At 57.8% G+C, this 99,590-nt stretch carries 68 protein-coding genes and 5 pseudogenes (1 of these 73 running past the window's edge); 42 read left to right on the top strand and 31 right to left on the bottom strand.

Annotated features, from left to right (window positions below; translation table 11 throughout):
• Window positions 1-27 precede the first annotated feature (27 nt).
• A pseudogene (locus tag ABQ278_RS19375) lies at window positions 28-2,401 on the bottom strand (beta-L-arabinofuranosidase domain-containing protein).
• 409 nt (window positions 2,402-2,810) lie between these two features.
• Here ABQ278_RS19375 and ABQ278_RS19370 point away from each other — a divergent pair.
• Both ABQ278_RS19370 and ABQ278_RS19365 read left to right on the top strand, forming a co-directional pair.
• Window positions 2,811-5,633: a TonB-dependent receptor gene (locus ABQ278_RS19370; RefSeq protein ID WP_349322658.1), complete on the top strand. Its 2,823-nt coding sequence runs from the start codon at window positions 2,811-2,813 to the stop codon at window positions 5,631-5,633.
• Between the two features lie 125 nt (window positions 5,634-5,758).
• Complete coding sequence (locus ABQ278_RS19365) at window positions 5,759-6,454, top strand: DUF6445 family protein (protein ID WP_349322657.1); 696 nt, start codon at window positions 5,759-5,761, stop codon at window positions 6,452-6,454.
• A gap of 4 nt (window positions 6,455-6,458) precedes the next feature.
• Here the strand turns inward: ABQ278_RS19365 and ABQ278_RS19360 are convergent, their stop codons facing one another.
• Window positions 6,459-7,973, bottom strand: coding sequence for a tryptophan halogenase family protein (locus tag ABQ278_RS19360; protein WP_349322656.1), 1,515 nt, complete (start codon window positions 7,971-7,973; stop codon window positions 6,459-6,461).
• Between the two features lie 135 nt (window positions 7,974-8,108).
• On the opposite strand from ABQ278_RS19360, the gene ABQ278_RS19355 reads away from it, so the two are divergent.
• The 3 genes from ABQ278_RS19355 (at window position 8,109) to ABQ278_RS19345 (ending at window position 14,223) form a co-directional block, all read left to right on the top strand.
• Window positions 8,109-8,660 (top strand): hypothetical protein, encoded by a 552-nt coding sequence (locus ABQ278_RS19355; protein ID WP_349322655.1) that lies wholly within the window; start codon window positions 8,109-8,111, stop codon window positions 8,658-8,660.
• Window positions 8,661-8,854: 194 nt separating this feature from the next.
• Window positions 8,855-11,836, top strand: coding sequence for a TonB-dependent receptor domain-containing protein (locus ABQ278_RS19350; RefSeq protein WP_349322654.1), 2,982 nt, complete (start codon window positions 8,855-8,857; stop codon window positions 11,834-11,836).
• Between the two features lie 116 nt (window positions 11,837-11,952).
• Window positions 11,953-14,223: a prolyl oligopeptidase family serine peptidase gene (locus tag ABQ278_RS19345; RefSeq protein WP_349322653.1), complete on the top strand. Its 2,271-nt coding sequence runs from the start codon at window positions 11,953-11,955 to the stop codon at window positions 14,221-14,223.
• Between the two features lie 52 nt (window positions 14,224-14,275).
• Here the strand turns inward: ABQ278_RS19345 and ABQ278_RS19340 are convergent, their stop codons facing one another.
• Window positions 14,276-15,502 carry an ATP-binding protein gene (locus ABQ278_RS19340; RefSeq protein ID WP_349322652.1) on the bottom strand — a complete coding sequence of 409 codons (1,227 nt, stop codon included), beginning with the start codon at window positions 15,500-15,502 and terminating at the stop codon, window positions 14,276-14,278.
• 148 nt (window positions 15,503-15,650) lie between these two features.
• Window positions 15,651-17,165 carry a glycoside hydrolase family 27 protein gene (locus tag ABQ278_RS19335; RefSeq protein ID WP_349322651.1) on the bottom strand — a complete coding sequence of 505 codons (1,515 nt, stop codon included), beginning with the start codon at window positions 17,163-17,165 and terminating at the stop codon, window positions 15,651-15,653.
• A 92-nt stretch (window positions 17,166-17,257) separates the two neighbouring features.
• Between ABQ278_RS19335 and ABQ278_RS19330 the strand changes: the two are divergent.
• The 4 genes and pseudogenes from ABQ278_RS19330 (at window position 17,258) to ABQ278_RS19315 (ending at window position 26,200) form a co-directional block, all read left to right on the top strand.
• Window positions 17,258-19,584: pseudogene (locus ABQ278_RS19330) on the top strand (DPP IV N-terminal domain-containing protein).
• A gap of 10 nt (window positions 19,585-19,594) precedes the next feature.
• Window positions 19,595-21,619 (top strand): glycoside hydrolase family 97 protein, encoded by a 2,025-nt coding sequence (locus ABQ278_RS19325; RefSeq protein WP_349322650.1) that lies wholly within the window; start codon window positions 19,595-19,597, stop codon window positions 21,617-21,619.
• 300 nt (window positions 21,620-21,919) lie between these two features.
• Entirely contained in the window at window positions 21,920-24,706 is a 2,787-nt protein-coding gene (locus ABQ278_RS19320) for a DUF5695 domain-containing protein (RefSeq protein ID WP_349322649.1), read from the top strand.
• A gap of 69 nt (window positions 24,707-24,775) precedes the next feature.
• Window positions 24,776-26,200 (top strand): amino acid permease, encoded by a 1,425-nt coding sequence (locus ABQ278_RS19315; protein ID WP_349322648.1) that lies wholly within the window; start codon window positions 24,776-24,778, stop codon window positions 26,198-26,200.
• A 120-nt stretch (window positions 26,201-26,320) separates the two neighbouring features.
• On the opposite strand, the gene ABQ278_RS19310 is transcribed toward ABQ278_RS19315, so the two are convergent.
• The gene (locus ABQ278_RS19310; RefSeq protein WP_349322647.1) at window positions 26,321-27,781 is read right to left on the bottom strand and encodes a methyl-accepting chemotaxis protein; all 1,461 of its coding nucleotides are present in this window, start codon (window positions 27,779-27,781) and stop codon (window positions 26,321-26,323) included.
• Between the two features lie 714 nt (window positions 27,782-28,495).
• On the opposite strand from ABQ278_RS19310, the gene ABQ278_RS19305 reads away from it, so the two are divergent.
• The 11 genes and pseudogenes from ABQ278_RS19305 to ABQ278_RS19255 all read left to right on the top strand — a co-directional run bounded on the left by ABQ278_RS19305 (window position 28,496) and on the right by ABQ278_RS19255 (window position 39,386).
• Window positions 28,496-30,136 carry an EAL domain-containing protein gene (locus ABQ278_RS19305; protein WP_349322646.1) on the top strand — a complete coding sequence of 547 codons (1,641 nt, stop codon included), beginning with the start codon at window positions 28,496-28,498 and terminating at the stop codon, window positions 30,134-30,136.
• Window positions 30,137-30,430: 294 nt separating this feature from the next.
• Window positions 30,431-31,147, top strand: a complete 717-nt coding sequence (locus ABQ278_RS19300) for a sulfite exporter TauE/SafE family protein (RefSeq protein ID WP_349322645.1) — start codon at window positions 30,431-30,433, stop codon at window positions 31,145-31,147.
• 36 nt (window positions 31,148-31,183) lie between these two features.
• On the top strand, window positions 31,184-32,656 hold the full coding sequence (gene ccoN, locus ABQ278_RS19295) for a cytochrome-c oxidase, cbb3-type subunit I (protein WP_349322670.1): 1,473 nt from the start codon (window positions 31,184-31,186) through the stop codon (window positions 32,654-32,656).
• Window positions 32,657-32,665: 9 nt separating this feature from the next.
• Complete coding sequence (gene ccoO / locus ABQ278_RS19290) at window positions 32,666-33,442, top strand: cytochrome-c oxidase, cbb3-type subunit II (protein ID WP_349322644.1); 777 nt, start codon at window positions 32,666-32,668, stop codon at window positions 33,440-33,442.
• Complete coding sequence (locus tag ABQ278_RS19285; RefSeq protein WP_349322643.1) at window positions 33,439-33,591, top strand: cbb3-type cytochrome c oxidase subunit 3; 153 nt, start codon at window positions 33,439-33,441, stop codon at window positions 33,589-33,591. The genes ccoO and ABQ278_RS19285 overlap by 4 nt, the downstream gene beginning before the upstream one ends.
• A pseudogene (ccoP, locus tag ABQ278_RS19280) lies at window positions 33,581-34,478 on the top strand (cytochrome-c oxidase, cbb3-type subunit III). Before ABQ278_RS19285 ends, ccoP begins: the two are co-directional and overlap by 11 nt.
• Before the next feature lie 2 nt (window positions 34,479-34,480).
• Window positions 34,481-35,893 carry a cytochrome c oxidase accessory protein CcoG gene (ccoG, locus tag ABQ278_RS19275; RefSeq protein WP_349322642.1) on the top strand — a complete coding sequence of 471 codons (1,413 nt, stop codon included), beginning with the start codon at window positions 34,481-34,483 and terminating at the stop codon, window positions 35,891-35,893.
• Window positions 35,868-36,392 (top strand): FixH family protein, encoded by a 525-nt coding sequence (locus tag ABQ278_RS19270; RefSeq protein ID WP_349322641.1) that lies wholly within the window; start codon window positions 35,868-35,870, stop codon window positions 36,390-36,392. The genes ccoG and ABQ278_RS19270 overlap by 26 nt, the downstream gene beginning before the upstream one ends.
• Before the next feature lie 2 nt (window positions 36,393-36,394).
• Window positions 36,395-36,541: a cbb3-type cytochrome oxidase assembly protein CcoS gene (gene ccoS, locus ABQ278_RS19265; RefSeq protein ID WP_349322640.1), complete on the top strand. Its 147-nt coding sequence runs from the start codon at window positions 36,395-36,397 to the stop codon at window positions 36,539-36,541.
• Window positions 36,538-38,721 (top strand): heavy metal translocating P-type ATPase, encoded by a 2,184-nt coding sequence (locus ABQ278_RS19260; protein WP_349322639.1) that lies wholly within the window; start codon window positions 36,538-36,540, stop codon window positions 38,719-38,721. Before ccoS ends, ABQ278_RS19260 begins: the two co-directional genes overlap by 4 nt.
• Complete coding sequence (locus tag ABQ278_RS19255; protein ID WP_349322638.1) at window positions 38,721-39,386, top strand: YoaK family protein; 666 nt, start codon at window positions 38,721-38,723, stop codon at window positions 39,384-39,386. The genes ABQ278_RS19260 and ABQ278_RS19255 overlap by 1 nt, the downstream gene beginning before the upstream one ends.
• A gap of 98 nt (window positions 39,387-39,484) precedes the next feature.
• On the opposite strand, the gene ABQ278_RS19250 is transcribed toward ABQ278_RS19255, so the two are convergent.
• Together ABQ278_RS19250 and ABQ278_RS19245 are read right to left on the bottom strand one after the other, a co-directional pair.
• Entirely contained in the window at window positions 39,485-39,859 is a 375-nt protein-coding gene (locus ABQ278_RS19250; protein ID WP_349322637.1) for a hypothetical protein, read from the bottom strand.
• A gap of 396 nt (window positions 39,860-40,255) precedes the next feature.
• The gene (locus ABQ278_RS19245) at window positions 40,256-41,032 is read right to left on the bottom strand and encodes a cyclic nucleotide-binding domain-containing protein (RefSeq protein ID WP_349322636.1); all 777 of its coding nucleotides are present in this window, start codon (window positions 41,030-41,032) and stop codon (window positions 40,256-40,258) included.
• Between the two features lie 342 nt (window positions 41,033-41,374).
• Here ABQ278_RS19245 and ABQ278_RS19240 point away from each other — a divergent pair, with 342 nt between their 5' ends.
• Window positions 41,375-41,908 (top strand): hypothetical protein, encoded by a 534-nt coding sequence (locus ABQ278_RS19240; protein WP_349322635.1) that lies wholly within the window; start codon window positions 41,375-41,377, stop codon window positions 41,906-41,908.
• A gap of 5 nt (window positions 41,909-41,913) precedes the next feature.
• Complete coding sequence (locus ABQ278_RS19235) at window positions 41,914-42,450, top strand: response regulator (protein ID WP_349322634.1); 537 nt, start codon at window positions 41,914-41,916, stop codon at window positions 42,448-42,450.
• A 32-nt stretch (window positions 42,451-42,482) separates the two neighbouring features.
• On the opposite strand, the gene ABQ278_RS19230 is transcribed toward ABQ278_RS19235, so the two are convergent.
• Complete coding sequence (locus ABQ278_RS19230; RefSeq protein ID WP_349322633.1) at window positions 42,483-43,445, bottom strand: alpha/beta hydrolase; 963 nt, start codon at window positions 43,443-43,445, stop codon at window positions 42,483-42,485.
• A 559-nt stretch (window positions 43,446-44,004) separates the two neighbouring features.
• Window positions 44,005-44,196 (bottom strand): hypothetical protein, encoded by a 192-nt coding sequence (locus tag ABQ278_RS19225; RefSeq protein WP_349322632.1) that lies wholly within the window; start codon window positions 44,194-44,196, stop codon window positions 44,005-44,007.
• Between the two features lie 2 nt (window positions 44,197-44,198).
• Between ABQ278_RS19225 and ABQ278_RS19220 the strand changes: the two genes are divergently transcribed.
• The 5 genes from ABQ278_RS19220 to ABQ278_RS19200 all read left to right on the top strand — a co-directional run bounded on the left by ABQ278_RS19220 (window position 44,199) and on the right by ABQ278_RS19200 (window position 53,257).
• A complete protein-coding gene (locus ABQ278_RS19220; RefSeq protein WP_349322631.1) occupies window positions 44,199-45,764 on the top strand; it encodes an alpha-L-arabinofuranosidase C-terminal domain-containing protein in 1,566 nt (521 codons plus the stop codon).
• A gap of 54 nt (window positions 45,765-45,818) precedes the next feature.
• Window positions 45,819-47,756: a sialate O-acetylesterase gene (locus ABQ278_RS19215; protein WP_349322630.1), complete on the top strand. Its 1,938-nt coding sequence runs from the start codon at window positions 45,819-45,821 to the stop codon at window positions 47,754-47,756.
• Window positions 47,757-47,764: 8 nt separating this feature from the next.
• Window positions 47,765-50,200 (top strand): glycoside hydrolase family 95 protein, encoded by a 2,436-nt coding sequence (locus ABQ278_RS19210; RefSeq protein ID WP_349322669.1) that lies wholly within the window; start codon window positions 47,765-47,767, stop codon window positions 50,198-50,200.
• 32 nt (window positions 50,201-50,232) lie between these two features.
• A complete protein-coding gene (locus tag ABQ278_RS19205; protein WP_349322629.1) occupies window positions 50,233-52,338 on the top strand; it encodes a glycoside hydrolase 43 family protein in 2,106 nt (701 codons plus the stop codon).
• Between the two features lie 232 nt (window positions 52,339-52,570).
• Window positions 52,571-53,257, top strand: coding sequence for a FadR/GntR family transcriptional regulator (locus ABQ278_RS19200; RefSeq protein ID WP_349322628.1), 687 nt, complete (start codon window positions 52,571-52,573; stop codon window positions 53,255-53,257).
• A gap of 6 nt (window positions 53,258-53,263) precedes the next feature.
• On the opposite strand, the gene ABQ278_RS19195 is transcribed toward ABQ278_RS19200, so the two are convergent.
• The 11 genes from ABQ278_RS19195 to ABQ278_RS19145 form a co-directional block, all read right to left on the bottom strand.
• Window positions 53,264-54,052, bottom strand: coding sequence for an IclR family transcriptional regulator (locus tag ABQ278_RS19195; RefSeq protein ID WP_349322627.1), 789 nt, complete (start codon window positions 54,050-54,052; stop codon window positions 53,264-53,266).
• Between the two features lie 505 nt (window positions 54,053-54,557).
• The gene (gene galA / locus ABQ278_RS19190) at window positions 54,558-57,077 is read right to left on the bottom strand and encodes a beta-galactosidase GalA (RefSeq protein WP_349322626.1); all 2,520 of its coding nucleotides are present in this window, start codon (window positions 57,075-57,077) and stop codon (window positions 54,558-54,560) included.
• Between the two features lie 31 nt (window positions 57,078-57,108).
• Complete coding sequence (locus tag ABQ278_RS19185; RefSeq protein ID WP_349322625.1) at window positions 57,109-58,923, bottom strand: PDZ domain-containing protein; 1,815 nt, start codon at window positions 58,921-58,923, stop codon at window positions 57,109-57,111.
• On the bottom strand, window positions 58,835-59,449 hold the full coding sequence (locus tag ABQ278_RS19180; RefSeq protein WP_349322624.1) for a hypothetical protein: 615 nt from the start codon (window positions 59,447-59,449) through the stop codon (window positions 58,835-58,837). Before ABQ278_RS19180 ends, ABQ278_RS19185 begins: the two co-directional genes overlap by 89 nt.
• Window positions 59,450-59,693: 244 nt before the next feature.
• Window positions 59,694-59,849, bottom strand: coding sequence for a DUF2256 domain-containing protein (locus tag ABQ278_RS19175; RefSeq protein WP_349322623.1), 156 nt, complete (start codon window positions 59,847-59,849; stop codon window positions 59,694-59,696).
• A gap of 1 nt (window position 59,850) precedes the next feature.
• The gene (locus tag ABQ278_RS19170; RefSeq protein WP_349322622.1) at window positions 59,851-61,425 is read right to left on the bottom strand and encodes a cryptochrome/photolyase family protein; all 1,575 of its coding nucleotides are present in this window, start codon (window positions 61,423-61,425) and stop codon (window positions 59,851-59,853) included.
• A 95-nt stretch (window positions 61,426-61,520) separates the two neighbouring features.
• On the bottom strand, window positions 61,521-62,567 hold the full coding sequence (locus ABQ278_RS19165) for a Ca2+-dependent phosphoinositide-specific phospholipase C (protein ID WP_349322621.1): 1,047 nt from the start codon (window positions 62,565-62,567) through the stop codon (window positions 61,521-61,523).
• 111 nt (window positions 62,568-62,678) lie between these two features.
• A complete protein-coding gene (locus ABQ278_RS19160) occupies window positions 62,679-65,411 on the bottom strand; it encodes a TonB-dependent receptor (protein ID WP_349322620.1) in 2,733 nt (910 codons plus the stop codon).
• A 168-nt stretch (window positions 65,412-65,579) separates the two neighbouring features.
• Window positions 65,580-66,518 (bottom strand): FecR domain-containing protein, encoded by a 939-nt coding sequence (locus ABQ278_RS19155; RefSeq protein ID WP_349322619.1) that lies wholly within the window; start codon window positions 66,516-66,518, stop codon window positions 65,580-65,582.
• The gene (locus ABQ278_RS19150) at window positions 66,518-67,024 is read right to left on the bottom strand and encodes a sigma-70 family RNA polymerase sigma factor (protein WP_349322618.1); all 507 of its coding nucleotides are present in this window, start codon (window positions 67,022-67,024) and stop codon (window positions 66,518-66,520) included. Before ABQ278_RS19150 ends, ABQ278_RS19155 begins: the two co-directional genes overlap by 1 nt.
• 83 nt (window positions 67,025-67,107) lie before the next feature.
• Complete coding sequence (locus tag ABQ278_RS19145) at window positions 67,108-70,029, bottom strand: TonB-dependent receptor (protein ID WP_349322617.1); 2,922 nt, start codon at window positions 70,027-70,029, stop codon at window positions 67,108-67,110.
• Between the two features lie 204 nt (window positions 70,030-70,233).
• On the opposite strand from ABQ278_RS19145, the gene ABQ278_RS19140 reads away from it, so the two are divergent.
• Window positions 70,234-71,058 (top strand): flagellin, encoded by an 825-nt coding sequence (locus tag ABQ278_RS19140; RefSeq protein WP_349322616.1) that lies wholly within the window; start codon window positions 70,234-70,236, stop codon window positions 71,056-71,058.
• A gap of 18 nt (window positions 71,059-71,076) precedes the next feature.
• Here the strand turns inward: ABQ278_RS19140 and ABQ278_RS19135 are convergent, their stop codons facing one another.
• The gene (locus ABQ278_RS19135; protein ID WP_349322615.1) at window positions 71,077-71,967 is read right to left on the bottom strand and encodes a LysR family transcriptional regulator; all 891 of its coding nucleotides are present in this window, start codon (window positions 71,965-71,967) and stop codon (window positions 71,077-71,079) included.
• A gap of 94 nt (window positions 71,968-72,061) precedes the next feature.
• Here ABQ278_RS19135 and ABQ278_RS19130 point away from each other — a divergent pair, with 94 nt between their 5' ends.
• From ABQ278_RS19130 to ABQ278_RS19080, 11 genes and pseudogenes are all read left to right on the top strand, one after another.
• Window positions 72,062-73,561: a CoA-acylating methylmalonate-semialdehyde dehydrogenase gene (locus ABQ278_RS19130; RefSeq protein ID WP_349322614.1), complete on the top strand. Its 1,500-nt coding sequence runs from the start codon at window positions 72,062-72,064 to the stop codon at window positions 73,559-73,561.
• Window positions 73,562-73,751: 190 nt separating this feature from the next.
• On the top strand, window positions 73,752-74,528 hold the full coding sequence (locus ABQ278_RS19125; protein WP_349322613.1) for a DeoR/GlpR family DNA-binding transcription regulator: 777 nt from the start codon (window positions 73,752-73,754) through the stop codon (window positions 74,526-74,528).
• Window positions 74,529-74,806: 278 nt separating this feature from the next.
• Complete coding sequence (locus ABQ278_RS19120; protein ID WP_349322612.1) at window positions 74,807-77,662, top strand: TonB-dependent receptor; 2,856 nt, start codon at window positions 74,807-74,809, stop codon at window positions 77,660-77,662.
• 71 nt (window positions 77,663-77,733) lie between these two features.
• Window positions 77,734-78,372, top strand: coding sequence for a sulfotransferase family 2 domain-containing protein (locus tag ABQ278_RS19115; RefSeq protein ID WP_349322611.1), 639 nt, complete (start codon window positions 77,734-77,736; stop codon window positions 78,370-78,372).
• The gene (locus tag ABQ278_RS19110) at window positions 78,369-78,974 is read left to right on the top strand and encodes an aspartyl/asparaginyl beta-hydroxylase domain-containing protein (protein ID WP_349322610.1); all 606 of its coding nucleotides are present in this window, start codon (window positions 78,369-78,371) and stop codon (window positions 78,972-78,974) included. The genes ABQ278_RS19115 and ABQ278_RS19110 overlap by 4 nt, the downstream gene beginning before the upstream one ends.
• Window positions 78,971-80,872 carry a sulfotransferase gene (locus ABQ278_RS19105; RefSeq protein ID WP_349322609.1) on the top strand — a complete coding sequence of 634 codons (1,902 nt, stop codon included), beginning with the start codon at window positions 78,971-78,973 and terminating at the stop codon, window positions 80,870-80,872. Before ABQ278_RS19110 ends, ABQ278_RS19105 begins: the two co-directional genes overlap by 4 nt.
• A 2-nt stretch (window positions 80,873-80,874) precedes the next feature.
• Entirely contained in the window at window positions 80,875-81,843 is a 969-nt protein-coding gene (locus tag ABQ278_RS19100; RefSeq protein ID WP_349322608.1) for an aspartyl/asparaginyl beta-hydroxylase domain-containing protein, read from the top strand.
• A gap of 58 nt (window positions 81,844-81,901) precedes the next feature.
• Window positions 81,902-82,351: pseudogene (locus ABQ278_RS19095) on the top strand (DUF5694 domain-containing protein); the annotation flags it as partial.
• Between the two features lie 484 nt (window positions 82,352-82,835).
• Window positions 82,836-84,263 (top strand): methyl-accepting chemotaxis protein, encoded by a 1,428-nt coding sequence (locus ABQ278_RS19090; RefSeq protein ID WP_349322607.1) that lies wholly within the window; start codon window positions 82,836-82,838, stop codon window positions 84,261-84,263.
• A gap of 36 nt (window positions 84,264-84,299) precedes the next feature.
• Complete coding sequence (locus ABQ278_RS19085) at window positions 84,300-84,524, top strand: methyl-accepting chemotaxis protein (RefSeq protein ID WP_349322606.1); 225 nt, start codon at window positions 84,300-84,302, stop codon at window positions 84,522-84,524.
• A gap of 303 nt (window positions 84,525-84,827) precedes the next feature.
• A complete protein-coding gene (locus ABQ278_RS19080; RefSeq protein ID WP_349322668.1) occupies window positions 84,828-85,271 on the top strand; it encodes a BLUF domain-containing protein in 444 nt (147 codons plus the stop codon).
• Between the two features lie 94 nt (window positions 85,272-85,365).
• Here ABQ278_RS19080 and ABQ278_RS19075 read toward each other — a convergent pair whose 3' ends face one another.
• Genes ABQ278_RS19075 through ABQ278_RS19065 form a run of 3 tightly spaced genes read right to left on the bottom strand, consistent with a single transcriptional unit; the run spans window position 85,366 to window position 86,929 of the window.
• Window positions 85,366-86,103, bottom strand: a complete 738-nt coding sequence (locus tag ABQ278_RS19075; protein WP_349322605.1) for a methyltransferase domain-containing protein — start codon at window positions 86,101-86,103, stop codon at window positions 85,366-85,368.
• A 12-nt stretch (window positions 86,104-86,115) separates the two neighbouring features.
• Window positions 86,116-86,667: a YoaK family protein gene (locus ABQ278_RS19070; protein WP_349322604.1), complete on the bottom strand. Its 552-nt coding sequence runs from the start codon at window positions 86,665-86,667 to the stop codon at window positions 86,116-86,118.
• 25 nt (window positions 86,668-86,692) lie between these two features.
• On the bottom strand, window positions 86,693-86,929 hold the full coding sequence (locus ABQ278_RS19065) for an alkylphosphonate utilization protein (protein ID WP_349322603.1): 237 nt from the start codon (window positions 86,927-86,929) through the stop codon (window positions 86,693-86,695).
• Between the two features lie 202 nt (window positions 86,930-87,131).
• Here ABQ278_RS19065 and ABQ278_RS19060 point away from each other — a divergent pair, with 202 nt between their 5' ends.
• Complete coding sequence (locus ABQ278_RS19060) at window positions 87,132-87,398, top strand: helix-turn-helix transcriptional regulator (RefSeq protein ID WP_349322602.1); 267 nt, start codon at window positions 87,132-87,134, stop codon at window positions 87,396-87,398.
• 221 nt (window positions 87,399-87,619) lie between these two features.
• On the opposite strand, the gene ABQ278_RS19055 is transcribed toward ABQ278_RS19060, so the two are convergent.
• The 7 genes from ABQ278_RS19055 to ABQ278_RS19025 all read right to left on the bottom strand — a co-directional run bounded on the left by ABQ278_RS19055 (window position 87,620) and on the right by ABQ278_RS19025 (window position 98,430).
• A complete protein-coding gene (locus ABQ278_RS19055) occupies window positions 87,620-89,251 on the bottom strand; it encodes an alkaline phosphatase D family protein (RefSeq protein ID WP_349322601.1) in 1,632 nt (543 codons plus the stop codon).
• Between the two features lie 61 nt (window positions 89,252-89,312).
• Window positions 89,313-90,422 carry a heparan-alpha-glucosaminide N-acetyltransferase domain-containing protein gene (locus ABQ278_RS19050; RefSeq protein ID WP_349322600.1) on the bottom strand — a complete coding sequence of 370 codons (1,110 nt, stop codon included), beginning with the start codon at window positions 90,420-90,422 and terminating at the stop codon, window positions 89,313-89,315.
• A gap of 5 nt (window positions 90,423-90,427) precedes the next feature.
• Complete coding sequence (locus ABQ278_RS19045; RefSeq protein ID WP_349322599.1) at window positions 90,428-91,144, bottom strand: SGNH/GDSL hydrolase family protein; 717 nt, start codon at window positions 91,142-91,144, stop codon at window positions 90,428-90,430.
• A gap of 11 nt (window positions 91,145-91,155) precedes the next feature.
• On the bottom strand, window positions 91,156-93,681 hold the full coding sequence (locus ABQ278_RS19040; protein WP_349322598.1) for a family 20 glycosylhydrolase: 2,526 nt from the start codon (window positions 93,679-93,681) through the stop codon (window positions 91,156-91,158).
• Between the two features lie 104 nt (window positions 93,682-93,785).
• Window positions 93,786-96,626: a TonB-dependent receptor gene (locus tag ABQ278_RS19035; protein ID WP_349322597.1), complete on the bottom strand. Its 2,841-nt coding sequence runs from the start codon at window positions 96,624-96,626 to the stop codon at window positions 93,786-93,788.
• Between the two features lie 258 nt (window positions 96,627-96,884).
• Complete coding sequence (locus ABQ278_RS19030) at window positions 96,885-97,847, bottom strand: FecR domain-containing protein (protein WP_349322596.1); 963 nt, start codon at window positions 97,845-97,847, stop codon at window positions 96,885-96,887.
• Window positions 97,837-98,430: a sigma-70 family RNA polymerase sigma factor gene (locus ABQ278_RS19025; RefSeq protein WP_349322595.1), complete on the bottom strand. Its 594-nt coding sequence runs from the start codon at window positions 98,428-98,430 to the stop codon at window positions 97,837-97,839. The genes ABQ278_RS19030 and ABQ278_RS19025 overlap by 11 nt, the downstream gene beginning before the upstream one ends.
• A 298-nt stretch (window positions 98,431-98,728) precedes the next feature.
• Between ABQ278_RS19025 and ABQ278_RS19020 the strand changes: the two are divergent.
• A pseudogene (locus ABQ278_RS19020) lies at window positions 98,729-99,283 on the top strand (EAL domain-containing protein); the annotation flags it as partial.
• A 125-nt stretch (window positions 99,284-99,408) separates the two neighbouring features.
• Window positions 99,409-99,590 carry the 5' end (the start) of a PAS domain-containing methyl-accepting chemotaxis protein gene (locus ABQ278_RS19015; protein WP_349322594.1) on the top strand. Its footprint extends 1,297 nt past the window's final position, so only the first 182 of its 1,479 coding nucleotides appear in the window; its start codon is at window positions 99,409-99,411; its stop codon lies beyond the right edge, outside the window.

Below are 99,590 nucleotides of genomic sequence, written 5' to 3'. Positions count from 1 at the left end.
GGACTGGCTCTCTGTTTGTATTTTTAATTATGCGGCGGTCGAAGGGGCGGCCGTGAAGAGGCGCACGCCAAAGATCATGCCGGTCGAGCGGCCTTCCTTCGGCACGAACTTGACGGTGACCGAGGTTTTGCCCCGTGTCAGCGCTTCCGGCACCGGATATTCCTCATCGAAGAATTCACCGGGCTTTACCGGCGTCTTGTGCGATACGGTTGTCAGGGTTTCACCGTCGATTAGGATATCGAATTCGCAACGGTCATCACCCCAATAGCTCGCCTGCATCACTAACGGACCCGGCTTGACGTTCATTTTGAACGACATGAAGCCGCCGGAACGGGCGTCACGACCGTTGCGGCCGCGATAGGTGCCGGGCCATGAGATGTCCGATTCGAGATTGTGATCGCGTTCGGCCTGCATTTCGCCAAGGTGCATGACATCTACCGAGCGGGCGGCCAGATCGCGCTGTCGAGCCTGTTCGGCCAGGAAGGCGGCTTCCTCGACCTTCCAGTCGGCCTCGTTGAACGCCTTGAAATAGACGGCGCTGCGGCGTTCATACTGGCTGTAGAAAGGGACGAATGTCAGTTCGCCGGGGCGGCCAATGCCAACGGTCTTGAACTGCGCTTTTTCGACAGTGACCGGTGCGAAGCCGGCCAGCAAATCATTGCCGACCAGCGCTGGATCGGTGGCCTTGTAATCCTCATCGACCGATCCGAGATCGGCGGCCAGCACCAGCGGGCCGCGCAGGATGGCGACGACGCCAGGATTGTCGTTGGTCGGTTCGATGCTCAGATCGAGCGGCAGGGAGAGGGCGAGTTCGTCACCGGCCTGCCAGACGCGATCGACGATCAGATAACCACGGTCGCGCGTAGCTTCTGTTGGCTTGCCATTGAGCTTAAGTGACACGCTTCTCGCCCAGCCAGGCACGCGCAGGGCCAGCTTGAAACGGGTTGGGCGACGTATTGAAGTCAGGCTCAGTTTCACTTCACCGTCATAGGGATAGGCGGTATCGAGGCGCAAGCTGGCGCCCTTTTCAGCCCACTTGGCGGTCGAAGGGATATAGAGATTGACCATCAGGGTGTCATTACCCTGCCAGTAGATCGAACTCGGCGTGCTTGGCGTGGCTTTCCATGCCGGTGCCGTGGCAGCAGGTCCAGTTATCAACCGGATCGGAGAAGCCGCGTGCGGCGCCGGTGAAGAGCGGCGTCATGTAGCTGAACATGCCCGTCTTCGGGTTTTGCTGCGACAGAACGTGATTGAGATGCGCGCGCTCGAAATAGTCGAAGTAGCTCGCATCCGGTGTCCAGCTATAGAGCTGGCGCGACATTTTCATCATATTGTAGGTGGCGCAGTGTTCACACGTCGCTTCGGTGATGTGCTTCGAGATGGCGTCGGGCTCGAAGAAATACTCGCGGTCGCCGTTGCCGCCGATGACAAAGCTATGGTGCTTCGTGACGCGTTCATAAAAGAACTCGGTCGCCGTGCGGTAGTCCGGCTTGCCGGTCACTTCATAGAGCCGCGCCAGGCCCAGCACCTTCGGGATGTTGGTGTTGGAGTGAATATTGGCGAGTTTGTCCTCACGCGCCACCATCGGATCGAGCACCTTGTGATGGTACAGGCGCTCGGCAAGCGCCAGCCAGCGCGGATCCTTGGTGCGGGCATAAAGCTCAGCGAAGGAATCGTTGAGGCCGCCGTGCTCGCAGTTGAGCACCTCCTGCACCTGGGTGTCTGACAGAGCGGCGAAAACCTTGTCGATATAGACGCTGAGCGCCACAGCGACGGGGATGGCTTTGTCGAGGCCACAGAAGGTCTGGGCGTCGAAGAGACCGCAATAGAGTTTGTGCCAGTTGTAGAGCGGCACCCAGCAGCCGTTGAGATCGAAACCGGCCGAGCGGATATCGCCGGCCATGATTTCAGGGAAGATTTCCTTGCCATCGACAACCGTGCCGTCCTTGCGACGGCGCAGGAAGCCGGCGGCATAGCCATCGCCCTGAGCGCCTTGGATCAGAGCTAATTCGTCGATCACATAAGACGCGCGTGCTTTGAGCACCGGATCGCCGGTCTGGGCGTACATCAGCGAGATGGCCGACATATAGTGGCCGAGGCTGTGGCCGGCGATGGTGTCCTTTTCCCAGCCGCCGTAGGATTCGCCCTTGGGCTTTAAACCAGCGCCTTTGCGGAAGTTATGCAGGAAGCGGTCGGGCTCCAGAGTCACCAGATAGGCGTGATTGACGTCGAGCGCAGTCTTGAAATCGGACGGCAGCAAACGGACATCGGACAGGGGGAGGGCGGTCGCTTTTTGGGTAAGATCTGAGGCCAGAGATGACCGCGTTGAAATGAGGCTAAAACCTGTCAAAGCTGCCGTTGCGGTTAAAAGCTGTCGCCGATTGGCGGTCAAAATGGCCATGTTACGCTCCTGTTGTCTGACAATTTGGTATACAATATACGCCAAATAGCAAGGTGTGATGCATAAATTGAGGCGATTTTTGCCACCTTTTGCCTGATTCACGTTGAGAGAGGGCGGGCGCCTGCCTTATAAAATGGAAGTTGTCTGAAAGTGGTTATAGAGTGCGAACTGGGGTTTGGTGCAAAAAATTATCATCAAATTCAAATGCATAGGGATTATTTCGCCCGCTGGGATTGTGCGTTGCGGCAATATTTTGCGGTGTGAAAATGTTGTGGCAGATTGGCAACATTAATTTGTCATGTTATTAAAAACGTCAAAAGAGTGTCGTATATCGTATAAAATATTTTGACGATCCCCAATTTTCATGTCCTGTTGCAACGGTGAAGTTTTTTGAAACTGGGGAATACATATGTTGACCACCACTACGCGTAAAACATGGCTGCTAGCCGCAACCGGCATGGCAGTCGCCATGATCTGCTCACCTGCCTTGGCTCAGGATGCAGCACCGGCGACAGCAACCAGCACAACCGCAGCACCCGTTGAAGATGCCGATACGGTTGTTATCGTTAAGGGGTTGCGGAAGAGCCTGAAGTCGGCTGTCGACCGCAAGCGTAAGTCGGCCCAAATCGTCGATTCGATCGATGCCGAAGACGTAGGCAAGTTGCCTGACAATAACGTTACCGAAGCCATTTCGCGTGTTACGGGTGTACAAATCACACGTGAGCGTGGTGAAGGCGGTAGTGTTGCTATTCGCGGACAGACCGATATTTCAACAACGATTAACGGTCAGGAAGCTAATTCCGGAATTGGCCGTTCGGCGGGCCTGAACGATATTCCGGCCGAACTTCTGAAGTCAGTCCAAGTTTACAAGACTAGAACCGCTGATCAAGTTGAAGGTGGTATTGCGGGTACTGTCAACGTTGATCTACGTCGTCCGCTTGATCTACCTAAGGGATGGACGGTTGCGGGTAGTGCTCGCACGGTTATGAGTGATGTGGGCGATACAAACAGCCCTTATTTTAGCGCCTTAGTTGCCAACCGTTGGGATACGGCCATGGGCGAAATGGGCTTCCTTCTGAACTTGTCTTATCAGAAGAATAACTACAACGAACAATATGCTGAAAGCGAAACGCCACGCCCGTTTTTTGCCAACAGCACTGAGCTGAATAGCCTGCCCGCTGACCTGAAGAGCATGAATGGCGGCCTCGGGCCCTTCTTCACGTACAAGACCCGTTATGGCGTCGAACGTGGCTATGTCGAGCGCCCTTCGATCAATGCTGGTTTTCAATGGCGCGTGAATGAGCATCTCGATTTCCTCGTTGAGGGGACGATCTTTAATGCAGAAGAGCATCGCCAGCTTGACGTTTTGGAAGCCCGTGGCCGTGACACCGGCGCAGTCTTGTCGAATGTCGTCATGATGCCTAACGGTTTGGCCATGAAATCTGCGACTTTCACGGGCGCAAATTTGCAGATTGGGCCTTATGCTAACGACGATGTCAGCAAGACAGAAAACACACACCTGAATTTTGAAGTGCATTGGCATAAGGATCGTTGGAACGTCAATGCTGCAATTACAAGCGATGAAAACGGCTATAACGCTCAATGGTACCGTGAGACACTACGTTTTACTAACCTGACAGGCTATTCGATCGATATGGATTCAGACAAGACGGAAGGCGGCGCGCCTTACGTTCAGTACAATGGACTAGATCTTAGTAATCCTGACAATTATATTCTGCGTGAATTCGAAAACGGTAAACGCTTCGAAAACAGTAAGCAGATGAGCTATCAACTGGATATGACCTATCATTTCAGTGATGATAAGTTCTTCCGGGATTTCCAGTTCGGTGTTCGCCACACATCTCGTGATATTTCTCGCGCTTATGGTTACCGCTATGCTGGCTGGAATGGTGCCAAAACTATTGCGCTGTCTGATTTCCCATCTGGCGACTCTCTGGATGCTGTTACTATTAAGGTCCCAGGTCTTGACTCTCCGACGTGGTACCGTCTCAATCTCGATGGCATCTTGAACAACTACGACGATATTCTCGCGCTGGCAGCCAACTCCCCTTCTTATTCAGGTGGTTCGGGCGGTTGGGATGATCTGATCGTTGATACAGAAAATGGCTTCGGCTCTTTTGTGGGTACGGAGAAAACGTCTGCTATATATGCCCAATTTACTTATGGCTTCAACGCATTCAATTTCCCGGTTGACGGTGTTGTTGGCGTACGTCAAGCGGGACGTCACAATACTAGCGTCAGTAAAGGCTTTCCTCGCCTGGCATCAATGGAAACTGGTGTCGTGCTAGATGGCGGCCTCTATTGCCCTGAAGGTACTGCAGTGGGGGCTCTTGGATGCTCACGTACAGTTGACGGTTCGGACTCTGATATCCTGCCAAGCGTAAACGCGGTTATCCATTTTATGCCTAAACTGCAAATGCGTCTGGCTTATACGCAGAATGTTGAGCGCCCAGGTTTTGATCTTGCAACCTCGTGGGCTTCTATTGATACCAGCGAGAACGGATGTCGTTGTGGATGGGGAGGGAATCCCGACCTCAAGCCAAATCACGAAACCAGCTATGATGCGTCGTTGGAGTACTATTTCGGTCGCGGCGGGGTGGTTTCATTTGCCGCTTATCTCAAAAAGCCGGATGGCTTTATCATCTGGGTACACGACGTAGATGCCCCGGTTCCAGGCTATGAAGGACTTTACACCTGGGATCACCCTATGAATGCAGGCCCCGGCACGTTCCAGGGTTATGAATTCACAGCACAAGGATTCTTTGACTTCCTTCCAGGTAAGTGGGCAAATTTTGGAGGACAGTTCAACTACACCTATAACCAGGTCGCAAAGATCAAGTATTGTTATGACTATCCTGATTGTGTCGCAGGTGGTGATTTTAACGCGACCGGTAATTCGCCCTATACTTATAACCTTGCTCTCTATTATGATACTCCCCAATTGAGTGCTCGTGTGGCATATAATTACCGTGCCCGTTATCGTGATAGCATCGATAATGAATATAGTGCTTATTCATTGTATGTTGAACCGACGTCGCGTCTTGATGCATCGATTAGCTACACGCCGATCAAGCAACTCACACTCAGCCTTGAAGCGACGAACCTGCTTCACGATAACACCAAGCGTTGGTGGGGAGAGCAACGCCTCTTGCCTATGGGTATTCGCGTCCAGGCTCGTACGATCCAGATGAGCGCCCGTTTCCGTTACTAAGCGCTTGATTTAAGTCTATCGATCGCAACCCGCCGGAAACGGCGGGTTGTTCTTTTTAGGTGGCGAATTTGTCAGATTCGCTTTCTAAATCTTGCTTTTATCCATGACTAACCTAGGTTCGCAGCATGAAAATCAGCATTCGGGAACTTGGCGATGAGCGCAACAAGGTGATCGTTATTGATCAGGCGGTGCCCGCTGCTGAAGGTCTGATCACGATGGCTTCAAATGGCCTGCCATTTAGTGAAAGTGCAAAAAATAGCTACCCCGGCATACGTCGCTCCTTAAATCCAAATGCTGAAGCGGAGAGGGATTACGTTAACTTCCTTTGCAAATTGTGTGGTCCGGTCATGCACGATGTTTTTGGCACAAAGCGTTTCTTAGTTGATCACGCCTCTCTTTCGCTAATGACCAAGCGATCGTTTGAGGCCAATCCGCTAACGCGCATTCCACACTATGACGAGATTAAAAAAACCAAATACGCCCTTCTGCATTTTCTGAGTCCGCGAACTCAGGGCGGCACAGGGTTTTATCGCCATAAACGCACTGGCTTTGAAAAGATAACACCGGACCGCAAAGATGAATTCCATGAAGGGCTACGTCAGGACTGGGCCGCCTATGGTGATCCTGAACAGGCCTATATGAGCGGTTCAAGCCAGGCCTTTGAGCAAACCGGTTACTTTGAAGGCATCTTCAATCGTGTCTTGATCTATTCGGGCGCGCTGCTTCACACTGCACAGGTGCCAAGCGATTTCGCCTATAGCGCTGACCCCCGAAAAGGCAGACTTACCGCCAACCTTTTCCTGGTGATCCCTGACGCATAGCGACTTAGACGCTTACCAATTGCGTTGATGCACAGACTTTTGTGATATAGCTTTCGTGGCTAGGCATGGCATTGGCAAGGCCGGCGCTGCCTTCCTTGATCTTGTCGATGCGCCAGCGGAACTCATCTACCGGCATCAGGTCGGCGACGGGATGATAGGATTTCGGCATCAGGCCCTGTCCGGCCAAGACAGCAAACCAACTCGCTTCCTTGAACAGCTCATCCGCCTTGACCAACGGCTGATTGTGCCGTTCGAAACTCTCCAGACGTGCTTTCAGGCTGTCGGGTACATCCATGTGTTTGCAATAGGCCCAGAAGGGCGTTTCCTCACGCTCGGTGACCTTGTAGTGGGCGATCAGGAAATCCTTCACGTCGTCATAGGCGAACAGCATGTCGCGGTTGAAGCTGGAACGCGCGGACTCGGTGATCTGGTCACGTGGGAAATAGCGCAGCAATTTCATGATGGCCTCCTGCACCAGATAGATGGAGGTCGATTCCAAAGGCTCAAGGAAGCCGCTCGCCAGTCCCATGGCGATGACGTTGCGGTTCCACTGCTTCTTGCGGTGGCCGGTCGTGAAGCGGATGACGCGCGGTTCGGCCTGCGGCTTGCCATCCAGCCGCTGCACGATCAGATCCATGGCCTTGTCTTCAGACAGATAGGATTCGCAGAAGACGTAGCCGTTGCCGGTGCGGTGCTGGAGCGGGATGCGCCATTGCCAGCCGGCTTCGCGGGCGGTCGAGGTGGTGTAGGGGGTGATGCCGCTGACCTTGTCGCATGGCACGGCGACGGCGCGGTTGCATGGCAGCCATTGTGACCAGTCTTCATGGCCCGTTTTGAGGGTTTGTTCGATCAGAAGCCCCCGGAAGCCGGAGCAATCAATGAACAGATCGCCGGTTATGATCTGGCCGTTTTCCAGCGTGACGGACGCGATGTCGCCACTTTCGGGATGCTGGCTGACGCTGGTGATCTTGCCTTCGTGGCGGATCACGCCGCGCGCTTCGCTGTGACGTCGCAGGAACTTGGCGTAGAGTGAGGCGTCGAAATGAAAGGCATAATTGACATTTGGCGCCTTCGGATTGATCTCCGCCATGCGGCCGAAACGATTCATGCGCGCCGCGAGCGTCTGGGGATTGAACAGGCCGAAATCCCCCGAACCGCCCGCCAGATGATACCGCATCCAATAATGGGTGAAGTTGACGTTCATATCGACGCCATACACACCGAACGGGTGGAAATAATCACTGCCTTCTCGCTTCCAGTTGATGAAGCGGATGCCGAGCTTAAAGGAAGCGTTGGTTTCCTTCATGAACTGGTTTTCGTCGATTTCCAGAAGTTTGTTGAACTCCTGAATGGTCGGGATGGTGGCTTCACCCACGCCAACTGTCCCGATCTCGTCGGACTCAATGAGCGTAATCGTATAGTTCTGCGTGCCAAAAACCTTGGAAAGCGCCGCTGCGGCCATCCAGCCTGCGGTGCCGCCCCCCACGATAACCAGTCTGCGAATATTAGCTGTACCCATTATGCCCTCACGCCTGAAACACCGATTATGACGTGTAGTCGTGTGATGTCAATTGAGCGGTATATCGTATAAAATATTTGACACATTCGAACTATTGTGTCGAAATGTCCGACAAATAAGTGTTGTGAGGGGGCAATGATTTTTAAGCACAATATGTATCTTTTCACGATTGCGGTGACCCTGCTCTCGGCCGGGTCCGTGGCGGTTGAGGCGCGCACGGTGACAGTTGCCGTCGATGCGAAATCAGGGCCGTGGTCCACCAAGGCCAACAGCAAGATGAAGTATGGTGTTGGTGATGAGGCCCCGCCGTTCATCATCACCGGCATTCCGGTCGATTCGGTGGATAAGGTAGAGGTCTATGCCGATGGCGTGACGACGGTTAAAGGCAAGGTTGAGGTTGGGCCGGTGGGTTTCGAAGACTTTGAGGTCAACGATAGCAAGGCGAGGGGGAAATATTATCCGAGTTTCTATACGCCCAAATTGCTTTATCCGGCTTATCAGCATGCCCTGGTCATGGGTTTTGTCGACGACAAGGGCGTACTCGTCAGCCGGCCGTTCGTCGTAGGCGAAGGGGTACGCGTGCCGATTCCCGAGGGGGCAACTGGCCTGGCGCTAGGCTTCAACGATGTAAGCTTCAAGGATAACAGTGGCACGCTAAGTGTCACCGTCACCATACCTGACCAGTAAATATCGCGGATGTATGCGGTAACATTTTGAATGTTTAAAACGTTTTTATGCGCTACCTGTGCGGGTGGCGAGAAGGGTGCTGTTGCAAAATAGAAACATAAGGTAAACTTAAAATAGTATACCATATAAAATATTTTGACGATGCGAAGACTTCGTGTCCATTTTGTGTCAGGTCTGTTTTGTAAGGGGATGACATGATAAAAACACGTAATCACAAGGCACTTTTGCTCGCGGCAAGCGGCCTTCTAGCCGCCATGATATGCGCGCCCGCGCTGGCTCAGGAGACCACGGCGAAAGGTGATAAAGCCGATGAAGCCGCTGAGGAAACGACTGTTGTCGTGACGGGTTCGCGCATCCGTCATAAGGGTGCGGCCAGCGCTACGCCGACCACGGTCATTAATGCCGATGTGATCCGCAAGTCCGGCGCGCGCCAGGTGGCTGATCTTGTCAATCAAATGCCCGCGCTCGTTATCAGCCAGAGCGACCAGACGTCGAACGCCAACCGAGATAAGGATTCGCTTGACCAGGGTCATCCAGGACTGAATGCGCTAGACCTGCGCGGGCTGGGCACAAAACGGACGCTCGTTCTGGTCGATGGCCGTCGCCACGTGCCCGGTGCCCCTGGCACCTCGGCTGTCGACATCAGCACCATTCCAGGCGGCCTGATCGAGCGGGTGGAAATCATCACGGGCGGCGCCTCGGCACAATATGGCGCTGATGCCGTGGCTGGCGTTGCCAACTTTATCCTGAAGAAGAATTATCAGGGTCTCGACGCCAATGTTCGCTATGGCAATTCGACCTATGGCGACATGCCGAGTTATGACGCCGATGTTCTCTGGGGCAAGAATTTCGCCGACGGCAAGGCGAATGTCACGCTCTTTGGTACCTATGGCCAGTCCAACGGCGTGGTCGCCGGCCAGGACCGCCCGTCAACCTCGCGCGGCAATCCATGGTGGGCCCGTGCGAATTCGTCGATGCCCTATTCGATACTTGACGACCAACACAGCCTGCAATACTCGCCGCGCGCTGTCGTCCTTCTGGGTAGTAAGCCCTACGTCTTCAATGATGATGGCACTATGCGTGACCCAATCCTCGGCACGGCCGGGCTAATCTCCACGCTTTCGCCAGCAAACATGGCCAAGAACTCCAGCGTCGCGTCTCTGGTTACCAATAGTGGCGGCGAATTTGATGGCCGCTATGACAACTGGCTCCTGTCGGTGCCGAGCGAGCGCTTCATAACCCACGGCACCTTTGGCTATCAGTTCAACGACAACCTGCGCTATTTCCTGGAACTCGACTACGCCACCAACAAGTCTCACGGTGAATATGGCCTGTGGTGGGAAGGCGGTACGAACAAGCTGTGGGACGGCAACCCCTTCATTACACCGGAAATCATAGCGGCCAATGGTGGCCAAGGTTTCCCTGACGGTTTGTCCTTCGTGCGCAACTATCCGGAATTTGGCAAGTCACGCTCGAATTATCGTCGTGAACTCCAGCAGGTCGTGACTGGCTTCGAGGGCGAACTGCCGGCCCTGTTCCGTGAGCATGACTGGGCATGGTCGACCTACGTGTCCTACGGCAAGACCGAGGAAACCATCCAGGATTTCAACAACACGTCCAATGAACGTTACATGCGCGCGCTTGATGCGGTAACGGGACCTGGCGGGACGCCGATCTGCTGGGTGAACTCCGACGCTGATACATCGAACGACGACCCGGCCTGCGTGCCGCTCAATCCCTTCAAACCGGCGACGAAGGAGGTCATCAACTATCTGCAATATGACAGCAGTGCCTCGACGACGTCGCTCGAACAATATGTCTGGTCAGGCTATGTGACCGGCGGCCTGTTCAATCTGCCAGCCGGCGAGGTTCAGGTGGCGCTTGGCGCCGAATATCGCCGCGAGGCCAACAATATCGGTGCACGTGACGAATATAACCCCGACAGCCCCAACTTCGTGCCCGATTACGGCGTTGTTGAGACACCTCTGAAGGGTGAATTCGACGTGAAGGAACTGTTCGCCGAACTGAGCGTGCCTATCCTGAAAGATCTGCCGTTCGCCTATCGTTTGACCGCCGACGCGGCCGTTCGTACCGCCGACTATTCGACGGCCGGGAAGACGACGGCCGAGAAATACGGACTGCAGTGGGCGCCCGTGAAGGATATTCGTTTCCGCACTACTTACGGCAAGGCTGTGCGTGCTCCAAACATCAGCGAGGTCTTTACGGCCTCCTCGATTAGCGGTCAGTGGCTAAGCGATCCATGCAACTATTACAATCTGCCCTACCGCACAGATAAGACCCAGTATACCGCAGCTAACTGCGCCGCCGTCATGCCGGCCAACAAGAACGACTACTGGCTGTGGCTGGATGTCGTTAAGAAGGGCAATCCGGACCTGAAGGTGGAGACGGCCAAGACCTTTACGTTGGGTGTGGTTCTGCAACCGCGCTTCATGAAGAACTTCAGTGCCACGGTCGATTATTATGACATCAAGATGACCAATGTCATTTCGTCGGTCGAGCCGCAGCAGATTCTCAACAAGTGCATGGATGCACCGACCCTTGACAACAACTACTGCGATCAGATCATCCGCGATCCAGTGACCAACAATCTGGTTTCGGTTATCAAGCAGAACATCAATCTGGCGCATCGCAAGACCAGCGGCATAGATACCGAATTCGACTATTCGGTCAATCTGGCTGCCTGGGGCTGGGGCAGCAACGCCGGAATGCTATCGGTCAACAGCATCTGGACGCGTCTGTTCGAAAACAAATATACCCCCGATCCGGACAACCCCGAAAGCGTCACCGATACGGTCGGCATCTTCGGTTTCCCGAAACTCAAAGGACGCACCTCGTTCAACTATTCGCGCGACAAGCTGTCGCTGGGCTGGACCTCACGTTTCTATTCGGGGATGCGCCAGACGGTGACCATTACGCCGGATGCCTACACGCCTTACAAGACCAAGCCGATTGCCTATGACGATGTCTATGTGTCGTATTGGCTGAAGCCGACCATCAACCTCAGCGCGGGTCTCTCGAACGCCTTCAATAAGCAGCCGCCTCGCTATCCGGGCGCGGAAGCCGGCGGTGCCTATTTCGGTGACGAGGGCTGGCAGGCCGGGGTCTACGATGTGATCGGTCGCACCGGCTGGATCAACCTGCGCTTCACGCGCTAGTCAAAGCTTGCGGGCTCTGCGCGTCTGTGCAGAGCCCGTTTCATTATCCGGCATCTGCCGCTTACACCGGCATTTGTCTTTTTTGTTTTTCGGCTTTTCAACAGTTAAGTGGCCCCATGTCTTTCAAGCACATCACTCTCGCTCTCGTCCTCAGCTTGGCCACGGCCGTGCCCGTTTTTGCCGCCGACCCGGTTGCTGTGGTTGCAGCGCCGCGCGTCGATATGGCCCAGCGCTATGTCGATAGTGATCAGTACATGTCGGGCAAGATCGACAGCCTGATCGTCGATCTCGACCTGTCGGCGCGATTTGTCGATGGCGGTGTTCTGTTCCGGCGCGGGCCTAAGAAAAGCGGCACGATGATGTTCGCCGATACCGCCCGGGCCACGCAAACCGCGCTGATCACCGAGGCCGATCTGACGCAAAAGCTGGTGGCGGCCGGAGAAAAAATCGAGGGCGTGGCCGATATCCGCCCGACCGGCTATGATGCCGGCAAGAAGACCCTGACCTTCGGCGCGCTGGGGCGTGAATGGACCTATGATTTTACGGCCGGCACAGTCAGCGCCAACCCGCCACGCGCAGAGCGCCCAAAGGGCGTCACCTCGCCGGATGGCAAGCGCATGGTGGTGGCGCGCAACTATAATCTCTGGCTCATTGACCTGGTGAGTGGCAAGGAAACGCCGCTGACCAGCGATGGCACCTATGACCTGCGTTACGGCACCACCTATCCGCTACTGGGCGAAATGGCCGCCGCCAACAATCCTGCCCTGGAGATGCCGCTTAGCGCCCAGTGGTCGCCCGATGGCAAGTCGCTTGTCACCTATCGCCTGACACGCAACGGCAGCTATATCTGGCATGGCGTGCAGCAGAGCCCTCCGGGTAGTCAGTTTCCGCGTACTTTCGATTACGTCTACCCGACAGCCGGCGCCAAGAATGTGCCGCTGCAACAGCCGGTGCTGGTCGATGTCGACAAGGCCACGGTCACCGATCTGAAGGTGCCAGCGACCGAAATGCTCTATCCCGGCGATATCTCTATCTACTGGGAAGGTGATCATATCGTTTATGACTGGACCGAGCGCGGTTACGCCCAGTTGAAGCTGTTCGAAATCGATCCCAAGACGAACGTGGCAAGGGTGCGCGTGCACGAGGCGATGAAGCCGCTGGTGACGGTGACCTCATCCTCAATTCGTCCGGCCTCGGAGCTGAAGGGCGATCTGGTGATTTCTGAGCGCACCGGCTGGGCGCAGCTCTATTACATAGCTCAAGGCACCAATCCGGACGGCGGTAAGGCCCTGACCAAAGGCAACTGGGAGGTCACCGAGATTGTGCGTATCGATGAGGGCGGACCGATCCTGATCGCCGGCATCGGCCGCGAGCCCGGCGTCAATCCCTATTTCCGCAGCCTCTATCGCGTCGGTCTTGATGGCTCGATCTTCAATCTGACCCCGGAGCCACTCCACCACGAAACGGACGTTTCCGACGATGGCAAATGGATAATAGACCGCATGTCGAGCCCGACCGTGGCGACTGAGACCGTCATCCGCGATGCGGCCAATGGGCGGATCGTGCAGACTTTGGGCAAGGCGGATATTTCAGCCCTGCTGGCCACCGGCTTTACCCTGCCAGAGCCGTTCGAGACCCTGGCCGACGATGGCAAGACCAAGCTCTACGGCATGATCTATCGCCCGAAGACTTTCGATGCGTCGAAGTCTTATCCTGTCATTGAGAACCTCTATACGGGGCCGACGACCCACCGTTTCGATGAGGATTTTAATGGCAATATCCGAAGCTCGCTGAACGCCATGGCGCAACTGGGCGCCGTGGTCGTCACCATTGACGGGCGTGGCACCTCGCAGCGCGGTCAGGCGTTCCGCTCATCCGCCTACCAGAACCTCGGCGAGGTAGGTCTGGACGACCATATCTGGGTGCTGAAGGCGATGCAGAAAAAGTATCCCTATCTCGATCTCAACCGTGTCGGCGTCTATGGCGGTTCGGCCGGTGGTTACGACGCGGCGCGCTTCATTCTGCGTCGCCCGGATTTCTACAAGGTGGCGGTGGCCTCGTCGGGCAATCATGACCTGCGTCTCGATAAGGCGTGGTGGCCGGAAGTCTCCATGGGTATCGCCGATGACGCGACCTGGGAGCGCAACTCCAATATTTCTGTCGCCAAAAACCTCAAGGGCAAGCTCATGCTGATCCACGGCGATATCGACGACAACGTGCCGGTGGCTGCCTCGCTGCGTCTCGATAAGGCCCTGATCGATGCCGGAAAACCGCACGAGCTGGTCATCCTGCCCAACACGACACACGCCGTCTATCAGCCCTACTTCTGGAAGAAACTGCGCGATTATTTCACGGTCAATCTGATCGGCGAAACCCCGCCACAATAGGCGGTATAGCCCATGGATGTGACACGGTGCGGATGAATACGCCGGTCGGGTGCTACAGGTATCCGACCGGAATGGCCCAGACCGACTTCGATAACGGGATGTCCGCGTCCTTGAGGCACAGGACGCACCCGTCACCGACTGGCTGTTTAAGCGCTTCCAGGGCCGCAAAGTTCTTGCTGGCACCGAGGCTGGGTGTCATCGTCTTTTTAAATTCGATCGGATAAAGCATCCCATCCTGACTAATAATGAGGTCGATCTCTTTTTGGTCACGATCACGGTAGAAATAGAAGTGTCCGGCCTTGCCTCGGTTCCAGTACGACTTGAGGATCTCGGCCATCATGTAGGTCTCAAGGATGGCCCCCGACATGGCGCCAGCTTCGAGGGCCTCGGGCGTCGACCACTGGGTCAAGTAGGCGCACAGGCCGGTGTCGAGGAAATAGAGTTTCGGCGTTTTCACCAGGCGATTGGTGATATTGTTGTGGTACGGCTGAAGCATAAAGACCAAGCCGGACGTCTCCAGAATCGATAACCAGGCCTTGATCGTCTTCTGATCAACATCGACATCCCGCGCCATATCCGCATAGTTGATGAGCTGGCCGGTACGTGCGGCCACGGCGCGCAGGAAGCGGGCAAAGGCAATCTCATTACCCACCCTCGTAAGGTCACGGACATCCCGCTGAATGTAGGTTTGAATGTACGAGCTGTAAAAAATATCGCGCGGCATGTCTGGATTGAGAGCAATCGCCGGGAAGCTTCCAGTCCAGATCGTGCGGTATACATCCATGACGGCAGAGCTTGACGTCTTCGTTCTTGCCGCCTCTAACCACCCTCGCGTTGGGGTGAAGGGGGCCTGGTCAGCCGCGCGGTCGTCGCGTTCGGCCTGGGAAAGGCCAATCAGGTCGAGAATGGCGATCCGGCCCGCCAGTGTTTCTGATATGCCGTGCATCAGGTGGAATTTTTGCGAGCCCGTGAGCCAGTATTGGCCACGGGTTTGCGTTTGATCAACCAGGCTTTTAATGACACTGAACAATTGCGGAGCATACTGTACCTCATCGATGATAAGGGGTGGCTTGTGCAGTTGCAGGAACAGGGCGGGGTCTGTTTGGGCCAGAGTACGCTGATCGAGATCGTCCAGGCTGACATAGGAGCGGCCAGGTTCCGCACAGTCCCGAAGCAAGGTCGTCTTACCGACTTGTCGCGGCCCCGTGACGAGCACAACTGAGAAGACCGTTGAGACAGACTTCAGGGTTTCGGCCAATGTACGGTGTATGTGCTGCATGGGCTTCCGGCTAATATGGAATATAATTCCACATTAGCCGAAAATTCTCCGGTTGACGACAAAAATTTCGCGGCATGTAAAGGTGAACCTATGGAAAACGAACCTGCACGTTCCAAGCATCACCTCGTTACAAGGACAAACTTTTGCCCTACCGGGCGTTGCCTTCGGGAATGACGCGGAGCAAGACAGCGCCATGCTTCGGAACGGAATAGGTGTAGCCGTCATCGGCATGGTGATCGCTGGCGGCCCACAGGTCTCGCACCGTCGTGCCGCTCACCTTGATATCGGCCCAGGAACCGCTGATCAGGGTGGTCGTGTCGCCGCGATTGAACAGGCCCACAGCCGTTGAGCCATCGGCCAGCTTTTTGGTCCAGACCTCGGTCTGGCCGTCTTTCCTGGCGGGCAGGCCTTGCGCGCCCAACCTGTCCTGATCGATGGCGATGACCTCCTTGTTGGTCAGCAGAGACAGGGTTTCCGGTGTCATGCTGCGGACGTCATTGCCCAGCACCAGCGGCGCTGACATCATGGCCCACAGGGTCATATGCGTCTTGTATTCATCAAAACCCATGCCGCCATTGCCGATCTCTAACATGTCGGGATCGTTCCATCCGTTGGGACCGGTATGGTTAGCGACGCCGTTCTTGTCGAAGCCGATCTTCGCCATGACGTCGTAAGTGTCCTCGATGTCGCCCGTGGTGCGCCAGAGGTGGCCACCCACGTCGCGACCCCAGGAACCGACGTCGAAACGGCCATACTGGCAGAGCGAATAGACGATGTCGCGGCCGGTGGCGTTCAGAGCTTCACCCATCTCCTGATAGGTGGCGTAGACCGTTTCGGCGTTGTTGTAGAAGGCTTCGCCGGAACAAAGATCGTATTTCAGATAGTCGACGCCCCAGTCGGCGAAGGTCTGAGCGTCCTGTTTGATATGGCCGTAGGAGCCGGCATAGCCGGCGCAGGTCTTGGGGCCGGGCGAGGAATAGAGGCCGAGCTTGAGGCCACGTGCGTGGACGTAATCGGCCAGCGCTTTCATGTCGGGGAAGTTTGTGTTGGGATGCAGCACGCCTTTGGCGTCACGCTCGCCCTGCCAGCCGTCATCGATATTGACATAAACATAGCCGGCATCACGCAGGCCCGAGGCTACCAGGGCATCGGCGATCTCGCGGACCGTCTGGTCGCTGATATCGGTGGCGAACTTGTTCCACGAACTCCAGCCCATCGGCGGGGTGGGGCTAAGCGGCTTTTGCGGCACCACGGCCTTGGCGGGGAGGGGGTAGGTCGGGAAATCGAGCGCCTTCAGTTCGGCGCGCTTGGCCTTATGGGCGGTCAGGTCAAAGTCCTGATACCAGACCTTACCGGTCATGCGAACCGTTTGGCCTTCAGGCTTCACCACAATATCCGTCATGGTAACGCGCGGATTACCGTTGTAGAGCTTGAAGACGAGGTTATCGCCGTCCTTGTGCAGATCGGTTAGGGGGAGGTCGCCATACCAGTGCGAGGTCAGCTTGCCGGAAAGCTTGCCAGCCTTGTCCTCGATCACGAGACGGGTGAAGCCCGGGAAGTCGGGCGACGAATCGAACACCCAGCCGCCCTTGGGTGTTTCGGCAAAAGCTCCAGGCGCCAGCAGGAAACCGCTGAGAAGTGTGGTGGCTAACAGTTTCCGCATGCGGTTCACTCCGGTTAAATGGCTTGCCTGCCAAAAAGTATATAGTATACATCATGACGGGTATCGTAAAAATGGCAAGAGGCAGTTTGATCATGGGCGCACCGTTGAGACTCTTAAGTATGGTGCTCACGCTGGTGATAGCGTCGCCGGCCTTTGCTGCAGCGCCAGACGTGGCCGATTATCAGCGATCGTTATCCTTGCGCGATGACTGGTCGGGCCTGACCGAAAACATCGCCGAACCGGCGCAGTGGATCGAAGGCACGCACCGCTTCATCTATCGCAAGACCGTGCCGGGTGGTTTCCAGTTCGTCATGATGGATGCGGATACGAAGGCAAAATCCCCCGCGTTCGATCAGGACCGGCTGGCGGCTTCACTCAGTCAAGCGCTCGGAAAAACCTATAGTGGCCTGCATCTACCCTTCACCGAGCCCATGGCCTCGGTCAGCTTTACCGAAGGCGGGAAGGGGCTTTTCGCCTACCTCGGTGAGGATGACGCCTGGACCTGTACCCTGACGGATTATGTGTGTGCCCGTGTGCCGCAAGCGGGCGGTCAGCCGCGTGGTTTTGGCGTGGTGCGTGACCTGGCCATCCCTGCCGACAATACGCCCAAACCTTCGCCGGACGGCAAGTGGGTGGCCTTTGTGCAGGGCTTCAATATCGTCGTACGGCCGGCTGGCGGCGGTGCGGTGACCGTTCTCAGCACTGATGGCTCTGAGGGCGAGTTCTATGATCCGCAGTCGATCATCTGGTCGCCGGATTCGCAAAAGCTGGCCGCCTATCGCGTCCGTCCCGGTTTTGCGCGTCGTGTCACGCGCGTTGTATCATCGCCCGAAGGCGAGTTACAGCCGAAGCTGGCCACGCAGCTTTACCCGAAGCCCGGCGATGCCGTCGATATCGACCGCCCGGTGCTGTTCGATGTGGCGGCTAAACGCCAGATCAATGTGCCCTTCGATCTGTTTCCTAATCCCTACACCATGTCGGATATCGGCTGGCGGGCGGATTCCTCGGCCATTACTTTTGAATATGATCAGCGTGGTCATCAAGCCTACCGACTGATCGAGGCCAGCGCCAAAACTGGCGCGGCGCGTATTGTTGCCGAGGATCATGCCTCCACCTTCGTCAATATCGAGCGGCGCTACAGCCACGATGTCGGCGGTTTGGGCCGCGAACTGATCTGGATGTCGGAACGCGACGGCTGGAACCATCTTTATCTCTATGATGCCAAGACGGGCAAGGTGAAGAACCAGATCACCAAGGGCGGCTGGGTGGTGCGCAAGGTGATCAAGGTCGATGACCAAAAACGCCAGATCTGGTTCGCCGCCAGCGGCATGATGGCTGGCAGCGATCCCTATTTCCAGAAGTTTTACCGTGTCGATTTCGACGGTAAAAACCTGACGCCGATCACCACAACAGACGCTTGGCACGATGTCAGCTTCTCAAGCGACATGGCCTACTATGTCGATACCTGGTCGCGTATCGACCTGCCCAATATTGCCGAATTGCACAGTGCCGATGGCGCGCTGGTTGCCGAGATCGAGCATGGCGATATCTCGAAGCTGGTGGCCGCCGGTTTCAAGGCGCCGGAAGTCTTCACCGCCAAGGGGCGTGACGGCAAGACCGATATCTGGGGCATCATCGTGCGTCCGCGCAACTTCGACCCGACCAAAAAATATCCGGTGATCGAGAACATCTACGCCGGTCCGCACGATAATTTTGTGCCCAAGACCTTCTGGCCGTTCGGTCTGCACTCCGGCGGTGACAAGGTGGTGGGGATGCAGGCCCAGGCCGATCTTGGTTTCATCGTGGTGCAGATCGACGGCATGGGCACCATGAATCGCTCCAAGGCGTTTCATGATGTCGCCTGGAAGAATGTCGGCGATTCCGGCTTCCCCGACCGCATTTTGTGGCACAAGGCGGCCGCTGCCAAATACCCATGGTACGATATCAGCCGCGTCGGCATCTATGGCGGCTCGGCTGGTGGCCAAAGTTCGCTCGGTGCGCTGGAATTCCATCCTGATTTCTACAAGGCCGCCGTCGCCTATGCGGGCTGCTTCGACAACCGCATGGACAAGATTAGCTGGAACGAGGAATGGATGGGCTGGCCGGTCGATGAGTTTACGCGAAGTCATCCGGTGTCGATAACGCCTGGCGCTTGCAAGGCCACGTGCTTTTGATCGTCGGTGAGCAGGACACAAATGTCGATCCGTCTTCGACGCTTCAGGTGGTGAATGCCCTGATCAAGGCGCGCAAGGACTTCGATCTGATCGTGGCCCCCAATCAGGGCCATGGCGCCTTGCGAAATGTCGGCGACTTTGGCTACGGTCTGCGCCGCCAATATGATTTCTTCGTGCGTCATTTGCAGGGTGAAAGCACGCCCAACTGGAACGCCCTTCCAGAAACTGCTCCCAAAGCCCATTAGAGAGATTTTGATGACCCTTTTGAAAACGACCGGGCTTTGTGCCTCCCTGTTTGCGTTAATGGCGGCTGGTGTTGTCCACGCGGAGACGTGGAAAGCCGTATCGCCGGACGGCCAGATTGCCGTGATCGTTGACAAGGCCAATGGCGACCTGCCGAAATACAGCGTCAGCTACAAGGGCCAGACCTTTATCGCACCGTCCGAACTGGGCCTGCGCCTCGATGTGCCGGGATTTGGGGCCAAGGGCTTCGATGCCCCTGTCGTGACGACACGTGCTGTCAACGAGACCTATTCCATCGTGGTGGGCAAGGCGTCCAGCGCGCCGGATCACTATAACCAGATGAACCTGACCTTTCATGAAACCGGCGGCACGCACAGCATCGGTTTGATTTTTCGCGTTTATGACAATGGCGTGGCCCTGCGCTACGTCCTGCCGCAACAGCCCGATCTGGCATCGTTTGGTGTCTATGGTGAGAAGACTGAATTTGCCTTCGCGAGCGATTTCAATTGCTGGGGCCTCAACCTCGGCAAGTTCCACAATGCCCACGAGGGTGAATTTGATGCCGTCAAGGCGTCGCTGATCCGCGACCATAGCCTGTTCGATTCACCGCTGGTTTGTAAAACCGGTGAGGGCGAGGCCACCTTTGCGCTGGCCGAATCCGATATCGAGCACTATCCGGCCACCTATTATTCGCGCACCGGCGACAATAAGCTGGGCGTCGCGGTCCATCTGCCGCCGCGTCTCGATTTTGATTCTATCAAGCCTTACGTGGCGAAGATCGCCATGACGGGTGATGATTTCCGCACGCCGTGGCGCGTCATCATGGTGGGGGATAGTCCGCGCAAGCTGGTCGAATCTCATTTGATCGCCACGCTCGGCGCGCCGTCCAAGATCAAAGACACATCATGGATCAAGCCGGGCAAGAGCGCCTGGGACTGGTGGAACGGTTTTCGTGCGCCTGTGGCTAATCCGGGCATCAATACCGACACCTACAAGGCCTATGTCGACTTTGCCCACGAGATGGGGCTTGATTACATCCTGATTGACGAGGGCTGGTATACCGGCTCATCCACGCGCCCCAAGCCGGGTTCGGACGTGACCAAACCGATCGCCGCCGTCGATATGCCGGCGATCATCAAATACGCCAAGGCGCGCAATGTCCGCGTCATGATCTGGCTGCAATGGGAGCAGCTAGACTGGCAGATGGATGAAGCGCTGGCGGCTTACGAAACATGGGGCATCGCCGGTATCAAGGTCGATTTCATGGATCGATCTGATCAGGACATGGTCGACTATTTCCACAAGATCCTGTCAAAAGCGGCCGATCACCACCTGCTCGTTGATTTGCACGGTGCCTATGCGCCGTCTGGTCTGCTACGCACCTACCCGAACTACATCACGCAAGAAGGTGTGCTGGGCGCGGAATACAACAAGTGGACGACGCGGATCACCGCCACGCATAATGTCACCTTGCCGTTTACGCGCATGATTCTGGGGCCGATCGACTATACGCCGGGCGGATTTGGCAACCGCACCCCGCAGACCTTCGAGATACACGAAAGCCATCCGCTAACCCAGACAACGCGCGGTCAGGCCATCGCCATGTATGTCGTCTACGATAGCCCGCTTGTCATGGTTTCCGATGCGCCACAGGCCTATAAGAAGGCCGACGGCAAATGGGAAGACGGCGTGGATTTTATCCAGGCCGTGCCAACGAGCTGGGACGAGACGCGCGTGCTGCAAGGCGATATCGGGCAATATATCGTAACGGCGCGCCGCAAGGGTGATGTCTGGTATATCGGCGCTATGACCAATGAAGCGGGCCGCGAGCTCTCCATACCACTCAGTTTCCTTGGAGAAGGTGCCTACACGGCGGCCACCTGGCAGGATGGCGCGACGCCAACGACACTTGTTGCCGGGACGCAAAAGGTGAGGGCCAGCGACACCATTACGCTCAAATTGGCCGGCGCCGGCGGTGGGAGCGCTATCATTCGCCCTGTGCAAGCCTTTGGCAAGTCGTTGAAAAAGCGTAAATAAAGAGGACCGTCACATAATCGTATAATTTATATTTGACGGATGGGCGTAAGGGTGTTTTAGATTACTCAGTCAATTGACGGGTTGTGTCCCTATAGAGTCCGTCTTTTGATGAAGCGCCCTTTAGCGGGGTGTTTCGTGCCCTGATCTGATTTCGGATCTCCTTTCTGGTTGCGTCTTGAGGTCTCACTCCCGTGATCTCATGTCCGGCGCGCCGGGATCAACTTATAGCGTCCGCCCGCGCAACGGCTTCTTTGCGCGGCGGACGTCTCTTTATGACCCTATCCTGCGAAAGTGCCACTCATGACCCTTCGTCCGTCTTCCGTCCGCCGTCGTTCGAGCCTGCTGGTGCTGGCCACGGTCCTGCTGACAGGTACGATGGGCGGATCGTTTGCACTGACGGCCACGGCTCAGGCCGCCGCCACCACGCTATGGAATAGCCCCGACGCCGACATTCAGGTCTTCGAGACACCGGATTTCATGCTGTCTCTGCAACAGACCTCGCAAACCCTTGTGTCGCTCGCCCCCAAGGCGGCGAAGGACGGCTTCGATTTCGCGCCATCGGGTCGGTTCACGCAGCGCCTCGGCGACGGCGCCTATCGTATCGGTGATCTCGACCTGCGCCTGCGCAGCGTAGGCGCGGCCGACTGGCAGGACTATTCAACGGCCTTCAAGCGCTCAAAAGTGAAGCCGCTGAAGGTAAAAGGCGCGCTTGCGGCCGCCGATATCACGCCCTCGCTTGGTGCCGGCATGCCGCTGAAGGTAACGCGCACCTGGTCGGTGATCGAGGGCAAGCTGGTTTTGCGCTATACGCTCAGCAATCCCGGCAAAACGGCGATCGAGATCGGTGGTCTTGGCCTGCCGATGGTGTTCGACAACATCATCACCGGCCGTCACCTTGATGACGCCCATGAAACCGCCTCCTTCTATGATCCCTATGTCGGCAAGGACGCCGGCTATCTGCAGGTCAATCGCCTGAATGGCGCCGGTCCGTCTTTGCTGGTTCTACCGGAAAAGAACACGCCGTTTGAGCTGTACAAGCCGATCCTCAACGAGCGCAATGCCGACAAATCACTGAAGATCTATAACGATCCCGAACAGCGTAACATGACCTTTGAAGGCTTTTACGACTGGATGGTCGCCTCGAAGGGCTTTGCCGATACGGACTGGAAGGGCATCCAGCAGTGGAACGCGCCGTCCTCTTTGGTGCTGAAAGCGGGCGAGAGCCGCACCATCGGCGTGCGCTTCGTGCTGTCGCCGTCGATCCGCGAGATCGAAACCACCCTGATCCAGAATGGCCGTCCGGTCGCCGTCGGCCTGCCAGGTTATGTGGTGCCAACCGACATGAACGCCGAGCTGTTCGTGCATTCGGCGCAGGCCGTAAAGTCGGTCAGCATCTACCCCGAGGGCGCGCTTGAGGTGGGGGTATCGCAGAAGGTCAAGGGCGGCTGGGTCAAGTACGCGGTTAACGGTAAAACTGAGGGGCGCGCGCGCATGACCCTCACCTATGCCGATGGTTCGGTGCAGACCGTGCACTATCTCGTCACCAAACCTGAACAGCAGGTGGTGGCCGATATGGGCCACTTCCTGACCACCAAGCAGTGGTACGAAAACCCGTCCGACCCCTTCAAGCGCAGTCCGTCAATTATGGGTTATGACCGTGATAAGAACGAGATCATTACCCAGGACAACCGTGTGTGGATTTCGGGCCTGAGCGACGAAGGTGGGGCCGGTTCATGGCTGGCCACCATCATGAAGCAACTCGACAATCCTTCACCGGCAGAGGTTGCCAAGTTCGAGCAATTCGCCGACACCACCCTGTGGGGGCAGATCCAGACGCCGGATGGTGCCGATAAGTACGGTGTGCGCAAGTCGGTCATGTTTTATGATCCGAAGACCATGCCCGAAGGCACCTATGATCCCAAGCTGAAATGGGATGTCTGGTCGGCATGGGACCGCGAAGGCGCTGCCGATCTCGGGCGCTCCTACAACTATCCGCACGTCGCTGCCGCCTGGTGGACGCTGTATCGCCTCGGCCGCTATCACGATGGCCTGACTAAGGCCGAAACCTGGCAGACCTATCTGACGCGCGCCGCCGAAACCACCAAGGCGATGATGACTAAGGCGCCTTACTATACGCAGTTTGGCCAGATGGAAGGGGATGTCTTCGTCTATATCCTCGAAGATCTGAAGCGCGAAGGCATGACCGCCGAAGCGACCGAGATCGAGGCGATGATGAAGGGGCGCGCCGACATCTGGAAGACATTGAAATACCCGTTCGGTTCGGAAATGCCATGGGATTCGACCGGCCAGGCCGAGGTCTATATGTGGTCGCGTTATTTCGGCGACGACAAGGCCGCCGATACCACGCGCGAAGTGATCCTGGCCTACGATCCCACCATCCCGCATTGGGGATATAATGGTTCGGCGCGTCGCTTCTGGGATTTCCTCTATGCCGGCAAGCAGTCGCGCATCGAGCGCCAGCTTCATCATTACGGCTCGTCGCTCAATGCGGTGCCTTTGTTTGACGCCTACCGCGCCAACCCGAAGGATTACCAGCTTCTGCGTGCTGCCTACGGCGGTTTAATGGGCTCACTGACCAACATCGATTCTGAAGGCTTCGGTTCGGCCGCCTTCCATTCCTTCCCCGACGCTATGCACTGGGACGGCATGAACGGTGATTATGGCATGAGCTTCTTTGGCCATGCGGTCGCGGCCTCGTCCTATCTGGTCGATCACCCGACCTTTGGCTGGGCCGGCTTCGGCGGCAATGTCACTGAGGCAAACGGCGTGGTGACACTTATGCCAAAGGACAGCGCCCGCACCCGCGTCTTTATCGCGCCCGCCGGTTTGTGGCTGACGCTCGATTCGGGCAAGTTTACCGCGGTCGCCTACGATCCGGCCACAGGCAAGGTCACCGCGACGCTGGCGCCTTCCGATGCCTATACGCCCAACGCCTATCTTAACGTCAAGACGACGACGGCGGAGGGCAAGGCCTACACACTTAACGCTCCGCTAGAGCTTGGCGCCTATATCGTCAAACTGGGTGCACAGGATACGACCCTTGAGTTGACACCGAAAGCCAACTAACACTTATCAGGCCATGACCGTTTTGTGACGGTCATGGCCCTTTTCATTTCTGTATTGGGGACTTTAGCTATGGGATTATTCGGGCCTTTAAAGCCGCTCCACCGCGCTGAGACCGACGGCAAGGCGCTGGCCAAGACGCTGAGCTGGCCGCACCTGATGGCGCTGGGCATCGGCGGCATCATCGGCACCGGCATCTATACGCTGACCGGCGTCGGCGCCGGCCTGGCCGGTCCGGGCGTCATCGTGTCGTTCGCCCTGTGCGGATTGGTCTGCGCCTGCGCGGCCCTCTGCTACACCGAGATGTCTACCCTGATCCCAACCGCCGGTTCGGCCTATACCTACAGCTATTCAAGCATGGGCGAAATTGTCGCCTGGATTGTCGGCTGGGCGCTGGTTCTCGAATATTCCCTGGCCTGTTCGACCGTCGCGGTCGGCTGGTCAGCGCACCTCGTTGGCTTCCTTGAAGAGGCCGTAGGCCTGAAGCTGCCGGCCTTCCTGCTTGCGGGGCCCTATGCCGGTGGTCTGGTCAATCTGCCAGCCGTTCTGGTGTCACTGGCGGTCATGGGTCTTCTGCTGATTGGCGCGCGTGAAAGCGCTACGCTCAATATTCTCCTCGTCATCATCAAGATCGTTGCTTTGGGCGCCTTTATCGTTCTGGGTATGCCGGCTATTCAGGCTGGTCATTATGATCCGTTCATGCCGTTTGGTTTCTTTGCCCATGAAATTGGCGGCGAGAAGTTTGGTGTCATGGCCGCAGCCGCCATCGTTTTCTTCGCCTTCTTCGGTTTCGACGCCGTTTCGACCTCGGCGGAAGAGGCTAAGAACCCCGGCCGCGACCTGACGATTGGCATCCTCGGCTCCATGGGCGTCTCAACCCTCATCTACATGCTGGTCGCTGCTGTCGCCATTGGCGCTGTCGGCTTCCAGGACATAGCGTCATCGGGTGAGCCCTTGCCGCACGTGCTGCGTACCCTCGGTCAGCCGTTCGTCGCCTCACTTGTCGGGGGCGCCGCCATTGTGGCCCTCCCGTCGGTTATCCTGGTCATGATGTACGGCCAGAGCCGTATCTTCTTCGTCATGGCGCGTGACGGCCTGCTGCCGGCTGCTGTCGCCAAGGTGAATGCCAAGGGCTCACCGGCCCTGATTACCCTCCTGACCGGAATCTTCGTCGCTGTCTTTGCGGGTTTCGTGCCGCTGAAGAAGATAGCCGAACTGTCGAACGCTGGCACGCTGATCGCTTTTATCGCCGTGGCGCTGTCGATGATCATTCTGCGTAAGAAGCTGCCGGACGCGGTGCGTAGCTTCAAGGTGCCCTTGCACTGGCTGGTCGCGTTGATCACCATCGGTGGCTGCGCGTTCATCTTCTCCAGCCTGCCGGTACAGAGCCAGGGCTTTACCCTGATCTGGATGGTGATTGGCCTGGTGGTCTATTTCTCGTACGGCCGCTGGAACAGCCGCCTGCGCAAAGAAGCAAAATTCGAGGCCGCTGAATAAGGGCGATTAAGAGGCTGGGAGGTGCAATCCCTCCCAGCGCGACTGTTTATGACACCTCAGGTCACCGGCAGATGCCAGCCGACAGTGCTGGCTTTCTTGTAGAGGCATTGGTTGTTGGTGCTATGCGGCTTTCAGATCACCTACGAAGAGCTCGACTTCGCGCCGCAAGTCTTCCGACTTTTGTGACAGATCGGTGGAAAGGCCCATCAGTTTGTCAGAAGCCGTGCCTGTATTTTGGGTTGCTTCTGTAACGTGGGCGATGTTCTGACTGACGTCATTCGTGCCCGCGGCTACACGCTGGGTGTTCGAGGCAATTTCCCGGGTCGCGGAGCTTTGCTGTTCGACGGCGCTGGCGATAGACTGGGTTGAGTCCCTTACCATGCTGATGGTGTCGACGATGCGACGGATAGACGCGACTGTGCCTTCGGTTGTCGCTTGAATCGCAGAAATCGCGCGTGAGATTTCATCCGTGGCTTGCGATGTCTGGGATGCAAGTTGTTTGACTTCCGAGGCGACAATAGCAAACCCCTTGCCGGCGTCACCGGCGCGGGCGGCCTCGATCGTCGCATTGAGCGCCAGCAAATTTGTCTGTGAAGCGATAGCCCGAATGAGCTCAACGACCCCGCCGATCTGGTTGGCAGCGCGCGACAGGTCTTCTACGGACGTCTGCATGCCTGTCGCCTCGTTGACGGTACCAACCACAATCTGGGCAGAATGCGTAACCTGGTGATTGATTTCGGATATGGACGCTGAGAGTTCTTCAGCGCCGGCCGCCACGGTGTAGACATTCCCTGATGCGGCTTCGGCTGCTGCCGATACCGCCCGTGTGCGTTCGGTTGTGTCACTGACGTTTACCGACAAAGCCTGGGCCGCGGACGAGACCTCTTTGGAAAACCCAAGAAATGTTTCCGACATGGTTTGCATGCGGTCGACAAAGCCTTCGGCCAATCTGTCGCGGCGTTCCAATTCCACGCGCTCTCGGTTTTGCGTGACCTCCTGGTTTTTCGCCAGGGCCTGGGCCTCCGCATTAGCCTGGTTGGCGGCCGCCACGGCCCCGTCGGAGGCAATGAACATCGCTGCCAGTCTGGTCACGAGCCATGTCAGCAGCGCTGCCTGCAGGATGAGGATAACGGCATGTATAAGAACGCGGACAAGGTCTGGATGGGTCGCGGGGAATATGGCGGCTGGAATGGCAAAATTAAGGACGATATGGTGAACGGCCACAACACCGGAATAGGCGAGAAGGGCGCGCCAGTCGCACCAGCCCGCCACCAAGGCTAAGGCCGCGAAAAAGTACATATGGACATCAATTTGATACGGATGCCCGCGCAATTCATAAACTAGGACGATGACCAGAGTCGCCATGGCAAACGACGTGACGGCGCGGGTCGTCACGCCCGATCTGTCGCCGCTCCAGATGAGTGTCGCACCGCCAACCACCACGACCCCTGCGACGAGCGCGGCGATATCGACATGGCCCTTGGCCAAAATGGATATGATCGGCAAAAGCGCGACATTCCCCCAGAGAAACAGGATGAGGAACTGACCGAACCTTAGCCGCAGGGCTTCAAGAGCTTGCATTACGCGTAGAACTTTCTGTGCATCCGGCAATGAGGCCGGCATCGAACACGAACCAGGCACCGGACTGATACAGGTGTTGTACGAAGGTGGTGGACTTTGAGGTCGCAACGATAACAAACGGCCAACGTGCCGAGGCGACGACGCGTCCGTCGGCTTGACTGATGAGGTCTGTGGCCTGAGAAGCCGGTGACCATGGCGATACCAGGACAGCGACATTAGCATCCTCGCGCGGTGCCGTGTACAGATAGCCGATCGTGACAGACATTAGACACGCGTAGCCGATCACCAGACCTAACCGGGGTCGTGCCTTTTGAGGCCGGGGCGCTTTTATGCCGGCACTATAGGTGCCTGGGTCGAATGGGCTATGCATTTGTCTAGCCTAAAAACTGTTATGGAATCACCCGATTGAGTGGGGGCGATAACGTTGATATCGTCTTACGCCTCAAACCTTAAGCGCGTGTTTACGTTGTTCGTTCGCTAACGATCCCCTTAGTTTCGCTCACAAGCGTAGACCACGCCTCCGTTGCGACATCCCGCTTTCCTATTGATATTTATCAAACGATGAAGCGATGTTTGTCAAAAGCCGCTCTCTTTTTTAGCAAGATTATCAACTCTTTAAGACGTGATGTTCATCTGTAGGCCCAAATAGATGGAAAAAAGGGGCAGGGCAGAATGCCAGTCGCGTCAGAGCATAAAATACAACGTGACAAATACATGGCCTTTGCCCTGGCCGCGGCGGATTTGCTGGTCGAGGTGGGACAGGACGGGGCCATCGTCGCAATTACGGGCGCTGTTAAGTCGCTGATCGGAACAGGTGAAGAGTCGTTGACGGGCCGTCCGATTGAAAGCCTGTTTGTTGAATCTGAGAGCGCTCTAATCAGGCAATTGCAGGCCAAGGCCCTGGAGACGGGGCGCATTGAGCCAGCTGTGATGCATGTCGCCTGCCCGCAGGGTGATACCATCGCCGTGACCCTGGGACTTTGCACGCTCCCCCGACACGCCAATGCTTACCTTACGCTGTCGGCCTTGAGCCCTGCGGTAGCCGCCAAACTGCCAAAACGCGACGATCTGACTGGCCTGATCGCCATGAGCGAATTTCAGCATATGGCGGAAAAGGGTATTTCCCCTAACGATCCTGGCTCCGGCGCGGCGATGTTACGAGAAATGCGCCTCGTCAAGATTGGCGGCCTGAACAAAGGGCTGAAAAGCCTGGGGGAAACGCGTGCCAAGGACCTCCTGGCGGAAATAGGTGCCATCCTGAACGCCAGCGCCGCCGATACAAGCGCGGCGAGGCTCGGGGACGAGAGTTTTGGTCTCATCGGGCGTGCCTATACGTCTACTCAAGCTGACATGTCTGTTGATGAGGGTGTCCGTCTGGCCGAATCCCTGGCAGAAGCCATGATGACGGCCGGTCTCAGCGCCCGTGCTGCTCGGCCACAGGTGACGTCCGTCAGCCTGACCTGCGATGGCTTGCAGGAGAAGGAGATTGCGCGGGCTCTGTCCTATATCTTTGATAATTTGTCCAAGGCCGACTTTGTCGCTCCGCAATCTCTTAAATCCGCTTTCGAGGCGGCTGAACGCGAGGTTGTCGGCCAGATGGCCAGCCTTCGCGATATCATCGATCACGAGCGCTTCGATCTGCACTTTCAGCCGGTGATAGAGCTAAAATCAGGTCAGATCGCTCATCACGAGGCGCTGGTGCGGTTTGGTAAACATAACAGGCCTTTTGAAACGATCCGGTTTGCCGAAAATATCGGCCTGATCGCTGATCTTGACATGGCTGTCTGTAAAAAGGTCACCGCCTTACTGGCGGATCATCCGCATTTGCATCTCGCCGTCAACATCTCCGGTTTTTCCGTACAATATCCTGAATTTTGTGGTCAGCTAAATGCGCACCTTCATGCCCACGCGGCCTTGGCTGAGCGTCTTGTTTTTGAAGTCACTGAAAGTCACCAGATCGAAAATATGGAGCTAGCGTCACAATTCCTCAGCGGTCTGAGGCGTCGTGGCTTCAAGGTATGTCTGGACGATTTCGGTGCAGGGGCCTCAGCTTACAATTATTTACGCCGCCTCGATGTGGACTATGTGAAGATTGATGGCGCCTTTTTGCAGCGCGCTTCTGCAGACCGGCGAGAACGCGCGCTGTTGCGCTCCGTGTCGGTCCTGTGCGCCGAACTGGGCTGCCAGACCATCGGAGAAAAGATTGAAACGCCGGAGATAAAAAGCCTGGCGCTCGATCTTGGTCTGACGTTTGGTCAAGGCTATCTGTTCGGCAAGCCGACGGCCGAAGTGCCTCAGATCAAGTTGCCCGCCGCCAATGGCCGCCGGGTGGGACAGATCGCCGCATGGCGATAGTGGGATTTTTGCGAAACGTGTGATGCGTATTTCGGATAAAAGCTCATAAAAACAAAATATTGTAGTTCTGAATCCAGCTCTGTCAAACCGAAACGCGCTTTAGAATGGCTCTGGCTTTATCCCCGGTTCGAGCGCGCATTGGCCACCTCAATTTGACCGCGATCAAATACAGCCCATCCCATCCATGGTCTGCCTAGCCCGTTGTCAGGGGCGCAGTCGTGTCGCCGGATGAGTTGTCATGTGTCGCGGGATGATAGCGTGGCGGTTCTATTGAACAGGCTTGGGTAATAAAAAGTGGGCGAGGCGTTCTGGGGACAGATTTGCGGTGAGATAAACGCCAGTGAACGGCCGATTCTGCTCGCCCTTTTTTTAGCCGGCCTTGGCGGCAGTGTGACACATTGCCTGACCATGTGTTCGGGCTTCGTCCTCGGCCAAGCTGGCGCCGTCGCTTACAAGGGGCGCCTGGCGCGCTTGCTGCTGCCCTATCATGCCGGCCGGATCACAACCTACATGGCCTTGGGGATTGTAGCGGGTGCCAGCGCCCACCTGGTGTCAGCCTGGCAAGGCTTTCCCGTGCTGCGGCATTTTATGCTTGGTCTTGTGGCGACCGCGTTCCTGACGATGTTCGCCGATCGCCTGTTGCGACGCTTGGGCATCGTGGTGCCGCTTCGCCTGCCTTTTCAGCGCCTGACAAACGGCTGCACGCTGGGTGTGTTGCGCCGTCTCTCCACGATGACCGGCGGTCTGAAGCGTTACGGCCTGGGTGTTTCACTCGGTTTTTTGCCGTGCCCGATGGTGTTTGCCGCCCTTCTGGCGGCGGCCAGCACGGCCAGTCCTGTCACCGGTGGCCTCGGTATGGCGCTCTTTGGTCTTGGCACCATGCCGGCCCTGATCGGCTTGAGTTTTGCCTCCGGAAATCTTTTGAAATCGAGCCCCAGACTTCAGGACGGCCTGACCCTGGCGGCTCTTGGTATAAATGGCGTTGTTCTACTGGCCCTGGCGGTCGGCTGAAGGCGTGAAACAAGGAGCGAAACTAGCGTGCAAACCCTGACCCCAGATACGCCGGTGCCAACGGTGGCGCCTCCGCCTTTGCGGGCGGCGCCGCGTTATGAAGAGCTGGTTATAAAATACTTTACCATCGCCGCCATGTTCTGGGCGATCGCGGGCTTTGCCGTCGGTTTGCTGCTGGCTTTGCAACTGGCGTTTCCCGTTTTCAATATTGGCCCTTACCTCAATTTCGGCCGGTTGCGCCCCTTGCATACCTCGGCCGTGATTTTTGCGTTTGGCGGCAATATCCTGTTTGCAACCTCCTACCATGTCGTTCAGCGTACCTGTCACACTCGCCTGTTCTCGACCAAGATGGCCTGGTTCCACTTCTGGGGCTATCAGGCCTTCATCCTGATGGCGGGGCTCGGTTATCTTTTTGGCGTTACCCAGGGCAAAGAATACGCCGAGCCTGAGTGGTACGCCGATCTGTGGCTGACCGTCGTGTGGGTCGTGTACCTCATCAACTTCCTGATGACCCTGACCCTGCGCAAGGAAAAGCATATCTACGTCGCCAACTGGTTCTTTTTGGCCTTCATCGTTACGATCGCGATTCTGCACCTGGTCAATGGGCTGTCCATTCCCATCTCACCGGTATCGACCAAGAGCTATTCGCTGTTTGCGGGCGTACAGTCGGCCCTGATTCAGTGGTGGTACGGCCACAACGCCGTGGGCTTTTTCCTGACGGCCGGCTTCCTAGGCATGATGTACTATTACATCCCCAAGCAGGCCGGACGTCCGGTCTATTCCTATCGACTGTCGATCATCCATTTTTGGTCGCTGATCTTCATCTACATCTGGGCCGGACCGCACCATCTGCTCTACACCTCTTTGCCGGATTGGGCACAAACGCTCGGCATGACGTTTTCGATCATGCTGTGGATGCCCTCGTGGGGCGGCATGATCAACGGCATGATGACCCTGTCGGGGGCGTGGCATAAGCTGCGCGACGACCCGATCCTCCAGTTCATGATCATCGCGCTCAGCTTCTACGGCATGTCGACCTTTGAAGGGCCGCTCATGTCGATCAAGACGGTCAACTCCCTGTCGCACTACACCAACTGGACGGTGGGGCATGTGCATGCCGGTGCGCTTGGCTGGGTCGCCTATATCTCGTTTGGCGCCATCTATTATCTGGTGCCGCACCTTTGGAAAAAGCCGGCCATGTATTCGACACGGCTTATCAGCCTGCACCTGTGGATTTCCACGGTCGGCATCGTTGTCTACATCACCTCGATGTGGATCGCCGGCATCACCCAGGGGCTCATGTGGCGCGCTTACGACAAGATGGGCTTCCTGACCTATTCCTTCGTGGAAGTCGTGCAGGCTATGCACCCCTATTACATCATCCGGGCCGTTGGCGGCGCCCTGTTTCTGGTCGGTGCGCTGATCATGGTCTGGAACATCTGGAAAACCATCAAGTCGCCTGACGCCGTGCCCGCCACCGTCATGCCGGCCCTCGCGGCAGCGGAATAAGGAACGATCATGCTGGAAGGTCACAAAAAACTCGAACGCAACTCGATCCTGTTGCTCGTCTTCTCGGTCATCGCCGTGTCGATCGGCGGCATTGTCGAAATCGTGCCTCTGTTTCGGATGCAGACAACGATAGAGCCTGTCAAGGGTATACGCCCGCTCACCCCGCTCGAACTGGCGGGGCAGGATATCTACATTCGTGAGGGCTGCAACACCTGCCACTCGCAACAGATCCGTCCCCTTCGCGATGAGGTTCAGCGCTACGGCCATTATTCGCTGGCGGCCGAAAGCATGTACGATCATCCCTTCGTATGGGGTTCCGAACGTACAGGCCCTGATCTGGCACGCGTCGGCGGCAAATATTCGAACACCTGGCATATCGAACACTTAAGCGATCCGCGCAGCGTCGTGCCGGAATCCATCATGCCCAACTATGCCTTCCTGGCCAAAAAATATCTCAAGACCTGGGACCTGCCTGAAAAAATGAAGGTCCTGAGGCTGGAGGGCGTGCCCTACACTAAGGCCGATATTGACAGCGCCGAGCAGGATGCGGTGTTGCAGACCATGCCAGACGAAGACGCCTCAGGCCTGCAGGCGCGCTATGGCGCCAAGGTCGTGCCGCAAACCTTTGGCGGCACGCCCGGCACGCCCACGGAGATGGACGCCGTTGTCGCCTATCTTCAACAGCTCGGCACCCAGGTCGATTTCACCACCTACGACCCGGACTACGAACTGCATCAGAAGCCCGCTGCCACGCCTGCCGGCGCCAACGCAAAGGCCGCCCGATGAACCAGACATATATCGGCATGGCGGTACTCATCGCCTTTAGCCTGAGCTTCCTCGCCATCTGCATCTGGGCCTTCTGGCCCGGCAACCGCCAACGCCTGACGTCCTACGGACTGATTCCCCTGCAAGAGGACAATGACAATGTCGAATGATCACGAAGGACATGATGAGGCGACACAGGTCGAGGTGGATGCAGCGACCGGCACAGAAACGACCGGCCACGAGTGGGACGGGCTAAAGGAACTGGATACGCCGGCGCCACGCTGGTGGTTGACCGTGTGGCTGGTCTCCATCGTCTTCGCCATTGGCTATATGGTCGTCTACCCGGCATGGCCCACCATCTCCGGCCACACCAAGGGTCTGTTCGGCTGGACGCAATACACCAAACTCAAGGCTGAGCAAAAGGAGATCACGGATCGTCAGGGCGTTTACCTGGCACGTTTCCATGGCGAGAGCTTTGATAAGATCCGCGCCGATCCCGCGGTTTATGAGTTTGCGCGTGCCGGCGGTGCGGTCGTTTTCAAGGAGAATTGCGCCGCCTGCCACGGTACGGGTGGCGAGGGGCGCAAAGGCTATCCCAATCTCAATGACGACGACTGGCTGTTCGGCGGCAAGGTCGACACCATTTATCACACGATACAGGTGGGATCGCGCTCAACCGACCCCGACACGCATGTGACGATGATGCCGAAGTTCGGCGCGGTGCTAAAACCGGCTGAAATTGACGATGTCGCGACCTATGTCATGCAGCTCTCCCACGGGACACCGGCCCGACCCACGGCGGCATGGATGCGCGGACAGACGGTTTTCGCCACCAACTGCGTCTCCTGTCATGGCGACGGCGGTGGGGGCAACCGTGAGATGGGGGCGCCCAGACTGAACGACGCCATCTGGCTCTATGGCGGTCAACGCGCTGATGTGGTCGAGTTCGATCACCAATGCGCGCGCCGGTGTCATGCCCACCTGGAAGCATCGTCTCAGCGATGATAACCAAAGGATGGTCGCCCTCTATGTCCATTCGCTCGGAGGTGGTGAGTAACCGTGGTTCAGTTGTTCGCCAAGGCGGAGAAGATCTATCCGCAACGGACGCACGGGCTTTTCCGCAACCTCAAGTGGGCCGCCATGGCTGTCCTGCTGGGCATTTATTATGCAGCGCCTTGGCTGCGCTATGACCGCGGCCCGCATGTTCCTGACCAGGCCATTCTGATCGATCTGGTAGGGCAGCGGGGATATTTCTTCGGCGTGGAAATCTGGCCGCAGGAAGTGTATCTGCTGGTCGGTATTCTGATCCTGTCGGCGATCGGCCTGTTCTTTGCGACGTCGTTACTGGGGCGGGTCTGGTGCGGTTATGCCTGTCCGCAAACCGTCTGGACGGATCTGTTCGTGCTGGTTGAGCACGTCATCCAGGGGGATCGCAATGCGCGCAAAAAGCTAGATGCGTCGCCCTGGAGCTTCGAGAAGGCCTGGAAGAAAGGCATCACGCACGCGATCTGGCTGCTGATCGGGCTGGCCACCGGCGGTGCGTGGGTCTTCTATTTCAATGATGCGCCGACCCTGCTGGACAATCTTATCCATTTTGATCTGCCGGTCGTCACCGCCTCCTGGATCGGCGCCCTTACTCTGTCCACCTATTTCATGGCGGGCTATGCGCGTGAAAATATCTGCAAATATGCCTGCCCTTACGCGCGCTTCCAGTCCGCGATGTTCGATCGCGACACCCTGATCATTTCTTACGCCGAAGAGCGGGGCGAGCCTCGCGGCAAGCATAAGCAGGGGCAGAGCTGGGAGGGCAGGGGCCATTGTATCGATTGCACAGCCTGCGTCGTCGTTTGTCCCATGGGTATAGATATACGCAAGGGCCTGCAATACGAGTGTATCTCCTGCGGTCTGTGCGTTGATGCCTGCAACAACGTCATGGAGAAGCTGGACCTGCCGCGCGGGCTTATCCACTACGATACCGAGACCAACCAAAACCTGCGTACCGCCGAACGCAGCCGTGGTGAGGCACCCGTTCGGGGACGCATGAAATGGATACGACCAAGGACGGTCTTCTACGCCGCCATTCTTGCCGGTGTTTGTGCCTTGATGCTGGGGGCGATCGTTCTGCGCAAGGACACCGAACTCAACATCATTCACAACCGCTCGCCGCTCTATGTGCGGATGTCCGATGGCGATATTCGTAACAATTACCAGATCAAGGTTCTGAACAAATCGCACGCGGATCGTGATTACACAGTAGCTATATCCGGGGTTACGACGCGTGCGGTGCGTCTGCTGGCGGCCGGTGACGCGGCCGTGGCAACGCTGAGGGTGCCAGCGAACAGCGTGGGGGAATTCAGGGTGCAGGTCATCGCGCCCCAGAGCGGCCAGCCCCGCGTACCCGTAACCTTTACCCTTACCGACTCCGCAACAGGAAAGGCGGCGCGTCATGTCAGCTATTTCATCCAGCCTTAAAAAGACTCCCTCCCATGAGGAAGACGCCGAAGCCGAGCGCAACCGGCGTCGCGGACGCTGGGTGCCGTGGATTATCGCCCTGTTTTACCTGAGCTTCATGACGGCGCTGGTCGGCTTTGTGTTTATAGCCTATGCGCATCCACCGGCAGAATCGACGGCAGAGGCCTATGAAAAGGGTCTGGCCTATAATGATATCCTGGCCAAGGCCGAAGCACAGCGCCAGTTGGGGTGGACCTCGCGTGTGGATTACAAGAGCGGGCGTTTGACGTTCGCCCTGACCGATCGCGGCGGACACCCCGTGCAGGGCGCAGTGGCCAAAGCTTGGTTTGTTCATCCGGGCAATCCGGCCGATGACCAAAGCGTCGAGCTGCGCGAAGCGGGGGCAGGCGTCTATTCAGCCCAGGCTACGCTGCCGTCAAAGGGTGTGTGGACCCTTCACGTGAGTGCGGACAAAGATGGCCAGGCTTATCAGGCCGTCGCCACGACTGAAGTCGAATAGAGGTGGCCATCCTGCTCGTCCTTGTGCCCCTGGCTTTTTTGCTGGGTCTTGCAGCGCTCGGCGCCTTTCTTTGGGCCTTGCACAGTGGGCAATATGAAGATCTGGAGGGGCAGGCCAGCCGCATCCTCAAACCGGACGACGACACATGAGCCGGGCCGTCGATTATAATTGCTATGCCCATGAAGAGGCCGAGCGCGTGTCTCTTTACATGCAGGTTGAGGGTATGCGCTGCGCCAGTTGCGCATGGAAAATTGAACAGAGTCTCGAAGCCCATCCGGGCGTTGAAGCCCGCGTCAATTTTTCGACGCAGCGCTTGCGCATAAGCTGGCCTAAGGCGGGAACCGCCGATCAGAACGCCAACCAGTTCGCCGAAGAGATCAATGCCCTTGGCTTTCATGTTGCGCCTTTTGATGCGGCCAGCCAGGTGCAGCAGGCACGCGCGGAAGAGCGCGATGTGCTGGCTTGCCTGGCGATTGCCGGCTTTGCCAGTTGCGCCATCATGCTGTTCGTCGATCCACTGTGGTTCCTGTCGGTTCATGAGGTTGAGGGCGCCACGCGCGACCTGATGCACTGGATGATGAGCCTGATCGCCCTGCCGACGACGATTTGGTGTGGCCGACCATTTTTTGCCTCGGCCTGGCGCGCCGTGCGCCATGGGCGCACCAATATGGACGTGCCGATCTCACTGGCGGTCATCATGACCAACGCCATGTCGCTTTATGAGACCATGACGCACGGCCTTTATGTCTATTTCGATGCCTCTGTCATGTTGCTGTTCTTCCTGCTCATCGGGCGATATCTCGATCTGAAGGCGCGCGGGAAGGCGCGGGAGGCCGCCGAGGGTCTGCTGGCCATGCTGGAAGGCACGGCGACGATTATCGACAATGGCGATACGCGATCCGTCCGTATCCGAGACCTCAAGCCCGGACAGCGGCTGCTGGTGGCGGCGGGCGAGAAGATCGCTGCCGACGGCATGGTTGTCCAGGGACAGTCGGATATAGACACACAACTGGTCACCGGTGAGACACTGCCGCGATCGGCCGGGCCGGGGGACAAGCTCTACGCCGGCATGATCAACCAGTCGGCACCTCTCTATATCGACATCAGCGCCGCGGCGGACGACAGTCTGCTGTCGGAAATCGTAAGCCTTATGGAGAAGGCCGAGCAGTCGCAAAGTCCCTATGTTCGCATCGCCGATCGCGTTGCGCAGCTCTATGCGCCGGTTGTGCATGGTCTTGCGTTGATGACCTTCGTTGGATGGATGGCCTTCGGTTATCTGCAGGGCGCCATGATCTGGGAAGACGCGCTCCTGAAGGCCATGGCCGTGCTGATCATAACCTGCCCGTGCGCCATGGGGCTGGCTGTTCCCGTGGTCCATGTGCTCGCGTCATCGCGCCTCTTTCGCGAGGGCATTTTGCTGAAGTCCGGAATGGGGCTGGAAGCGCTGGCGCGTGTCGATACGGTCGTTTTCGACAAGACCGGCACGCTTACGGAAGGCTTACCCCTGTGGGTGAATCCTGAGGCTCTCGATCCCGATAGCCGCCTTATTGCCGCGGCCATGGCGCGGCACAGCCAGCATCCCTTATCTGTGGCGGTTGCGCGTGGAGCACATGAGGCGGATAAGGGCGGCATGGTTGTCACCGACCATCCGGGCAAGGGGCTCAAAGCGGTCATAGGCAAGGAGTTGGTGTGGATGGGAAAGGCCTCTTGGTTGGGTATCCCGTCGGCTGACGATGCGCAGATGGATCTCTGGTTCCAGCGCGGCCAGTCGCCGGCGGTCCGTCTAATCTTTGCCGATACCCTCCGAAGCGACGCTGCTCTGGTTATTGCTGGCCTGCACCAGCGCGGATTACGGGTCTGCATGCTGTCGGGAGACCGTGAGCCGGTGGCGCGTGGGGTGGCGCAGGCGCTCGATATCGCCTGGGTGCGCGCCGAGTTATCGCCGGTGGATAAGGTGGCGGCCCTAGCCGCTATGAACGCCGAAGGGCGCCATGTGCTGATGATCGGAGACGGTCTGAACGATGCCGCTGCCCTGGCGCAGGCGCTCGTGTCGATGTCGCCATCGAGTGCTGTGGACATTACGCAAAATGCGGCTCATCTTGTCTACCGTGGCGAAGGGCTGAAGCCCGTGCTTACCGCCTACGATACAGCCCGCGCGACCGCGAGGCTGGTGCGGCAGAACATTTTTCTATCGGTGGCGTATAATGTCGTGGCCGTTCCGGTCGCCATACTGGGATATGCCACACCTCTGGTGGCGGCGCTCGCCATGTCGGCCTCATCCCTTGTGGTCGTGCTTAATGCGCTGCGCTTAAACAAAAGGATGCCTTGATGAACACTCTGCCAAGGCCGGCTACGGGACTGGCTATTGGATTATCGGCTCTGGCGGGCTTTGTAGACGCCATAGGCTTTCTTGAACTGCGCGGTATATTCGTCTCCTTCATGAGCGGTAACTCCACCCAACTTGCCGTCGCGCTGACCGAAGGGCATGTTCGCGCGGTGGCCAGTCTGGGCGGCATCATCGCTCTGTTTGTATTGGGAGTCATCGCCGGGACGCTGACCGGACACTTTTCCGAATCGTCGCGCCGCATGATCGGCGTCATGGGGCTGGTGACGGTCCTCCTTGGCGCGGCCACCTGTTTCCATCTGGCTCTACATGTGCCGCTTGCGGTCGTGGCGTGTCTCACCCTTGCCATGGGGGCTGAGAATGCGGTTTTCAGCCGCAATGGCGACGTTGTGGTCGGTGTGACCTACATGACGGGCACTTTGGTCAAGGTGGCGCAGAAATTGAGTCAGGCCGTCACGGGTGGCGCGCCCTGGGCTTGGGTGCCGTGGTTGGGCTTGTGGATCGGGCTGATCGTTGGGGGTATCTCCGGCGCTCTCGCCTATCACGCTTTGGGGCTTAGCAGCGTCACCGTGGCTTTTCTGGCCGCAGCAGGCCTTACCCTTTATACGTGGGGGTTTAGGGTTTCCGGCCATCATGAGGAAAGCTCCTGAGGGTGTCCGCACCGGCGCCTGATAGCCCAAGCCTCATGCGATAAGGCGAGTCACCCAACACGTGTGTCTCAGCTGTAGCGAGGGCAAATGGATCACATCTAGGCCGGTAAAGCGCGCATGGCCTTGATATTTATGACCCCGATGAAACCCTCGGGGGCGTCCGTCAGAATGAGGCTATAGGCAAGGCCGTTGTCGGGAGCATCGGAAAATGAAATCGTCGACGTCGGCGTACTGTCGGCGAAGATAGATCTGTCAATCACCAGGATGGCGTCCATCCGCTGGTCGTCTGCCCATGTGTGAATTTGCGCAACTGCGGCCGTCCTATCTGCGCTGACGGTCTTCACAGCGAGAACCTTATGCCCCTGACTCAAAACCCTATCGGTCAAATGTTCCGCACGTTGTTCGATATCAAGATCGCTACCGTCGGACATACAAAGGATCGCCAGGTTGAGTTTGGGGAAAGTATCGGTCACAAAGCTACCACCTCATGGCCCGCCTTGCTTAAGGCTGTGATGACTAGCAGAATGACGATCTTCTCTGGCGGCATAAAGAGTCTCCCGTAGGGAGAGCACTCTATGCGCCGCGGGTGACTTGCGCCTTGGTTGACATCAAGCCTGATTTTCAAACCTGTGGGGTCAGTGATTGACTTTTGTCAGGTCAGGGGTCGGAAAGTGTGGCTTGTTGAGCGCGCAAACATCAGGCGTGCGAATAGCATGTATCAATGCGCCTTGCCGGGAATGATGTAGTCTAAAGGCTGTTCCTGGTTCGGGTCCACGACATACCTCATCCCTGTCGAGGCCCGGTGCCGCCCAACTGCGCGTACATGAGTTGGGGCATGAAGGCGGCAGATGTTCTGCCGCCTTACTCGCCTATTCGTAGATGATTTTACCCGAGCGGGAATTGGGTGGCCACAGTTCGCGTTCCGCATTGCCGCTCAAATGATCGAGCGGCGGCATGTGATTGTCGATTAACGCAGAGGGCTTGGCCATGCGTTTCAACGCGGTCATCATAGTCAGGTTGATCTCGTTGCCATGAATCTCTACGCCGTAATCCGCCAGACCGGCGAAGGACCTTGAAAGATTTTCGGGGGTCATACCCAACAAGGAGGCCAGGATACGCTTTTCATGCGGCAAATGCAGGGTCGTGCCGCCGCCTTGCTGCACCTGAAGCGTCAGCAGATAGTTGGCCAGGCGTTCGGCAGCGCTGCGCAACTTCATGTTCTTGAGCTGACGTACCAGGGCACGGTTCCAGCCTGCCATTTCCTCGGCGATGCTGAGCGCAAAATGGCTGTCGTCACGCATGGCCCTGCGGAGCGCTTCAGCCGACAGCATCAGAATTTCGGACCGGTCGATCGTGCGCGCCGACATGAGGGCCGGCGCATCCAGCACGACGGACGACAGAATGAACACCGAAAGCGGGCGCACAACCGCCAGGGTAGTTTCCTTGTCGTGCCAGGCACCTTGAACTTCTACGGCGCCCTCTAGAAGAATATAAAGGAAATCAACCGTGTCGCCTTCATAAAGCAAGGTTGTATTGGCGGGGAATTTTTGCATAAAAGCGCCCGACGTCAGGTCTGAAAAGCGATTGGCATCCATGCCGCTAAACAGGCCGAGCTCACGAATGCGCGCCAGATCGCTTTCTTTCATTATATCTTTCCCCGATTTGCCTGTTCGCGTGTTCGCGTAACATTTTGCATATCGACGTTATCTACACCGAGTTCGAACCAAACCGTAAGTTGCGATTGGTTACCGACTGTATAGGCGTTTACTTGATAAATATCAAATGACGATCAGACATTTTCAAAGTTTGCAGGGGGTGTATGTATACGAAAAAAACAGTAATATATTTCAAATAGTTAGTCTTAATAAGTTGAGCGCCTTTTTCGAGAGTAAAAGGCATGATCCGAGTTGTGACTGAATAACCGACGGATCGAGGATAAGGTCGAAGCAAGTTTACGGCTGAACTCGGCATTATGATGCCTTAACACCATGACAGATAAGCGCAAACATCTAGAGAGAGACCGCCCGGAAACGCGTTTTGAGGATCCTTTAAGCTGGTTTTCCCTCCAATGCGAAACAAAACGAACCATAGCGGATTGCCTCGATCGCATGGCCAAGGCGCTCGACTATCTGCCGGAGGATACCGCAAGGGTGGTGGCATGGCTTAGGACTGATCTTTCTCTGTCAATTGACGACGAAAGCCATGATTTGTTTCCGATGCTCAGACTTCGTGCGCATAAAAATGATGATTATGACGGCGTGCTTTTGAAACTTGCCAATGGCCATAGCGTCCAGCAGCATCTTTCGAGGCATATTTTGCCAAGGCTGGAAGCCTTAGCGCAGATCGGTCATCCCGCGACGATGGACCGGGACCTGACGACCAGCATGAACGATTTGGCGGTGCGCTTGCGCCTGCATGCCTCCGCCCTGTCGGCGATTGTCATGCCTATAGCGCGGTTGCGTCTGAAGCCGAGCGATCTCACCATGCTCACACGGTCGATGACCCTGCGCCGGTCCAAGTAGCAGCCATGCCGAGCCTCGCAAAAATCCGCTTCCTGATCGTTGATGACAATGGCCACATGTCCAATATTGTCAAAACAATCCTGAGGGGTTTTGGCGCTGTGCATATTCTGGAGGCGCATGACGCCATCGAAGCCTTTCACCGGCTGAAACATGATGCGGTCGACATCGTCATCGTCGACTACCAGTTAGAGGTGTTGAATGGGGTGGAGTTCATCAATCTTGTTCGTAACTCATCCGACAGCAACAATCGCTTCGTACCCATCATCATGCTGACGGCGCACTCGGAAAGGTCACACGTGGTCGATGCGCGAGACGCCGGCGTAACGGAATTCTGCTGCAAGCCTGTCACCGCTACCGAACTGTTCAGGAAGGTGGCCGCTGTCATCGATCATCCGCGCCATTTCGTCAAAATCGCTGGCTATTTCGGGCCTGACAGACGCAGGCGGCAGGACCCGAAATACGAGGGAAAAGAGCGGCGGCAGGGGTGGAGCGAAGACCATAAGCCACCTGAAGGCGCGGTGGATCCCACGCAGGCCGCGTGATGGCGTAAAGCTGCGCCATCACGTGGTCCCTGTCAGGCTTTCGGCTTCAACCAGCCGTGCATGTCCATCCAGCGCGTGAAGGCGTCGAACCAGCCTGTGCTGGTGGTTTCCTTTTTGTACATGCCAAAGCCATGTCCACCTTGTTCATAGAGGTGGAATTCCACCGGACGCTTTGCCGCCCGCCAGCTATCGATCAGACCAAAACCATTATTGGCGAAGAAGGGATCATCAGCGGCCAGGGCGATGAAAAGCGGCGGTGCATCCGCCGGCACGGTGACGGACGCCAAGGGGCCATAGATATCGCCAATAAAGGCAGGCTTGGCATCCTGGCCATAGAGCGCGGTCGACAGGGTCAGCATGGCGCCGGCGGAGAAGCCGACCATACCGATACGGTCGCTGTCGACATGCCATTCCTTGGCGCGCGAACGGACAAGGGCGAAGGCTGCGCGGGCGTCGGCGATCTGAGGGGCCAAGGCGACGGATGGGTCTTGCTGAGCCGGGCGCGGCCGCGCGGCACCAGAGAACATTTCCGTCATCGAGCGCTCAAATCCCGCCATGTCAGCCGGTGTCTGGTTGAGACGGTATTTCAGAACGAAGGCGGCCACGCCCTTGTCGGCGAGCGCACGCGCCACATCCCAGCCTTCATTTTCCATCGAAAGCGTGCGGAAGCCGCCGCCAGGCGCCACAATGACGGCCGCGCCCGTCGCCTTGGCGGGGTCCGGGAGGAACGGGGTGAGGGTGGCGTCGGTAACGTTTCGGGCAAAGACGCTGCCATATTGGCTGTGCCAGGATTCCGGCGCCTTGGCGTCCGGCAAGGTGCCCGTTTTCAGGGGGATAGCGTTCGGCTGTGCCGGTATCTCGATGGGCGTCATCTTGTCATCTGCCGCTGCCACGGGCTGGGCGAGCGCACAGGTGAGGGCTATAAGGACGGTCGCAAAAGCCGAGCTTGCGTTTCGGAGCGAGGGGGTGTTGTTTCGACGGGTTACAAATCTCATGACATTTCCTCTTATTTTATTGTTTGTTATAGGCAGACGGCAGACCCAGGTTATCGATGATAACAGCTCTCACAAACTCCGTTTTTTATCGGAATGGCCGGCAGCCATGATAACGCTACCATAAACTTAAGGGCGAGGGAAGAAGTTGTCGGACTTTTGCGCCTCGTTTCGCGATGCGATTTTTAGTGCGTTGCATATGTCGGCAATAAGAATTTGAATATACTGGTATTTTTAACATTTAACTGGTTGGGTCTATCTGCTTTATTGAGAAAGTTGCTGCCATGCGTAAAAGCGCTTCCAATTGTCTGACAGATGCATTAGCATTTAGTCAAAGCTGACAGCCATATAGTCGGCGGGTAGGGAGCGTTTTAGGAGAGAGGGGGCAAGGGTGCCGATTACACGCCTCTTTTTCTCGTATTTTGCGGCGAACTGAGTGTGATGCGGTGACGGCGGTTCTTGTCGCTGAGGTCGTTTCCGTGATCCCCTGTGCCTGCCTGATTCAATAGGATGATCATGCCGGCCAGGCATATACGGGAGAGATGGAAACATGCCATTTATGCTACGCGACCGTGCGTTCTCGCTGGGTTTTGTCGTTGGCTTGAGCTTGGGTGCCGTCCTCGACACACACCACACAATTCGTGTCGAAAATGGCGGATAAACAGGCCGCGGCGCGCGCAATACTCAGGTCAGGCTTTACACACCTTTCTGCGCGCATCCCGCGAAAATAGAAATCAATAATAAAGAGGAACATCCATGCGTTACACCCTATCCTTCATCGCCGTACTGGCCGCTCTGAGCGGCATGCCGGCTTCCGCTCAGGACAAAAGCGCGCCTGTTGACCTGACGCTTGACGTCAGCAAGCCCGGCGCGAAGATTGACCGCCAGATCTTCGGCCAGTTCGCCGAACATCTCGGCGAAGGCATTTATGGCGGTATCTGGGTTGGCAAGGACTCAACCATCCCCAATACGCGCGGTATCCGCAACGATGTGGTGGCGGCGCTGAAAGAACTGAAAGTACCAAACGTGCGCTGGCCGGGCGGCTGTTTCGCCGACGAATATCACTGGCGCCGCGGTATCGGCAAGGATCGCATCGCCTCGATGAACGCCAACTGGGGCGGTGTGATCGAGCCCAACACCTTCGGCACCGATGAGTTCTTTGACTTTGTCCAGCAGATTGGCACCGAAGCCTATGTATCGGTCAATGTCGGTTCTGGCACGCCGGCTGAAGCGGCGGAATGGCTCGAATATATGACCGCTGACAAGGCGAACGGCATCGGCGCCGAACGCGCTAAAAACGGTCACGAAAAGCCCTACAAGGTGGCCTATCTCGGCCTTGGCAACGAAAGCTGGGATTGCGGCGGCGCCATGACGCCGGACTTCTATGTCGATCAGATGAAGCTACACGCGCGCTTTGACCGCAACTATAATCCTGAGCAGACCATGAGCCGCATCGCGGTGGGGCCGAGCGGTGGCGACACCCCCTATACCGAAGCCGTGATGAAGGCCTGGAAAGACCATAGCTGGGCGTGGAATATCGAGGGCCTGTCGCTGCACTCCTACACCACAGGCGGCGGTTTCCCGGTATCGCAGAAGTCGGAAGGCTTCAGCGAAAAGGAATATGCCGTTGTGCTCAAGGACACCTTGGGCATGGAAGACCTGGTCACCAAGCACAGTGTCATCATGGACAAGTACGATCCGGAAAAGAAGATCGCGCTGGTGGTGGATGAATGGGGCGCCTGGTACGCCGCGACGCCGGGCACCAATCCCGGCTTCCTGATGCAGAAAAATACCCAGCGCGACGCGGTTCTGTCGGCGCTCAACCTGAACATCTTCGCGCGTCACGCCGATCGTGTCCGCATGGCCAATATCGCCCAGATGATCAATGTCCTGCAGGCCATGATCCTGACCGACAAAGAGAAGATGCTGCTGACCCCCACCTATCACGTCTTCCATATGTATGTACCGTTCCAGGATGCGACCTTCATTCCGGTCAAGTACGATGCCGGCGCCTATACGCACGACGGCATCACCCTGCCGCGTATTGATGCCATTGCGGCGAAGGGCACTGACGGCAAAGTCTGGGTGGCGATCACCAATATCGATCCATCAAAGCCGGCCACCTTTAACCTGTCGGCGGCGGGCCTGAAGGCCAGCAAGGCCATTGGCCTGACCTTGTCAGCCCCCAAGTTCGACAGCGCCAATACCTATGAGAAGCCGAACACCGTATCGCCTAAGCCGATCTTGGCCAAGGCGTCCGGCGGCCGCTTCGCCATCACCGTGGCGCCGGCTTCGGTCACGGTCGTGTCGTTGGAACCCTAAAGGGCTGCAGCGATAAGACCTAAGATAAAACACAACGGGTAAGGAAACGGCATAATGAAGAGAACAGGTTTGTGGTTGGCGGCGGGTGTCCTCGGTTTGCCCTCGGCCGTGATGGCTGCCCCGCAACTCGATCTGATCTATGGTGATCATGCCGTTATCCAGCGCGGCCGGCCGGTGTCGATCACCGGTACGACCGTTGCGGGCGAGACGGTGACCGTCACGTTCGGGACGAACAGCGCCAGCGTGGTTGCCGACGCGAAGGGACGCTTTGTCGCCCGCTTCGCAGCCATCACCACGACGGGGCCGATCACGCTTTCGGTCGACAGCCCGTCCGGTCAGACGGTCGCCAAGGATGTTCAGATGGGGGATGTCTTTTTATGTTCCGGCCAGTCCAATATGGAAATGCCGGTCAAGAATGCGCAGGATGCCTTTGGTGCGTTCTTTTCATCGGCAGACCCGGATCTGCGGCTGATGACGGTTGAGAAACGGGTGGCCTTCACGCCCGATGAGGCCTTCCTGAAACCGCAGGCCTGGCAGGTGGCGGCCCCGCAGACCGTGCAGGATTTTTCGGCGAACTGCTATTACATGGTCAAGGACCTGCGCAAAAGCGAAGGTGTACCGATCGGCGCCATCAACGGCAGTTGGGGCGGCACGCAGATAAGTCCGTGGATGGGGGATAAGGCGCTTACGGCTGTGGGCTTGGGCGCACGCGCTGAGTTGCTCAAACTCTACAGTCGTGATCCGGCCGCCGCCGCCCTGGTGGCCAATGACATCTGGGAGACCTGGTGGCGTACGAACACCGGTGACAAGACCGGTAGTGAACCCTGGCAACCTCAAACCCAACTCACCTGGAAGCCTGTTCCTGCCATCTCCGTCTGGCAAAAGTGGGGGGATCCGGCGCTGGCCAGCTATGTCGGCATGGTCTGGTTTCGGCGCGAAATTGAGCTCAGCGCGGCCGACGCCGGCAAACCCGCCGTGCTGAACCTGGGCGGTCTTGATGATCTTGGTGCGGCCTGGATCAACGGCAAGTCGCTTGGTAATACGGCGGACACGGGGCCGATGAAGGCCTTCACGGTGCCGAAAGGGCTGCTTAAGCCCGGCAAGAATGTCATCATCGTCAACATCAACAACACCTATGCCGACGGCGGCATGCGCGGGCCGGCTGATGCCATGAAGCTGGCGATGGCTGACGGCTCCACGCAGGCTCTGGCCGACGGCTGGCTCTATAGCATCGCTGCGAAAACGCCGAAAAATCCGCCGCATACGCCCTGGGAAGACATGGGTGGCGCGGGCACGGCCTATAATGGCATGATTGCGCCGCTTGGCGCCTATGGCCTGAAAGGCGTGGCGTGGTATCAGGGCGAATCCGATACCGATTTCCCCGGCTATGAAGGCCGCCTGAGCGCCATGGCCACGGACTGGCGTCGCCAGTTCATGCAGGCGGACCTGCCGTTTGTGATCGTTCAGCTTTCAGGCTACGGCAGGCCGGCGATAAAGCCCGGTGAGAGCGGCTGGGCCAATGTGCGTGACGCGCAGCGCCGGATGGCGGAAAAGGATGGTCATGCGGCCTTTGTGTCGACCATCGATCTGGGTGATCCGCTCGATATTCACCCGGGCGAAAAGCATGAGGTTGGCCGGCGGATGGCGCGGGCCATGCGCGCCGTGGCCTATGGCGCGAGCCTGCCACCATCGGGTCCACGGATCGCTGCCGCAAGCGTGAGCGGCCATGACATCGCCCTTCGCTTTACTGATGTAACCGGCGCGCTTCATACACGCAGCAGCGCCCAGGCGATCGGGTTTGAACTGTGTGGTGATGCGCCTGGCACCTGCCGCTACACAACGGGCGTCGCTGAGGGCGCGGCCGTCAGGTTAAGCGGAGACGGCAAGCCGGTAACGCGTATCAGATATGCCTGGGCCGATTACGCGGTCGTCAATGTGTTCGACGAAGCGCAATTGCCGGTCAGCACGTTTGAGATCCCGGTGACACAATGACACGAGAAATGCCTGTGCGCCATCTGTCCCGACGCGATGTACTGACGGCCACGGCGGCCACGGCGGCCATGGCCCTTGCGTCCTCCGCCGCCATGGCAAAGATACCGGCGAAAAGCGGCCGTAAAAACACCCTGTGGTACAGACAGCCGGCGCGCTTCTGGGAGGAAGCCTTGCCGCTGGGCAATGGCCGGGTTGGCGCGATGGTTTTTGGTCGGGTGGCGCAGGAGCGTATCCAACTCAATGAAGATACGCTCTGGTCCGGCGGGCCCTATAGGGCGGATAGTCCTGAAGCCTATGGCGCTCTACCTGAGGTGCGCAAGCTGATCGTCGACGGCAAGTACAAAGAGGCCACGGATTTCGCCAGCCAGAAGATCATGGGGCGACCGCTGTCTCAGATGGCCTACGGCACGCTGGGCGATCTTTTGCTGACCTTTGAGGGCGCTACCAAGCCTGAGGCGTACGAACGGCAGCTTGATCTGGCTACCGCCATTGCCACCACAACGCTTTCCGATGGGGTGGCTCACGACTCCGTGCGCGAGACCTTTGTGTCCGCGCCGGATCAGGTGGTGGTCATGCGGCTTGAAGCCCGCAAAGGTGCGATCGGTTTTGACCTGAGCTGGCGCGGGCCGCGCTCGGTGAAAATTCCCGGTGCGGTCTATGCCGGCCATGACGCAAAACTGATGCCGCCCGCGACGACCGACTGGTTGATGACGGAGGCGGCTGAGCCCTTGCCTGAGGGGGCTGTCATGTCATCCGACGGGGCGGGCGCGATCCTCTGCACAGGCCGCAATGAAGAGAGCGCAACGATACCGGCGGCCCTGACCTATGCCTTCCGCGTCAAGATCATCTCGGACGGACGGGTGACGTTTGATGACGGGAAACTGCGGGTGCGCGGTGCCAAGACGGTAACCCTGCTGATCGCTGCGGCGACCAGTTTTGTGACCTATGCCGATGTCAGCGGCGACCCTGTTGCGAAGGTGCGCAAGCAAACCGAAGCGGCGGCTTCAAAGTCCTACGCGTCGTTGAAACGCGCGCATCTGGCCGACTATCAGCCGCTGTTCCGGACGGTGTCCCTCGATCTGGGAGCAGAGCCGGCAGGCGAGCCGACCGACCGCCGGGTGCAGGCGGCTGCCACCAAGGATGATCCGGCGCTGCAAGCCCTTTATTTCCAATATGCGCGCTATCTGATGATCTCTTCTTCGCGGCCGGGCACGCAGGCGGCGAACCTGCAAGGCATATGGAACGAGTTGACTACCCCGCCGTGGGGCAGCAAATACACCATCAATATCAATACCGAGATGAACTACTGGCCGGCCGATCCGGCAGGGCTCGGGGTCTGCGTCGAACCGCTCATCCGGCTTGTGGAAGACTTGGCGGTGACCGGCGCGAAGACGGCCAGGACGATGTACAACGCCCGTGGCTGGATGGCACACCATAATACCGATATCTGGCGGGCCAGTGCGCCGATCGACGGGCCGATGTGGGGCCTGTGGCCATGCGGCGGCGCGTGGCTGTGCAATAGCCTGTGGGACCATTACGACTATAGCCGTGACCCGGCCTTGCCGGCGCGGTTCTATCCCCTGATGAAGGGGGCATCGCTGTTCTTCCTCGATACCCTGATCGAGGACCCGAAGGGTCGCGGCCTGGTGACATCGCCTTCGGTATCGCCTGAAAATCAGCACCCGTTTGGCTCATCCCTGTGCGCCGGCCCGGCCATGGATCGCCAGATCATCCGCGACCTGTTCGCCCACACCATCGCCTGTGGGCAGTTGACAGGGGAAGAGGCGGGTTTCCTGGCTCAGTTGAAACAGGTCCATGACCGGCTGGCGCCCGATCAGATTGGCAAGGCCGGTCAGTTGCAGGAATGGCTGGATGACTGGGATACGGCAGCACCTGAGCAGCAGCATCGCCATGTGTCGCACCTTTACGGCGTCTACCCGAGCGACCAGATCAATGTCCGAGATACACCGGAGCTGATCCGCGCGGCCCAACAAACCCTGAAGGTGCGTGGGGATATGGCCACGGGCTGGGGCACGGCGTGGCGTCTGTGCCTGTGGGCGCGGATGGGGGAGGGCGATCACGCCTACCGCATCCTCAAGGATCTGGTGGGGCCAGAGCGCACCTATCCCAACCTGTTTGACGCCCACCCACCGTTCCAGATCGATGGCAATTTTGGCGGGGCGGCCGGTATCATAGAGATGCTGCTGCAATCCTGGGGCGGAGATATCCGGTTGCTTCCGGCCTTGCCGTCCGCCTGGCCATCGGGCGAGGTAAAGGGTCTTAAGGCACGTGGTGCGATCACGGTCGATCTGGCATGGCGCGACGGTGCTCTGACCCGCTGCGACCTTAAAGGACGTCCGGGCAGCACCGTTCGGGTCATCTATCGCGATGGGCCAAAGACCCTCACCCTTGGGGCTGATGGCACGGCTCGGTTTACGGCTTAAGGCAAGTCTCGTCGGCAACAGAAAGAGATGTGATGCAATACTCAGCGACATGGAAATACACGGGCAAACGGGCCGGCTTGCTGGCCGGCGCAGCGCTTATGGCATGGGGGCTTGCGTTGGCCATATCCGCCACCGGCGCCGGAGCTGAGACAGCGAAAGCCGTCCTTTCCACCCAAACCTGGACCGCCGACAACGGCGATGGCAGTTACACCAATCCGATCTTCTATGATGAGTTTTCCGATCCTGACGTGATCAAGGTGGGGGACTGGTTCTATTTGACCGGCACGACCATGCACACCATGCCTGGCTTGCCGGTCCTGCGCTCGAAGGATCTGGTCAACTGGGAGTTCCTCTCCTACGCCGTCGACAAACTCGATCTTGGGCCGGAATATCGTCTTGAAGGGGGCAATATCTACGGCCGCGGCATCTGGGCGCCAAGCTTCCGTTATCATAACGGCACCTTCTACATCTTCTCGAACGTCAATGGCCGCATGACGCAGATCTTTACGGCGACTGACCCGCGGGGGCCTTGGACGCATCGCGAGATGAAGCGATCACTCCACGACCTGTCGGTGCTTTTCGACGATGATGGCAAGGTCTATGCGGTGTGGGATTATCAGGCCATGCACATCGCCCAATTGACAGATGACCTGACCGATATCGTGCCAGACACGGAAAAAGTGCTGTTCGCCAAGGACGCCGGCATGGGCGAGGGCGCCCATTTCTATAAGCTCGACGGTAAGTACTATATTCTGAGCGCCAACTATGCCGGGCCGATGCGTATGTCGGCGGCGCGCGCGGATTCCGTCTTCGGGCCTTATGAGGTCAATCGCTCGATCAGCCAGGGCGAGGACTTCGGACTGGTGCGTGGCTATCGCCTGAACGGCAAGCCGCCTCCCTTTGTTTTGTCGCCGCCAGACCATTCGGTGCGTGAAAGTTTGTCGCTCCATCAGGGCGGTATCGTTCAGACGGATCAGGGCGAATGGTGGGGCATGTCGATGCTGGACGCCAATTCGGTGGGCCGCCTCGTCAACCTGTCGCCGATTACCTGGAAAGATGGCTGGCCCTATTTCGGCCTGCCGGGTAATCTTGGCCGCACACCCAGAAGCTGGCAAAAACCAAAGACTGCCATGCTGCAGCCGGTTGCTGTGCCGTTTGAACGCAGCGACAGTTTTGACGCTCCGACCCTGAAACCGCTCTGGCAATGGAACCACGTGCCTGTCGACGGCCAATGGTCACTGACCGAGCGGCCGGGCTTCCTGCGTTTGCACGCCCTGCCGGCCAAATCCTTCTGGGAGGCGCGCAACAGCCTGACCCAACGGGCGATCGGGCCGCAATCGCAGCCGACGGTTTCTCTGGATGCGACCCACCTTAAAGACGGCGATGTGGCAGGGCTGGCCTTGCTGAACTACCCCTATGCGTGGATCGGGCTGGAAAAATCCGCCGAAGGTCTGGCCTTGAGCTTTTACGATCAGACGAAAGACAAACACGTTCGCGTCAAGGCGCCAGCCTCGCATATCTATCTCAGGGCCGATTGCGACTTCATGACCGAGACGGCGCGTTTCAGTTATTCGGTCGATGGCAAAACCTATGTGCCGTTTGGTGACCCGTTCATCATGGCGTTCCAGTTGACAACCTTCCAGGGCGTTCGCTATGCACTCTTCAATTACAACGGCACGGACAAGCCGGGCGGTTACGCCGATTTCGATGCGTTCAATCTCTATCAGGCCCACCCGCATGGGACGATGACCCCGGTGCCCTATGCCAAGAAAATTGCCCTGACCTCGCTGAAAAGTGGCAAGGGATTTTCGGTCGTTGGTGGGCAACTGAAGGTGGGCGAACCGGGCGGCTTTGACGTGATCAATAGGGAGACGGGCCGTGTGGCCCTTCGCGCCGGCGATCAGTTTGTCAGCGTCGATAAGGCGGGGCGTGTGACCCTGAAAAGTGGCGTGCCAGACACGAATGAAACCTTCCAGTGGATCGAAACCCTGACGGGAGAACTGACCCTGATGTCGCTGGCAAGCGACCGCTTCCTGCGCATTGATCCCGTGACCCTCAGCCTTACCGCCGACAGCCCCGGACCCTTACCCGACGGTAGCGATGGCGTCCGGTTTTCGTGGCGCACAGATGGTTGGTGAGGTCCGGCTGCGTCCATTTTCTGCCCGCCTGTGATCAAATTACATTTGTGAAACCAAGTGTTATATTTGATACTCATTGAGGCGCGACAATCCCGCCGCCCCTGGTCCATGGGTCATGATGATGACAACTAAAGCCGTTCTGCCTTACGAAGCCGCAAGTCCATGGAAGCGAGGTGAGGGGGCGTCGTTACGGGCGCCCGCGTCGTCGGGGCCTTTCGTGCGGCCTCTGCACATGTTGCTGGCAGATCGTCTGGGCGCCGACATCATGTCGGGTGTTTACAAACCGGGCAGCACTTTGCCTACTGAAATGGTGTCCTCGTCGTCACTGGCTATTTCCCGGTCGGCCTACCGGGAAACGATCCGAACCCTGGCGGCCAAGGGTCTGGTTCAGAGCCGTACAAAACGCGGCACGTGCGTCAATGATCCTTCGAAATGGAATGTGCTCGATCCTGATGTTTTGCGCTGGATGTTCGATCGCGACCCCAACCCCCAGTTTACACGCGACCTGTTTGAACTGCGTCTGATCACTGAGCCTGCGGCAGCGGAGTTTGCCGCCTTGAGAGCATCGGCAGCAGAGATTGCTGATATGAAGCGGGCGCTTGACGTCATGAAAGACAAGACGCTCATGACGGAAGAGGGGCGCGCCGCCGACCTTGAGTTTCACAGGATCTTGCTGGCGGCGGCCAGGAACACGGCGCTTGCGAGTTTGAGCAGTTCCATCGGAGCCGCGATCAGTTGGAGTACCTCTTACAAGGCGCGGCACAATGCCCTCGACAGAGATTCAATGCCCGATCATGAAAGGATTTACGACGCGATCGCTGCGCGTAATCCCTCGGAAGCACGTTGGGCCATGGAATCGCTCATCAGGCTGGCGCAGGGTGATCTGCAAAGAATTGACTCTAAAACTGTGGCAACCTGATCTGACCTATCGCGCGCCGCTCAATTCTTCAGAAATTCTCGCCGCTATATCCTGAAGGCAAAGACGGGCTTCCTTGCTGTCCACGTTCTGTGTGCCATCAACTAGCTGCAAAAAGGGGATGGTGAGGGCGGCAAGTGCATGGCCTTGTCCATCGAAAATCGGATAACTTAAGTCTGTGACGCCCAGCGTGCGTGTGCTTTTCATCATTTCATACCCGCGCGCGCGAACACGTTGCAGGCTGGCGCTCATGGGGCCACTTTGCGCGGCTAGGGCGAGATCAGGGTCCAGGTCAACAGCGTTGAAAGCCAGCAGCACATGGCCTGAACAACTGCCCTCAAGCGTCACTTCGGCGCCAATGCGGACGGCGAAGACGGTCGGTCCTGGTGTTTGCTGTCGAAAGACAACCAGACCGCTTTTGCCGTTACCAATGACAAGGTGGCAGGACTGTTCTACACGCTGAACTAGTTCGCGCATGAGCGGCGCGGCGGCCTGAATAAGCTCCTCCGCCGGTGTGGCCTTAAAGGCGAGGTTGAGGACTTTCGTGGCGACGCGTAATCGGTCACCAGCCTTGCGCTTCAACCAGCCTCTTCGTTCCATGACCATAATAACGCGGAAGATCTCGCTCATGGACAGGCCGAGTCCGCTGGCTATTTCAGAGATGGTCAGCCCCTGAGGGTGGTCCGCCAGAAGCTCAATGACATTGAAGCCCTTTTCAAGGGCTGGCGCCGAATAGGTATGGGCTTTAACGGGGACGTCAGCGGCGTCCTGCGGCGTGTTTTTTGTCTTCGTGATCATGGCAATGTCATACATTTAAAAAGCAACGCGATCAACTCTCAAGCCCAGATCTAATAATGGGGGCCTGCCTTAAGGGACTTATATTTAAGGTGCCTGCACAAAAATTTGCCGGCACATGATTTTTATAGCCAAACATCATCTCCATTGATGGTTTCTGTTTGCATGAGAGTGATCGCCAGACCGCCTACAACTTTGTGAGTAGGCCCTGAAAGGAAGAAGGCTTAAAGTTTCTGATGTGGAAATGAATTTTATATTTGATCAAGCGGTGTGAATTTATTATTTTACCGCTGTAGCTCAGATCAACTCCAAATGGCTGCGGACCGGGGTGCGTTAGGGCTGGCTATCGGACGGTTATTTTCTCCCTGATTAGAGCTCGTCCATCCTCCACTCCCCCTTGTTCCGCAGCGCAAGGGGGATTTTTTTCTTAAAGATGGTTTTGAGTTTAGCCCGAATTGACCGGCGTTACACCCGGTCAGTCAGGAACAGTAGGTCTTGGCCTTGAGATCTAAACCGCTGGCGGCACACTGGCTCTTGTTATGGCCGGCATGGCTTTCAATTCCATACGAGTGGCTTTGAGAGTGTTATCGCCACCTTCAGCGTAGGCCTCGACGGTGATCGTGCCGGGCTGTTTTTTAGACTGCACGATCAGCTGGGCCAGACCATTATACAGTGAGCGCTCAGCCCCCTTGTCGCTTTCCAGGCAGTTGGGATCTCCATTACCGACACCGATCAGTAGGCCCGCGCCGCTCACCTTGAATTTGAGTTTACTATTGGCGGTCGGGATATGACGCCCGCGCGCATCCACCACTTCGGCCTTCAGGATGGCGATGTCCACACCATCGGCGCTGATCGTCGTCCGCTCAGCCGTCAGGCGAATGGTCTTCGCCGCGCCGGTCGTCTCGCGCCGCTCTTTGAGGACGACCTTGCCACCTTTGCGCCCGCGCGCCTCGATGGCGCCCGGTGCATATTTGACCTGCCATTCCAGGTGGCCGAGCAGCGGCATGGCTTTTACGCCCAGGCTCTTGCCATTGAGGAACAGCTCGACCTCATCGAGGTTCGAGTAAACCCAGACCGGAATGTCCTGACCTTCCTTGCCGGCCCAGTCCCAGTGCGGGAAGAGATGCAGGGTCGGCGTTTTTCCCCACCAGGCCTTGTAATAATAGAAGTAATCCTTCGGAAAGCCGCACGTGTCGACAATGCCGAAATTCGAATTGATCGAGGGCCAGCCAAACGGCGAGGGTTCTCCGCGATAATCGAATCCGGTCCACGCAAAACCACCTGCTGCCCAGTCGCGGGTGGCGTAAAATTTCCACCAGTTCTCCGGCGATTTCTTCCACGGCACGTCGCCATCGAAGCTGCTCGCCACGTTGCGTTTCCAGTCCATGCTGTACTCGCCACGGGTGGCCACATCGCTGGCATCTTCGGTACAGATAACGGGGCGCTCAGGATGTCGCTGGTGGAAATTATCCGGAAACTCCCGATGATAATTGAAGCCGATAACGTCCACCGCTTCCGACGGCCCTTTTTCATTGTCGGCATTGACGGCCGCCGTGACCGGCCGCGTCGGGTCAAGTTCGTGGCACAGTGCGACCATGGTGCGGGCAATCTTGGCGCCCTGTTCGGCCAGTTCGCCCTGCAGAGCGTTTTCTTCATTGCCGATCGACCAGATGATCACCGAGGGCGAATTGCGGTAACGCTTGATCATCGTCTCCAACTGGGCCAGCCCTTCCGGACTGGAACTCATGGACCGTGTTTCTACCATCATCATCACGCCCATGCGGTCGCAGGCCTCCACCAGTTCGGGGGTGGGCATGTTGTGGGAGGATCGTATGGCGTTGCAACCCATGTCCTGCATGACTTCGACACGGAAGGCCTGAAGGCGGTCTGGCAGGGCCGCGCCGACGCCGGCGTGATCCTGATGGTTGCAGACCCCCTGAATTTTCAGATTCTTGCCATTGAGGAAGAAGCCCTTGTCAGCCGTGAAGATCGCCGTGCGCACGCCAAAGGTGACCACCTCGCCATCGCGCGCTTTGCCATTCGTCTCTACCGTGACCGTTGCGGTATAGAGATTGGGATTTTCCACTGACCACAGCGCCGGATTTAGCAATTCGGTTGCGGCTTCAAACGCAACTGAATCTTCGGGAGCTATCGTCTTATCCGCCGTCTCAGCGGTTGCCACCGTGATGCCTCTGGCATCGCGGATGATCCAGCTCACCTTGGCGGCTGCCGGTTTAGCCTCATGGTTTTCCACGATGGTGGCGAGCGCCAGAGTGGCCACCCCCGCCTTCAGACTGCTGCGCACGGTGCTTTCCCAGCGGCCGAGATTGACGGCGTCTGTCTTGGTGAGCCAGACGTGGCGGTAGATGCCGGCGCCTTCGTAAAACCAGCCGTCGCCAAAACTGGCGTCAACGCGCACGGTGATACAGTTTTTGGCACCATAGGCGAGATAGTCCGTCAGATCGAAACGGAAGGGGACGTAGCCATTGTTGTTGCGGCCGATGAAACAGCCATTGACGAACACCATCACATCGCGAAAGGCGCCGTCGAATTCAACCCAGATGCGGCGACCGAGATCGCCCGCCGGAATATCAAATTCACGGCGATACCAGCCGACGCTGGTTTCCGGATAGCGACGGCCGAGCGGTTTGAAGCCATGTGAACGTAGCTGATTATCGCCTTCACCGCTTTCGTCGCGTACAAACGGAAGTTCCACGCCCCAGTCATGGGGCAGGTCAACCGAGCGCCAGCCGCTGACGTCGAAAGCCGCCTTGGCAAACTTGAAGTTGCCTGTCTTGGAAAAATCGGCCTGACCGTATCCAAAGCCTAAGTCCTTCGTTGGGTCAGCGCCGTGTCCCTGAATAAATTTCCAGCCGACATCGAAGAGGAGCTGTTCGCGTGGCAGCTTTTTAGCCGCGTCGCCGATGTTGTCTGACTGGGCAAAAGCCATAGGCGCATAGCCCAGCGCGGAGACACTCGTCAGTAGCAAGCCGGTCTTGACGAGTTGGCGGCGGGAAATATCTGTCATGTCGTTTCCTTGTATCGGATTTTACGGCCTTTTACTGGGGCAGGGTAAGGCGCAGGTCGATCGGGGCCTGGTTGCGTATGACGCGCACCACCACCTCATGACGCCAGCGCCGGCTCTGGAACTCGGCTATCAGGTCTTCAGCTTTTTTGATCGCCTGCGTGTTCTCGCCCGTATCCCCTGGCAGGGCGAGAATAACATCGCCGGGTTTAAGTCCGGCTTTGGCCGCCAGCCCCGTATCATCGACGGTCAGGACAATGACCCCGGCTATTTCGGGCAGGCCCGCTGCCGATTGTTCGCCGGCGGTGGTCACGGATTTCACGGTCATGCCGGCGATAGATTTGATCGCAGCGGCATCTTCAGCAGAGGTGTCCGCCAGGGGCAGGGGATAGGCCGGCTGCTCCGCACGCAAGCGCAGTCTCTCCGGGCGAACTCCGAAGTCCGTCATGGAAAAATTCTTGAAGCCGATGCGGATGGCCAGACTGCCGGGACGGACAGAATAATCACCCTTTTCAGGCGCGACGAATTCAGGCTGGCCAAACACCGAATGTGCATCCGTTCCGTTGGCATGGGCCTGAGCAAGCGCGGCCTGATTAGGCAGCAGGTTGTTATCGACGCGCTTGCCCCACTGTGTGATGCGTATGGGCTGATAGGCGGTCATGACGATGTTGTGCTCGAACACATCTTCGCTGTTGGCGAACCAGACATGTGGATGGAAGGTGTTGTTGAGCAGGATATTGTTGCGGACGGTGCGGTCAAAGCCTTCGCGCAGTTTCAGCCCGCCCGACAGCATGAGATTGTCCTCGATGATATAGTTGCTGGCGCCGTCATCAAGATCGACATCCCAGCCGTGGTCGCAACGCCAGCGGTTGTGGCGCAGGATGATGGGCTCGATGGCGTCGAGTGCGGTCAGGCTTCGATCGGCCAGGGTGCGCCGGTCCATCTCCTCGCGATCGGGATGCCAGTAGCGATCGCGTCCCCAGCTGTTGAACGAGCCGTGGTCGCCGGTTTCACGCACGGTATCGAACACGTCGTTGTCGGCGATGAGATGGCCGCCCCAGGTGCCGTCACCGATATTGATTCCGGCGCGGGGCAAGCGATAGATGCTGTTGTGGCTGATAGTTATGTGGGCTGCCATCGCGATTTCGACCCCGGCCGATTGTTTTTCGAGGAAGCCGTTATCATGGATCAGATTGTCTTCGGCAATGCTGTCCGCCGGGTAGTTGTCGCTCTTGGGGCCGGCCTGCCGGTCGATGGCGGTCAAAGGTTGGGACTCATGATATTCAAATAACGGCGAGCGCACGGCATCCGGTCGGCCGACAAACGAGATGGCGCTGGCGCCGATCTCGAATATTTCGTTGCGGCGTATGCCGACATGGCGCGCATGGCCATTGACGACGACGCCATTGCCACCTGACTCGGTGATCTCGCCATCGGTCAGTTCCACATGCTCGGCGTTTTCGATGACGACGGCGCCGATGCGTGAAAATTTCCAGTCGGAGCGCAGCAGGGGCTCCTCCGTCTTCAGGAAGGTCGGCTCCGCATAGCGGTAGGAGAGATTTTGCAGACGGGCATCGTGGACGGGCTGGTTAACGCCGACAATCCGGACAAGAGTTTCAAGCTGGCTGGCGACGAAGCCGTTAGATGGCGGCGCTTCAGTTCCCGACGGCATCAAGTATAGCCAGTGCTCTTTCGCATCGAGGTACCATTCGCCGGGGGCGTCCAGCTCTTCGCGGATGTTTTCCACATAGCGCTCGTTTTCACTCGGCCCCATCTCGCGGTTGTTGCCAACCGGCGGCGCCAGGTCGAGGGTGCCATCCGGCTTTTTGCCGAGGATGGCGATATGCATATCCCCCCAGCGGCTGGAATGGATGGCGTGGATGATGCCGCCCGCCGGATCGGCCCACCGCGCGAACTCTGGCCGGCGATGTGGCATCAGCCGAGACACCGCCCATGGGCAGGACCCGGGCGTCATAGTTCGGATAACGCGCGCGCACCAGGCGTTGGCCATCAAGCCACAGCAGGCTGAAAGCCGGACCATCGACGCGCGCCCGCCAGATGCGTTGATCCACCTTTTCCCAGCTCAGGGTATTGAGCGGCCGGCCCCCACTCAGAATGGCGCTCTTGTCTTTAGGGCCACGCAGAATACGGGGCCTGCTGCGGGTGCCCGAAAAGGACTTATCGAGCACGAGCGGCTGATCCAGGTCATAGGTGCCGGGCGCCAAGGCGATGACAGAGACGTTCTTGCCCGGATGACGGACCGCCGCCTGCAGTTCGGCGACTGTATCGACCTGAATGGTTGTGGCGGCACAGCCGCTCAGAATAAGCAGTGAGACCGATCCGAATAGTGCTTTTAATGAATTTGATCGTGTCACGCCCTGTTCCACTTATCCGTTCTAATTTCACCCATTGATAAAACTAATTTTCGCTCTTGAAAATAAAAAAAGTACGATAATTAGGTTATTAAATAAATGGACAGTCTTGGTGACGATAGACATCGCCTGAACGAGCAAAGGCCGGCGTCAGGTCTTTATAAACTCCGGAGATAGACTTCCGGATTTAGCTTGAATGAAGCCGATAGTGTTGAAGGTTATAAGCAGATGTTGGACATGCCCGCTTTCACGGCTTAGTTCGGCCCTTCGTGGCGCGGCAGCGATCTGAACAGTATTTGACCTCTGTCCATACCTTGGCCCATTTTTTGCGCCAGGTGAAAGCCCGCTGACAGACCTTGCAGGGTTTGCAAGGTAGATCGGACTTGGCGATACCTTTTGGCATATTACAGCGTCCCGTCGCGCATGGCCTGAAGATGGATCCGAGCCTGTGCACGCACCGCATTCTGCCGCTCTTCGCCCATCCGGTCCCAGTTGGCATAGACATAGGGCATACGCCTATTGCCGGCGAACCGGTCGCGATGACGGGCCAGAAAATCCCAGTAAAGGGCATTGAAAGGGCAGGCGCCGGCGCCGGTCGTCACCTTCGGATCGTAGGCGCAACCAGCGCAGTAATTGCTCATCTTGTTGATATAGTTGCCGCTGGCAGCATAAGGCTTTGACGCGACAAGGCCGCCATCGGCATGGAGCGCCATGCCTAAGGTGTTTGGCAGTTCTACCCATTCATAGGCGTCGGCATAGACGGCGAGATACCAGGCGTGAACCTGTTGTGGATCGAGGCCCGCCAATAGCGCGAAATTGCCGGTGATCATCAGGCGCTGGATATGGTGCGAATAGGCATGCTGGCGGGTATGGCTAATCGCTTCGCGCATACAGGCCATGTGCGTCTCACCGCTCCAGTAAAACCAGGGCAGGTCCTGCGTCGCGTTCAGGGCATTGCGGGTCGCGTAGTCCGGCATGTAGCGCCAGTAGATGCCGCGGATAAATTCACGCCAGCCCAGTATCTGACGAATAAAGCCTTCGGCGGCATTAAGAGGCACATGCCCATCGCGGAAGGCTACTTCGGCCTTGCGGCACATTTCCAGGGGGTAGAGCAGGCCGGCATTTAGGTAGGTGGATAGCAAGGAATGATAGAGATAGGGCTCGCCCGAGACCATGGCGTCCTGGAAGTCGCCAAAGCGTGGCAGGATCTCGGCGATGAAGTGATCCAGCTCGCGCAGAGCCTGGGTGCGGGTTACGGCGAAATGGAACGGTTCCAGATCACCGAACCCCTCAGGAAAGCTCTTTTCCACCAGATCGAGCACGGTCCGTGTCGTCGCATCCTTGCGAAAGCTGAGGCGCCGCGGCGAGGTCAGGCCGCGAGACGGCGGCTTTCTGTTGTCAATGTCATAGTTCCATTTGCCGCCGGTCGGGCCGCCGTCTGCTTCGATCAGGATGCCATGGTCGCGGCGCATGTCACGATAGAAGAACTCCATGCGCAGGCTGTCGCGGTTGTCGGCCCAGGTTGCAAAACGCGCGCGGCTGCACAAAAAGCGCGTGTCAGGCAGGATATCCAGTGGCACCGGCAAGGCGACCTCAAGCGCCAGAAAGTCCTGCAACAGACGCCATTCGCCAGGCTCTGTGACCATGACGCGCTGCGGCGAAAGGGACGCTACGGCGCGCAGCATTTCACCGCTTATTGTATGGCTGTTATCGGGATCATCGAGCGCAATATAGAGCACGCGGTAACCTGCCGCCTGCAAGGCCTGCGCGTAGTGACGCATAGCGGAGAACAAAAACGCGATCTTCTTGACGTGATGGTTCACGTAGCTGGCTTCGGCCTTAACCTCGGCCAAAAGAATGACATCCGTCTCTTTATCGGCCTCGGCAATAATGGCCAGACGAGTGGACAACTGGTCGCCCAGAACCAGCCGCAGCGTGGCGACCGGCGGCAAGGTGTCCGGATTCGATATGTCCGTCATAGGGCGAGGGTGGCTTCCATGGCAAGGCTGTACGGCAAGACTTACCGCCCTCGTATACGCCGCCCCACGCCCTTTGGTTCAGGATCGAAACGGGTTTACCGAAACAAGGGATTGGCCTGTTTGAACCCGTCCTTCATGCGCACGATAAATTTGAATCCGTAAGGATCAGGCGCGCCCTCATAGTAGTCGGTGCTGATGACTTGCGCACCGGCCTCGATGGCTGTCTCGAAGCGCGTTAAGTCGTGGTTGCGGGCCTCGGTCGTGTTGGCGTCGGCACGCGATCTGACGAAGAAGCCTTGCTTGACCAGTTGCGTAATATGGGCGGCTTCCGGGCGCGGATCCTGGATATTGAAGACCGCAGCTTCGGCCTCGTTTTCTGCATAAAGACCAAACATGACGCGGCCTTCGAGCGAGGGATGGCCCTTACGGTAAATATCGGCGATGCGCGGATTGGAATCGAGCACCAGCATGACCTTGCCTTTGGCATCCGCTGCCAGCGGCCAATGGCCAGCCATCACGCCGTCGCGCAAGCTCTTGTAGCCGCCGCGAATGACGTCAGGCGTTATCAGGTGGTCGGCACCCAGAATATCGCGGGCATCGGCGTCGATTTCGGCCAGATCAGCTTCGGTGTAAAACTCAGGTGTGGTGACGCGTGGATCCTTGACGGGCTCTTCCTTGGTGTTGATGAACAGGACGATCGCGTCGTGATCCGGATGTGCCTTCGACCAATCGGCGATAACGCTCAGGCAGGCACGCAAGGTCAGGCACTGGCTACGGTAATCGAGCACGGGGATATGCAGCACCTTCAGGCCGGGCGCCGCCATGGTGGCGTAGTTGGGATCTGTTTTGGCGTAGGGGCCAGCATACAGGCCGCCGGTCTTATCGGCATAGGGATCGAATTCGAACTGGCGAATGCCGAGATTAAGCTGGGTGAGGATATCTGGGTGGCCGTATTCGAGGCCCTGCCCGGCATGATTGGGCAGGCTGTCCATATTGGCCTGCACCGTGACGTTGGGCACCGGGCGGTAGGAGTTATGCGAGCCTAGAATCTGGATCTGGTTGAGCTTGAGCCCCTCAGCCGCAAAAGCGGGGGCGGTCATCACGAGCGATAGCGTGATCAGGGCGCAAAGGGAACGTCGCATGGAAGGCCTCACGGGAAAAGATGAAAAAGTGGCTCCAGCCGCCTGCAGGATATGACGGGCAGGCTGGAGCCAAGGTGCGGGCCGCGTCGTCTCCAGACGCGGCCCCAAGGTTTAGTATTTGGCGCGCAGGCTTACGGTGAAGGTGCTGCCATAGTCGTTGATCTCACGGCTCTGGAGCTTGTTGGCGCCGTAGACGTACTTCTTCGCGCCGGTGAGGTTGATGGCGTCAATACCGACCACGAAGTGTTCGTTGATGTCATAGGACAAAGACGCATCGAGCGAGCCGAACGGAGCAACATAGGATTCAGTCGAGACCGTCGAGCCGTTGGAGGCCAGGTAGCGGTCGCGCCAGAAGTAGCCGATGCGGCCGGCGTAGCCGTTCTTCTCATAATAGCCGACCAGGTTGTAGCTGGCCTTGGAGAGGCCCGGCAGCATGTTGGTCAGGGTGCGGTTACCAGCGTTGTAGGTCGATGTGACCTCTGTGGTGGTGACCGAAACCTGCGTGCCCAGGCCATCGAACGGCGCCGGCAGGAAGCTAAAGAGCTGGTTATAGGCCAGTTCAATACCCTGCAACTTGGCCTCGCCGCCATTCACCGTGGTCGAGAGCAGGATATCGCCGCGACCCGGCACCTGGATGGTGGTGTTCTGGGCGGTGATGTAGCTGTCGAGCTGCTTGTAGTAGTAGGCGCCGGTGAGCGCGCCGGTCTGGTTGAAGTACCATTCCAGCGACATATCGGCCTGGTTGGCGCGGTAGGGTTTGAGGTTCGGATTGCCGCCGGAAGCCGTAGGCGAGTCGCGCGAGACGGTGATGCGCGGTGCGATGTCGGTGATGTTCGGACGGTTGACGACGCGTGAGGCGCCAAAGCGACCAATGAGCTGGTCGGTGAACTCAACACGTAGGTTCAGGCTTGGCAGCCAGTCATGATAGGTGACCGGATAAGACACGGCCTGCGGGGTCGAGCCGTTGACGAGCGTGCCCGACGCGACCTGATCGGTGGTCGCGTAGCGGACGCCCAGATTGCCGGTGACCGGGAAGTTCATGACGTCATGGGCGAAATCGCCGCGAACATAGGCCGAGGTGATCTTTTCATCGACCTCGAACGAGGAACGCAGGCTGGCGGCGTCCGGTGCGCGGGCGGCGACGGAAGGGTTATAGATCAGGTCATAAAAGGCAGTGCTGGAGGGGGACACCCAGGTGCGGGGGCTGTTGCCGTCGAAATCCGACAGGAAGTTGCTGAATGGCAGGGCGCTGTAGAAACTTGAGCCCAGGGTGGTGACCGGAATGCCGAAGACCGGGTTGATCGACCAGTCGCGGCGAACATAGTCGCGGTTGCGATGCTGGTAAGCCGCGCCGAAAGACAGCTTGGTGAGGAAGCCATCAAAGCGGCGCGCGGCGTCGATCTTTGCCGAGTTGTCGGTATCGAGTAAATCTTTCGAGGTGTAGTCGAAGGCCTGGCCGACATAGTTGGCCGGATTGTTATAATCGACCGTTGTCGTAAGGACGGGGATTTCCTTGTAGCCTTTCGAGAAATCGAAATGCAGCGGGCCTACGAACGACATGCGGTTGCGCGTCGTGGCGCCGCCTTCCGGGTGGTAGGAATGGGCCTTGGAGTAGGCGAGGTTACCGAAGAAGGTCCAGGCGCCCGGCGTATAGGACTGGCTGATATTGATGGCCGTCAGGTCGTGGCGATTGAAGCTGGTTTCGCGCGAGGCCATCCAGCGCACATTGTTGATTGTGCCGGCGACGACCGTGTCACCGACGATAACCTGAGAGCCGGCGACGAAGGTCGGCTTGGCATAGACGGTGGCGCCATTAGCCTGCGCGGCGGCCTGCGTGTAGAGGCCGCTCAACGACGGATAGAGAGCGCTTTCGGCGGCGAAGTTCGGGTAGGTAACGGCGGCGTCCGGGTAGATGTCGAGGCCATGTTCATCGTAATGAACGTCGAGGCGGGTCGCCAGAATGTTGACCTCGGTCTTGAGGTCGGCGGTCGGCTTCCACTGGCCTGAGATCATGATCGAGCTGCGCTTGCGGTCTTCCAGTTCGATGGTCGGGCGGGTGCGCGTCGGGGTATAATAACCGGCGCCGAGCACGCTTGTGAACTGGTCCTTGTTCCAGCCGAAGTTCATGAAGCGGTCGTTACGCACCTGGCGGCGGTCGGTCATGGCCGAGACGAGAAGGCCGAGCTTGCGGTCGGGGGTGACGTAGCTGTAGAGGCCCGACAGGGTGGGGTCGGATTTTTCGGTCAGGGTGTTGTAGGCGGAACGGACCGAGAAGGTCATACGGTTGCCGATATCGAGCGGCTTCAACGTCTTGATGTCGATATTGCCGCCGAGCGCGCCGTCGTCCATGTCGGCGGTCGGCGTCTTGATGACGGCGATCTGCGCGATCGAGTTGGTCGGCAGAACCTCAAAGCGAAAGTTACGGCCTTCGGCGCCGCCGTTTTCGATCAGGTCGTTGACCGCGATCGTGCTGCCGTTGAGCGTGACGTTCTGGAACTGAGGCCCAAGCCCGCGGACGCTGACCTTGAGGCCTTCGCCGCGCTGACGGTCCATGGTGACGCCGGTAACCAGTTGCAGGGCTTCGGCGGCATTGCGGTTCGGGAACTTGCCGATATCTTCGGCATTGACGGCGTCGACGCTGAAGGCGGCGGCCTTCTTGGTCATGTTGGCGGCACGAACGCTTTTGGAATAACCGGTGACGATGACTTCCTGCGCAGCGTCTGCGGGCGCGGCGGCATCTGTGGTTTCGGTTTGCGCCAAGGCGTGCGGCACGAGCAGCGAGGCATAGGCCAGCGCGGCCATGGCGCCCAGGCCGTAGGCGATGTGTGATGTGGATTTTGACATGGTTGCCCCAGGAAATGGATCGGTTGAGCAGCAGGCCGCGAAGAAGGTCCGCGATCCGGCTACCTGGGGCAAAACGTAAGAAAGCGTTCGATCCTCCATGGAAATGTCGTGAAATATTTGTGACATTCCAATGTGTTAGGTGTTTATTGATCCGTGATCAGAGCAATTTCAGCGCGGCGAAACCAAGATGTCGCCCTGCGCTGTTGGTGTAGCTGTCACCGGAAGCGCCGCACTGAGCGCCTGGCTGGCGCGGTCGACATTATCGAGATTTACTGTCCCCGACAGATGCAGGCGCGCCACGGCCGGGGTGGTAAAAATGAGGCGCCGGCCGGTCAGGCGCTGAAAAGCTACGCCCACGTCTGAGAGGCTGGCGTCCTCGAAAGCGAGGTGCCCACGCGCCCAGCTTGAGACGCGCGCTGGTGCATCGTCAGAGATACGCTCATGGCCCGCCTGGTCGATATAGGACTGACCGGGTTTGAGGTCAGAGGCATAGCCTGTTTTCAGGTTTTCGATCCGCACGGCGCCCGACACCAGGGTCAGGCGATAGGCGTCGCCGGTCTGGGTGATGTTGAACTCGGTGCCAAGATCGACAGCCCGGTGGCTACTCGTGGTCACGGTCAAAGGCCGCTTCTCATCATGGGTGACGGCGAAATAGGCGTCGCCACGTACCAGGTCGATCTCGCGCTTCGAGGCACCGATACGGCTGCGGATCTGGCCACCGGCGCTCAGCGTGATCTCGGTGCCGTCCTTCAGCGTGACGTGGGCGATGCCCTGTGCCGGCGCAGTGAAGGCCTGCATGCGGCCGGACCAGGCGAAGAAGCCGCCGCCGCCAATCGCTAGGGTCAGGCAGGCGGCAAGTCCGATGCCGACATAGCGAGAGACAGGTCGCTTGACCGGTCGCACAACGCCAGCGGCAAGCAGTGCCTCGTGACGCATCGCCTTGATCTCGGCTGTGTCGGCGAAGGCAGCCATGGCCAGCCATGTCCCCATCAGGGCAGCCTCCTCTTCGTTGCGTGGCGCGTCCGGAGATGCTGGCGCGTTCAGGCTGCCAAGAAATGTGCGTTCCTGTTCGGACAGGGCGTCAGGTTTCAGGTTAGGAGCGGTCATCAGGCCAGTTCCTTCCCAAGCGTTGTGTTCAGGTGATGCAGTGCAGTCATTATATGTTTTTCTATGGTACTCACCGACAGGCCCAGTCGTTTGGCGATTTCGCTCTGGGGCATGTTCTCGAAGCGATGCAGGATAAAGCTGTTGTAACAGTTAGGGTGGAGGGTCTTGAGCGCGGCCACGACCTGACGCAGACGGTCGCGGTTGAGCAGGCTGTGTTCGGGCGTTTCCCCCGTTGATGCCAGATCATCGCTCAGTTCATCATGCTGACCGGCGCGGCGCGTCGTGCCCTTGCGGCGGTGATCGGTCAGGATGTTGCTGGCGATGGTGAAGACATAGCCATCCGGATTATCCCAGTGCATGCGCGCATAGGCTTGTGCCAGCCGGATAAAGACCTCCTGCACCAGATCCTCGGCGTCGTCGGTTATGCCTTGCCGGCGGAAATACCCGCGCAAAGGGGCCCGGTAGCGCGTCACCAGGGCATCAAAGCTTTGCGTTCGGGTGGTCAAGGAAAAGGGCGTCCTTTGGAGGGAGGGTCAGAATGTAAAACGCAGACGCGCCATGGTTTCCTCCATGACGGCGTAAATAAATATCAGAAGGTGTGGCGAAGCTGGACGCTGAAGGTGCGACCATACTGGTGGATTTCCTGGGGCCGATCCTTGGTCATGGCGAAGGCATAACGCGTGGTGTTGAGCAGGTTGACGGCCTCAAGCGTGAGCGTGGTGGCCTTGTCGATCTCCAGACTGAAAGCGCCATCGAGCGAGCCGAAACTGTCGGTGTAGGACGGCGCCTGGATCGAGCTGCCGACCGAGCTGAGATAGCGGGCCCGCCAGTAATAACCGAGCCGCGCCATCACGCGATCGTCCTCGTAAAAGCCAACCAGATTATAGGTCGAGCGCGACAGGCCGGTCAGTTCGTTGCGAATGCGCAAAGCGCCTGAGGCATAGTCGGCGCTGACGTCCAGAACGGTGAAGGAGACCTGAAAACCGAGATGGTTCAGAGGGCCGGGCAGGGCGTCCAGCGTCTGGTTATAGGCGGCTTCAATGCCGGCCACGCTGGCGTCACCACCATTGACGGTCGTCGATAACAGGATATCGCCGCGACCGGGTACGAAGATGTGCGTGTTCTCACGCGTCACATAGTCATCGAACCTGCGGCCAAACACCGCCATGGCCAGTGAGGTCGCCGGGGAAGGATACCATTCTAGGCCGGCGCTCATATCGGTGGCTATGAAGGGCCGCAGGAACGGATTGCCGCCCTGCCCGGTGTCAGCGTCATTCGAGATCGTCAGCCGTGGCGCGGAATTGATGATGTTGGGCCGTGACATGACGCGCGCCGCCGATAGTCGCACAATGAGGCCGGGACGCCAGACCATGCGTAGATTGGCGCTCGGCAGGGTCGTCGTATAATGCAGGCGATAGCGCACGGGTGTGGCGTCATCACCGATGAGCGCCGCACCTTCGGAGATTTGCAGATTGTCGATCTGGCGCATGCCGATATTGGCGGTGACCGGCCTTTGCCAGAGCTGGAAGCGCCAATCGCTGCGGATGAAGCCGGCCCATATGCGCTCATCAACCTCGAACGATCCGGTGGCGTCCGTTGCGGTAGGACTGGCTGCCAGAACATCGGCCGTCATCAGCCGATTATAGAAAGCGGTCGCCGAGGGCACCAGCCAAGTGCGCGGGCTGTCGCCGTTGATGCCTTTGAGAAACGTCGGTGACAGCTCGGCATCGTAACTGTCTGCTCCAAGACCTGTAAAATCTATCCCGACCAGGTCGAAATTTTTCCAGTCGCGCCGGGTGTAACGGCGATTGTGGTGGTGATATTGCTGTCCGACCTGAATCCGGGCGAGGGGGCCATCAAAGCTTTTCGCCACGTCGTAGCTCAGCGCCTCATCGCTGTCGAGCGCATCCTTGGTCGCGTAGTCGAAACGCTGGCCTGTGAAGTTGCGTGGATCGGTATAGTCCAGTGTCGTTTGCAAGACGGGTACGGTCTTGCCGCCGCCGGAAAAATCATAGGTGAGGGGGGCGAAGAAGGCGACGCGTGAGCGTGTGGTACCGCGGCCGGGCGGATGGTAGCTATGCGCGCGTGACATATCCGCCGAAAGGTTCGCCGTCCAGGCGCCGGAGCGCCAGCGGTGCTTGACATGGCCCAGCAGCAAATCGAAACGGTTGAGGCTGGTTTCGCGTGACGCCATAAAGCGCACAGTCTCGATGCGGCCACGGATGGCGGTGTCACCCACGATCCCGGCTGTACCAGGTGTGAATACCGGCGTCGCCTGACTGCGATCATCGGGATAGATATCGAGCCCCGTCTCGTCGTAGGCGACATCAAGCCGCGTGGCGAGGAGGCTCAATTCGGTCTCATGGTGATCGTCAGGGCGCCATTGGGCTGAAGCGAAAAGCGTATTGTGACGGCGGTCTTCGAGCTCGATCGTCGGGCGCGTGCGGGTCGGCGTATAGATGCCGGGGCCCAGCACCGAGGTGAACTGATCCTTGTTCCAGCCGTAATTATAGAAGCGGTCGTTGCGCACGCTTTGCCGGTCTGAAATCAGGCTGAGCAACAGACCGAAGCGACGGTCATCGGTCGTCCAGGCCGTCATCACATGCATCGCCGGGCTGATATCGTGCGCGCGGTCGTTGTGGCTGAGGCGCAGGCTGGCTAGGCCCTTGAAGCTTGTGCCGTTCGGCACGACGTCGAGCGGACGCAGGGTATGGATATTGATATCGCCGCCCAAGGCGCCTTCTTCCATATCGGGCGTCGGCGTCTTTACGACATCGACGCGGCTGATCAGTTCGGCCGGCAGGATATCAAAGCGAAAATCACGGCCGCGCACGCCGGCATTTTCGATCAGTTCTGTCGCAGCCAGGCTGTGGCCGTCGAACTCGACGTTCTGGAACTGAGGTCCCATGCCCCTGACGCTGACATAGAGGCCGATGCCACGCTGACGCTCCAGACTGACGCCGGTCACCAGTTGCAAGGCCTCGGCGACATTGCGCGCCGGATATTTGCCCACATCCTCGGCATCGATCGCATCGACCGTATAATCAGCACGGCGCTTGGCATCGCCGGCACGCACCAGGCTCTGACGATAAGAGCGCACGATAATGGGCGGCAGGTCAGGCTCCGAACTGGCCACAGGCGCTGCGACCGTGACAGGCCGCGGCGCGGGGCGGTAGACGACGATGACATCCGACGCGACACGGCGATAGGCGAGGCCGTAAGGCTGAAGAAGCCTTGTCAGGTTCGTGTCGAGACCGCTCGTCCTGCCGGGCAGGCTGCCGCATTTTAAGCCTTTCACCAGATGCGGTTGAAAGACGATCTGAACATGGTTGGCCATGCCGAGATCGATCAGGCTAGCCGCCAGATCCTGCCGGGGGGTACCCGCCGCACAGGCCGGGCTACTGCAGAGGCCTAAGGCCAGTGCCAAAATGCCAGCAGGGCGCACCCATGCCAACTCCGCCACTTGGGCTTGCGGAGGATCGTGACGCTTTAGCGTTGATCTGCGCCTCATGGTGATGGAATGCCCTGGCAACGGGTTGCTGCGGCGACAAACCAGATAGCGATGACAGTTTGATGACGTGGCCGCCAGATTGGGCCCGGCATAATTATTAATGCCCGTTTAATTCGTGTTAGCCACTTTGTGAGAGAGTGGGTATTCGGCACCGTCGCCGCCGCTTGACAGAATGTCATCGGATCAAACTGGAGGTTCCAGAACGTGAACTCCATCAATACCAATGTTGGGGCCATGGTGGCCCTGCAAAGCCTGAACAAAATCTCGGCTGACCTTCTGGTCGCGCAGAACCGCATCTCCACGGGTCTTAAGGTGGCAAGCGCCAAGGATGACGGCGCGGCCTACGCCATCGCGCAACGCCAGCGCTCATCGGTGAAGTCGCTTGATGCGGTCAAGGATTCCCTGTCGCGCAATAGTTCCGTTGTCGATGTCGCGCTGACCGCAGGTGAATCCGTTTCAGAGCTCTTGACCGAGCTCAAGGAAAGGGCTTTGGCGGCTTCTGACACATCGCTTGATTCCACAGCGCGCGCGGCATTGCGCGCCGATTTCGTCTCTATTCGTGACCAGATCACCAAAACCCTATCCAATTCCTCTTTTAACGGCATCAACCTTCTCAACGGTTCCAGGTCGTCGATCGCGGCCCTGGCCAATGAACATGGCACAAGCCGGCTTACCGTGGCGGCACAGAACATGTCTCTGGGGGGATCAATTGTGACCTTGTCTGCCGGCGCGGATTTTTCGACGGCCTCGGGGGCGGCCAGTCTGCTGTCCTCACTCGATTCTTCTATCAACAATGTGTCGGCGGCTCTGGCGAGGTTAGGTACGTCTTCGAAGGCTCTGGATAATCACATGACGTTTATCGGAAAGCTCCAGGACACTATGACGGTCGGCATCGGCAAACTGGTCGATGCGGATCTGGCACTCGAAAGCGTCAAACTCCAGGCGCTGCAAGTGAAGCAGCAACTGGCTATCCAGGTGCTGTCGATATCCAGCCAGTCCCAGTCATGGGTGCTTAACCTTTTCCGCTGAGGCGCGGGGGGGGGCAGGCTAAAACATCGCGCGGGCTTCGCGCACCGTGGCGGCAATAAAATCAGCCACAGCCCGGACACGCGGCAGGCGCTGGTGGTCGGCATGAATCGATAGCCAGTAGGCGCGTCGTACCGCAACCAGATCGAGCAGAACGCATGACAGACGCTTGTCCTGCCGCGCCACGAAATCGTGCAGCAATCCAAAGCCCAGGCCCGACGCGATGGCATTATGCTGCGCGGTAATCGAACTGGATCGGAACACCGTGCGCGCACCCGAAATCACGGAGTCGAGGAACTTCAGTTCGGGCACATCTAGCAAGTCATCGATGTACCAGACGAAGGGGCTGTCGCGCAGATCATCTATGGTGACTGGCATGGCTTTGGTCTTAAGATAGTCGTGCGAAGCGTACAGCCCGAGCTGATAGTCAACCAGTTTGCTGGTGACGAGCCGGCCTTGAATAGGCGGTGTCAGGGTCACCATCAGATCGGCTTCGCGTTTTGACAGACTGACGTGGCGGGTGTCGGGCACAAGTTCCAGTTCGATGCCGGGGTGGCGCTCGTAAAGGCCATGCAGGCGCGTTGCCAGGAACCACGCGCCGAAGGCTTCGGGTGTCACCACGCGCACGGTGCCCGAAATTTCAAGGCGTTGCGCGCCCACTGCGTCGGCGGCCGTGAGCATTTCAGCTTCAATACGCTCAGCGTGCGACAGCAACACCTGGCCGCTGGGCGTAAGGCTTATGCCCTGAGGTGAGCGATGCAGCAAAAGGCCGCCGATCGCTGCTTCCAGTCCCTTGAGGCGCCTAGCCACTGTGGAGTGGTCAAGCTTGAGTTTTGCGGCGGCGCTGTTGAGTTTGCCGGTGCGGGCCACCGCCAGAAAAAGGCGCAGATCGTCCCAGTTTAAGCTCTGCATTTTTGCACATCTAAATGGCTTTTATCGGCATGGTTCATGCAAAAACACTAGGCTAAAACGGTCCTATCGCCAAGTCCCATCCGAGGAGCGTCCTGTGAAACATCTATCGCACTTTATCGACGGTCATACCGCCATCAGTCTGTCGCAGCGCTTTGGCGATATCTTCGATCCCAATACCGGCGCGGTACAGGCACGGGTGGTGCTGGGCACGCCGGATGATCTTCAAGTCGCAGTCGCAAGTGCGGTGACCGCGCAAAAGGCATGGGCAGCCACCAATCCGCAGCGCCGGGCACGTGTCATATTCGAGTTCAAGCGCCTGCTTGAGGTCCACATGGATGAACTGGCGCACATGCTCTCTCAAGAGCATGGCAAGGTCATTTCCGACTCGAAAGGCGATATCCAGCGCGGGCTTGAGGTTGTCGAGTTCGCCTGCGGTATCCCACATCTGCTGAAAGGTGAACACACCCAGGGCGCGGGACCTGGCATCGACGTCTTTTCTATGAGGCAGGCGCTGGGGGTCGTGGCCGGCATCACGCCATTCAATTTTCCGGCCATGATCCCGATGTGGATGTTCGCACCGGCCTTGGCCTGCGGCAATGCCTTCATCCTCAAGCCATCCGAGCGCGATCCGTCGGTGCCGCTGCGTCTGGCTGAGCTTTTGATCGAAGCCGGATTACCTGCGGGCGTACTTAATGTTGTCCAGGGCGACAAGGAGATGGTTGACGCCATTCTCGACCATCCGGATATCAAGGCGGTATCCTTCGTAGGCTCATCGGATATTGCGCAATATGTTTACGGCCGCGGTGCAGCCAACGGCAAGCGCGTGCAATGTATGGGCGGGGCGAAAAACCACGGCATTGTCCTGCCTGACGCCGATCTGGACCAGACCGTCGCCGACATTATGGGCGCGGCCTACGGCTCGGCCGGCGAACGCTGCATGGCACTGCCGGTTGTGGTGCCGGTAGGGGACAAGACGGCCGATGCGCTGCGCGAGAAGCTGGTCGCGGCGGCGCAAGGCTTGCGCGTCGGTGTTTCGACCGATGCCGAGGCGCACTATGGCCCCGTGGTTAGCGCAGCCCACAAGGCACGCATCGAATCCTATATCCAGATGGGTGTGGATGAAGGCGCAGACCTGGTACTTGATGGCCGTGGCTTCTCGCTTCAAGGCCACGAGAACGGCTTCTTCCTGGCGCCGACCCTGTTCGATCGCGTCACTGCCGGCATGAAATCCTATCAGGATGAAATCTTCGGCCCTGTGTTGCAGATGGTGCGCGCCCAATCGTTTGAGGCAGCCCTTAGCCTGCCGAGCCGTCACCCATATGGCAACGGTGTCGCCATTTTCACGCGTAACGGCGATGCGGCGCGCAGCTTCGCTGATCAGGTCGAGGTCGGCATGGTGGGCATCAATGTGCCGATTCCTGTGCCGGTGGCCTATCACAGCTTTGGCGGCTGGAAGCGTTCGGGCTTTGGCGATCTGAACCAGTACGGCATGGACGGCGTGCGCTTTTATACGCGCGTCAAGACGGTCACCCAGCGCTGGCCGCAAGGCGGCGCTGTCAGCGATCAAAGCTTTATCATCCCGACCATGGCCTAGGGGCGGCGGCCATACAGCGGTAAAAGGTCTGCCTTGATATCGCTCGGGTTATATGTTTTGGGTCTGATGCCTGACTGCGCTGATCCCGCCTGACCCATCGGGTTGTTGGGGCGGGAGTAGCACGCCTCAGGCACGTATCAGCGCAACCGGTTGACAGCCGGCGGTAAACAAAACACATCAGAACGACCCAATGGCCATTATCCCCCGAGAGCGCATGCTTCAAGATACCCGCCAGTCCGAGATCTACAATTTGCTGCAGTTACACCGCAGCTGCGCGATCTCGGACCTTGCGCAACGCTTCGACGTCAGTGATGAAACGATCCGTCGCGATATTCGCCAACTGGAGGCCGAAGGGCAGGCCTATCGCGTTCGTGGCGGCGTAACGCTGAAAGAGAATGCCGCAGAAGCGCCTTATTTGGTTCGAAGGAACCAAAATGCCGAAAAGAAGCAAGCCATAGCCATGAAGGCTTCGGAACTTGTTGAAGACGGCATGACGATCCTCATTGATTCCGGCTCGACCTCTTACTGGCTCTGCAAGGCCTTATCCAAGCAGCGAAATCTGACCGTGATCACCAACGCCCTGGATGTGGCGCGTGAAATGGCTGGCAAGAACGGCGCCAAGGTCTTTTTCGGTGGCGGTGCCATTGACAGTGATTATCAGTCGAGTTTCGGCCGTGAAACCGAGGCCTTTATGAGCAGCTTCACACCGGAAATAGCCTTCTTTTCGATTGGTGCCGTCGATTCACGTCGCGGACTGCTCGATTTCCATTATCCGGAAGCGTCGATGAAAGCGGGTCTCGCGGCCCTTGCGTCGCGGGTAGTTGCCTTGGCGGACTCGTCCAAATTCGAGCGTCAGGGTGTCGTCAAGGCGCTCGATTTCAAGCAGATTGATATCTTTGTCACCGACGCCCTTCCGCCTAAGCAACTCCTTCACGCCTTGGATGAGGTGGAAGTTCAGGTTGGTTAGCCTGAGACCTCGTTCCGTAAGGCTATTATCGGCGCTAAGATTTACCGCATTGTGGTAAGCGGCTGTGGGTATTTTTGTCCTGATCAACATGAATTGCGGATCAAACCACAAAAATGCAACACCCGTTCAAATAAAACTCACAAATCACCACATTTGCGGCCATAAAATACACAACTGTCACAATGCGTCGCTAAGCGTCCTCTCCGTGGCCGGCCGCGGGGGGCATTTCCTTTTGCATCGCGATCGCTCCGCACCCTGTTTTTTCACGGAGAGATTTTATGAAGAATATGCTCATGATGGGCGCGGCCGCAGGCGCGCTTGTCTTTCTCGCCGCGCCTTCGTTCGCGCAAACCGCACCGCAGACCGCTCCGGATACGAGTGGCCAGGCCGCGCCAGAAGAGACGGCCACTGAAGTGGTCGTTACCGGCTTCCGCAAGTCGCTCAGCGATGCACGCCGTATCAAGCGCGATGCGACGATCCAGAAAGACGTGATTGTCGCCGAAGACATGGCGAAGTTCCCGGAACTGAACCTGGCGGAATCGATGCAGCGCCTGCCGGGCGTGCAGATCACCCGCGAAGCGGGTGAAGGCCGTCGTATATCCTTGCGCGGTCTTGGGCCTGATTTCGCCCGCGTGCAACTGAACGGCATGGAAGTTCTGGGCAATGTCGACTCCGCCCAGGACAGCCGTGGCCAGCGTTCGCGCGACCGCTCTTTCGACTTCAACATCTTCGCCTCGGAACTGTTCTCGAAGGTCGAAGTCGAAAAGACCTTCCAGGCGTCACAGAACGAAGGCGGCATGGGTGGCACGGTTGGCCTGTTTACGGGCAAGCCTTTCGATTATGGCGTGGGCAGCAAGGGTGCGGTCTCGTTCAAGCTGGGCACCAACGAATACACCAAGGATACGCAGCCGCGTATTGCCGCGCTCTACAGCCATAACTGGGACAACAAGTTTGGCGTGGCTTTCTCCGTTGCCTACAGCAAGCGCGAGACCACTGAGCAGGGGCATAATACCTATAACTATAGCCATCTGGGTGCGACAACCCTTGACGAGGACGGTAATCCTCAGGGTGATGCCTACGATCTTGTCGACGCTGGTCTGGACATTTCCAACCTGAGTGCTGAAAAGCAGGCCCGGTTTATGGCTGGTGACCTTTATTTCGCCGATGGCAACCGCCTTTCGTCCTGGAACGCTAAGCAGGAGCGCCTGGGCCTGACGGGCGCCGTGCAATGGCGCCCGACGGAAAACGTGCTGTTGACGCTTGATATGCTGCATGGCGAATTCACCACGCACCGCAACGAAGTGCACCTTGCTACACGACCGATAGAAGGTTTCGGATCAACCACTCTGGACACCGCCGCTGGTTCGCCATATCCGGCTCAATACCAGTCGGGAACGGTTCTCAACGATTTCACGGTCGACAAAGATGGCTACGTCACCATGACCGATGCGTCCAATGTCACCTTCGGCAGCGAGAATCGCCGTTCGCTGAATGAAAACCGCTTCGACCAGATTGCGCTGACCGGCAAGTGGGACGTCTCTGATCGCCTCTTTATCGACGGTCATATCGGTTATGAGAAGTCGACCTACGAGACTCCGTATGACGACAAGCTCTATATGCGCGCCAAGGGCGACCTGGTCGCCAACTACGGCGCCAATGGTCAATCGGCTTCGTTTGATTATTCGGGCTGGGATACGACCGACCCCGACAACTACGTAATGGATAACTTCTATTATCGCGCCTTCCACAATGCTTCGGAACTTAAGGAAGGTGTGCTCAACGCCCGCTATAACCTGTCCGACATCTGGACCCTGCGCGCCGGCGTGGCTTACCACAAGTTCTCGCAGGACGGTATCGACCTGTTCTATGATGGCAATGTCAACGGCACCGCGGCGAAGACGCGTGGCACGTCCGTTGCCGACATCACGTCCGTATATACCAACGAATTCGGTTCGTGGCTGATCGGCGATTACGATAAGGCGTTCAAGAAGTACAACGAGTACCACCGCTTAGAGCCGAATAAAGATGGTTCGGGCGGCGCGCTTCAGGATATCGAGAACGTCTACGACACCTCGGAAGAGACGGTTTCCTGGTATGCGCAGGCGGACTGGGACAGCGAGTTGATGGGCAAGCGTTTCCGCGGTAATCTCGGTCTGCGTGGCTACAGCACCGATACCCGCTCGACCGGCTGGATTCAGGGCGATAACTACGCCTACCTTGGCACAACCGATGTGAAGGGCAGCTATTCGGGCGTGCTGCCATCGATGAACACCGTGCTTGAACTGACGCCGGACGTACTGGTGCGCTTCGCAGCCACGCAAAACCTGAACCGCCCGGGCATCGGTTCGATGGCGGCCAAGGGCAGCGCCTCCCAAGGCAAAGAAAACTGCACGATCAACGCTGACGGCTCGAACGACTGCGATATCTCAGCGTCGCGCGGCAACCCCAACCTCAAGCCCTACAAGGACAACACGCTCGACCTGTCGGTGGAGTATTATTTCGGCAAGGTGGGCCTGCTTTCGATTGGCGTCTATCAGAAGGACGTCACCAACTTCATCGGGTCGGAAACCTATAGTGTCGAGGATGGCAATGCCCTTACTTTTGCCGAGGCGGGTGTGCCGTCTGCCACGGTTCCGGGCGCTACGGAGAACACCATCATCAATGAGTTCTCCATGCCGGTCAATATTGCCGGCCATACCAAGCTGAGCGGTGTCGAACTGGTGGCACAAAGCCAGTTCTCGTTTCTGCCGGCGCCTTTCGACAATTTTGGCGTGACGGCGAACTACTCCTATGTCGACGCACCTTCCATCACCGGCATATCGAAGAACAGCTATAACGCCACGCTCTACTACGAAACCAAGACCTGGGGCGGTCGTGTCTCCCTTAGCCATCGTGACAAATGGTTCAGCGGTTACAATGACAGCGTCATGAGTGCCAGCACACGCGGCTTCGAGGCTTCCACCTATGTCGACGCGGCGGCCTTCTACAATGTCAATGACAAGCTTCAGATCACCCTGAACGGCATCAACCTGACCAACCAGAAGGACACACAGTTCTGGGGGCAGAACGAATACCTCTACAATCAGAACCAAAGCGGCGCGACCTACATGGTCGGGCTCAGCTATAAATTCTGATAATAAACTCTGCTAAAGCAGGCGCTCCCATCTCCCTTTCGGAGGTGGGAGCGCTTTTACCGTTGTAGACCATGATCGTATCCCATAGCCACCGCTTCATCTTCGCCGCCGTTCCCAAGACCGGCACCCACGCCGTGCGCCAGGCCTTGCGCGAACATATGGACGAGACGGACTTTGAACAGGTCGGGCTGTTCGTCAACAAGCGCTTCCCCTGGGCGGATCTGGCCGCGATCCAGCACGGTCACCTGTCCCTGCGGCAGGTGCGGCCCTATCTCGGCGATGACGCCTTCGACAGCTATTTCAAGTTCGCCTTTGTGCGCAATCCCTTCGACCGCTTTGTCTCCTACTGCGCTTTCATGCTGCGTGGCGGCGATGACTTTCAGCAGCACCCGCGCGAGGCGATGTATCATTTTCTGTTCCGGGCGCCGCCGGAAAACCATATCCTGTTCCAGCCGCAAGCCGCACTTTTGACCGATGATGACGGTCAAACCCTCCTGACGAATACGGTCGGCCGCGTAGAGACGATGCAAGAGTTGTACGATGCGATATGCGCGCGTATCGGCATACCCTCTCGCCCGCTCGACCGCGTCAACGGCACGAAGCGCGGCGACTATCGTGACTATTACGACCAGGCTCTGATCGAGGGGATGCGCGCCCGTTACGCGCAGGATCTGGAGCTGTTCGGTTACACCTTTGAAGGCCTGAGATGAACGCCAATCCGCGCAAGACGACAACGGTTCGACAGCTTGGACCGGTCGACATCACCGCGCTAAAGGCGGCTGTATTGGGGATCCCCGAAGACGTCTGGAACGCCGAAAATACTGCTAAACCGAACCGGTTTGAGGTGTTGGACGCCACCCGCCACATCGTTTTTCGCTTTGTCGACAGCCCGCGTGACTGGCGCCATTCCCATGATCGCGCGGCATGGCAGCCCTGGCGGGGTCTGCTGGAGCCGGTCTTGGCGCAGGCCGTCGTCGACTATGGTTATGAGCGCGGAATTTTCCCACGCGTCATGCTGGCCAGAATGCCCGCCGGCGGCGTCATCCATCCGCATATCGACGCTAACCCCGCCGCAAAATGGCCGCATAAGATTCATGTCCCGCTGACGACCCATGCCGGAGTGATCTCCTTCTTCGGCGGTGAAGAACGCTATTTCCCACCCGCAGAGGCTGTGGAGGTCAACAATCTGGGGCCGCATTGGGTGCGCAATAACGGCGACACCGACCGCATCCATCTGATCTTTGAGTATTACGATGCCGACCAGCCCGATCCGGCCTGGCTCGAGCCGTTGCTTGCCGGTGCGCCACGATGACGGCGGAGCGCGACGCCTTATTACAGGAAGCCAGAGACCAGCGCATACGCCAGCGCGTCCCCGAAGCCCTGGCCACACTTGCGCGGCTGGAGGCGCTTCATCCCGGTTTCAGTCGTCTCTATCAAGAGCGCGGCCACTGTCATGTTCTGCTGGGTAATGCGCCAGACGCCATCAAGGCCCTGCAAGATGCCGTGCGCCTCAACCCGACTCTGCCAGCGAGCTGGGACATGCTGGAACAGCTTTACCGCATGGTGGGTGACACGGCACGGGCAGCAACGGCGGCGCAGCATTTGGCGACGTTGAAACACCTGCCTTCAGAGGTGGTGGTGGCCAATAGCCTTCTTGCCGATGGTGATTTGGCGCCGGCAGAGGATATTCTTCGCGACTACCTGCGCAAGGACAGCGGCAATGTCGGCGCGTTACGTCTGCTGGCGCGTATTTGTCAGGAAAGGAATGCGCCGGATGAGGCCGAGGCTGTGTTGCAAGGCGTATTGGCGCGTGCGCCTGACTATCATGCCGCCCGCCAGGATTACGCCATGGTGCTGTTGCAGCAGCAAAAGCACGTGGAAGCGCTGGCTCAAGCGCAACGCCTGCTAAGCCAGGATCCGAACAACCGCGACTACCTCAAACAATATGCCGCCGCCTGTGTCGGGCTGGGCGACCATGAGCCTGTGATCGACATTTATGAAAGCCTGCTCGCCGGGCTTTCATTGGGGCATGAAATGGCCGATCTGCGACTGTGGCGGGCTAACGCGCTTAAGATCACGGGGCGCAGTCAGGAAGCCATCGCGGACTATCGCGCCTCGCTAAAAGCGCGTCATGATAATAGCGTCGCCTGGTTTGGCCTTGCCAACCTCAAGACCTATGGTTTCAGCGATGATGACATCGCCAGGATGCAGGCTTTAGACGCAAGACCTGATCTTCAGGACATGGACCGCGTCTACTTAGGTTTTGCGCTTGGCAAGGCTTTAGAGGATCGCGGCGACTACGAAGGCTCGTGGCGCTATTACGCGCGCGGTAACAAGGTGCGGCGTGAGACCTCGCGCTATCGTCCTGAAGCCGCCGAAGCCTGTGCGAGCGCGTTGAAGAACGTCTTCACCGCTGAATTTTTTACGGAACGCGCCGGCTGGGGCCTGCACGATCCGGCTCCAATTTTCATTGTCGGTTTGCCGCGTTCGGGCTCGACCCTGATCGAGCAGATTCTGGCCTCTCATTCCGGCGTGGAAGGTACGCAGGAACTGACCGAAATCAGCCGCTACGCCGCTGAGATTTGCGGTCGCGATCTCTGTTGCGGTTTACCGTTCGACCTGGACGCCTTGCAGCGTCTGACCTCTGAAGAGGCCCATAGGCTCGGTGCGCGCTTCCTCGCCGAGACCCGCGCCTATCGCCGGTTGGGCCGGCCATTCTTTATCGATAAGATGCCCAACAATTTCTGGCACATCGGCTTGATTCATATGATTTTGCCGCGCGCCACCATCATAGATGTGCGGCGCGAACCGATGGCCGGATGTTTCAGCAACCTCAAGCAGTTGTTCGGCACGACCAATCAGGAATTTACCTACGCCCTCGACGACATCGCCCGCTATTATCGCAGCTATCTTGACCTGATGCGGCATTGGGATGATGTGCTGCCCGGCCGCGTCCTGAGGGTGCACTATGAGGATGTGGTGGGCGATCTTGACGGCAGCGTGCAGCGTATGCTGGCGCATAGTGGCTTATCCTTTGAGCCCGCCTGCCTGACCTTCTATGAGACGAGGCGCAGCGTGCGCACCCCCAGTTCCGAACAGGTGCGCCAGCCCATCCGCCGGGAAGGTCTCAACCAATGGCAACACTATGCCCCCTGGCTTGGTGGCCTGCGGGATGCGCTGGGTGATGCTATGACTCGCTACAGAGATTGATCATGAAACTCTCACACCCCTTTTTCCAACTCCCTGTCCTGTTTGACGTGGCGCGCCTGCAGGCTGAAGTCGCGGCCTTGCCGGCAGAGGCCTGGGTGCCCCACCCGGACAATGTACCGGGCAACAGCGCGGCGCGGCTGATTAGCGCCGGCGGCGAGGAGACAGATTCCGTCTACGGCCAGATGCGCGCCACCCAATGGCTTGAGGCCATGCCCTATATGCGCCAGGTTCTGGCCGGGTTTGGTGTGGTGTGGAGCCGTTCACGGCTGATGCGCCTGGCGCCTGGCGCGGGCGTGCCCGAACATGCCGATATCAACTACCACTGGCATACGCGCGTGCGGGTGCATATCCCGGTTTTTACGCAAAGCGAGATCCGTTTTCACTGTGATGGTCAATCGGTGCACATGGATACGGGCGAGGCCTGGATCTTCGATAACTGGCGGCGGCACCATGTGGAAAATAAAGCAACGGCCGATCGCATCCACCTTGTGGCCGATACCACCGGCACGGCGGCTTTCTGGCAGTTTGCCTGCGGGCAACAGCCGCCGCGCGCGCAATGGCCGACGGTTGCGTGGCGACAAGGCTTTACGCCGCAACTGCTTACCGAAGGCGATCAACGAACGCCGATTATGCCGCCTGCCGAAGTGCAGTGGCTGATCGATGACCTGTGCGCCGAACTGACGGTGGCCCATGATACGCCTGACAGCAGGGCGCGCGCAGGGCAGTTCAGCCGGCTGCTGGAGAGTTTTGTGCAGGATTGGCGTCAGCTCTGCGCTCTACATGGTATCAGCGGCCAAGGGCGAGCTGAATTCCTACGGCTGGCCACCGCCGTGCATAAGGCCGCGATGCCGCTTGCCGCGAACCTTGTCATGCGCAGCAATGCGGCAAATGCGCTGTTGGTGCTGGAAAAGCGCGTGCTGCAACATCTGGTCTCAGAGGATCTGAAGTCTGCGCACTCGCAACAGGCGTAAGGCGTTTCTAAGTCTTGGCGCGCCCAAAGCGCTAGGCTGCCTATCCGCTAAACCTGATGTGGACGACCATTCGGCCGACACGCCCGACCCTGCCGATCCCTTAGAGGCGAAAGCTTTTAATGATGCAATTACGCAGGCGTGGAGCAATGCGGCCACGCAAGCGCGACAGGCCGATAGTGGCCGCTTGCAGGAAGGCCTGGCGAAGTCGGACGGTGTCCTTGATATGTACAGGTCTTTTAACGCGCCGGAGGCGGCGATGCAGATCTATCAATCCGACTTTGGCGCGGCGTTTATGGAGCCGTCGCCACAGGGGTTCGGGCGCAGTTATCTGGGATATTGGGAGACGCGGAACCTGCGCATGGTGTCCAACATCCGAGATGTGCTTGGTCAATATCCGGGCACCCGCCTGCTGGCGATCGTGGGGGCATCGCACAAAGGCTATTATGAAGCCTATCTCAATCAGATGCATGACGTGAATTTGGTCGATGCCATAGCTGTGCTCAAATGAGCGGCATCTAAAAGTTGGACATTATGCGGCTTTACGCCAATGCGGCAGGGCGTAACTTGACCCGGTTAAAGGCCGTTAGGGCAAAGCGCTGGCGGCCGTGAAGGTGACGAAGTCCGGAGGCATTGTGTTCATGCTGGCGGATATTGCAGCTTGAGAGCTTGCCAAGCACGTCGCTAGAAGTGATCGCCGCGGATCTGTGACGTTCCGAAATTCAGGTAGCTTTTTGCCAGCAAGGCGCTCCCGAGTTGTGCACCCTCAAATGCATTGAGGTTCAAATGGAAGGTGCCAAAAGCATTCACTGACGGTCCTTCTGTATTCAAAGTACACTGCATGGGACGCAATCATACGCGCTTTAAGAGAGTATTTACCATAAAAAACGATGTTCACTTAGTGCGTATCTTAAAGCGACTCATCTGCAACCTTATGTCTAAAAGGGGAAGATAGCCGTTTTTTCGTTACTATTCATTATGATAGGGGTAAGTGAATGAAACTATCTGACATCAAGATCGGCTATAAAATTCTGGCGATCATCGCCGTCTTTGGCGCATCCAGTATCGGTATGACTCTGTGGCAGAACGCGACGACAGCAAAGGCTCAGCAGAGTTACGAGCGCATTGTCGGCAATTATGATGTGGCACTGGTTTCCGCGGCGCGGATGCGGCAAAATCTCTTTGCAATGCAGGCATCAGCCTACGGCCTTGCGTTTCAAACCTGTCCGAATCCGAGTTGTGATAACTTCGTTAAGCTGGAAAAGTTATCGGAAGCGCGTTTTGCGGAACGCTATAAAGGCGTCATCGATGCAGTGCCTGAATATGAAGCCGATTTCGCGCCCCTGAAAGCACGCTTCGATAAAATCGCCGATCTCATTCGTGACCAGGGCGTACCTGCAGGTCTGCGTAATGATCAGGAGGCGCTGCGGCCGATATTTGCAGAAACGGATTCCCTGATTGAAGCCCTCTCGACAGACATTGGCGCCAAGGTTGATGAAAAACAAAAAATCCATACAAAGGCGGCAAGCGACCTAAAGGCCGATATTGCGGCTCAGGCACGCAACAGTCTGATCATTTCGGTGTTAATTACGGCCGTGATCACGGTTTTGGCGGCCTTGCTCGCCTTCGGCGACATCGCCAAGATGCTGGGACGACTGACAAGCCAGATGCAGGCCATAGCCAACGGGCGGCTTGATCAGCAAATCGATGGCCAGACACGTGGCGACGAAATCGGCATCATGGCCAAGACCCTGGGCGTCTTCAAGGATGGCTTGCAGGAAGCCGAGCGCCTGCGCAGTCAGACCGCTGAGCAACGCGAACAGGCCGAAGCGCAACGAAAGACGGCCATGCTGGACCTCGCCGACCAGTTCGAGCGTTCGGTCGGCGGTATCGTCACCCTGGTGTCTTCGGCGGCGACAGAAATGCAGGCCGCTGCCGCGCAACTGACCTCGACGGCGCAGGAAGCCTCGGCTCAATCGGTCGCCGTGTCAGCGGCGGCGGAAGAGGCGGGCACCAATGTGACCTCGGTGGCCGGATCTGCGGAGGAGCTTGGCGCCTCGGTGTCTGAGATCGGACGCCAGGTCGAGACATCAGCGCAGATATCCGCATCGGCCGTCGACGAGGCTCGCCAGGCCATGCAGGTGGTGTCTGAACTCAATGAGGTCGCCAGCAGCATCACCGGCGTGGTCGACATGATTTCGGGACTGGCCAGCCAGACCAATCTTCTGGCCCTGAACGCCACGATTGAATTGGCACGCGCCGGGGAGGCGGGCAAGGGCTTTGCGGTAGTTGCGTCTGAAGTGAAGGCTCTGGCCGGACAGACGGCCAAGGCAACGACGGAGATTTCGGCCAAGATAGAGCAGATCCAGGAAGCAACCGTGCGGGCTGTTGGTGTTATCCAGGGGATTACCAATACGATTTAGGAGATTAACAGCACATCAACCGCGATCGCCTCGGCCGTGGAACAACAAAACTCGGCGACGCAGGAAATCGTGCAGGCCGTGAATCAGGCTTCTGCGGGCACGAGCGAAGTCACCGCGAACATTACAGGCGTCGCCCAGGCTGCTGAACAGACGGGGGCGGCGGCGTCTCAGGTTCTAAGCTCGTCGAACGAGCTCGCCCAACAGTCCGAAAAGCTGCGCTATGAGATGGATTCGTTCCTCGCTACGGTAAGAGCGGCTTAATGAAGCGGCGGGCCAGTCAATCTGGCCCGCCGAACTTTCGATATTTCCCTTAAGCCCGGAAGCCATCGAAAGGCCCGATCCGATAGGATTGAAGCGCGTCAGGAGCAATTGGTGCCCTTGATATTGGAACTTGATCGACTTGAATGTGCTTTGAGCTCCGTCGATCATGAGACTGTACGGAACTTGTTATCCGATATCAACTCATTGAGAGCTCTGGTCCACAATTGTCAGGGCATGTTCCCAAAGGGACATTGACCGGACTTAGATTTATTAGGCGTTTGGACATTTAGGGGAAAGAGCGTGATGCTTTTCCGATTGATCTACACAAGCCGTTATGTGAGGGGGCATCGGGGGCCGCTCAGTGATTTCCGAGGTATCCTGAAATCTTCCAGGCGTTATAATTATAGCCATCACATAACCGGATGTCTGTTTTTTGACAAAAGCAGTTTTCTACAAATTCTTGAAGGCAGTGCGCTCGCGCTTGATACGCTGTTAGAACGCATTCAGGGGGATGTAAGGCACATAGATTTTAAGGTCCTTATGCGTTCGAAAGTTGCTAGGCGCCATTTTGGGGTTTGGGCCATGGGCGGTGCGGTGCGTTCCGCGGCGCACGATGAGATATTTGCTAAATACGGTATTTCCGATGATTTTCCTGACAACCTACCTGAAGACGCGATTGTTACCTTTTGCGAGGAAATTTTAAATCTCGAGGAAAAGCGCCCGGTGTCTCGCGTTCTCATCGGATAGACTGTAGGGACACTAAGGTCACTACCGAATTGAAAGCCGTAAGGCCCGACAATAACCCTCAGTTGAGTGAATGGTCCGACACGCTTGACACTTGTCACACCTGCGCCTGCTTGACGTGCGCCCGCAAGGATAGCAGATAGCTTCTTGCCTCAGTCGGGCGATCCAGTATCTCAGGCGTGCGTAGATTTATAGTGGGTTGCGTTCGGGACAGGATCAGAAGCTCGTTGCCTTCCCAGCCATTCTCAGGACGTAACAGAACACTGTGGAACCCGAGGTGGCTCATTTCATCGGACAAGGCAAAGCCATCGATGGCCACGCTTCCTTCATTGACGAGATTGTAGGCCAGATTGAGCATTAAAACACCTGAGCCGGTGCAAGCTTTCATAACGCTGACCAACCAGTCTGACCGGGTAAAGCCCGGCACGGTTCCATTCCCCGTACAGGCATCAACAACGATTGCGTCATAGGTCACACCGCAGCGATGCGGAAAGGTCAGGCCATCTTCCGTGAACCAGCGCACGCTCGGATCGAGATCGAAGTAGCGCTTTGCTATAGTCTCCGCCATAGGGTCGATATCTACGACCGTCACACTATGTCCCTTTCGGGCCAGCATCGTGGCCAGGCTTCCGCCGCCGCCACCGAGCATAAGCACACTTTTTCGGTCGCGCAGGAGCAGTTTCAAGGCGTTGACATAACCGAAGAGGCTGGTGCCCGTGACATCGACGAGCGTTTGTAGGCCCCCTCCCATCGAATAAGAGCGTGCACCGTCGCACAAACGTTCTATTATACGAACCTTGCCAAAGGGGCCGTCATAGAGAGCCAATTGCTTCATCTACCATCCGCCTTAAAGATCGTTGTCCATAGGAAAATCCGCACGATTGACCGTTGATTGTCTGGCGTGTGTCAGACCTTGAAAGGAAATCGTGGCCAAAAAGCCGGCCGCGATCCAAAATATCGCCCCACCTATGCCGCGGTAAAGCGCGACGCCAACAATGCCCCCGCCAAGGAAAGCTAGGATGGTTTCAAAATGCAGTTGTAGGCGGGCGCGGACAGCTGCCAATTCGGAGGGCAGACCGCGCCGGAACGCTGAGTTTATCAGCAGCCCGATCTCGATACCAATGTCGGTAGCCATTCCGGAGACATGAGCCGTGCGCACGTGTGCTTCAGAAATGCGTGTGACCACCGCGTTTTGCACGCCCATATGACACGCAAGCCCGAGCACCACGAAAGGTTTGCGCGGGCCTGAATCGAGCCACTCCTGCAAATAGCCCAGGATGGCCATACCGCAGGCTTCAACGAGGATGACCAGAGCGTATATGCCGGCGACCGCCGCGAGGGTGCATGCAAGCCTTCGATCAATGGCAAAGTTTCTTGCGTTGCCCTGTTGAACTAACATCGACGTCTTGTGCTTTCCATTCCCATCACGCTTTCCGAACAAACTCCGTTCGCAGTATTAGCCCCTTAACCTTGTCAGCATTGCACTCAATTTCAGCTTCATCGTAGGTCAAACGGACATTCTTGATCAGCGTCCCGCGCTTAAGGGTGACGCCTCCGGAGCCTTTCACTTTCAGGTCCTTGATCAGGGTTACGCTATCGCCATTGTTCAGGCGCGTGCCGTTAGCATCCTTCACAACCAGATCGTCATCATCATTCGCCATTGGAATGTACTTCCAAAAATACAGCGCGTGTCGTCATCCACCGCTAGTTTCATGAAACGGCCCATGAACGCTTGCGTGTTGTCGTTCGTCAGGCCAAGGTCAGTGTTCACAATGCACGAATTGCATGTTTAAATGCAATAAAATAGCGGTATATTCATGTTTAAAACATGAGGCATCGGGTTTAAAATGAGAAATTTCCATCATGATGACATCTGCCCAATTGAGAGCGGCGCGCGCTTTGCTTGGCATAGATCAAAAAGCACTAGCCGAGCTCGCCGACGTGTCGATAGCGACCGTCCAGCGCATGGAAATGAGTGACGGCAATGTTCGCGGCGTCGTCGATACCTTGACCAAGGTGGTCGACGCACTGGACAGGTCCGGCGTGGAACTGATCGGCGAACTCTACGCCGGCGTACCTGGCGGCAGAGGTGTGCGTCTTAAAGGCCACGCCCACCCGCCCAGAGCTTAGGTTTGAGGGCGGAAGGGGGCTTTGACGCCGCGCGAGGGAAGGGCGCTTGGCCTTGTTCGTTGGGGCCATGACAGTTTACGCCTTCATGCAGGTGATGAACGTTAGGAGTGGTCAAGAGACGGGGTAGCGCCCGAGGACGGTGTCCCCCGGAGCGGTGTTAACTGGCAAGTTGCCATTCGTGAGAGCATTCTTGATCGAGCGTTGAAACTCCGGGTGGACCTTCATAGGGCCTCGTTCTTTATGAACTGCGGGTGGCTATGGTCAGTCAGCCGGAAAGTTCGCCGCGTAGACAGCGTAAAGTCTCGCGAGGCTATCGTGCTGACTGCCATCCATTCGGCGCGAACGTCATTTCGAGTTATCGTCAGGCGTGCAAAGCCATTGTGACGATCATCCGCCGCGACAACCTCGTCACTCTGGGCAGCCAATGCGCCTGTCAATTCAAAGTCTGGAAACCAGGGATCGGGCCAGTGGGTGGGGGAAGTAATGGCGGTGACGCCGATTTCAACCCCGACCGGTTGGCCATTTTGGTCAGAAAGATGATTGGCCCAGGCACAGTGACTGTCACCGGACACGACGATCAACCTGGCCTTCGCCTTGTTGACCATCTCAAAGAGCCGCTCGCGTTCGGCCGGATAACCATCCCAGGCGTCAAGATTGTAGGGCAGGGGGTTAGACTTTGTGAACAGGTCGAGTTGTGAGTTTAGCCCCGCCTTCTCATCAGGCGCCAGAGCTGCCAGGGTGCTGTTGACGCGCTCAAGTCCAAAGACCTTATAATAGTTGGGACTGTTGACTCGCGCCATGATCACCTGACTGCCAAGGAGTTGCCAGCGCACGCCCGCCTGTACGGATGAGGCCAGACAGGCGGCGAGCCAGTCGCGCTGCTCAGCGCCCATGAGTTCGCGGCGGGGATCATTTAGCCGGTTACGGAAGGCTTCAATGTCAGGTGCTCCATCTTGGGTCGGCATGTCGTTTGCGTAGTCGAGTTGTCGTGAACGGGCGAGCAATCTGGTTTCAAGCAGGGTGAGTTCGACCAGATGGCCGAAACGAAAGCTACGGTATATGGCTTCGCTCAGGTGGCCTGGGGCAGGGTCACGGATTGGCATCCATTCGCGCCAGGCTCGGATGGCGCATGTTTTGCGCGTGGTCCAGTCACCATCGCCCTGGTCTGGGTTGTGGTTTTCGGCCCCGTCGGTCCAGGGATTGTTGGCGACTTCATGATCGTCAAATACACATATCCAGGCCGCCCGCGCATGGGCTGCCTGAAGCTCGCTTTCCGTCCGACACTGCGCATGACGGCGTCTGTAATCATCAAGTGAGATGATTTCGTGAGGTGGATCGGGGATGCGTCCGAGCCTGATCCCATTGTCCATGCCAAAGGCATCTGGATCAGCACCATATTCGTAAATGTAGTCGCCCAGAAAGACGACGACATCCAGCTCATCCAGATCGGCAATGGCGCGGTAGGCGTTGAAGTAGCCGTTTGGGTACATTGCGCAGGATGCCGCAACAAGTACGAGACGATCCGTATGCGAGGGCAAGGTTTTTGTCCGGCCGGTCGGCGACACGGCGGCCTCGGCCCGGAACCGATAAAAATACGAGGTGCCGGGGCGCAGGCCAGTCACATCTATCTTTACAGTGTGGTCGCGGGTGCTGTCGGCAACGAACCGGCCTCGGGCCGTGTTTTTTTTGAAGGCCTCGTCCTCGGCCACCTCCCATTCCCCTTCGACAGGGGCGGTTGTTCCGGAAATCCGCGTCCAGATGATGACGCGGTCGGTGAGAGGATCGCCTGAGGCTACGCCATGAGCAAAATGAACCTGGGCGCGTTCCTCGGCGGCCATCGCTACCAGCGGCATTCCCGCGCCTGCCATCGCCAACATACCTCGGCGGGTGATCGAAGCGCCTGTGGCCGGTCTGTCAGATTCGGACATAGATTCGCTTTCTGTCCATGATGAACGCCACCAGCCAGCAGACCTGGGCAAAGGCCAGGGCGAACAGCAGGGATGCCCATTTGCCAGGCAGCCAACGAAAGCCGGCCTCAAATATCCACAGGAAGAGGGGATGAGCGCCAACCTGAATCGTCCATGCAAGCGCCATCAGGAGTTCAGCCAGGATATAGATGGCCAGCGCGTTCTTACCGAAGATTTCAAAATAGGCGGATAGCCACCGAACTTTCCAGACGTCGACTAGCAGGATCAGGGCAGCGAGGACGACCAAATCGAGTCCCGTCGCGCATAGAACATAGGTGCTGGTCCAGAGCTTCTTGTTGATGGGCACCCATCCGTTGAGTGCCAGCGAAAGCACGATGAGTGCCAGACCTGCGCTGAAGAGAAGGGGGAGGGGCGTGCGGCCCTCGGGGCGCTTGCGCACATAGAGTACCGCCAGGTAGCCGGCCAGCACATTGACGACGGCAGGCAAGGTGCCTAGCAGCCCTTCCGGATCGTAAGGTATGCCTTCGCCACGATAGAGATGGGAGGCGCCAAGAACGAAGGTATCCAGTTTCAAGGCAAGGTTACCGGCGAGGGTGTTGTCACCGAAGACTGCGTTCAGCCAGACATTGCCGATCAGCGCTGCGGCGATATAAATGACCGCACCACGGGTGCCCGAGACATGAACTATGAGCGTGGCCAGGGCATAGGCGAGCGATATCCGTTGCAGAACGCCCATGATCCGGAGTTGTGACAAGCTCACCCAGTGAACCGCTCCGTCTTGAAAGGTAAAGAAGGGAAAATTCGAGACCACGAGGCCGCACAGAAACATAATTCCGGTGCGCACGGCAACCTTGCGCAGGAGTACAGTGCGTCCTTGTGTCTCATACCGCTCCAGGGTGAATCCCAGCGCGTTACCCATAACAAAAAGGAAGGTTGGAAACACGGCATCCGTCAAGGTGAAGCCGTTCCACGTCGAATGCAGGAGTTGGGAAAAGGACAATGTGTCACTTATCGACATATTGACCACGATCATGAGCGCGAGGGTCAGCCCCCGCAGAACATCGACCGCCTGGAAGCGGTTGCTTGGCAGCGACATGGAACCTATCTTTCAGGTGCGGATGGCGGTGTTGACAGGGCATCCCTGACCAGCCGGTTCATGACGGCATATCCGGCAGCATTGGGATGGACACCGTCGGCGCCATACTCAGGCTTTAAGCCGCCGGTTTGGTCGGCCATGGGGGTGAAAAAGTTGATATAGCCCGCGCCCTGTTTTGCGGCGAAGGCCTTCAGCCACAGGTTCAGATCGGCAATGCGCGCTGCGGGTTTAATGTCAGGGGCCCACCAGTAATGGTCTGCGGGCAGGACAGAGGCCAAAATCACCCGGATTCCGTGGCTTCGCGCCAGTTCGGCCATAGACGCAATATTGTCTTCGATCATGGCATTGGTCGTGACGCCGGTATTGCCGGCGATGTCATTGGTCCCGGCCAGTATAATCACGGTTTCAGGCTGGAGGGCGATCACATCCTGGCGGAAGCGGAGCAGCATTTGTTGCGTTGTCTGCCCGCTGATACCGCGATTGATATGTGTGGGCTCGGCAAACTGGTTCTGATGGTCCTGATCCCAGAATTCGGTAATCGAATCCCCCATGAAAACCACACTATGCGGAATAGGGCCGCGGGCGATCAGATCGGCGTCCCTTTGACGAAAGGCGTGCAGGTTTGCCCAATCGGTGTCTTCGCTTCCGGCCCAGGCCTCCGGCGTGGCGATAAGGCCAAGGCCAAGGAAGATGCCGCAAACAATGTGTTTGGATTTTAACATGACGCCGCTTTCTAAGGATTGGTGAGGCTGGAAGCTCGGCCACTGCGGCCGGTATGGGAGAAGGCCGCCACCGTAATCAGGCCTTTCTCAGTGATCGGGCCTGTGACGTGCGGGCTCGTTGTATCCGGCAGGCGCCCATCTGTCGTATAGCGCAGCGTCAGGCCCGGGAGCTGCGTATTGACGAGAATCCGAGCGCCATCACGGCGTAGCCCGGGGGGCGGCAGACGGTAGGCCAGGTTGGGCATATCGGCATCCAGGCCTGGCAAGATTTGCTTGCCAACGCTATTGGCAAATGAAGACCAGTCAGCGGCGCGCAAGGCGTCTGCGGTTACCGGGTCGGCCGCACGCGCCCAAGCTGGCTCTGGGGCCCAGGCGCGTTCAGCCAGGGCCAGCAGCCTTGGCATCAGCATATAATCGATACGCTGCGGCTCGCGGATGGTTTCGGAAAAAAGGGTGGCCTCAAGTCCGGTGATGTTGGCGCGACCTGCCGCGCTGAGGGACGTTTGCGGCTCACTTCCGATGTTCGTCATGGCCATAGGATCGAATGTGTAGACATCTTTAAGATCGGTATAGGCCGCCCAGTTATGTCCCGGTTCTGCGGGATCGTAGCTGTAGGCCATGTCGAAGTAGAGGTTGGTCGCCGGGGCCAAAATTACCTGATAGCCTGTATTGGCCAGGCGGTAGGCCAGGTCTTGCGATCCTGCAAGATTATTCCAGACATAGAGCGTGACGTTACGATGCAGAAAGTGATCGCTGGTCGTCAGGCGAGATTGGCCACCGATCCGCTCTTTGCGTACGCCCAACTCTTCCCATCCGGCGGGCTCGATATGCTCGCTTTCAAGAATAGTGTCTACGCGGTCGTAGAAGTGGTTCCACACATCGGCGGTCGTATGCCCAGGAAGCTGGCTCATCGCTTTCTGAGCCGCAGGCGACCCTTCCCAGGCCCCGTCAGCCAGTTCATCTCCCCCCACGTGTAATACGCGTAAAGGCACGCCGGCGCGGCGATGAAGAGCGGCAACCTCGGCGACAACGATGGCAATGAACCTGTAGGTCGACTCAAGTCCTGGATCGAGCACATTGTCGGAATAGGCCTGCGCGGATTCATAAACCGAGAGGTCGGAGGGATCGCTGAGGAGAAAGTCAGCCGCATGCGGATCGCCTGACGCGCTGAGCCTGCGTGCCCGGACTTGCATGGCCCGAACGGCCGCGCGTGCATGCCCCGGCATTTCGATTTCCGGTATGACGTCAATATGGCGAGCCTTGGCATAAGCCAGGATGGCCACATAGTCGTCCGCCGTGTAGAACCCACTGCCATGACCATCGCTGATGTCAGGCCCGGATCCATAGGCCGGTGGCAACCTGTCAGACCCGTCGACGCTGTGTCCACGCCGCGCGCCCACCGTCGTCAGTTCCGGTAAACGCGGAATAGCAAGACGCCAGCCTTCGTCATCTGTCAGATGAAGATGCAGGCTATTGAGCTTATAGCGCGCCATCAGGTCGATAACATCAAAGACCTTCTCCTTGCTTTGGAAATTACGCGCCACATCCATCATAAGGCCGCGGTAAGGAAAGCGGGGGGCGTCCACGACGGTCACGGCCGGAACACGGAAGCCACCTGGCACCCTTTCGGCGCCGGCCAGAAGCTGGCGCAACGACTGCAGGCCAAAATAGACCCCGACGGGCGCGTTGCCGGTGACGACAATCCCTGAATGTGGGCTGATGGTCAGACGATAGGCTTCCGGAGATGTCTGGTCAGGAACCGTACCCAACTCGAGGCGAACGACCACCTCCCCCTTATCGTGTGGCAGGTCGTAACCGGCAAACAGGGTGCGTGCGAACGCGGCCGCCTGCGCCAGAAGGTGCGGTGCAAGAATTTGGGGCTTTGCTTTCAGGAGGACGCTTCCTGATGTGCGGTCGACGTGCAGGGGTGTTGGAAAGACGGGGGGCAGCGCGCTGAGAGGCACGTCGGTTATCGCGTCATTCTGGGCGTAAATGGCCTCAGGCGTGATCACCGAGCCACCTGTGGCAGACATCTGCGTGGTGGGCTCGATCGGCTCACGCTGATAGTCAAGAATAGCAAGGCCATCGGCAGGGTGGGCATCGAAGACGATGTAAGGTGCCGTAGGCGCCTTATCGCTCATGACCATGATTTCGGGGTGGTCAAGATATAGTCGGAGTGAGGCCCCCGGCGCTATCATGCCGACGGACTGGCTCTCGTGCAATGAGGGGCGAATACTATAGAGGGAACCCACGACATGTGTGATGGCGCCGCTATCGGTTTTTTCTGCCGTCTTCGCACCGGCAATGGAGGTGAAATAGATCGCCCAACCGGAAGCGGTTATGGGGACTTTGCCGGTATTGGTCAGGATGAAGGCCGCGCGCGTTGATGCAGGGCTGGTGGTGACGACACGCCATCGTAAAGCGAGGGAGGGCTGTGAAGTGGCGGCCGCGACATCCAAAGGTGCCATGATAAGCGCAGCGAACAGAAGCAGGGCAGTCAACGCGTTTTGAAGGCGGCATACATTCCGGGGCGCCATAATGGTCTTCTTTCTGGGTGTAACCGGACAGCGCAGACGGCGCTTATAAAACGTCTCCCCGACCGATGATCGGCCGGGGAGACACACGCAACAGACGTCCTGCTCTAGAAGGAGAAGGACACGCCCAGCAGGTATTCCGTGCCAAACTCGTGATGTTCCTTGACGATGGTGTGGCCATCGACCGTCTGAGTCACCACATAAGGCGTATTGGTAAGGTTGTTGGCTTGCAAAGAAATCGCCATGTCTTTCATCGGTCCAGAAGGGATCGTGTAACCTATCTGGGCGTCGACGATTTTTTCCGGCCGGATCGTATCGGTTACGAAACGAAAGGCATTGTGTCGCGTGGCTGTAAAGCCAGAGCGATAACGCTCGCCAATGCGCGCCTGGAAGCCATGATTTTCATAGTAGGCTGTTGCGGTCCATACTTCTCCGGACAGGCCTTCGAGCAAGGTGCCGACCCGGACACCATCGGCATCTGTACTGGCCTTGACCTTGGTCTTGGAAAAGCTGCCGATGAGTTCGAAGCCCTCCAGTGCAGGGTGAAACTGGCCACCGTCGAGCGTGCCACTGAGTTCCCAGCCCTGAACCTTGCCGCCGCTAGTGTTTGTCGGGGTGGTCAAGGTCCCCATATTGCTGGTCGGCGTGATTCCGGAAGGGTTAACAAAGCCGGTGAAATCGTAAGCCACATCCTTGGTGACAATACCTGTCGTGACGTCTTTGATAAAGGCGGCGACCGCGACATAGGCGCCCTTGCCAAAGTATTTTTCTAGCGACACATCGTAGTCGTTCGATTGCCATGGCTTGAGGTTGGGATTGCCGCCTGAGCCATACCATTGATGGTCGGAGGTGTTCACCGATGCCGTGATGCCGGCGCGCATGTCAGCCATATTGGGTCGTGCGACGGCTTTTGCAGCGCCGAAGCGTAGATAGGTTGCATTACCCAACTCGGCTATGAGGTTCAGGCTGGGAAGCACATCTGTATAGTCGGTGCCGCCTTGGATCGGGTTCCGAGCGCCGCTGGCGTCGACATAAAGACCTGTGGCGCTTTGCTTCGCGCTGACGGCCTGGAGGCCAAAATTACCGCGTATGGGAATGGCGCTTTGATAATTGATGTCGAACTTCGCGAAGGCCGTCGTCACCTTTTCGTTGACACCCCAGTTCCACGCCGGACTCTTCGGGTCATTTGGCGATGCGATATAGGCGCCACTGGCCAGGGCCTGTCCGACGTCAAAGCTAATGAGATGCGGCACGCCTGCAAAGCCAAGGTCGACGGACGATTGCAGCAGACCGGAAGGCATTGGCGCGCACACCAAACCGTCGAGGCAGGGGGAGGCGTTCTTGAAGTTGTAGTTCGTGCCGACATAGGTGAGTGTCTTGTCGCGTTCGCCGTAGATCAGGCCACCTTCGAAGGCGCTGATCACGCCCCAGTCGAGGCTGCGTTTGGCCGACAGCCGGGCCGTCGTCATCTTGTCGTCAACCTGCGCCACGGCGCCATAAGCCCCACCGCCCCACCAGGCACCCGCCAGTCGATAGTTGGCACCATTACCGAAGTCAAACGTCGAGGCAACCTTGCCGAAGGCGTCGTAGCCCGTCGGCAGGGCTACAGTGAATGTGATGGGCGTCGTCGGCATGGCGTAGGCTTCCGCCATCCATTCCTTCCGCTTGGCATGTGATACCCCAAGGTCTGCCCGCGCCTTCCACTCACCTAACTCAAAGCTGTTGGTCCAGCTGATGGCATCCACCTGATCGTCGCGATTATCTTTACGCATAGTCAAAATCGGACTGGCATTGGTGACCGTGACACCGGCCGTGCCGATTGTTGCCGAGGGTGTGCTGCCACTCGCCCAATTGGCCAGGACACCCACCAACTCACGGCCGTCCATGCGTTGTTGAAATTTGGAATGGAAGAGATTGACCTGACTTGTGAAGGTGTCGTTGGGCTTGAATTGAACAACGCCCAGCAGACCGTCGCGCACGGTTTTGGTTGATGCCACACCTGTTTCGAAACCATTGAAGGTATAGGCTGTGGTGACGCCGTTGACGCCAAGGTCGTTGCCCGTACCATAGTCCCAAGGGTTGAAGTATTGCTTTTGATTTGGACTGTCGAGGTGGGCATAGCCTATGGCGACACCGATCTTGCCATCGGCAAACTGGTCGATATACGAAAAACTCAGGCGGTTGCCCGTGCTCTTGGTGCCGGGAATCGTGTCGCCGATAGAGTTTGAATCCACCCGTGCGCTGACGTTAATCTTGCGGCCATGGAAATCCAGGGGTTGCAAGGTGCGAATATCGACAGTGCCGGAGAGGCCCATGGTCCCTAATGACGCATCAGGGGTCTTGTAAAGCGTGGCCGAACTTACCAGCTCCGCCGGAAACTGGTCATATTCGAAAGAGCGATCATCGCCGGTACTGACCATTTCCTGGCCATTGAGCAGTGTGACGCCGAACTTTGGCGCCAGACCACGGATCGACAACACCTGAGCGCGTCCGTCGACGCGCTGCGCCGCTACGCCCGGCATACGCGCAAGTGACTCGGCAATACTCAGTCCTGGCAGTTTGCCGATGTCCTCTGCCGTTACGACTTCCACGATCGAGTTGGAGGCTTTCTTGGCTGCGGCCGATTTTTGCAGGCTACGCTTAATGCCCGTTACAACGACTTCCGTCGTAGCGATCTGGGTGTCAGCCATACTGTCGGCACTGGTTGCAGGCTGAGGACCTTCTGCGATAGACGTCGTATTGGACGACGTAGCCTGTACGGCGGTGTATTCTACGGAAGCGACCGGGTTGGTGTCACGAATTGTCAGAATGCCCGAAGCGCTATCAGGTACCCCAACGAGGCCGGTACCAGCCAGAAGCTGCGCCATCCCGGCGGCGACGGTATAGTCCCCTTTCACCTGATTGGTGCGTTTGGTGGCGAGGGTCTTGGCGCTGGCCAGAATCTGCACGCCCGCTTGTTTGCCGAAAAGAGGAAGGCTCCGAGACGCCGGTTGTGCAGCGACATCAAATGTTCTTGTCTGCGCATAGACGGGTGTGCTCCCGATTACGCAAACGATTGCAGCTGTCGAACCGAACAACCATGGCTTCAACCCCACCTTACCCAAAGCCCCCATTGGACTATCTCCTTAATGCCTAAGTGAGCCCTTGCGGCTCTGGGAATGTAGACGGTTGGGTGGAAGGCTTCCGTCAGTTTGGTTATAAAAATTTTATGAATTGGGCTCGTTCAGGTCTCTAATTGGTCTTGCTATGCGTATAACATTACCGTCATCAATTACCCTTGCGCCCAGGAGTGCGGAAACGGCATGGCCAAAGTTGGCCGGCTCGTTGGTGCGAAAGTAACCCACCAGAGGCTCTCGTCCGAGATCGGGGGTGTCGACGACCAGTTTCTTTGTGTTGTAGCGGTTGATCTCCTCAACTGCGAAATCAAGCGTTTCACCGTCGAGCGCCAGTTCGCCGGTACGCCAGGCGAGGGAGCGGTCGATTTCTTGGGAGGCAAGGGTGGGAGCAATTTCGCCGGCATCACTGGAAATAAAGGCTTTTGATCCGGCTTCGATCCTTACAGCCTGGTTCTGCTTGCCAACGACCCAGGTTTCGACAACACCTTCGGTCACCAAGACATCCGCGCTGCTGTTGCGGCGGCGCACCGAAAAGGCTGTACCAATGGCGCGTACCCGCACATCTCCCGCCTTCACGATAAATGGGCGTGTCTTGTCGTGTGCGACTCGAAACCAGGCCTCTCCATCGGACAATTCTACAATGCGTTTGGTTTTTTCGAAACGGACCTCGACCTTGGATGCGGTGTTTATGGTTGCGACTGAGCCATCTGTCAGCGGGACCTGCCGGACTTCGCCTATCTCGGTGACGATCTGTTTGTTTCGCGGCAGCAGCAAGATCAGGCTCGCCGCGGTAGCAGCCGCTGCGGCGCCGGCAACATAACCTAAGAAACCGCGTCGGGTCCTTGGATGGGCGGAATAAGGCTCTGAAGTCGACAAAGCCCGTCCCCGATCAAGGTAGGACAATGTCGCCTGGGCGCGCAGCAAGGCCCCCTGGCGCCGCTCGTCCTCACTCAGCCATGTGTCGAGGGAGGCCTGTTCGGCCGGTTGGAGGGGGGAAGATTTAAGGCGAATGGCCCAATATTCCGCCGAACCGTCTGGTCGTTCATTTTCCATTTGTTTTGACCTCAAACCGGGTCTCCGCTTTTACTGTCGTGGCGCCCCCACCGCCCTTGTCATTGATCTCCAGGCCTTTGAGGATCAGTTTTAATCCCCGTACGGCCTGCATTTCCACTACGTTTTCGGTAACCCCGAGACGCTTGGCTATCTCTTTTTGTGAAAGCCCCTGTATCCGCCGCATTTCAAAAATGGTGCGACACCTGTCGGGCAAGCTCGCGATAAGCGCCCTGACGTTGTCCAGTTCCTGGCGCGCACTCAGCCTTCGTTCAGCGCTAGGGCCGGTATCGCTTAAATTCGCCGCATCAATTTCGGTGAGCTGCCCAATCGGCACGATGCGCGATCTTCGGATTTTTTGAATGAGTACGGACTTGGCCGTCTGGAAAAAATAAGACTTCCCGTCAGAGATGTGCGCAACGCTTTGCAGGCGTGCTATCCTGACATAGGCGTCTTGTATAATGTCGTTGACCTCGTCATCCGATATCCTCATCCCCTTGAGCCATAGGCGCAGTCGTGCCTCATGGGGAACAATATGACTCCCCACCCATGCGACGATCTCGCTGCGGCTCTGTGAAATAGGCATCTCCTGACTAAAACTTGGCGCCAGTCACATCATAGACGGTTATGCCGAGCATTTCCGTGGGCTACGGCAAATTTAATTTTCAGGATCGTGTAAATCGTTCCTGTCGCACCCAAGATCGGTAGAATTTGCTCCCAAGAAAAGGGAAGGGGGGCTTAGTTTCGCGATGACCAACTGAAATGGTGGATCTCAAGGATAAACCATGTTTACAAGGCCTCGCCCAAGATTTTCTTTGAGCCCCTAAGGCGGGGCGCCATAAGACGAGCTGTAAGGAAGCGGCGCTAAAAAGCCAAAGGGGACCTATCTCTCGCTCAATATTTCTCCGATCCAGTTTCGGGATTGTCAACTCAGCACAGAAATTTGTAACATCCTGGACAGGCTGGAAATCGAAATCACCGAAAATGCCCTGGTGCATGATGTCGACGTGGCGCGCCGAACCCTCATCTCGCTGAAAGCCAGAGGGATGACGCTGCCCCTCGACAATTTCGGCACGGGCTCTTCCAGCCTGCAACATCTTCGGTCCCTGCCTTTCGACAAGCTCAAGATCGACCAGTCGTTCGTCATGAGTATGAGCGAGAGCGCGGAAAGCCGGAAGCTGGTCAAGGCCATCATCGCCATGAGCCATAGCCTGAAAGCAACGGCAGAAGGCATCGAAATCCATGCGCACGCGTTGCAACTGACGCAAATAGGCTGCGAAACCAGACTGGGCCACCTGTTTGGCAAGCCGCCTCCCCAAGCGTGTCAGCCCCTTATGGGGTGGCCATCGGGGGGCGTCGAGCAACGCAATTCCCCTTTTGATATTCGACGGACGTCTGTTGGAAGATGTCGAAACGCGAGCATATTTTATGCTTTATGAGGCAATTTGCCTCACGTGACCGTTGCTTTTAACTATCCATTAGGGGTTTTGATAACACCATTATTCATAATGTTGTGTCCTGCGAGAACAGCCTCGCCGATGTAACTCGTATGCAGGTGGTTAAAATGTTTGGTTTTATCAATGACCTTAAGGCTATCGTAGCCGCTATCGACGCCTCGCAAGCGGTCATCGAGTTCACGCCAGACGGGCGTGTGATCAAAGCCAATGCCAACTTTCTCCAGGTTATGGGGTATAGCTTCGATGAGATTGTCGGCAAGCACCATGAAATCTTCTGCGACCAGGCTTT

Origin of the sequence: Asticcacaulis sp. MM231 (genome assembly GCF_964186625.1) — a bacterium.
Taxonomy (GTDB): Bacteria; Pseudomonadota; Alphaproteobacteria; order Caulobacterales; family Caulobacteraceae; genus Asticcacaulis.
This window is presented reverse-complemented; position numbering and strand designations above follow the sequence as displayed.

Excerpts from the sequence above, each read along its gene's own strand:
- ABQ278_RS19355 (WP_349322655.1), top strand. The coding sequence starts at position 8,109 with ATGATTTTTAAGCACAATATGTATCTTTTCACGATTGCGGTGACCCTG.
- ABQ278_RS19160 (WP_349322620.1), bottom strand. The coding sequence starts at position 65,411 with ATGTCAAAATCCACATCACACATCGCCTACGGCCTGGGCGCCATGGCC.
- ABQ278_RS19025 (WP_349322595.1), bottom strand. The coding sequence starts at position 98,430 with ATGCCTATTTCACAGAGCCGCAGCGAGATCGTCGCATGGGTGGGGAGT.
- ABQ278_RS19125 (WP_349322613.1), top strand. The coding sequence starts at position 73,752 with ATGGCCATTATCCCCCGAGAGCGCATGCTTCAAGATACCCGCCAGTCC.
- ABQ278_RS19120 (WP_349322612.1), top strand. The coding sequence starts at position 74,807 with ATGAAGAATATGCTCATGATGGGCGCGGCCGCAGGCGCGCTTGTCTTT.
- ABQ278_RS19030 (WP_349322596.1), bottom strand. The coding sequence starts at position 97,847 with ATGGAAAATGAACGACCAGACGGTTCGGCGGAATATTGGGCCATTCGC.
- ABQ278_RS19335 (WP_349322651.1), bottom strand. The coding sequence starts at position 17,165 with ATGCGGAAACTGTTAGCCACCACACTTCTCAGCGGTTTCCTGCTGGCG.
- ABQ278_RS19340 (WP_349322652.1), bottom strand. The coding sequence starts at position 15,502 with ATGCAGCACATACACCGTACATTGGCCGAAACCCTGAAGTCTGTCTCA.
- ABQ278_RS19360 (WP_349322656.1), bottom strand. The coding sequence starts at position 7,973 with ATGGGTACAGCTAATATTCGCAGACTGGTTATCGTGGGGGGCGGCACC.
- ABQ278_RS19075 (WP_349322605.1), bottom strand. The coding sequence starts at position 86,103 with ATGAAGCAATTGGCTCTCTATGACGGCCCCTTTGGCAAGGTTCGTATA.
- ABQ278_RS19185 (WP_349322625.1), bottom strand. The coding sequence starts at position 58,923 with ATGCATATCGCCATCCTCGGCAAAAAGCCGGATGGCACCCTCGACCTG.
- galA (WP_349322626.1), bottom strand. The coding sequence starts at position 57,077 with ATGACAGATATTTCCCGCCGCCAACTCGTCAAGACCGGCTTGCTACTG.
- ABQ278_RS19345 (WP_349322653.1), top strand. The coding sequence starts at position 11,953 with ATGTCTTTCAAGCACATCACTCTCGCTCTCGTCCTCAGCTTGGCCACG.
- ABQ278_RS19205 (WP_349322629.1), top strand. The coding sequence starts at position 50,233 with ATGCAATACTCAGCGACATGGAAATACACGGGCAAACGGGCCGGCTTG.
- ABQ278_RS19270 (WP_349322641.1), top strand. The coding sequence starts at position 35,868 with ATGTCAGCTATTTCATCCAGCCTTAAAAAGACTCCCTCCCATGAGGAA.
- ABQ278_RS19305 (WP_349322646.1), top strand. The coding sequence starts at position 28,496 with ATGGCCTTTGCCCTGGCCGCGGCGGATTTGCTGGTCGAGGTGGGACAG.
- ABQ278_RS19090 (WP_349322607.1), top strand. The coding sequence starts at position 82,836 with ATGAAACTATCTGACATCAAGATCGGCTATAAAATTCTGGCGATCATC.
- ABQ278_RS19170 (WP_349322622.1), bottom strand. The coding sequence starts at position 61,425 with ATGACGGACATATCGAATCCGGACACCTTGCCGCCGGTCGCCACGCTG.
- ABQ278_RS19310 (WP_349322647.1), bottom strand. The coding sequence starts at position 27,781 with ATGCAAGCTCTTGAAGCCCTGCGGCTAAGGTTCGGTCAGTTCCTCATC.
- ABQ278_RS19175 (WP_349322623.1), bottom strand. The coding sequence starts at position 59,849 with ATGCCAAAAGGTATCGCCAAGTCCGATCTACCTTGCAAACCCTGCAAG.
- ABQ278_RS19055 (WP_349322601.1), bottom strand. The coding sequence starts at position 89,251 with ATGCCGCTGGTAGCGATGGCCGCCGAGGAACGCGCCCAGGTTCATTTT.
- ABQ278_RS19220 (WP_349322631.1), top strand. The coding sequence starts at position 44,199 with ATGCGTTACACCCTATCCTTCATCGCCGTACTGGCCGCTCTGAGCGGC.
- ABQ278_RS19100 (WP_349322608.1), top strand. The coding sequence starts at position 80,875 with ATGAAACTCTCACACCCCTTTTTCCAACTCCCTGTCCTGTTTGACGTG.
- ABQ278_RS19200 (WP_349322628.1), top strand. The coding sequence starts at position 52,571 with ATGTTGCTGGCAGATCGTCTGGGCGCCGACATCATGTCGGGTGTTTAC.
- ABQ278_RS19070 (WP_349322604.1), bottom strand. The coding sequence starts at position 86,667 with ATGTTAGTTCAACAGGGCAACGCAAGAAACTTTGCCATTGATCGAAGG.
- ABQ278_RS19195 (WP_349322627.1), bottom strand. The coding sequence starts at position 54,052 with ATGATCACGAAGACAAAAAACACGCCGCAGGACGCCGCTGACGTCCCC.
- ABQ278_RS19325 (WP_349322650.1), top strand. The coding sequence starts at position 19,595 with ATGACCCTTTTGAAAACGACCGGGCTTTGTGCCTCCCTGTTTGCGTTA.
- ABQ278_RS19260 (WP_349322639.1), top strand. The coding sequence starts at position 36,538 with ATGAGCCGGGCCGTCGATTATAATTGCTATGCCCATGAAGAGGCCGAG.
- ABQ278_RS19240 (WP_349322635.1), top strand. The coding sequence starts at position 41,375 with ATGACAGATAAGCGCAAACATCTAGAGAGAGACCGCCCGGAAACGCGT.
- ABQ278_RS19365 (WP_349322657.1), top strand. The coding sequence starts at position 5,759 with ATGAAAATCAGCATTCGGGAACTTGGCGATGAGCGCAACAAGGTGATC.
- ABQ278_RS19235 (WP_349322634.1), top strand. The coding sequence starts at position 41,914 with ATGCCGAGCCTCGCAAAAATCCGCTTCCTGATCGTTGATGACAATGGC.
- ABQ278_RS19105 (WP_349322609.1), top strand. The coding sequence starts at position 78,971 with ATGACGGCGGAGCGCGACGCCTTATTACAGGAAGCCAGAGACCAGCGC.
- ABQ278_RS19225 (WP_349322632.1), bottom strand. The coding sequence starts at position 44,196 with ATGTTCCTCTTTATTATTGATTTCTATTTTCGCGGGATGCGCGCAGAA.
- ABQ278_RS19155 (WP_349322619.1), bottom strand. The coding sequence starts at position 66,518 with ATGACCGCTCCTAACCTGAAACCTGACGCCCTGTCCGAACAGGAACGC.
- ABQ278_RS19135 (WP_349322615.1), bottom strand. The coding sequence starts at position 71,967 with ATGCAGAGCTTAAACTGGGACGATCTGCGCCTTTTTCTGGCGGTGGCC.
- ABQ278_RS19110 (WP_349322610.1), top strand. The coding sequence starts at position 78,369 with ATGAACGCCAATCCGCGCAAGACGACAACGGTTCGACAGCTTGGACCG.
- ABQ278_RS19080 (WP_349322668.1), top strand. The coding sequence starts at position 84,828 with ATGCTTTTCCGATTGATCTACACAAGCCGTTATGTGAGGGGGCATCGG.
- ABQ278_RS19370 (WP_349322658.1), top strand. The coding sequence starts at position 2,811 with ATGTTGACCACCACTACGCGTAAAACATGGCTGCTAGCCGCAACCGGC.
- ABQ278_RS19115 (WP_349322611.1), top strand. The coding sequence starts at position 77,734 with ATGATCGTATCCCATAGCCACCGCTTCATCTTCGCCGCCGTTCCCAAG.
- ABQ278_RS19255 (WP_349322638.1), top strand. The coding sequence starts at position 38,721 with ATGAACACTCTGCCAAGGCCGGCTACGGGACTGGCTATTGGATTATCG.
- ABQ278_RS19050 (WP_349322600.1), bottom strand. The coding sequence starts at position 90,422 with ATGTCGCTGCCAAGCAACCGCTTCCAGGCGGTCGATGTTCTGCGGGGG.
- ABQ278_RS19060 (WP_349322602.1), top strand. The coding sequence starts at position 87,132 with ATGATGACATCTGCCCAATTGAGAGCGGCGCGCGCTTTGCTTGGCATA.
- ABQ278_RS19215 (WP_349322630.1), top strand. The coding sequence starts at position 45,819 with ATGAAGAGAACAGGTTTGTGGTTGGCGGCGGGTGTCCTCGGTTTGCCC.
- ABQ278_RS19045 (WP_349322599.1), bottom strand. The coding sequence starts at position 91,144 with ATGTTAAAATCCAAACACATTGTTTGCGGCATCTTCCTTGGCCTTGGC.
- ABQ278_RS19040 (WP_349322598.1), bottom strand. The coding sequence starts at position 93,681 with ATGGCGCCCCGGAATGTATGCCGCCTTCAAAACGCGTTGACTGCCCTG.
- ccoO (WP_349322644.1), top strand. The coding sequence starts at position 32,666 with ATGCTGGAAGGTCACAAAAAACTCGAACGCAACTCGATCCTGTTGCTC.
- ABQ278_RS19210 (WP_349322669.1), top strand. The coding sequence starts at position 47,765 with ATGCCTGTGCGCCATCTGTCCCGACGCGATGTACTGACGGCCACGGCG.
- ABQ278_RS19285 (WP_349322643.1), top strand. The coding sequence starts at position 33,439 with ATGAACCAGACATATATCGGCATGGCGGTACTCATCGCCTTTAGCCTG.
- ABQ278_RS19245 (WP_349322636.1), bottom strand. The coding sequence starts at position 41,032 with ATGAAAGAAAGCGATCTGGCGCGCATTCGTGAGCTCGGCCTGTTTAGC.
- ABQ278_RS19230 (WP_349322633.1), bottom strand. The coding sequence starts at position 43,445 with ATGAGATTTGTAACCCGTCGAAACAACACCCCCTCGCTCCGAAACGCA.
- ABQ278_RS19165 (WP_349322621.1), bottom strand. The coding sequence starts at position 62,567 with ATGCGACGTTCCCTTTGCGCCCTGATCACGCTATCGCTCGTGATGACC.
- ABQ278_RS19320 (WP_349322649.1), top strand. The coding sequence starts at position 21,920 with ATGACCCTTCGTCCGTCTTCCGTCCGCCGTCGTTCGAGCCTGCTGGTG.
- ABQ278_RS19145 (WP_349322617.1), bottom strand. The coding sequence starts at position 70,029 with ATGAGGCGCAGATCAACGCTAAAGCGTCACGATCCTCCGCAAGCCCAA.
- ABQ278_RS19315 (WP_349322648.1), top strand. The coding sequence starts at position 24,776 with ATGGGATTATTCGGGCCTTTAAAGCCGCTCCACCGCGCTGAGACCGAC.
- ABQ278_RS19065 (WP_349322603.1), bottom strand. The coding sequence starts at position 86,929 with ATGGCGAATGATGATGACGATCTGGTTGTGAAGGATGCTAACGGCACG.
- ABQ278_RS19350 (WP_349322654.1), top strand. The coding sequence starts at position 8,855 with ATGATAAAAACACGTAATCACAAGGCACTTTTGCTCGCGGCAAGCGGC.